The organism is Vibrio japonicus (assembly GCF_024582835.1).
In the GTDB taxonomy this organism is placed as follows: Bacteria; Pseudomonadota; Gammaproteobacteria; order Enterobacterales; family Vibrionaceae; genus Vibrio; species Vibrio japonicus.
The window spans coordinates 2,536,030-2,651,372 of sequence record NZ_CP102096.1 but is presented as its reverse complement, the minus strand read 5'-3'; the positions used below and the strand labels follow the sequence as shown (position 1 = coordinate 2,651,372).

Sequence of the window (115,343 nt, the reverse complement as noted above, 5' to 3'; positions counted from 1 at the left end):
GCTTCGCCACTGGCAATTCTTTCAAGCTCTGTTTCTTTGGCTTTGCCTTTGAGTTTTCCTGCCAACCAGCCAACTTTGATGCCCATTGGTTCAAACCAATTGGCAAAATTGATCGCATGCTGCTCTGCAAGTAATTCCGTGGGAGCCATCAACGCTACTTGGTAGCCATGCTCTAACGCTCGAAGTGCTGCCATCGCTGCAACTAACGTTTTCCCTGAACCTACGTCTCCCTGGACTAAACGCATCATAGGGTGAGGTTGCACAAGATCTTGTTCGATCTCTTTCACCACGCGACTCTGTGCATTGGTAGGGGAAAAGGGCAGTTGGTCGAGCAATTGTTGTTTGAGTTTATTGCTGTCTGGTAAAGGTAACGCAGCGTCTTTTTGGCCCTTACTACGCACGGAGAGCATCGATAAGTTTTGCGCGAGGAGCTCTTCCATGATTAAACGGATTTGAGCTGGGTGTTGACCTTCATCGAACTGTTCAAGGTTGATATTCGGTGGTGGTCTATGGATAGTATGCAGCGCCTGTGCGAGCGTAATTTGATGGTTATAGAGGCCTGAGGGTAGTAACTCTTGCACCGCAGCCTTATCGAGTAGCGCTAACGCTTGGTCGGTTAAGTTGCGTAGGGTTATTTGGCGTAGCCCTTCGGTTGTTGGGTAAACCGGGGTAAGTGTTTCTTCAACATCGACTTTTTGGTTCGGTGCGTAGAATTTGTAATCTGGATGGACGATCTCCAGCCCGTAACCCCCCCGTTTTATCTCCCCGTAAGCGTGCACGGTTTTACCTTCGGCGAAGTTGTTTTTCATCGCCGCTGTGAAGTTAAAAAAGCGCAGTGTAATTGTGCCGTTCCCGTCACTTAACTTGACCGCCAACATTTTACGTTTACCGAATATGGTGTCTGCGCTCATCACTTTGCCTTGTACGGCAGCCCATAAACCAGCATGCAGCTTGATGATTGGGTATATACGAGTACGGTCTTCGTAGCGAAGGGGGAGATGGAATAGTAGATCTTGAACGGAAACAAGCCCAACTTTTTCGAGCTTCTCTGCGACTTTGGCACCAACGCCAGAGAGAGAAGTAAGCGGAATCGCTGATAAAAGCTGGGACATAACGTAACTCGTCTATCATTTAAAGATTTGGAGATAGTTAACCACCCAGCTGTGTATTTGTACAGGAAAAATAGCGTATGAGCAGATGTGCTCGCTATTTTTTCTGCATCTCCTTCCACCAGGTTTCGTCGGCAACAATCTGGCCTTCGTCATCTAACGGTGGGTATGGCAAGCCTTTGCGTTTCGCGACTTTTGCCAGTACCGGATGTCCACGCTCAAACAGCGTGCGGTGAATAACCTCCTCGGGCAGGGAGCTGTTTTCTTTATCATACATGCCTGCAGCATCGCGTTGACGCTGCGCTTCATAAAGAATCACAGCACTGGCAACGGAAACGTTAAGCGACTGTACCATGCCAATCATTGGGATAATGATGTCCTGATCAGCGAGTCGCTTTGCTTGCTCGGACGCGCCAACTTTTTCGCTACCGAGAATGATCGCGGTAGGTTTAGTGTAATCAATCTCGCGAAAGTCGACAGCGGTGTCTGACAAGTTGGTCACCAATACTTGCATGCCTTGTGCTTTGAGTTCTTTCACTGCATCGGCAATTGAGTCGTGGGTTTCCACTTCCACCCAGTTACGTGCGCCCGCAGATGTGTGGCTCAGTGTGCGCATTTCGTGAGGCCAAACGGCATGGACTTTGTGCAAGCCAGTAGCATCAGCGGTGCGGATAACTGCTGAGACGTTATTTGGCTTGTGGACTTCTTCCAGACACAGAGTGAGGTCGGTCTGTCGAGATTTCAGGACTTCTTGAATTCGTTGGTAGCGTTCTATGTTCATAGTTCAAAAATAAACGCCCTTGAAATGGTGTATTTCAAGGGCGATTGAAGTTAATTCTAAGCGTTAGTTTTTGCGTCGACGGACTTTAAGCGTTTGTGGCATCGCTTTAATCTTACGCATGATTCCAGCCAGATGAACACGGTCTTTGGTCGTTAACAATACGGTGACTGTGTATAGGCGACCATCACGTTCTTCGGTCGACAAGCCATGAATATTAGAGCCTGTCTTGGAAATCACATTGGTCAGTTCGGCCAGTGCGCCTTGACGGTTCTGTACATCGACTCGTAGCTCTGCGATAAACTCTTGGTCGTACTCTTCTGACCATTCCACTGCCATGTATTTATCTGGTTCTTTCTGGTAACCACGTACGTTTGGACACGTCTCGCGGTGTACCACCAGTCCTCGACCGGGAGAAACGTGGGCAATAATATGGTCGTCAGGAATTGGGTGACAACAGTTCGCAAAGGTTAACAGCAACCCTTCAGCACCACGAATCGGTAGTTTCTTCTTCGGTTTGCCGTCTGCGTTGGTGACTTCGGTCAACTCGTCTGCATCGCCCAATAAGCGACGTGCAATCACGATGCTCATTCGCTCACCAAGACCGATAGCGGCGAGTAAGTCTTCCAGAGTCGCGACTTTGAGCTCTGCCAATACGTGGTTGATATTTTCTTCACTGATATCAGTGATCGAAAGCTCACCCAGCGCGTGGTTAAGCAGGCGTCGGCCTAGAGTGATTGACTCTTCACGGCGCATGGTTTTAAGAACTTGTCGGATCTTAGTACGCGCGCGTGATGTCACTACATAGTTGAGCCAGGCGGCGTTTGGTCTTGCGCCCGGAGCACTGATGATTTCAATCGTCTGACCATTTTTTAGCGACTTGCTAAGAGGGTAAGGATTTCTATCAACACGAGCGCCAACACAGGTATTACCTACGTCAGTATGAACGGCATACGCGAAGTCTACCGCAGTCGCGCCAACTGGCATTTCCACAATGCGGCCTTTTGGCGTGAAGACGTAAATTTCATCCGGGAAAAGGTCAGACTTAACGTTTTCGATAAACTCAAACGAGTTACCCGCACTTTGTTGTAGCTCAAGCAGGCTTTGCATCCAACGCTGGGCTTTTACTTGCGCAGTGGTACCAGTGCGTTCGCTATTGCCTTTACCTTTATATGACCAGTGCGCAGCGACACCTTTGTCTGCCATTTGGTCCATGTCTTCCGTACGAATTTGTACTTCGACCGGCACACCGTGAGGGCCGACCATAGAGGTATGCAGCGATTGATAGCCGTTTGCTTTTGGTACTGCGATGTAATCTTTCATGCGGCCTGGACGCGGCTTGTACAAGCTATGCACTTGGCCAAGTACGCGGTAGCATGTGTCTGCCTCTTCCACCACCACACGAAACGCGTAGATGTCCATGATGGTGTGAAAACGCTGTTCTTTGGTTTTCATCTTATTGTAGATGGAGAACAGGTTCTTCTCGCGTCCGACGACACGGGCTTTAAGACCAACTTCTTCTAGACGCCCTTCAATCTCACTATGGATGCGTAGAATCATCTCTTTGCGGTTACCGCGTGCGGCTTTTACTACTTCTTTGAGTACGCGATAACGATTCGGATACAAGGCTTCAAAACCAAGCTCTTCTAGCTCTGTCTTGATATTGTGTATGCCTAATCGGTGGGCAAGTGGAGAGTAAATTTCGAGCGTTTCACGGGCGATGCGACGTTTTTTATCGGGGCGTAGAGCACCCAGAGTACGCATGTTGTGAGTGCGGTCAGCCAGTTTGATCAGAATGACGCGAATGTCTTGCACCATGGCAAGTACCATTTTGCGAAAGTTCTCAGCCTGGGCTTCCTTGCGATCTCGAAACTTAAGTTTATCCAGTTTGGACACGCCATCAACGAGTTCAGCTACTGTTGTACCAAACTGAGTTTCTAGCTCTTCTTTGGTGACGTCACAGTCTTCGATAACATCGTGAAGGAGTGCGGCCTGCAGAGTTTCAATATCAAGACGCATTTCGGCCAAGATACGAGAGACGGCAACAGGGTGGATGATATAAGGTTCCCCGCTGGAACGGGTCTGCCCTTCATGGGCATTTTTCGCTACCACATAAGATTGACGCAGAGCCTCAATTTGAGGCTCTGTTAGGTATTCTTGGGCAACGTCTTTGAGACTATCGAATAGATACAAATTTTAGGCCCGGAAGATAGTTGTTACGAAGAGTCAGATTAACGAGTGTGAGCAATGCTGCTTACTGCTGCTAATTCTGCTGCTTCTTGCTCTTGTTGCTCTTGACGCTCACGAGCATCTAGGATTTCTTTCGTGATAAGACCTTCTTCGATCTCGCGTAGAGCGATAACCGTCTGCTTATCGTTCTCTTCTGGCACTAGTGAATCTTTACCGCCAGTTTGCATTTGACGAGCGCGGCGAGCCGCAATGAGAACTAGGTCGAAACGGTTGCCAACTTTTTCAACAGCGTCTTGAACAGTTACGCGTGCCATGAGGACTCCAAATTAGTTAACTAAAATTTTGTATGACGAGAAATTATACAGCGTGAGTATTCCTAGTGTCTAGGACTTACTCAGCCAATAACGCATCAAGCATGCCTTTATATTTAGCAGCTTGTTTATCTTGCTTCAATCTTTCTGCACGAAGGATGGCTTTAAAATCTATCAATGCAGTATCGAAATCATCGTTGATGATCACGTAGTCGTATTCGTTGTAGTGAGAAATCTCTGATTTTGCTTCAGCCATACGCTTAGCGATAACGGCTTCACTATCTTGACCTCGTGTATTCAGACGACGCTCTAACTCGCCGTTTGAAGGAGGCAAAATGAAGAGACTTTTTGCTAATGGCATTTGCTCACGAATCTGACGTGCACCTTGCCAGTCGATATCTAGAAATACGTCGATACCTTTATCTAGGTTTTCTTCGATCCAAATGCGAGAAGTGCCGTAGTAGTTACCGAAAACTTCAGCGTATTCAAGGAATGCACCTTGCTCGATTAAATCTTCAAATTGTTCCTTTTGAACAAAGTGGTAGTGAACACCATCTTCTTCACCAGGACGCATGCCACGTGTGGTATGTGATACAGACACTTTCATTGCGTAAGTAGGGTTTGTTTCCAGCATGGCTGAAATCAAGCTCGATTTTCCCGCGCCGCTTGGTGCAGATACGATATAAAGAGTGCCTTTGCCCATAGGTACAATTCCACGTTTAGATTCGATGTGTCGAAAAGAGAATTCGACATATTTAAAGATAGCACTGACCGTGTCGAATCACCGAATTGGTGAAATTTAGGCCAGAAAAATGGAGGCGAAGAGTATCATAAACAGGCAGTTTATAACAACAAGTTCCCACATAAGTGGGATGTTCAGAGTTATCCTTATTGTTAGAATGAGAGTCCCGAACTTGGCAAACGTTTGCTTTTGTCGAGCTTTTCATCAGAAAGGCGTTGAGTTTTTATTCCAGATCTTTACAATCCGCGCAAACGATTAAATGCTGTATATCCCTAGTGTTATGGACTAGAAGTTTCTACCGCCGAGCCTATCTTGGTGACTACAGTTTTTAGTGACGCCTAGCTCTATTGAGCACTCACAGCATTTGCTCTACATTGCCATTTACCCACGATAAAGGTTTCGCTGTGAGTTTCGACACCACACTCAAAGCCCAGAATAGCTCTGGCATACTCGAATCAGTCTTTAAAATTTCTGAACGCCGAACAACGATTAGCACGGAATTATATGCAGGTTTTATTACCTTCCTTGCGATGAGTTATATCTTGGCTGTCAACCCTGCAATTTTGGGTGGCATTCCTGGTATGGACAAAGGTGCGGTGTTCACGGCGACCGCGTTGGCTGCGGCGGCTGCGACATTAATTATGGGTATTTGGGGCAATTATCCAGTAATGCTGGCACCAGGTATGAGTATGAATGGCTTCTTTAAAGGCATGCTGCTCAGTGGCTCGGTCGCTTTAGTTTGGCACGAAGCGCTATTTGGCATTTTCTTGTCGGGTGTGCTATATCTGATTTTGTCGATGACTAACATCCGTAAAGCGATGATTGAATCGATCCCCGAAGACTTAAAGCTCGCCATTACGGTTTCACTCGGCCTGTTTATTGCCTTCTTGGGATTAAAGAATGCTGGAATTATTGTCTCGAACCCAATTGTTTTGGTCAGTATGGGCAACATTGCTGATCCTAAAGTTGTTATCGCTTACATCAGTATCTTTATCGCCTTGGGATGTATGATCCGTGACATCAAGTTAGCCACGTTTATCTCATTTATTTCAGCTATTTTGCTGACCGTTCTGGCCGATGTGTTTCTGGGCACGAACAATGCGCCGATTCCAGAGCAAATCATTTCCGCGCCGCCAAGTTTGTCGGGCAGTTTTGGTGCGGTGTTTAACTTCTCTGGGTTAACCGCAGATAAAATGTTTGATTTGCTGTTTATCGTGATTATCTTCCTGATTGTCGATTTCTTTGACGGATTGAGCACGATTGTCGGGGTAGGGCGTGATGCAGGTATCATCGACAAAGATGGCAAAGTACCCAATGCGCGTTCAGCACTGGTTGCGGATGCGGGTGGCACGGTCATTGGCTCTGTGTTGGGGACTACATCAATCACTGCATTTTCTGAATCAGGTATTGCGTCTTCTCAAGGAGCAAAAACAGGTTTGGCAGCGGTTGTGGTTGCTGGATTGTTCTTGGTATCTCTATTCTTATATCCGCTATTCTCTATGTTTTCAGCTGCGATGGTCGCACCGGCGATGGTCGTAGTCGGTATCTACATGATTGGTCGTTTAGGTGATATTCAATGGGAACAAAAAGAGTCCCGCATTGCCGCCTTCTTTACCATTATGTTCACCGTGTTGAGTTTTTCTCCGGCCAACGGCATGGCGATGGGTTTTATTAGCTACGCGTTCTCAATGGTTGTGGCGGGTAAGGGGAAAGAGGTGCACCCAGTGATTTACGCGCTGTGTGCGTTGTTCCTCAGCTATTTGATACTGTTATAAAAACGCGGCGCGATAGTGTTATCGGTCTCTATGTTTTTGCCAAATAAAATGGCTCTGCTTTTGTAGAGCCATTTTTTATTCATTGAGCCATGGTAGTATTGATTCCAATATCACAAAGATTGTGGAATAAGGAAATGCCATCTCAGTTACCTCCCTCGTTTAGTCGCCCTTTTTTAAAAATTTACCATGTATTAGAAGCACTATTATTGATTGCGATTACGCTCGCCACCGTGTTTGCCATGGTGGAAGAGTTCATGCATATGTATGAGCAGAAGAAGGTATTGCTGACCGATATTCTGTTGATGTTTATCTACCTTGAAGTGTTGGCAATGGTTCAGCAGTTTGTCGTCAATGGTAAGATCCCGGTTCGATACCCGATTTACATCGCGATGATGGCGATCGCCCGTTATATAACGCTAGGGATGAAAGAGTTGGATGCGGTGCCAGTGGTTTGGCTGTCGGTTGCGGCATTTATTCTCGCGGCGGCTACCTTGTTGATCCGCGCTGGGCATCATTATTGGCCTTACGTAGACCGAACGACACAAGAAAAAGATGAATAAAAAGAAGCCCTGCGATTGCAGGGCTTCATCTTTTAAAGGTTATTCAATGTTCTGGATCTGCTCACGCATTTGTTCTATCAGAACTTTAAGCTCTACACCAGACGCCGTGATGTCAGTGCTGATGGATTTTGATGCCAGCGTGTTCGATTCGCGATTGAACTCTTGCATCATAAAGTCTAAACGACGGCCAACAGCACCGCCTTTTTTCAGGATATTGTTGGTTTCTTTTACATGAGAATCTAAGCGGTCCAGCTCTTCAGCGACATCAGACTTTTGAGCAAGAAGAATCAGCTCTTGTTCTACGCGTGATGGATCTAGCTCCACTTTCGCTTCTTCGAACTTAGTGAAAAGACGTTCACGTTGCCACTCAATAATTTCAGGCATTCGAGCGCGTACTTTCGTCACTTCGTCTGAAATCGCAGTTAGGCGCTGTTCAATAAGTGCTTTCATGTTTTCGCCTTCGCGACCACGTGCTTCAATGAATTCACTTAATGCTTCGTCAAAACCTGCCAGCAACTCTTTATTCACTGTATCCATGTTTTGCTCTGGTGTTTCCATCACACCTGGCCACTGCATGACTTGGAATGGGTTAATTCGGCTAAGCTCACCCGTCATATGCATGACTTGTTCAGCGGCTTTGATTACCTGCTTGGCTAGAGTTTCATTGATGGTCAGTTCGCCCTTTGCTGCTGGGTTAGCTTCAAAGCGCAATGCACATTCTACTTTTCCGCGTGCCAGTTTTTTACGAAAACGCTCACGCAGAACTGGCTCTATGCCTCGAAATTGCTCTGGTAGGCGAAAGTAGTTTTCTAGATAACGTTGATTGACCGAGCGAATTTCCCAAACGGCGCTGCCCCAATCGCCTTTAACTTCTTTGCGAGCGTAGGCTGTCATACTGTAGATCATCGAATTTTCCTATTTATCAATTTTTGAAAATAACGCAAGGCTATAGTAGCACAAAGCCCTTATCTGGCAGTAACGGAGAAAGTAATGCGCGTAGCTTTGTTATACAAACTCCGCTATACTCCTGCTCCAATCAAATTCGTCTCCCCCTATCATCAGATAGAAAAATAAGGTAGATGCCCATGCGTCCAAACGACCGCCAGGCGGATCAAATTCGCCCAATTAAAATTACTCGCAACTATACCGCTTATGCTGAAGGCTCTGTGCTGGTTGAGTTCGGTAATACCAAAGTGCTTTGTAACGCAACAGTTGAAGAAAACGTGCCACGTTGGATAAAAGGTCAAGGTAAAGGCTGGGTAACTGCTGAGTACGGAATGCTCCCTCGTTCAACGCATTCGCGTATGCGTCGTGAAGCGGCAAGTGGTAAGCAAGGTGGCCGTACAATGGAAATCCAGCGCCTGATTGCTCGTAGCCTTCGTGCTGTCGTTGATCTAGAAGCGATGGGTGAGATTATGGTCACTGTTGACTGTGATGTGATTCAAGCGGATGGCGGAACACGTACGGCGTCTATTTCAGGTGCAAGTGTGGCTATGGCGGATGCGTTCCAGCACTTAGTTGACAATGGCAAGCTGAAAGCGAACCCAATGAAAGGGCACGTTGCCGCTGTTTCTGTTGGCATTCTGGGTGAAGAGATATTGTGTGACCTAGAGTACGTTGAAGACTCAGCAGCCGATACTGATATGAATGTGGTGATGACTGAAGATGGCCGCATGATTGAAATTCAAGGTACTGCAGAAGGTGAACCGTTTACTCACGATGAGTTAATGGATTTGCTAGCCGTTGCGAAGAAAGGCATTGCGGATATTGTTGAAGCGCAGAAAATGGCGTTAGAAAATTAATTATGAAGATAGCTTCCCTCATACGGAAGCTATTTTTTTGCCTTCTATAAAGGCGTGAGAGTAAACCTTAATTTAGAGAGAAAGTAATGAAAGCATACCAGCGTGAATTTATTGAGTTTGCACTAGAGAAGGAAGTCCTGAAATTTGGTGAGTTTACTTTAAAGTCAGGTCGTAAGAGCCCTTATTTCTTTAACGCTGGTCTTTTCAATACTGGTCGTGATTTAGCGCGCCTAGGTCGTTTTTACGCAGCCGCGTTAGCGGATTCAGGTATCGAGTTTGATGTGTTGTTTGGCCCAGCTTACAAAGGCATTCCAATTGCGACGACAACGGCGGTGGCACTGGCGGATCATCACGATGTCGACACACCTTACTGCTTTAACCGTAAAGAAGCGAAAGACCATGGTGAAGGTGGCAACTTGGTTGGTAGCCCACTAGAAGGTCGTATTATGCTGGTGGATGACGTGATCACTGCGGGCACTGCGATTCGCGAGTCGATGGAAATCATTAAAGCAAACGGCGCAGATTTGGCGGGTGTTCTCGTTGCGATTGATCGTCAAGAGAAGGGTAAAGGTGAGCTTTCTGCGATTCAGGAAGTGGAGCGTGACTTTGGTTGTGCGGTGATTTCTATTGTGAGCTTAGGTGATTTGATTGCGTATCTGGAAGAGAAAGGCGATGCGGCAGAGCACTTAGAAGCGGTAAAAGCGTACCGCGCTGAGTACGGCATCTAATCAACACCAAAGGTTCGAGTTTTAATAAAAATGGGCGTTCAAGAGGACGCCCATTTTTGATAACCAGTTATTTGTAACGAATGCCTTTTTCAACGCTCTCATCCTGCATGGTTTTGTAGCGCTTGTGCAGCCACATCCATTGCTCTGGTGCACGTAAGATAAGCTCTTCCACATACTTGTTCATGTAGGCGGCAGCGGCTTTTTCATCTTTTTGAGGGTAATCTGCGTCGATACGTTTATCGGCAATGATTTCATACTTGCCTTGGCTGTTTCTAAAACCAGACCCCGGAATCATGGCGCACTTTGATGTGTAGGCAAGAATGCTCGTGCCTGTCGTGGTACACGCATCCTCTACTGCAAAGAAAGGAACAAAGACAGATTTGTTTCGTCCATAGTCATGATCTGGCAAGTAGAATAAGCGATCACCTTGACGCAGCACGCGTATCATTTGTTTGACGTCTTTGCGGTCGATCAGCTTATTGCCGTTGTGGGTGCGTCCCCAGCATTGGATAAAATTATACGCTGGGTTGTTATGCGGTCGAAAAACACCGTAGCCACCCACCCCAAGCACGGCAAACGCTCTGGCGGTAATTTCTAGGTTGAGCGCATGTACGCAGCATAAAAGCACGCCTTTACCTTCGGCTGTTAGATCATGCATGGCCTGTATGTCTTTCTCGACGATCAGTGTTTTAAAACGCCACGTCGGCCAGAACCACGTAATGCCCGTTTCGATCAGTGCCATACCCGTATTCTTAAAGTTCTCTTCTACGAGTTGTTGTATTTCTTGCTCTGACTTATCAGGGAACGATAACTCCAAATTACGTTTCGCAACATGAACACGCTTCGCGCCATAGCGCATACCAATCTGACCGAGAGTTCGACCAAGTGCGAGTAACATGCGGTAAGGAAGAATATTTACTATCAAGGCCAGAAGGCCAAAACCCAGCCATACTCCCCAGTTCTTGGGGTGCAGTAGGGATAATGAAAACTCTGGCGGTGTTAGTTTGTCTTTACTCATGATCTTTACTTAATTTGTGCGCTTAGCAGTGCCCAATATTCTTCAAAGTTTGCAGTTGGCTGGTACTTAAAGTCAGAACGCACAAAGCGATTCAGACTGCCTTCAACTTGCCCGAGTAATTGTGCGGCTAAAATTTTCTCATCAACAGGGAAGGATTTTCCTTCTCTCAATTTACGTTCGCGTAAAATCTGACGTAGTGAGGTTTCAATGCGTTCAAATAATTGGTTGATACGCTCACGTAATCGTTCATTTTCAAACATCAGTGCATGACCAGATAGAATGCGGCTGAGTCCTGGGTTGCGCTCGGCAAACGCCAAAATGAGTTGAAGTACCAAGCGAATGCGTGTCAGCGTATCTTTCTCTTCATCCAGAATACGATTGATTCGAGACATCAAAGATTCTTCGATGAATTCGATTAGCCCTTCAAACATGCGTGCTTTGCTTGGAAAGTGGCGATATAACGCGGCTTCAGAGACACCGACCTGCTTAGCGAGTTTTGCGGTAGTAATACGTGATGCCCCGTCAGTGGACTCCAGCATTTCTGCTAATGCTTGCAAAATTTCATCTCGGCGGTTGGATTTTCTTGTTCCGGCCATGAACGTTTCCTTTTAATACCATTCTGAATAAAAGGCTAAAAGCCCGAGAGTTTCGAGCTTTTAGCCAGACAACCTGAAATATTTTGGTGCTTGTTAGATTTTGAAGTTTAAGCTTCTAATTTTTTTGCAATCATTGCCATGATTTGAGTGGCAATTTGCTGTTTTGAGGCAAGAGTAAGTGATTGCTTACCTTCTTTCCAGTATACGGTGATCGCATTATCGTTGCTATTAAAGCCTTGTCCTTCTACAGAAACATCGTTAGCACAAATCATATCCAGATTCTTCTTCGCAAGTTTGTTTCGTGCGTAATGTTCTACGTCTTGCGTTTCTGCAGCGAAGCCAACTGTAAAAGGTCTGGATTCGGTAAGTGCTGCGACTGACGCGATGATATCTGGATTTTTCACCATTGTGATGGTCATCTGATCACTGTCGTCGGTCTTTTTGATTTTCTGCTCAGCAACATGTTGAGGGCGATAGTCTGCCACTGCTGCGCAACCAATAAAGACATCATGATTTGGAGCGTGTTGCATTGCCGCGTCAAACATTTGTTGTGCACTGCTTACGCTGATGCGCTCTACGCCGTGGGGAACAGTCATAGAAACAGGGCCTGAAATAAGAGTGACTTCCGCGCCTAGCTGTTTAGCAGCATCCGCTAGTGCGTAGCCCATTTTTCCAGAGCTATGGTTGGAGATATAACGGACAGGGTCGATTGCTTCGCGAGTCGGCCCCGCAGTGATCGCGATAGACTTGCCTTTCAGTGGTTTATCACCGAAGAACTGTTCACAGTGTTCAACGAGCTGCATTGGCTCTAACATACGGCCCGGTCCCACATCTCCACAAGCTTGTTCTCCTGCGGCAGGACCCCAAATAGCCATCCCGCGACGAGTCAGCGTTTGGATGTTTTCCTGTGTCGCACTGCAACGATACATTTGCTGATTCATTGCTGGTGATACCGCGATTGGTGAATCCGTCGCGAGCACTAATGTCGTTAGGAGGTCATTGCCCATACCTACTGCCATACGAGCAATAAGATCGGCTGTTGCTGGTGCTAGTAAGACTAAATCTGCCCACTTCGCTAACTCAATATGCCCCATAGAAGCTTCTGCTGCTGGGTCCAATAAGCTGTCTGATACTGGTCTACCCGATACTGCTTGCATTGTCAGGGGGGTGATAAACTCTTTTGCAGCTGTGGTCATGACGACTTGAACCTCTGCACCCCTTTCAACTAAGCGGCGAGTTAGCTCTGCGCATTTATAGGCTGCAATGCCTCCGCTGATTCCAAGTAGGATTTTCTTTCCCGCAAGTGTTTGCATTTCGCTGTCCATACCTATTTGTCAAAACTGGTCCAATGTTATCACAACTGGAATGCGGAATGGTTTTGCTTTGCGCTAGGTATGAGACTCCCGGCCTAGGTAACTTAGTCATTCAAGTTTCATTCAAGTGGCCGCTCTCCATAAGTTCTGAGTAAATTGTTACTTACATGAGAAATTGATCTTAGCCGATGAACAATAAGGATCGGTTGCAGTCTTTGTGTTTCTTTGTCTTGATTAAGTTTTTACATCACATGGACTCACTCAATGAGCCTGAAACGCCTTCCTTCTGAATCCATGCCCAGAGAGAAACTTCTTAGCCATGGACCTCAATCGCTGACTGATGCGGAGTTGCTTGCGATTTTTTTACGTACAGGGACGCAAGGAATGAATGTTCTTGAGCTATCGAGCCACTTATTGCAACACTTTGGTTCGTTACGCTCTCTATTTTCTTCCACTCAAGAGGAGTTTTGCGGTCATAAAGGGCTAGGGCAAGCGAAATACGTTCAGCTGCAGGCCGTGTTAGAGATGACTCAGCGATATTTGGCGGAAACATTAAAGCGAGGAGAGGCGTTAACCAGTCCTCAACAGACTAAGCTATATCTCTCTGGGCTGTTAAGAGATAAGCAGAGAGAAGAGTTTTTTGTGCTATTTCTTGATAATCAACATCGAGTGATTTGTGGGGAGGTGTTATTTCAAGGAACGATAGATGCTGCCTCTGTGTATCCAAGGGAAGTCATTAAGCGAGCTTTAGAGCATAATGCTGCTGCGTTAATTTTGGCTCATAATCATCCGTCAGGCGTTGCTGAGCCTAGTCAGGCGGACCGAAGAATTACACGCAGGATTACCGATGCGCTTGCGTTAGTTGACATCAGAGTGCTTGACCATTTTGTCGTCGGAGACGGGGAAGTGATTTCATTTGCAGAAAGGGGATGGATTTAAATCACATTACGGGTTGTGAGTTGCTGGTTTTCTGCTACAATCCCCCGACATTTTTTGAACTATTATCAGCTCTGCCTAAAAAAGATCAGGAAATCTGTAAAAAGGATCTGTTCGGGTCTTGAGCAATGCTAGCCAAGTTAGTATAATGCGCGACCTTTGATAGCCTTGTATGGGTTTCCATAGCGGTATAAGACCTCGAAATTCTTCTTTGAGAACTAGAGAGGTTCGGCCACCAAGGTTGATATCGAGCTGAAACGATTTTGGAGAAGACATTCATGTCACGAGTATGCCAAGTAACTGGTAAGCGTCCAGTAACGGGTAACAACCGTTCACACGCACGCAATGCTACTAAGCGTCGTTTTCTGCCGAACCTACAAACTCATCGTTTCTGGGTAGAGAGCGAAAAACGTTTTGTTAAACTACGTCTTACTGCTAAAGGTATGCGTATCATCGACAAGAAGGGCATCGATGCTGTTCTTGCTGACATTCGCGCAAACGGCGAAAACGTTTAAGAGGAATATAGGCAATGGCAAAGAAAGGCGTTCGTGAGAAAATCCGTCTAGTATCTTCTGCAGGTACAGGCCACTTCTACACAACTGATAAGAACAAGCGTAACATGCCAGGCAAATTTGAGATCAAAAAGTTTGATCCAGTAGTTCGCCAGCACGTTATGTACAAAGAAGCTAAAATCAAGTAATTGATTCTTCTTTGGACTTCCTTCGGGAAGCGTGAATTAGAAACCCAGCTATAGCAATATAGTTGGGTTTTTTATTATGAGCTATTCTTGCTTACAGAGCCCATAGGATAGCCCAACCTCGTTATATCTGCTAAGTTTCAGAAAAACCATCAAATGTCTGGAACAGCAACATGCGAGTCTCTATAGCACGACGACGTCGTTGGAATAATATTCTCATTATAGGCATCATCGCCTTTATCGCTTTGCTCAATCTTCCCACTATAGTTAAAACCTATTTGCTTGATGATCCCCTTGAGCAGAACGCAGCACCTCATTTAATGAACCCAAATGCTCAGTTACGAGCTATCTATTTTTCTGATTGGTCGTTGGAAGTGATTGATGGCCAGTGGCAGTCTAGTCAGCCAATTGATATTGAAGCGTATGAGTTGTCATCGCGTTGGGCGGCTTTAGCGGGAACAGAAGTAGACCAAGAAACGTTCGATAATTTAAAAACGAAGTTAAACGCACCAAAAACGATAGAAGTTTGGTACGCTGATCGTGAAGAGCCACAGAGAATCACCTATTACCAACTTCCGCAATTTTGGTTACTAAAAAACTGGCAGGATAAGTGGATAGCTGTATCGGTGGAATCGAGCTTTCTGAGTCCATTAGCGGAATAAGCTGAATGGGAATACGCCACATTTGTTCGCATTGCCAGAGGTAAGAACTAGAGTATGTCTCGTTATGTCCTAAAATAATAATGTTTTATAGATAGGGGTGAGCGCATATGAAATATCTAGTTACAGGTGCTGCGGGGTTTATTGGCTCTGCTGTTGTCGAACGACTTTGTGTTGAAGGCCATCATGTCATTGGCATTGATAACCTCAATGATTACTACGATGTAGCTTTAAAAAATGCAAGGCTTGAGCGTATATCTCATGATCGTTTTACGTTCATCAAAATGGATATTTCAAATCGAAATCATGTGGCGGAGTTATTTGTTGCAGAATGTTTTGATAAGGTCATTCATTTAGCCGCTCAAGCTGGAGTTCGTTACTCTATCGAAAATCCAATGTCTTATGCGGATAGCAATCTTATAGGGCATCTCAATATTCTGGAAGGTTGCCGGCATCATGGAATCAAGCACCTTGTCTATGCGTCATCTAGCTCAGTATATGGCCTGAATCGTAAAACGCCATTTAGTACTTCAGACAGTGTTGATCATCCTGTCTCTCTGTATGCAGCAACGAAAAAGTCAAATGAACTGATGGCTCATACGTATTCCCATTTGTATGGGATCCCGACAACCGGATTACGCTTTTTCACGGTTTATGGGCCTTGGGGGCGGCCGGATATGGCTCTGTTTAAATTCACCAAGGCTATTTTAAGTGGTGAGGCTATTGATGTTTATAACTACGGAGACATGCAACGTGACTTCACTTATATCGACGATATTGTTGAAGGCATTATTCGCATAAAAGATGTGATTCCGGCTGTGAACACAGAATGGGCAGTTGAAAGTGGTACAGCAGCGACAAGCTCTGCGCCATACCGTGTTTATAATATCGGTCATGGTAGTCCCGTCCGGTTGCTGGACTTTATTAAAGCGCTTGAGTCAGCACTTGGTGTTGAAGCTAAAAAGAAGATGCTACCTATGCAACCGGGAGATGTTTACGTTACTTATGCAGACACTGAAGACTTGTTTTTAGCAACGCGATATCAGCCGAATGTTGGTGTTGAACAAGGGGTATCGAATTTTGTTCGTTGGTATAAAGAGTTTTACTCAGTTTAGACATCTCAGTGAGTGACACCCATCTGTACCTATAAGCCAAACTGACGAAAGTTGTGTGGACATTGAGCACGTTAATCTTTACCCTAACGCCTTTATTTTAAAGGCTACATTGAGTGCTATGCCAGAATTACCCGAAGTTGAAGTCAGTAAAATGGGCATTAGTCCTCACTTATTGGGTGAGACTGTTCAGTCTGTGACTGTCCGTACGAAAAAGTTGCGTTGGGATATTCCTCAAGAATTAGAGTTATTGGAAGGCCAGGTAATTCGTAACATATCTCGTCGTGCTAAATATCTAATTGTTCAAACGGATATTGGCAGTACGATTATTCACTTAGGTATGTCGGGCTCCCTTAGGGTGCTAGATGCTGATTTCGCACCAGGAAAGCACGATCATGTCGATATCAAGCTTACCAATGGTAAAGTCTTGCGTTATAACGATCCTCGTCGTTTTGGTGCTTGGCTATGGTGTGAGCCAAATGAGTCGCATCAGGTATTAAGTCACTTAGGTCCCGAGCCACTCACTGATGAGTTCAATCCCGAATATATATCAGCAAAAGCGAAAGGTAAGCGTGTCGCCGTTAAACAATTTATCATGGATAACAAAGTGGTGGTTGGAGTTGGCAATATATACGCCAGCGAGTCTTTGTTTAGTGCTAAAATTCATCCTCTTCGAGCGACAGGCACTTTATTGATGAGTGAATGGTCCTGCCTAGTTACAGAGATCAAGCAAGTATTGACGACGGCTATTGCTCAAGGTGGCACAACACTAAAAGACTTTTCTCAAGCCGACGGTAAGCCTGGTTACTTTGCCCAAGAACTCAAAGTTTATGGCAGAGCAGGGCTGCCTTGCGTAAATTGCGGCTGTGACATTGAAGAACTTAAAATCGGTCAGCGCAATACGTTTTTTTGTTATAAATGCCAAAAATAGCCGATATGTTCTTTATTTATAAAAATAATTAGGAGAGTTCATAAATGACACAACCCATTGATCGTGTTTTTGTAATTCATGTTAGTGAAGGATATGAAGAGAGAAAAAAGCATATAGATAGTCATCTGCCAAAGTCCGGTATAACTAAGTTTGAATATATGCTTGACGGAGATATTAAAGACTTAACTGATGAAGTTACAGATAAGCTATTTAAAGGCGCATCATTGAGCCTTGCGGAAAAATCGTGTTTTTATAAGCATTACTTAGTTTACAAGAAAATAGTGGAAGATAAAATTCCACAGTGCCTAGTTTTAGAAGATGATGCATACCTAGCTAAAGGTTTTTGTGAAAAAATCACCCAAGTATGTGATGAGTTAAGCGAGAAATCCAATTATCTGGTAAACATCGAGAGTGCATATTTAAGTGTTCCATTTAAGTATAGAGAGAAAGGACGGTATACTTACCGAGCTAACTATACAAAAATGACTGGTGGTTATGTTATAGACTTTTTATCAGCAAAGAAAATATATGAATATCTTAATGAAAATCCAAGTCAATTACCAATCGATACATACCAGAGTGAAATGAGAGATAAAATAGGGTTTAATATTTATTGGTCACACCCATCACTAGTGGAGCAAGGTAGTAAAAACGGCACATTTGCGAGTGGTATTAATGGTGAAGGGGATGCAATTATAGATAAACTTAAGTATTTGGTTAAGAACTACCATAAGAAATATATCTTTAGCCACTTTAACAAGAGAGTGTTACGGGTTTTTGAAGATGTTCCATTCTATAAGTAAAGATAAATTAGTAACTGGCGTCTTTTTTATTCCTTTAATCTGGATGGCTACAGGGATGTTATGGGATGGGGATGGTGATATGCGATTGGTTCCTATCGTATTGTTGTCCATGGTTGTCTCTATTAGTTTTTATAAGTTTAAGTATGTAGCTTTAAATTTAAAGAACAATTTCTGGATAAAATTACTTGTAGTGAGTGGTGTTTTCGGAACTATAGCGTATTTTACATATGGCTTTGACTCAAGAGAGCTTAGAGCAACATTGGTTGTATTGTTTTTATTACTTATACTACCTAATAACTTCTATCAACAACGCTACTTTCAGTGGTTTTTACTGCTTTCTTCCATTTCTTGCGCTCTATATGGTTATAAATTTCAATTTTTAACAGGATCTGCGCGTGGTTATTGGCCTATAAATGCAATTCCGTATGCAACGATATGTGGTTTAGTCCTTATTAGTTCGTTAGGGCTTTTAATAAGCAAGTATCACGGAAAATTGATTTTAACTGTATGTACATCATCATTGCTATCTTTTTTTGGTTTGGTTTTAAGCCAATCTAGAGGACCGCTAATATCTATATTTGTGGTTTTGTTTTTTTTGATTTTCTTATTATTCTTTTTTAGAAGTAAATTGACATTAGTTGTTTCACTTTCTTTTCTCGTGCTGTGCGGTTTTTTTCTTTCTAAAACATCGCTAGTTAACGATAGGATTTCTAGTACGTACAATGAATATGAATCAATTAAAAGAGGTGAGTTTAATACGTCAATTGGCATAAGGCTTCAAATGTACAGTATTGCATTTGATTTATGGAAGGAAAAACCAATTTTGGGATATGGGAAGAAGATAAAGGATAGGTTTGATGAATTGGAAAGAGAAGGGACAATAACGCCTTATGTTAATAAACTTGTTTCCATGACATTTCATAATGGTTACTTAGATAAGTTTGTTCTTTATGGGTTTTTTGGAGGGGTTGTTTTTCTTTTGTTTATAATCTTTCCTATATATTTATCCTTTCAATATTCTTTACAAGAAGGCGGATTTTTGTTGTGGGGGCCAGCAGTGTTCTTTTCATTGTGCAATTTAACGGATGCACCTTTAATTAATGCTCAAGCTGCGGTTTATTATCTATTCTTTATTGGATTTTCAGTTCTAATGCTGAAGAAAAAAGAGGACGTATAACTTGTGAAGCTTCTTTATTATATTAAACATGCGTTATTGAATGTTACTCCATCGAGGTGTTTTAACTTTCATAAGGATAGATTGGACGGTGAGTTTAGAGAGTTGTCGAATTACGTACTAGGACGTGTTAATTATTATGTTAATTTGAACAATGAGTTTACTCTTCCAGTAGAGTCGGTCGCTATTAAGAATTACAAACGCAAAGGCTATACATCTTATTACTTCGATCTTAAAGAGTTCCTTCACTACTTTCCGAAAGACTTTAAGTTTGAGTACTACTTTGGCGATGAGACACATATAGAACCTGTGCCGACTCTTTTCAAGGCCCGCCCTATTGAGGGGGATAATAAAAACTCGGTTTTGTTTAAGTTAGATAAGCGTCGTCATTTTCGCTTTGTCGACGACAAGTTAAGTTTTACTGAGAAAAAAGACATGGCGGTTTTCCGCGGCGCGGTTACCCAGCCTCATCGTATTAAGTTTATGCAAGCATTGTTTGGTAACCCACTAGTTGATGCTGGCCAATCCAACGAATCGCAAGATCATCCGGAGTGGAAAAAGCCATTCATGTCGGTAGAGGAACAGCTGCAATATAAGTTCCTAGTTTGCCTGGAGGGGAACGATGTGGCTTCAAACTTAAAGTGGGCCATGTCTTCAAACTCGGTTGTAGTGACACCTAAAATGAAGTTTGAGACTTGGTTTATGGAAGGGACCTTGGAAGCAGGGAAACACTATATTGAGGTCAAAGATGACTTTTCTGACTTTGAAGAAAAAATTAACTACTATATAGAGCACCCAGAAGAAGCCGAAAAAATCATCAATAATGCTCATGAGTACATTAAGCCGTTTATGAATGAAAAACTTGAACAGCTTGTTTGTATTAAAACACTAGAGCGTTACTTCCAGTTGTCAGGGCAATACGAAAAGAGCAAATAATGAAGATATTGGTAATTGGGCCATCTTGGGTTGGCGATATGGTGATGTCGCAAGGCCTATATATTGAACTGAAAAAGCAATACCCAGACGCACAGATTGATGTACTAGCGCCTGCTTGGTGCAAACCTATCCTAGAACGAATGCCAGAGGTTCGACAGGCATTGGAAATGCCACTAGGGCACGGCCAGTTCGACCTGAAAACACGTTTTCGTTTAGGTAAATCGCTGCAAGCAGATAAATACGATGTGGCGTATGTATTACCTAATTCAGCCAAATCTGCATTGATTCCTTTTTTCGCAAAAATCCCTAAGCGTGTTGGTTGGAAAGGCGAAATGCGCTATGGATTACTGAATGACTTGCGAAACAACAAGAAATCATTCCAGTTTATGTTGGAGCGATATGTTGCATTGGCTCACTCTAAACATGAAATGACAGGCTCCGGATGCCTCGGTGAGTTGTCTAGTCTGCCATATCCAAAACTGACGATCTTATCTGATGCTCAAACCCAAGCAATGCAAGAACTTGGTCTTAATGCAGATAGACCAATACTAGGTTTGTGCCCGGGGGCTGAATTTGGTCCAGCTAAGCGATGGCCTGATAACCATTTTGCGTCTGTTGCAAACGCTATGATTGCAAAGGGATATCAAGTTTGGCTGTTTGGTTCAGCCAAAGATAGAGAAGTCACCTCAAAGATTATTGAGCAAGTTGACCAAGGTTCACAACAATACTGCGCTAACTTAGCGGGTAGCACCAGCTTAATTCAAGCTGTAGATCTCATCGGCGCGTGTAAAACGGTGGTAAGTAACGACTCTGGTCTGATGCATGTAGCCGCAGCTGTTGGGTGTAACGTTGTGGCTGTTTACGGTTCGAGTTCACCGAAATACACACCACCGCTTACAGAAAAATTGGCTGTACTCAATACGGATATCGATTGCCGTCCGTGTTTTGAGCGTACTTGCCCTAAACAACACTTGAAGTGCTTGGTTGAACTGAACCCTCAGCGTGTTATTCATGCTATCGAGAGCTTTGATGTGATCTTCCAGGAATAGCAGATGAAGATGCTTGTACGTTACTGTTACACCTTATTGTTAGCCTTGGTAAGCCCCGTCTTGTTATGGGGCTTATACCGTTCTAGGCCAAATAAACCGAGTTTTGGCTCTCGATGGAGAGAGCATTTCGGTATCACACCAGAGCTAGAATCGCACCGTTCTGGGGTTATTTGGCTTCATGCTGTGTCAGTTGGAGAAGTATTGGCAAGTCGAAAATTGATTTCTCAGCTTCAAGAACGTTACCCGGAAAAAGCAGTACTGGTAACGACGACGACGAGTACCGGCGCACAGCAAGTAGAAAATATGGGTAATGGAATCGTGCATCGTTATATGCCGATCGACTTTAGTTGGTGTGTTCGTCGTTTTCTTCGGACGGTTAAACCAGAAATCATGTTGATTATTGAAACAGAGATCTGGCCAAACACAATTCATACCGTATCCAAGCAAAGTATACCGATCGTGCTGGTCAATGGGCGATTATCTGAAAAGTCGCTTTCCAACTACCAAAAACTGAGTTTGTTGATTCAACCTGCCCTAAGTAGCATTTCTTCGCTTTTATCAGTTCATAGTGATGATGCTAAACGTTTTATCGGGTTAGGCGTGGAGGCTGAAAAAGTAACCACAACGGGCTCGCTAAAATATGATATCTCTGTCGAGCAGCAGACTTATGATGACGCGAGTGCTTTACGCAAGCAGCTAGGCGAGAGCAGAAAAGTTTGGATCGCAGCGAGTACCCATCTAGGAGAAGATGAATTCATCCTTGCCGCTTACAAACTAGCAAAAGAAAAAATCCCAGACTTATTACTTATCTTGGTACCGCGTCATCCTGAGCGTTTTGATAGCGTGGCCGAGTTGATCCAAAGTCAAGGCTTATCCTGTGTTAGGAGGAGCCAGGGGAGAGCCACTGAACTATCGAAAAGCACAGATGTGTATTTAGGTGATAGCATGGGCGAGATGATGATTTTGCTCGCAGCTTCCGATTTAGTGTTTATGGGAGGTAGCCTATTGGGTAAAAAAGTCGGTGGTCACAACTTTATTGAGCCGGCTGTACTTTCCAAACCCTGTTTGACTGGCCCGAGTTACTACAACTTTGCTGACCTAGCGGATCAGTTGATAGGAGTTGGAATGCTAACCGTTGTTTCTGATAGTGAGCAATTAGCAGAAAAAGTCGTCAAAAGCCTTTCATCTCCAGAGACTTTATCTGCAAGTGGTAAAGCGGGATATGATATAGTATTGCGCAATCAAGGTGCGTTAAAACGTACAGTCAATTCAATCGCTTCCTTTATTCACTGAGAGCTCTAAATGATCAAAACGTTTATTATCCATGTCAGCAAAGGCTACGAAGATCGTCGCCAACATATTGATAGCCACCTTCCTGAGCGTGGGATTACGGATTATGAGTATATGTTGCGTGGAGACATTGATGATTTGACTCCTGATATTCGTAATAACTTCTTTTCTGACCGTTTGTCACTGCCGGAAATGTCTTGTTTGTACAAGCATTACCTAGTAATGAAAAAAGTGGTTGAAGAGCAGATTCCCCAAGTTTTAGTGCTTGAAGACGACGCTTTACTGGTTGAGGGTTTTGTCGAAAAACTGGAAAAGTTTAGAGAAGAAATTAAAGGCGAGTCACGTTACTTAATCAATATTGAAGAGGCTTCTAACTTAGTCCCCCTTTCTATAAGAAAGCCAAACCAAAGCTTATACCTATGCAAAACTAACAAGCTAACAGGTGGGCTTGTTTATGATCTTGAGTTTGCAGAGAAAATGGTTGAACTCTTAGACAGTACGGTTACTGATGCTCCTATCGATGGTCTTATTGGCAATGAGCGTCAAACTTTGCATTACAACATTTACTGGACTCACCCGCCATTGGTTCGCCAAGGAAGTAAAACCGGTATTTTTGCTAGTGAACTCAGCGGCCGAAGCTCTGGTCTGTATGCCACTGTTCGTAGTTGGTTTAAAGAGGGTTACCGGACCCATGTTCGCAGTCACTTGAGTAAAAAACAGAAAGCGCTGTTTGAAAACGTCACTAAGTACTAGGTAACACCACTATGTCCGCAAAAAAGTATCTAACTTTCGTCATCTACGGGAACGATAAAACCTATTATCAGGGCGCTAAGTTTTGTATTTTATCTTTCTTAGCCAATTGGCAGGGTAGCGTAGACAGCCGCCCTGAAGTTGTCGTTTTGGCAGAAGAAACAGAACATTTTTCTGATTTGCCAATCAGGTTATTTGCCATTTCTCCTGAGCAAAAGTCCGAGTGGAGCTTAAATAATACCTACCATTTTCGAATTAAGAATCGAGGCTTAAAGTACCTTTGTGAACAGTTACCGTTGAATAAAGAAGATCAGCTTCTTTTCTTAGATACGGATACTTATTTTACTCAGCCGACAAATATTTATTTTGATTCTATCTCTTCTCAGCAGTCTTTAATGTTTTTTCCTGAGGTGAACATTAACTCGTTACCTGACACTAATGAGTATGCAGTGATTCGTAACAAAGATATTGTGTTGCAAGATGGCTCTACGTATCGAGTGAATCCAGAATCGACGATGTGGGCTTCTGCTGTGATTGGTATTACAGGCGGGCAGGCGGATGCTTTTGATTATGCGGATCAATTGATACAAGCCTTGAGAAAAGAAGGCTGCACAGCGCATACATTGGAGCAGTTTGCGTTATCTGAGGCATTGACCAGAGTTGTTTCACTGGCTCCAGCTAAAAGTTGGCTTAATCATTACTCTACCAGTGGTCGTAAAAACTGGGGGCGAAAAGTGCTTGAGCAGTTTTTCACTGACCACCGGGAAAGGAAATTTGAAGACCTTCTAAAACAAGCGAAAAGTGTCAGCTTTACTCGGCCTCTATCAGAAGTTATTCGTGGACATATTTATAAAAAATCTAAGAAAATAAAGGAAATGTTCAGTAGAAATAAACCTTAAGCACCTTTCTCCTGATTGATAATCTGGTCATATATATACTCAGCTTTATAGGCGTCTGCGTTACAGCAGTGCTTATTGAAGGGGATTTTCAGAAAGCTAGATGCTTGGTTTGCAAGATCTTCCAGATCCTTAAAAATAAGGAAATTATCTTTATGGTACATTTGGTGTGTCAGTAGGTGTTTATTGTTTGAGATAATTTTCCTTTCGGAGTATATAGCCTCTATAATGCGCATTGTGCTGGAGGCTTGATTACCTGATGTTATCTCTAACACAGCATTTGTATTCAGCATGGCTTCCAAATACTCATTGTAGGTTAGCGCCTTATGCTTTTGGAATATGGTGATGTTGCATTTCACGTCACAGCTGTCTAAGGTACGCTTTATCCCATTTAGCAACTCTCCCCTCCCTTTGTCTAACCCGACAAAAGAGACGTCATTTTCTCGCTTTAGCTCTAAAGTATCGATTACATACAAGCTTGGAGCTGGTACATTGAAGCACTTAAATCCATACTTAATGCAGTCGTTATCTTCAAAGCTGTAAACTTCAAACTCATCTAGTTCGTGTAAATATGAGCCATCGAACACATTCCTAAATAGAACTATTTTTTTGAATTTAAGCCCTTTTGCTGCGCGAATATGCCTCAAAGAGTCTGTTAGAAATATGTAATCTATCCCTTCTATTGTGGCGATTTTTTTCTGTATTATTTTCTTAAATACATAATGTTGGAGCTTTTTATTTAAAAAGAAAGCATTAGATATTAGACGCTTAGTGAACTTGCTTACCTCGATGTGATGAACATGGTAAGTTCTACGTAATGCGTCTATTTCGACTTGTTCGTAATCTTCTTTGTACCCTAAAAAGACAAGCGTTTTCATAGTATCCCGTTAGTTTGCGCCGATTAATTTTTTACTGTAACCATTATCAATCGATTTCCACGCATAGTCCGGTAGCTGGATCGTACCTAATCCTAGCTCTTTATCAAAAGAGCGCTTTAGGCGGCTTAGGTTATCTTGTTTCCAGCTGCTATCTTCTTGCTGGTGGCATTTGTCAAAATCGATAATCCAAACTTTGCTTTGGTTGTCTATTAAGATGTTGTGAATGTTCAGGTCAGTATGATTCACGTTGGTGTCGTGCATCTTGCGAATCTCTCTCCCTATCTTCTCAAACATACCTTCACTGAGTTTTTCTCGTGCCAACATGGCGACCAAGTCTTTCCCGTTAGCGATTTTTTGCACCAAGATATCCGCTTGGTAGGTGAACCCTGATTTAATCACTTTAGCCGCAATAGGAATGGGCACGTTGACTTGGTGTTGAACCAACGTTTGAAGTAAGTGTAATTCTTGATATGCACGTGTATTGCTTAGGCCGCTAAACCAATAACTGTCTTTGATGAGTTTCCCAAACAGCCCGCCTCTATGATAGTGACGTAATGCAAATTCGCCTTTTTCACCTTTTACAAACCAAGTGGTTCCGCGACCTTTGGCTGAGCCGATAATCGCGTCATTTTTTTTCCAATAATTAACAGAAAAGGCAGCTTCAACATCCTCTGTTAGAAAAGAGGGGTTATACCAATATGTCGTATTACCGATTTGCTTTTGAGTAAACATGAATCACTGTCTAGATTAGGTGGGTTTATGGCATACTAAGCAGCAAAGTATATCAAAACACCGATTGATTAATGAGTTGTCCGCAAAGCTATCAGAAAATTCTGGTTATCGCCACACACTGTATTGGGGATAGCCTGCTCATCTCCACTTTTACCCGAAGCCTCCGTGAAGCATACCCCAATGCACAAATTGATGTGCTGGTGAATGCGCGTGGAGAGATGGTTTTTGGAACCAACCCAGACGTGGACAACTTGGTCGAGATTCCCCCAAGGCCGAAATTAAAAGATTATCGTCGAATCCTAAAAGAGCGTGGCCGCTATGATTTGGTGGTCAATGAAATGCTCAACGATCGCACGGCGATATACAGCTTCGTATTCGGCAAGCAACGATTGGGTGCGGTTGATGACACTCTAGGTGGCGCTTGGCTTAAAAAATGGGTGTTTAACAAACATATCATTGAGCGACATACATACGAACATAAGATGAGTCGTATGGCCCGCATGCTGGAATTGATTGGTGTGGATGTGGTACCGCGCCTGATTTCTCCCGAAGAAGCTTTGCCAGAAAGCGTCGTATCAAGATTGCCTGCTAATTATGTCGTTGTGCACGCACCGTCATCCAACGAGATTAAACAGTGGCCAGTGGAATATTGGATTGAAGTGATTGAGGCGATGTTACAACAAGGCTACAACGTTGTGCTGTCTGGCGCTGCACTTGAACGAGATAAAACCATCGTATCGGAGCTGTTAGAAAAGCTGCCGAAATCCGAGCATTTGTTCAGTGTGATGGGGGAGCTGACATTGGCTCAAACATCAACGCTGCTGAAACACAGTGATGGCTTTGTTGGTCCGGATAGCGGACCGGGGCATATGGCGTCAGGCTATCCAATTCCTATCGTTTCGTTGATTAGTGTCGCACCTGCAAGTATGTGGTCCCCTTGGCCATACAATATGCCTGTTGACCATCAACACAATCTCTATACCAATGGCCGTCTTAAGCAGGTAAAAGGCAATGTTTTGCTACTGCAATCAGACCGCTCTTGTGTACCTTGCTACAAAAACAAATGCGAGATCAGTGATGATTTCTACTCCCCTTGTTTGCAAGATATTAAACCGCAACGAGTGATTGAGGCGGTGAAAGAAATGATACCGCTAAAGGTGATCGAATGAGTAAAGAACGGTTAACCCCTTCTTCTATTTGCGTTCTCCGTTTATCTGCGATTGGTGATGTGTGCCACGCGCTTTCCGTTGTGCAGCAAATACAGCGGACATACCCTAAGTGCGCAATCACCTGGGTGATGGGAAAGGTTGAGGCGCAATTACTTGGTGATTTGCCAGGGATCCATGTTGTCATTTTTGACAAAAAGCAGGGCTTTAAAGGCATGCAGTCTGTTTGGACTCAGCTAAAAGATCAGCGATTTGATTATCTATTGCATATGCAGGTAGCACTGAGGGCGAGTCTGCTCTCTTTTGGTATCAAGGCTAAAGTAAAATTAGGGTTTAGCTGGCCACGAGCAAAAGAAGGGCAATGGCTATTCACCAATAAAAAGCTACCAGTAAACAACGCTGAGCATGTATTGGATAATTTTGCAGAGTTTGCCCATTACTTAGGATGCCCACAGCAATCTCCACAGTGGGAAATCCCATTAACAAAAGCAGATTCTGAATTGGCAGACGCAATCTCATCGCCTTATATCGTGATCAGTCCTGCTGCGAGTAAAGATGAGCGCAACTGGCTCACAGAGAGATACGCCGAACTGGCGGATTATGCATGCAGTAAGGGCTTACAGGTCGTACTCTGCGGCGCGCCAACTGATAGAGAGCGCTTACTCGCTGATACGATAGAGCAACAGATGACATCCCCTTGCATCAATTTGGCAGGTAAAACATCTCTCAAGCAGTTAACCGCAGTTCTGGGCAAGGCGTCGTTAGTCGTGGCTCCTGATTCCGGCCCTGCCCATATCGCGACAACGCAGGGGACTCCAGTGGTCGGCTTGTACGCACATAGCAATCCTAAGCGAACGGGGCCATATAATAGCTTGGATTATGTTGCCTCCGCTTATGAAGAAGTCGCTCAGGAGCAATATGGTAAGCCTGTGTCTCAGTTACCATGGGGAGCCCGTGTTAAAGGGAAAGATTTGATGTCGAGAATCACTTTGGAAGAGGTGATTGAAAAATTCGACAAGGCATTAGAGTCTAGCGATTTCTCTCGAGAAGATAGAGCCCAGCAAGCAATGGCTGATTAAGTGAGCTGATAGTTAAAAGTAAGGAATAGTATGCGTATTGCCATTTACCCAGGCACCTTTGATCCGGTCACCAATGGCCATTACGATTTAATCAAACGTGCGGCAAGTATGTTTGATCAGTTGGTGGTTGGCGTTGCAGCCAGCCCAAGTAAAAATACCCTGTTTAGTCTCGAAGAGCGGGTCAACTTACTTCGAGAAACCTGTAAAGAGCTTCCCAATGTTTCTGTCGATGGGTTCAGTGGTTTGCTCGTCGATTTTGCCACTCAAAAGAACGCGACTATTCTGGTTCGAGGCCTGAGAACTACGATGGACTTTGAGTATGAGTTTGGTCTGACAACTATGTATCGACGCTTAAAGCCGGAGCTTGAAAGCTTGTTCCTAACGCCATCTGAAGAGTACGCCTTTTTATCTTCAACGCTGGTTCGTGAAGTCGCGATTCACGGTGGTGATATAGCGACGTTTGTACCGCCATGTGTACATTGTGCCATCCTCAAGAAAACAAATGCAGCGAAGGAGAACTAGAGATGAATATCCTAGTTTATACTCGTGCGACGTTACCAGTGAAAAACTATGGTGGTACAGAAAGAGTCATTTGGGATTTGGTCTATGCGCTTCATCTCGCGGGGCACAAAGTCACTTTGCTGGCAGGGAAAGGGACACAGTGTGATTGGGCTGAGGTTATCGAGTATCAACCTGAGCGACCTGTCGCAGAGCAAATTCCTTCTCACATCGATGTGGTGCACTTTCACTCAGATTTAGAGCCTGTTAACTGTCCTTATGTTTATACGCAGCATGGCAATTCTGCTGGGCCTATTGATGCGAACACGATTTTTGTCTCGAAGCAGCACGCGATAAATCATGGTGCAGAGGCGTTTGTGCATAATGGTTTAAATTGGGATAACTACCTAACGCCAAACTTGAACGCAAAGAGAGAGAGATTCCACTTTCTTGGTAAAGCCGCATGGCGAGTTAAAAATGTTCAAGGCGCAATCGACATCACCAAGAAAGCAAAAGAAAAGTTGGATGTGTTGGGCGGGCATCGACTGAACTTGAAAATGGGTTTTAGATTAACATTGGATAGGCATGTTCGATTTTTGGGCATGGTGGATGATACAACCAAATCTCAGATCATGACCCAGTCCAAAGGTTTGATTTTTCCTGTGACTTGGCACGAACCGTTCGGACTCGCGATTACTGAAAGTATGTACTTTGGATGCCCGGTATTTGCCACACCATATGGTTCTTTGCCTGAGTTAGTACCTGCAGAAGTGGGTTTTCTATCGGCGAATGAATCAGATCTTGTTACCGCGGTAAAAAATGCAGACGAATACTCTGCGCATCGTTGTCATGAATATGCGAGAGATCTATTTAACGCAGATGTGATGGCGCGAATGTACGTGGAAAAATATCAGCAAGTGGTTAATGGCCATAAACTCAATCCGGTGCTAGGGGATGTGCTAAAGGACTACAAGCGCTTGCCATATCACAAGTAATTTAAAACATATAAGGGAGCGATCATCGCTCCCTTATTCATTGCCTAAACAAAGTTTAGTACCCCACGTATGGATCATTTCCATCTCGACGGGTCTTAAGCAGTTTTAGAATCCACATATACTGCTCAGGTTTAGGGGTTACAAACTCTTCCACCACGATGTTCATTGCACGAGCGTCTTCATGCTCATCACCTGTGAAATCAGCCATTGGTGGTTTTATCTCGATTTCGTACTGACCCGTTTCGACATTGTAGCTCGCAAATGTCGGGACGATTTTGGCTTTACTGACCTTGGCCAGTTTTCCTAACCCTGGCAACGTTGCTTTTTCTGTTGCAAAAAAATCAACGAAAACACTTTGTTCCGGACCATGATCTTGGTCGGGTAGGTAGTAGCCCAAGTAGCCATCCTTGACCGACTTAATGAAAGGTTTGATGCCTCCGCTACGGTCATAAACACGACCACCATACTGAACTCTCTGCTTATGCATTAGCCAGTCTGTGAGTGGGTTTTTCTGGCTGTTTGCCATAGCGGAAACGGGTAAACCACGGGAAGCTAATAAGATGGCTGGGATATCAATAGCCCAAGAATGAGGGACCAACAAAATGGCACTTTGTCCTTCTTCTTGAAGCTTTTTCAGGTGCTCTAAACCCGTGATTTTAGAATGTCGCTCAAGCCATTTTTTACTGCGAAGCGAGATTGCTGGAAAACCGAGTAGGAAAGTACCAGCGGTCGCCAAGCATTTCTCTATGATTTGTTCTCTTTCTGCTTCCGTCTTTTCAGGAAAGCATAGGCCAAGGTTAATACGCGCTTTCTGTACTGGGCCTTTTTGCTTTTTAGCCAATTTACGTGCTGCAAACTGCGCAATACTGGCCCTGACTTTATTTGGCAACAGTGCTATTGGCATACCCAGAAAAAGACCGAGCCAGACTCCCCAGTGCTTTGGAGCCAGATACGCCATTTTAAATTCAGGATTATACGCTTTTGGATCGTAATCGTTTCGAGAGTTTGACATAAGATTTGATTTTTCTTATTGGCGGAAGCCAGCCCATGAGGTTGGGCTGGACATCATCTAAAGTGGCTACGCGTTGATGATTCGCATGTATTCGGCCACACCTTCTGCAACCGATTTAAACTTGTGATCACACCCAGCGGCACGTAGTTTAGTCAGATCGGCTTGCGTAAACTCTTGGTAGGCACCTTTTAGATGCTCAGGGAATGGAATGGTTTCCACTTCACCTTTACCGTGATGGGTAATTACGGCTTTTGCAACTTCATCAAACGACTCCGCATTACCAGTACCTAGGTTGAAAATACCTGATACGCCATTTTGCATAAACCACAGATTCACCGCAGCAACATCACCCACATAAACAAAGTCACGTTTGAACTGTTCACTGCCTTCGAAAAGTTTTGGATTCTCACCAGCATTCATTTGATTATTCAAGTGGAATGCAACCGAAGCCATTGAGCCTTTGTGCTGTTCGCGAGGACCATATACATTGAAATAACGGAAACCCGTCACTTGAGAGAGTTTTTCTCCATGTGCTTGCGCATCTTCCCAGATTCGGCGTACATAGTTATCAAACTGCTGCTTTGAGTAGCCATACACGTTAAGTGCACCTTCATATTGCTTTTCTTCTACGAACGTATCTCTTTCGCCATACGTTGCTGCGGAAGAGGCATAAAGGAATGGGATTTCACGGTCTAAGCAGTAATGCAGTAGCTCTTTTGAGTATTCATAGTTGTTGAGCATCATGTATTTGCCATCCCACTCAGTTGTCGCTGAGCAAGCACCCTCGTGAAAGATAGCATCGATAGGACCTAGGTTTTCACCTGACATGATCTGCACAAGAAAATCATCACGATCCATGTAATCAGCGATATCAAGATCGACTAAATTTTGGAACTTTTTGCCATTTTTCAGGTTATCTACAACCAAAATGTCGTTAATTCCTTGCTCGTTAAGAGCTTTAACAATGTTGCTGCCAATCATGCCAGCACCGCCGGTTACGATGATCATGTAAGTACCTTGTATAAAAACCATGGAGTTAGTTGAAGTATATCATGGAGAGTTTAGGTGGGCTATGTGGGGAAAAAACATACCAAGTAAAACCTTCATTAGTTTGCGGTTATGCTTCGTTTATTTCACATGCACAATTCGATATACTTTGCACAATTTTTTATTTGTAGTAATGGAACTTTGCTTTTGGGAGTGTGACCCAAGGGCGGTAGCGTGCTTGATCAGGGAAAATTCATGAACATGCCCATGTTTAAAGGGGGCTCAGCGTATTGAGTTCTCAATTTTTGAACTGCAATAGTTAGCGTTATCACATAACAATCAATTGTCCGATGATCGATTTGTAGTTCATGCTCAGTGTTTTCTAATACCTCCATAGACAAATTGGAGGTCCAACGATGAGTAACCAGCACCCATTTATGCATTTCGATGCTATTCCTGATTACCGACAACAAGGCAAAGTCGAGCACAAGTTAACTGATATCATTCTGTTAATAATTTGTGCTGTGCTTTCTGGTCAAGATGACTGGAAAGCAATTAGTCTTTACGGTGAGGCTCGGTTGGATTTCTTGAAGCGATTTTGGCGATTTTAGTCACGGCGTTCCTTTAACCTCGATTATAGCTAGAACAATGGGAATAATTAACGCCACTCGTTTACAGAAATGCTTTATTGAATGGATGAAGGATTGCTGTGAACTAACAGAAGGTGAAGTGATTGCCATTGATGGTAAAACCGTTCGAGGCTCTTACGATGACTCTGGTGAATTTGGTTCTCTTCATTTGGTCAACGCTTTTGCGACTGATAATGGGGTGAGCTTAAGACAGCATAAAGTCTACGAATAAAGCAATGAAATCACCGCCATCCCAGATTTTCTCTAACTGCTTGATATGTCGGATTGTTTGGTCGCTATTGATGCCATGGGATGTCAAAGAAAATTGCTCAAAAAATTCTAAATAAGAACGCAGATTACTTGCTAGCGGTGAAAGGCAATCAATGTCGTTTAGAGCAAGCATTCGATAATTATTTCGATATGAGCATTCTACAAAAAAGCACGATGGTGATTTTTATAGTACGCAAGAAAGATCGCGAGGCAGACAAGAAACTAGGTTGGCATTAACCAACACAGATTTGAGTATTTTAGGTGACTTGGAATTTGATTGGCCGAAGCTAAAAACAATGGGTATCGTCGTTTCTGTAAGGCAAGAAGAAGCCGTAGCAAAAGAGTCAGCAATCACGGTGAGATGCTACATTAGCTCGAAGAATTTAAATGCTAAGGAAATTGTTAAATGCCACGCGTTCACATTGGTTGGTCGAGTTGAGAGACTGAATCTGTGGAAGATAGTTGTAGAAAAAGATCGGAAGAGAGTGCAGAGAACTTCGCAAGGGTCAGGCAGATGTGCTTTAACATGCTGAAGAGTGAAACGACACTAAAAGCGAATATTAAGCATAAAAGCGATGTGTGACTAGTGACTTTTGAAGGTTTTGTCAAGCTTTGCCTGAAGGGAAAGTTCATGAATTGTCCGTATTATATCAACAATGCCGGGCAAAGAGCTTCGTAATCTTGCCCTGCTATTCAAAGTAACCAAAAGGCCAGCAATATGACATTAGATGTTCTAATATCAACGTTTTCTGACAGAATAACAAAATTATCTTTACCAGATAAAAAAGAAGGTGTTAGATATATTATTGTTCATCAGAAGTTTCGAACTGTAAGAATTTTACCAAATGACATTCTTAAAAGAAGTGATGTGAAATATATACAAACTGAAACAGTAGGATTAACAAGAAGTAGGAATATTGCACTAATGTCATCTGATGCAGACTTAAAGCTGATCGCAGATGATGATATTAATTTTTTTCCAAAATTTGATGATATTATAAAAAATAACTACCAAAAATATAAGTTTGATATTGGTATTTTTAAAGTTAAATCTATTGGAAGTGAGTCTGAGTTTAGAAAATACCCATCTAAAAATAAATGGTACAACAGAGTTGATTGCCTGAATGTATGTTCAATTGAAATGGTAATAACTAAAAATTGTAATATTAAATTTGATGAAAGGTTTGGTATTGGTGGTAAATATTTGTGTGGAGAAGAGTCAATATATTTATTTGATGCAAAAAAGCATAATAAAAAAATAAAATATATTTCAAGTTATATTGTGGCTCACCCATTAGAAAGCACGGTTATAACTGGCGGAGTTAAAGTGTTAAAAGCTAAGGGAGCAGTGTTAAAATATGGCTTTGGAAAGCTTCTATCATTAATGCTTATAATAAAGCTATCTGTTATGAGTCGATTTAACGATATATATTGTATAAATAGAATTGACGTTTTTAAAAAAATGATGGCAGGTTGGTATGAAGATTGATGTTATAATTCCTTTTTACAATAAATCCAAATGTATAGAAAGGGCACTAGCTTCTATAGACTTTGATTATGTTAATCATGTCTACGTTATAGATGATTGTTCAGAAGAAGAAATAGATTTAAGTAATTGGGACAACTTATCCTATGTGAGAAATGATAAAAACAGTGGACCTAGTTACTCTAGAAACAAGGGAGCCAATCTATCAGATGCTGAATATCTAATGTTTCTAGATGCAGATGATTACTATAACAAGTCCGTATTTCCCATACTAAGTTCAATTATTAAGAGGGAAGAGGTAAATATAGTCTCATGGAAGATTAAACAGATAAAGAATGATTCAGCCATGCAAACTATTAATCAAAACCCTAAAGTTTTTAAACAGGATTGCTACTTCTATCACAAGGAGAAATCAAAAGGCAACTTGGTAATGACAGCATCTAGCTTCTGTATTAAACGCAGTGTATATATGAATTCAGGCGGCTTTGATTGTTCTATCAGAGTTCAAGAAGATCCAGAGTTTTTTTGTCGTATATCCAGTCGTAATCAAACGTATTATTTTGATGAAATACTTAGCTATTACGACATTAGTGATAGCAACTCATTATCACAAAGGTATTTTGACTCAGTTAAATTACCTTTGTACGTTAAGCAGCTGAGATATGACCAATCTATATATGCGTCAAGGTTATATAAATCAGAGTTTCTTAGGTATTATTTTCTATCTTTAATAAATAAGAGTAATGGTAATTATAAAGAGTTTCTTCAGATAGATTACTTGAGAAAATTTGGTGCTGTAAAAAAAACAATCATCCAATTATCCAGTTTTCTTCCAAGCATTTTCTATAGAGAGTTATACAAATTGTTTAGGTTTATTAAGTATGTGCGCTAATGTATTGGTATTTATTGATTGTTATGAAAGGGTATCGTTTTTTACTAGGATAGCAAAGGCGGGTGAAAAGTATGGGCATGTTTTTTCATTTTTGACTGATTCTATAAGTTCGCATAAAGAATTAATGCGACAAGGTTTTAATAGTTATCTATTAAAGAGACCAGGTGTACCTTCTGAACGGAGTGAAGAGTATAAGACTTCACTTGATGTGTTGAATGGAAATCAGTCCGAAAAATACGCAAAATTTTATGGGCATTCAATTCGTGAATCGATAAGTGGGATCAATAGGAGTTTCAAGTACATTTTTGTATGGAATGGCTCTTCAACTGCAGGGTTGTCTCTAAAATACTACGCTAAATTAAATGATATCAAAGTAGGATACTTTGAGATATCTAACCTACCAAATAAGTTGTTTGTTGATCCTGAGGGAGTTAATGCAAAGTCGTGGCTGTATGCTCATGTTGATGTATTAGATGGGCTTCCTGATGTGTCTCAAGAGCAATTTGATGAATGGAAAGAACAGTGGCGTTTGTCAAAAAAAGAGCTCTTACCACAAACAAAATTGCTAGGTACTAATAAGTATAACTATTACTTCGATAGGATTTTTTCTTTAGTCTCATTTCTCCCATTTTCTAATGAGTTTTCACTAAGATGGCCAAAAAGTAGAAAAAAAATAAACTTGAACGGTGACAAGGTCGATATTGACAAAGGGTATGTATTTTTGCCTCTTCAAGTTTCCGGTGACTCTCAGTTAAAGATTAATAGCAATGTTGGGAATTTACAAGCGATAGATTTAGCCTATAAGGTTGCGGCTGAGTATTGTTACCCCTTATTTATTAAAATTCATCCGGCAGAGTTTGATGAATGCAGAATAAAAGAGATATATAGCTACATTTCTGGGAGAGATATATTCATTGTTAATATGGATACTAATTTTTTGATAGAAAAATCTAGATGTGTCTGTGTGATTAATTCAACAGTTGGCTTAGAGGCTATAATATTGGAAAAAAAAGTGGTTGTGTTAGGGAGAGCTATTTATCAGGAATTTGATCAAAGGAGGTTGAAATCATTTATTGCTAACTGGTTGGTTAACATAGATTACTTTTCTACAGATGAGGTGTCAATCCATGAATATGCAGAGATTATAAAGAGAATAGAGGTTGTATAGTTGTATAAGTATTTTTTTTATATCTATTCCTTATTAATGCCCTTGAAACTAGGCTTCTTTTTTGATGGTGCTAGTAGATATATACCACTCAGATTTTCTCTAGCGATGTTCGTACTTTCTTTTGTATGGGTATTGATTTCGAATAAGAGAATTATCTCTGGAAAATTTATAATAGGAGGTAGCCTTTATTTTTTTGTATCAACGTGTTTTATTTATTTTTGGGTCTTGAATGCTGATGGTAATGTAGATTTAGTTAAATGCATAATAGGTTTTATCTTCCCGGTAATAATAATTTTTAATATTTATGTTGCATACAAACTATTAAATGAGCATCAAGTAAGTAACGCTATAAAAATCTATGTAATATCAAGCCTTATAATAGTAACAATTGATACAATTATAAGGTTCCTCTTCCCCGACTATGCATTTAAAGGGGAGTTAGACGAATTTAATGCTGAGTTGGCCAGAGATAGTTTTTATATATTCAAATATGGCAGTATAATGTATCTAGATTCGAACTATGTTGCCTTGCATATTTTAGTCATAATGTTACTGTCTGAGTCCTTTAGGAGTGGGATGTTCCGAAAGTTTGTTTTTTTATATTCAATTGCACTACTTATCCTAACATTTAGTCGTTCAGCATATATTGGTGCTTTTTTGTTTTACTTTAGTTCGTATGTGTATTACAAGAAGCTTCCCATCAAAATAGCCATTCTTTTGTTTTTCGGTGTGGCAATATTATATTTTACATATTATTTTTCTTACAATTCTTTTTCCACAAATGATGTCAGTCTTTCTTCAAAATTTGAAATATTTAAATCGTTAGCTTTAATAAATACTTATGAACTTTTGGTTGTTTTATTTGGTGTAGGTTTTGAGGTTGGAGGTTATCTTTATTCTTTTAGAGATGGGGCATATGCACATGCACTATTAACTCTACTTCTCGGTGAGGTTGGGGTAATAGGTTTTATTATATATGGCCTTATTTTAGGCGTGCTAATTACCAAAAATTCCAGAGAAATTAATGGAATCATACTAACCATGCTTATCTGTGGCTTATCACTTGTTTATCCTTGGGACTCTATCTATATATACTCAGTTTCCATTCTTTTAGTTAAATCAAGACTGAAGGTTCAAGAGAATGTTTAGAGTGATATTAGATTTTATACTCTACCGAAGTGTTAATTTACTTTTTCCTTTACTGACTATACCGTTAATTGTTAACTACACCAGCGCCAATCTAATAGGTGAGTTGTTTATTTTGCAGGCATACTCATTTTGGTTGTCACTTTTCGTTGACTTTGGATTTATAAGGACGGCTGTAGTTGACTATCTAAAGGATAATGAACCTGAAAAAGTCTTTAACCGCACCTTGACATGTCAGTCTGTGTTGGCTTTCTTACTAATTATAATAACATTTCCTGTATTTTTGTATCTGAAATTATCCTTATTAGAAATTATATTCGTTTTGACAACTGGTATTACACAAGGCTTGGTTCCTAAGTGGCTATATCAAGCAGAAGCTAGAATGCTACAATTATCGATACGAGAGTCTGCTTCTAAGGTCTTAGCTTTACTTTTTCTCATTTGTCTACTTCCAAAATTCAAAACACTTGACACTATAATGTTGTCATACATATTAATGTCAGTGTCTATTCTTTTACTTATTGTATTTGATTATTGGGATAAGTTAAGAGAGTTTAATTTATCCTCTCTAAGTGAGATTAAAAATGGTTTTATGAAATCACTGGCCGTATTTAAAATGAGGCTTGTAGGGAACGGATACTTAAACTTAAATGTTATTTTGTTGTCTGTTTTTTCTTCACCTGAAATTATCGCTGTTTATGGGGTTTGTGAAAGATTAGCTAAAGCGATGGCATCAATACTAACGGCAGTTGGAGAGGCTCTTTTTCCAGTATCAGTAAATCGAGAAAACTCTAGTTTGAAACAGGATTTGACTATATCTATTTCAGTTTCCCTTATTCCTACGCTAATAATGCTGATGTTTCCTAACGAGATAATTAATTTATTACTTTCTAGTAATATAAATATAACTATGGAGAGATTAATATTTTTAACTCCTGCGTTGTTTTCTCTTTCAAGTATATTTTCTTTATGCTATGTGACTTCTAAAGGTGACTATAAAGCTGAGTTTTATATACAGTCGTGCATACTGTTTTCTAGTCTCATTGGTACAGTGTTGTTATATTCTGCTATAAAAGAGAGCTATCCATATTACTCATTTTTTCTATCATCAATTATTTCTTTAGTGTTCTATGCATTATATGTATTAAAAAAAGAGGGTTTGCGTGTTTTTAATTAAAAATGGACGTTTTAGCGAGTTAGAGTTAAAAAAAATAGACTTTAGTGACTCAATAATTGATTTTCAAGGTTTTAATATTGCCCTTTCTAGCAGTACTGTAAAGTACTATGTTTCAGATGAAAAATTTATCATGTTGTTAGGATGTGCAATTTATAACGAAGAGCTTGTAGCGTGTGAAGATTTAGAAAGTATTTTCGGCGAACTAATCAAATTTCCTGAGATGGCGGCAAGAAAATTATCTGGTAGATTTGCATTTGTTTATATTAGTGATGGAGTGTTAAATGTTTTTAGCTCCATTTTTGGTTCATATCCAGTATATTATTGCAATGGTGGCGAATACTTATCAAATCTAGAGACTGTGTTAGCTGATATTAATAAGGTAAAGCCTAGCGCAAAGGTACTCTCTCTTATGATTAGGTTTTATGCACGTTATGGACATGAATTATATCAAGGCGTTAGTAGAGTCAAGTATGCAAGTATAACTAGGTTTAATGAAGAAGTTGAAACCTATAGCTATATATCTAATTTACTGCTGGCTGATAATTTTAAGGGGGAATCTACAGAAGAGCTGCTCGTTAAACTCAATGAAAGGTTACTTCTTCTCCTGAAAATTTACTCTGAAAAGGATCTTCGTATTGGTTTGACCGGAGGGCGAGATTCGCGGTTGTTACTTGCAATGGCCAATAGGTTGGGTATTGAAAATATATCAACTTATACAGTAGGGGACTACAAAGATATTGAGGTCAAATATGCTAAAAAAGTAGCTGATTATTATAATAGGGAGCATTTTGTTTTCTCACCAGATAAGTTAGATGCTATTGCAGTAAAGAAATATTTTCGGTTTATTAACAATATAAACTTTCCTTGCTTATATAAGTCACAATTGATTGATTTTTTAGGTTTAAATCCTAGATTACATCTCAATACGGCCATTCCGGAGACTTTACTATGTCATTTGGACTATTTCCAAGGTCCAAGTCATTCATATATTAATTTCATTCAAAATAGATCTAGTAAATTATCTGGTTTTCTAACTGATTGTGAAAGTAGTAAAAAGTCTGTAGAGGAAAATGCAAAGAAAATATGGGATTCTCTTGTTTCTGAGGTTGGTAGCACTGTCTTAGTCAAGCTTATTTTTGAGCAAGTAACTTATCAGAGAGAATGGGTATACAATATTTTAAAAATAGGTGATCTGAGCGGAGGGACTGCCTGCATATTTGAAGATTCAAAAGTGCTTTCTATCCTTAGCAGTATTAAAGAGGAAATACATCTGAAAGATCAGCTTTACAAGGCGTTTGTTAACAACTTTTATCCGGAAATGAACCTGATTCGCTCTACTAGAGATTGTGATATAGGTAGTGTGATGAAGATGTCGAAACTAGATCCAAAATTTTACTATCTTCTACCTGATGCTATAAAAAATGATCCTCTAGAGTATTTGGTATCAGAGAATATCGATTATTTGAGAAACGATATTTATGAAAGCAAAGATGTTCTATATCCGATATTTGGTGAGAAATTTGTCGATGATTGCTTAAAACTTACCGCTAAAGGATTTATGTATAATAGAATTGCACGCTTCTTATCTAGACGATTAGGAAATCGCGTGTTATTAAATTATGAGATAATTATGCCTTACTGCGTTGCAAACATAATAAAAAATAGTGAGGATCAAGAGTGAGTCTTTTAGTAGCCACTATTATGTCGGTTTATCGAAATGATAACCCTAAGTATTTGGATGATGCTATTCGTAGTATGCTGTCCCAATCAATAACGACTGATATATATATATACGTAGATGGAGAGATATGCGATGAACTTGATAATATTCTTAGAAAGTTTGAATCGCTTGGATGTATTTGGATTACTTGGTCTAGTATAAACAGAGGTCTTGCTTATGCTTTAAATGAGCTTATAGATATTGTCATTAATAGTGACAAGAAGTATGAGTACATTGCACGAATGGACAGTGATGATATATCTAGACCTGATAGGCTAAAGAAGCAAGTATCTTTTTTTCAAGACCATAACAATGTCGATGTCCTTGGTGGGTTTTGTCATGAGTTTGGTTCAAGTTTTGCATTGGATATTAAGAAGTTACCTCAGAATCACAGTGAGCTTAAGAAGTTTAGCGTAGCGCGTTGTCCTTTTATACACCCAACAGTTATGTTTCGTACAAGGGTTTTTTCTAGTGGTATTAGGTACCCTATAAATACCTCTTCTACGGAAGACATGGCACTTTGGTTTATTTTGCTAGAGCGTGGTTTTATATTTGCAAATATTTCTGATGTTGTTCTAGATTATCGCCTGGAAGAAGCTACGTTAACTAGACGTATTGGAATGCAAAAGGCAAAGTCTGAGTTTTTTTTGCGAAACGAATATTTCTGGAAGTTAGGAGGGTTTAGTCCTTTGACTCTGTTGGCAGTTTACGCTCGGTTTGCGTTCCATCTGCTCCCCGAAAGTGTTATGAAATTCGTATATGGTCGTTTACGTTAGTTTATTTTTTTATTTAGGGTTTTATTATGTTTTTGATTGCAGGGCCGTGTGTTATTGAGTCCGAAAACTTAGTTGTTGATACTTTTGGCCATCTCAAGGAAATTACAGAAAAGTTGGGTATTGAGTATATTGCTAAATCGTCGTTTATTAAGGCGAATCGCTCTTCAGCAAGTGCTTTCACAGGGCTTGGTGTTGAACGTGGTTTGAAAATTTTACAGAAAGCAAAACTGCAATTAGGCGTTCGAGTTATTACTGATGTCCATGAAGATACCCCTCTTGATGAAGTTGCTTCTGTCGTTGACGTATTGCAAACCCCTGCATTTCTTGTTCGTCAGACTAATTTTATCCAAAAAGTTGCTTCTATGGGAAAGCCTGTCAATATAAAAAAAGGACAATGGATGCACCCTGCCGACATGGTTCCTGTGGTTGAAAAATGTCGAGCAGTCGGTAATGATGATATCTGGTTGTGTGATCGTGGCACTAGCTTTGGCTTTGGTCAGCTAATTAATTATATGCCTGGACTTACCATAATGAGGGAAGCAACCGGCTGTAAAGTTGTGATGGACGCAACTCATAGCGTTCAAATGCCCGGCATTTTAAATGGTTCTACAGGTGGTAACCGATATCATGTACCAGCTATCGCTCGTGCCGCTGTTGCGGTAGGCGTTGACGGTCTCTTCATGGAAACGCATCCAGATCCTGACAACGCACTCTGTGATGGTCCTAACATGCTGCCACTCAAACACATGGAAGAGCTGTTAGAGACTTTACTGGAAATAAACGAAGTAGTAAACAGAAAAGAACGTATTGAGACTAAGTTCTAGCTTTATTGCCGCATATAAATAATAGGGTGGTCGACTAGGCGGCTACTTTTAATCAATAAGCATTGTTAAGTATATGAGTAAAATTCGAGTTGTAATACCAAGTAGATATGGTTCTTCGCGATTAGAGGGCAAGCCTTTATTGGAGATACTGAACAAGCCGGTATTTTGGCATGTTTATCAGCGTTGTTGTGAGGCCGGGTTCCATCATGATGATATCGTTTTAGCTACAGATGATATGCGAATTTTTCAAAAAGCATCAGAGTTAGGCTTGAATGTAGTAATGACATCATCCAATCACGATAGTGGTACAGATCGAATTTTTGAAGTTGCTACATTACTTGACTGGAATGACCAAGATATCGTGATTAATGTTCAAGGTGACGAGCCTTTAATTGATCCTGTACTTATCCGTCAAGTAGGCGATTTTGCCAAAAATAGAAATGAGTTTGATATCGTTACCGCGGTTACTTCTATCGATTCTTTAAATGATTTCCAGAACCCTAATATTGTCAAAGCTATACTTGGTTTAAATAATTTAGCGCTTTATTTTTCTCGTAGTCCCACACCCTATAATCGTGACTTACCTAGTTGTACTGACCTTGCATTTAGGCATATCGGAATCTATGCCTACAGCATCGAAGTGCTATCCAAGTTCTGTTCTTTTGGCGAAGCACCATTAGAAGCATATGAAAAGTTGGAACAACTTCGTGCGATATCAAACGGACTTAGAATTGGGGCGTGTCATTATCATGGTGAGCTATCGCATGGAGTGGATACATTGCCCGACTACCTAGCTATTAAAACTGAGATGGAACAAAATAAATGAATGTTGTAAAAATTGCGCAAGAGGTAATCGCTACAGAAATTCAAGGTTTAAGCTACATGAGTGAGCGAATCGGCGATGAGTTTTCTTCTGCGGTAGATGCTATTTTATCTACAAAAGGTAGAGTCATCATTTGCGGTATGGGTAAGTCAGGTATTATTGGTAAAAAAATTGCCGCTTCTTTTGCCAGTACAGGTACCCCTAGCTTTTTTATGCATCCAGGAGAAGCGTTTCATGGCGATTTAGGAATGGTAAAGCCCGAAGATGTGTTTATCGCTATTTCTAATTCTGGAGAAACAGAAGAGGTATTAAAGCTACTACCATTTTTGAGAGATAATAAAAACTATATTATTTCTATTACAGGTAAGGCTAATTCAACACTAGCAAAAAACTCACATTGTCATTTGGATATTGCTGTGCCTAAAGAGGCTTGTCCATACCAATTGGCACCTACGTCTTCAACTACAGCAACCTTGGTAATGGGAGATGCCCTTACTGTTGCTTTAATGGACTCAAGAAGTTTTCAACCAGAAAACTTTGCTCGCTTCCATCCTGGTGGAAGCTTGGGGCGACGTTTGTTATCTAAAGTCAGAGATGAAATGATCTCTTTAGTGCCGACGATTCATCGAGAAGCAGATTTCACGTCAGTGATTCACGCTATTTCAGACGGTAAGCTCGGGATAGTTTTGGTTGATACTAAGTCTGAAATTGCCATAATTACAGATGGTGATGTTAGAAGGGCTATGAATACCTATGGAAAACAAGTGTTTGATCTCACCGCAAGTGAAATATTGACGCTTAATCCAATAACTATTTCATCTTCTGCTAATATTCAAAGTGCTTTTGAGATCATGGACAGTAAGCAGATTACTTCCCTTGTTGTTTGCGATGAAGGAAAAGTCGTTGGTATTGTAAAAAAATAGGTAGCTGATTGGTGGCCAGGATGACTCAGGCACGCTCAACTCAAATCTCTCTTCAAGACATGGCGTATTATCACTACATTTCTCGGTGTGTGCGTCGTGCTTTTTTATCTGTAAATACCATGCTGGTGAACGGTTACCTTTTTTGCTCATACACCAGAAATCACTATAGCTCATCCATAACAAATCACTTCTATTGTTGAATTGCTTCAAATTAGACCATATTTTTCTTAGATTGGTATTACTGAAGTGATGGCTTTTCATATTTTCCTTTTACTCTACGAATAAAGCTCGTTATACGCCAAATATAAGCAAGAGCCACTGAGTAAATGGCAAAGCATAGAACAAATAAGAAAAACATAGTTACTTCAGATATATGTGCGGCCTCACCGTATATCCCAAATGCAGCATAGAGAGCTGCAATAGAAAAAATTGCGATTAATGTCTGCTTTGGTCCTAATCCTAATCGTTGAAAAATATGGTGCAGATGCTCACGATCGGGCTTAAATGGAGAGTCCCCACGACGAATACGTCGAATCATAATCGCGGCCATATCCATTAGTGGAACAGCAATTAACCATAAAGCAGTTACAGGGCGTAGCGGTGGGTTGGTTCCATTTTGGCTTGATAACAATAAAAACCAAATTACCGTAAACCCGATTAACATACTGCCAGCATCGCCCATAAATATTTTGCGTTTGCGTCCAAAAGCGCCTAAGTTGAGCAGTATGTAAGGAAGCATTATGGTCACCATGACCAAACATAGATATGCAATGTTAAATTGACCATCATGAGCTAACATAATTCCTAACCCGGAAAATGTAACGACAGATAAACCGCCTAGTAGACCGTCGATCCCGTCTACCATATTAAATGCGTTTATCGCACCAACTACAGCCAATATAGTAACAACATACCCTAACCAGCCCAACGTTACGTCACCAGTTCCAAACACATTGCCTATGTTATGTAGTTCTATCCCTCCTAACACCATCATTGCAACAGATAGACCCGCCTGAACAACAAAGCGTAGTTTGAAGCTTACATCGAATTTATCATCCAGTGCTCCCACAACAGTAAGAATCAAAATGCATCCAGCATATAGAGGTACGTTGGGGATGATATTGGGGTTATTAAACAAAAAGTATAAAATGGATAAGCAGATGGAAATCCCCCCAACTAGCGGAATAGCGCCACTGTGGAGTTTACGTTCATTTGGTTTGTCAACTAAGTTAATCTTCTTGGCTACTTTACGTAATAAGAACAGTGATGATAAGGAAAAGAAAAAAAGAAAAGCTAAATCAACAAAGGGAATAAACACTGTTCCAAGCCTGTAGTTGTAATAGTTGAGAGATTTTAGATGAAACTTACCACAGAATAAAGCTTACTTATATTTTGTTTAACTTAAAAATCTCCGAGGTTTAGAATTGGTCGTGAGGAAAGTTTTTATTGTTTAGGGGAAATATTTGAGAGGGTAGGCAGTTCATGTGTGTCATTGTTCGGCAGGTGACACATCATTAAGTCGTTTTTGGGCGATAAAGTAAACACACCTCCTCTCCCCATCCACAATGTGCTCTGTCCTCGAGACCACATACTCATTTCCTAACAATCTTTGAAACACATTCAGTTCAGACTGACATAGTGAACGGTAGCGTGTTGCGGCTTTGCAGATAGGGCAGTGGTTTTCTATGAAGAGGAAACCTGACGCTGTTTCTTGTAGCTCTGCCATGTAGCCTTCTGCTCTACGAAGCTCTACTAAGGTATTGAGTTTGCATTGTAGATCTCGGCAATGAGCCATTGCAGCTTTATAGGATTGGTAGACACCCTTTTCCCGTTCCAAAGCGACTTTTTCTAGCCCTTCTTGGCCGAAAAGATGTTCTACCGCATCAATGACTTGGATAGTTAAATCTTTATGGCGATCTGAAAACTGGTCGTGCCCTTTCGCAGTCAAAGACCAGTGACGATTCGGGCGACCAACCTTAGCTTTGATATCTTCAAACTCTAACAGTCCTTCTTCCTCGAGAGTCTGCAAGTGCTGACGGGCCCCCATAGAAGTCATACCAAACTCTTCAGACAGTTGTTTGGCTGTTACTGCTCCATTACGTTTGATAGATTCTAGGATTCGGTCAGTTGTTTTCATCACTACACTCCATATACCTGAAATATTATGGAGTAATGCCTTAATAAAGCAAAGGTTTGATTAAGTACGTAGAGTGAGATTAGGAGTTTGCGCTGCGTAGAGAAATTTCACCGCCAATAAATGACTCGATGCCATTCTCGGTTTCAAGTAATACCGCGCCTTGTTCATTGATTCCTCTCGCAATGCCAGTCACTTCTCTTGGTCCCATTATGAGCTTGATTGGACGACCTAAGAAATTGTCTAGTCGGTTCCAGCGCTCAACAAAACCAGACATACCGTGAACTTCATAGTCACTAAGCGCCTTGTGCAATGCTCTGATTAATTCAATGGCTAGCTGATTACGATCGATGCTGCCTTCGGCTGCCACTTCAGACAAGCTAGACCATGGCTGGGTAATGCCTTCTGTTTGTTCCGGCATCATCAGATTCATGCCCATTCCAATCACTAAGTTTGCCGCGCCACCTGCTTGACCAGACATTTCGACTAGAATGCCAGCTAGCTTTCGGTCTTGGTAATACAGGTCGTTTGGCCATTTTAGTTTTACGCCCTCAAGGCCAAGTTCTTCTAAAGCCTCAACAATCGCAACACCCACGACTAAGCTCAACCCCATCGCAGCCGCCATGCCCGCATCCAACCTCCAGAACATTGACATATATAGATTAGAACCGAAAGGGGATACCCACTCTCGGCCACGTCTACCTCTGCCTTTTGCTTGGTATTCGGCGAGGCAAACAGTGCCTGACTCTAACTCATCGACTTGGTCGAGCAAATATTGGTTGGTCGAGTCAATAATTGGAATCAGCTCTACTCGGTTAGTTAGGTTATCTTTTAAGACTGCTTCATCCAGCATTTGCAACGGTTTCGCTAGTTGATAACCCTTGCCTTGTACACGGAAGATATCAATTCCCCACTCTTGAATGCCTTTAATGTGCTTGCTGATTGCGGCTCGGGAGATACCTAACTGCTCGCCTAGCTCTTCACCAGAAATGAATTCCCCACGAGAGAGAGCTTTTAAAATCGCCAGCTTTATTGTGTGCTCTTTCATTGGCGTTGCTCCAAAATCTTAGTTAGGTTGGTCTCTTCAAGTTCACTAATAAAGCGCACTTCGTGTTCTAGTGTAATACCATACTTGTCTTGTACTTGAGAGCGGACGAGCGAAGCAAGCTCGATGACATCATTGGCAGAGGCATTGCCTTTGTTGACCAGAACCAATGCTTGATTTGGATGTACTTGAGCCCCGTTTACCGTCTCGCCTTTTAAACCGCATTGATCTATCAGCCATCCAGCCGCGATTTTCACGCCATTGTCGGTCGGGTAGGCAACCATCTCTGGAAACTCAGTCTTGAGAGATTCGTATTGCAGCTGTGAAATCACCGGGTTCTTAAAGAAACTGCCCGCGTTACCTGTAACCGCTGGATCAGGCAGTTTTTCCATACGAATTTGAGATACGCGATCAAAAACTTGTTTTGCGGTAACCGATTGCTTGTCGAACGACTTTAGTGGTCCGTACTCAATGTTTGGCTGCCAATCTTTGGCTAGTTTAAGGCCAATAGCAGTAACCACAGCCTTTTGATACAAGTCTTGTTTGAAGATCGAATCTCGATAACCAAACTTGCACTCTTGTGCAGCAAGGCGTTTTGTTTCCAAAGTGTCTAAGAAAAGTATGTCCACGTACTCACAAACATCTTTCAGTTCAATACCATAAGCGCCAATGTTCTGGATAGGTGCGCTGCCGGCACAGCCAGGAATCAGTGCCAGATTTTCTAATCCCGCGTACCCTTGATTGACGCTCCACTCAACTAAAGATGGCCAATCTTCGCCTGCTTCAATGTGCAAATGCCAGTGAGATTCCGATTCTGAAACACGTTTTCCAAGCAGGCGGTTAACAAGCACGACGCCTTGAAATGGTTGAGTAAACAAAATATTGCTACCTTTACCAAGCATGAGTTTGGGTAACGTTTGCCAGTCAGGATTTTGATACGCGGAAATCAGATCTTGTACCGAGTGTATTTCCGCAAGGTAAGCACAGCTCTGCGAAATAGAAAAAGTGTGGAAAGCCGACAGGTCGGCATCAGTCAAAATTTGCATCGGAGTCATCGGGTCATCTAAACTGCGCTCATTCTACATCAAATTATTCTCTTACGATAATGAGCCATCTAACGTTCGAAACTTTGGACCCAATCAAACTTCCTCTTGTCAGTCGTCTATATAAAGCGCATTACCCATCAGGCAAAGCGAAGAAAGATGAGCTCACCGTGGTTGCTTATAAAGAGAATAAAATGGTCGCTGTTGTCCGGTTTCGTTCAGTAGAACACTTCCGCCTTTTGACGGGTATGCTGGTGATTCCAGAGTGTAGAGCGCAAGGGGTGGGGCATGAATTACTGAATTACTGTCAGCAACAGATTCTTAAACAGGACGACTTTTGTTTTGCGTATGAACACCTTGAAGCGTTTTATGCTGCTCACGGATTCGAAACGATAGCGCCTTTTCAGTTACCCAATTCTCTAAAAATGTTGTACGAGCGTTATGTTCAGAGTGGCAAAAAATTAATCGCGATGAAGTATAGCCCGCTGCACTCCTCCTCAAACAACGCCCCTTAGTTTTTGTTCTCTTTGACTATGCTGTGAGCTAGAGGCAATTCTTAATCTCTTGAAACTAAAACAACACGGTCAATTCTAGGCAAATTCATCAATATTTTGTTAATATCGCTCTCCACTTTAAGTAAAGGTAATGCATCCAACATGATGACCAATAGGAATATATTCGAACAACTGCCTACTCTGGCTCAAGATCCAGCTCAGTTTGAAACACTGTATGCTGCGCGTGATTTCAGAGCTCGCTTAATTGAGGCGATTCAAAAGGCCAGTAAACGAATTTACCTTGTTGCCCTTTATCTTGAAGATGACGAAGCAGGTCGTGAAATCTTGACCGAGCTTTATGAAGCAAAACAGCGTAATCCAGGGTTAGATATTAACGTCTGTGTGGATTGGCATCGAGCTCAGCGAGGTCTGATTGGTGCGACGCCAGGTAAAACCAACGCATCCATGTATACGGCATTTTCCGAAAAGTACGAACACAAAGTACCTGTGTACGGTGTGCCTGTTCGTGGAAGAGAAGTGTTTGGTGTACTGCATCTCAAAGGCTTCATCATTGATGACCAAGTGATATACAGTGGCGCGAGTCTGAACAATATTTACCTTAATTATAAAGACCGCTACCGATTCGATCGTTACCATGTTCTGAACAATAAGGCGTTGGCTGATAGCATGGTTGAACTGGTGCAAAACGAAATGATTGCACACCCGGCGGTTAATGACCTCACTTGTCCAATGAAGCCGGAGACAAAAGAGATCAAAGTTCAGATTCGTCAACTTCGTGCATCATTAGCGAAAGCGTCTTACGATTTTCAACCCCAGCAAGTGACACCAGAGCAAGTTGCGATTACGCCAATAGTCGGTGTCGGCAAAAAGCGTAATAAGTTAAACCAAGGGATAAACCAGCTTCTGGCACTGGCTAAAGATGAGATTTTTATCTGCACGCCTTACTTTAACTTTCCACGCAGTGTGGCGAAAGAAGTAAAAAAAGCGATCAGACGTGGCGTGAAAGTGACTATTGTTGTTGGTGACAAAACGGCTAACGATTTTTACATATCGCCCGAAGAAGACTTTAAGACTATCGGCGGTCTTCCTTATCTTTACGAGCGTAATCTTCGTATGTTTGCAAAAGCGAATGAAGCGAATATCGCGAGTCGCAAATTATCTATTCATCTGTGGAAGCATGAAGAAAACAGTTTCCACCTTAAAGGTATATGGGTTGATAAGCGTTATATGCTGATCACCGGAAATAATTTGAATCCTCGCGCATGGAAGTTGGATTTAGAGAATGCCATTCTAATTCAGGACAACTATCATCATTTAACGCACCAGTTTGAGAAAGAAGTAGAAAACATTCTTCAACACACTCAGCTGATTTGCACTTATAAGCAGTTAGAGAAGTTCGAGAACTACCCAGAACCAGTGCAAAGGCTAATGCGTAAAATCACCCGAGTGAAAGCGGACAGGGTGCTGAAGCAGATTTTGTAACTTTCGTATGAAAAGTAACAACATATAATTACGCGATAAATCTGTTAAACTGCTCCAATAAATTAATTTCAATATTTGGCGTGCTGCCTTACTTTTCCAAAGGAAATATAGTGGCAATAAATAATTCTACTACACCTCAAGCTCATATACCTTCTGATGAAATCGATTTGCGTGAACTGTTTGGCGCACTATGGCAGGGTAAATGGACAATCATAATCATTACAGCGTTGTTTTCTATTGGTGCTGTATGTTATGCATTGTTTTCCCAGCAATGGTGGTCATCTAAGGCAAAAATCACACCGCCTCAAGTGCAAGACATCGCTGCCTATCAACAGCAGGTGAAGCAATTTCAACCCGTATTTGATGTTTATCAAGATGATGGAACAGTGTTGGTGAGTCGGGAGCTTGATGAACTGATCAATACACAAGTGCTGTTTAAGCGATTTATTGATGCGTTTAATTCCAGTGACAATAAAAGGTCTTTCTTGGATGCAAGTGAAGATTTTCAAAGTTTCAAGTCTAAGTTAGACGTTGATAATGCGGTTAGCTCAGACGAGCAAAAAGATGCTAGTCGCCGCTTATACGCTGGGTGGTTTAATAAGATAACCGCAAGTGCTGAAGATAAGAGAGATAACTTTTCTCCTTACAACGTTTCTTTTCAATCGACGACAAAAGAAAGCAGCTTTGTTTTATTGAATAACTATATTCAACTTATCACGCAACAAGCTCATCAAGAGGCCCTAAATAACTTAGAAGTGATCATTGCTGCTAAACGAAATGAGCTTCTACAGCAAAAACGTATTTTAACGTCTCAAGCGAAGAATCGTTTACGTGTAGAGATAGAACGCTCGCAGTATGCGCTGGATGTTGCAAAAGCAGCTGGAGTTGAGCGTCCAATCCAAACTAATAATGACAAAGAGTTGTTTTCCATTGACTTGGGAACCAAAGGCCTAGCGGCAAAAGTCAGTGCGTTAGAGTCTATTAAAAACCTAAGTGTCATTGAGCCGAGGTTACAACAGATCGACGCCAAGCTAGAAATGTTAGAGCATCTCAAAGTGGATCGTGCTATTCAATTCCAAACATTCCGCTTTGTGGAAAATGTCGAACAGTCACTTTCACGAGACAAGCCTAAGCGAGCTCTGATTGCGGTGCTAGGCACATTGTTAGGCGGTATGCTGGGTGTTGCAATCGTGTTGGTTCGATTTGCGTTTAGACGTGAAGAGGACTAAGTGCGTTGCTAGTTGATAGGGGACTCGATGAGAGTCCCTTTTCTTTATCTATTGTTTCGTTATCTACTTCACAAAAAACTTCATCTTTCCCCTTGGGTTTGTCCAATCGATCCCTCATATAGTTAACACAACACCTTGAAGCCCGGTTTCGGGGTAATTATCAAATAACATGCAAATTTTCAGGAGAGACGACCGATGAACATTCGTCCATTACACGACCGAGTTATCGTAGAACGCCAAGAAGTTGAGTCTAAATCAGCGGGTGGTATTGTTCTGACTGGTTCAGCTGCAGAGAAATCAACTCGCGGCGTAGTTCTAGCTGTAGGCAAAGGCCGAATCCTTGAAAACGGCACAGTGCTACCGCTAGACGTAAAAGTGGGTGATACAGTTATCTTCGCTGAAGGTTACGGCACGAAAACTGAAAAAATCGACGGTAAAGAAGTGCTAGTAATGTCTGAAAACGACATCATGGCGATCGTTGAGTAATAGCAATCATTGAGTAATTTTTTGCTCAGATTCAAATAACGAAATCAAACTTAAAGAATTCAGAAAAGGAAACTAAAGATGGCTGCTAAAGACGTTAAATTTGGTAATGACGCACGAGTTAAAATGCTAGAAGGTGTAAACGTTCTAGCTGACGCAGTAAAAGTAACACTTGGCCCTAAAGGCCGTAACGTTGTTCTAGACAAATCATTTGGTGCACCAACGATCACTAAAGATGGTGTATCTGTAGCGCGTGAAATTGAGCTTGAAGACAAGTTCCAAAACATGGGAGCTCAAATGGTGAAAGAAGTGGCATCTCAAGCAAACGATGCTGCGGGTGATGGTACGACAACAGCGACAGTTCTTGCTCAAGCGATCGTAAACGAAGGTCTTAAAGCAGTTGCGGCGGGTATGAACCCAATGGATCTTAAACGCGGTATCGACAAAGCGGTAATTGCAGCTGTTGAAGAATTAAAGACGCTGTCTGTTCCATGTGCGGATACAAAAGCGATCGCTCAGGTGGGTACGATCTCTGCTAACTCTGATTCAAGCGTAGGTAACATTATTGCTGAAGCAATGGAAAAAGTGGGTCGTGATGGCGTTATCACTGTGGAAGAAGGTCAGGCTCTTCATGATGAACTAGACGTGGTTGAAGGTATGCAGTTCGACCGTGGCTACCTATCACCATACTTCATCAACAACCAAGAAGCGGGCAGCGTTGACCTAGAAAACCCATTCATCCTTCTAGTAGACAAGAAGATTTCTAACATCCGTGAACTTCTACCAACACTAGAAGCGGTTGCTAAAGCCTCTCGTCCACTGCTAATCATCGCAGAAGATGTTGAAGGTGAAGCACTAGCAACGCTTGTTGTGAACAACATGCGTGGCATCGTGAAAGTGGCTGCGGTTAAAGCGCCTGGTTTTGGTGACCGTCGTAAAGCAATGCTACAAGACATCGCTATCCTAACTGGCGGTACTGTGATCTCTGAAGAAGTGGGTCTAGAGCTTGAAAAAGTGACATTGGAAGACCTAGGTCAAGCGAAGCGTATTGCGATCACCAAAGAAAACACAACGATCATCGATGGTATCGGTGAAGAAGCGATGATTTCTGGCCGCGTTACTCAAATTCGTCAGCAAATTGAAGACGCAACTTCAGACTACGACAAAGAGAAACTACAAGAGCGCGTGGCTAAGCTAGCTGGCGGTGTTGCAGTGATCAAAGTTGGCGCAGCAACTGAAGTTGAAATGAAAGAGAAGAAAGACCGCGTAGAAGACGCCCTACACGCGACTCGCGCAGCGGTTGAAGAAGGCGTAGTTGCTGGTGGTGGTGTTGCACTAATCCGCGCTGCATCTAAGATTGTTGACCTAGAAGGCGACAACGAAGAGCAAAACGTGGGTATCCGTGTTGCACTACGCGCAATGGAAGCGCCTATCCGTCAAATCACGAAGAACGCTGGTGATGAAGAGTCAGTGGTTGCGAACAACGTTAAAGCGGGTGAAGGTTCATACGGATACAACGCAGCAACGGGTGAATACGGTGACATGCTAGAGATGGGTATCCTAGACCCAACTAAAGTAACTCGTAGCGCTCTACAATTCGCAGCATCGGTTGCAGGTCTAATGATCACAACAGAAGCGATGGTGACTGATATGCCACAAAAAGATGGCGCAGGCATGCCTGATATGGGTGGCATGGGCGGTATGGGTGGCATGGGCGGTATGATGTAATCACCCCTCAACACTCTTAAAGCTTTAAAAGCGGAGACTTCGGTCTCCGCTTTTTTTGTACTTGCTAGGCAGGGAAGGTGTGATGTTTTACACAAATAACCCTGAGACTTTTTGATGTAATAAAAATATGAGCTAATGCTTTATTGATTGACAGGTGAATGATTGTCCAAGTCAAACATTGTGATTATCAGTCAGGGATCGTGGGAACCGTTAGGTTACGATAGTTCTTGAATATACCCATTTTTTCTTACGAGTAAGCGTAGGTAATGAGGTTAGCAGTGAAGATTGCAGTTGCAGGTACGGGTTATGTTGGTTTATCCAACGCGGTGCTATTGGCTCAAAACCACACAGTGGTAGCGCTGGATGTTGTAGAGAAGAAAGTTGAGCTATTAAACCAAAAAGTTTCTCCTATTATTGATGCTGAGATAGAAAACTTCTTAGCAAATGAGCCGATTGATTTTGTGGCGACGACGGATAAGCAACATGCCTATCAAGATGCTCGCTTTGTGGTTATCGCAACGCCAACAGATTACGATCCAGTAACTAATTACTTTGATACGTCATCGGTAGAGTCCGTGATTAAAGACGTGATGTCGTTCAACCCTGAAGCAGTGATGGTCATCAAATCTACAGTTCCGGTGGGCTATACCGAACGCATCAAACGAGAATTAAATTGCGACAACATCATTTTCTCCCCTGAATTTTTGCGCGAAGGAAAAGCGTTGTATGACAACCTTCATCCATCACGAATCATCGTTGGTGAGCAAAGCGAACGCGCGCAAGAATTTGCAGATTTATTGGTCGAAGGTGCAGTTAAGCAAGACATTAATGTTCTTCTGACCAATTCAACGGAAGCAGAAGCGGTTAAACTGTTCTCGAATACCTATCTTGCGATGCGTGTCGCTTACTTCAACGAACTGGATTCATACGCAGAAGCACACGGTTTAGATGCCCGCCAGATCATTGAAGGTGTTGGTTTAGACCCTCGCATCGGAAACCACTACAACAACCCATCTTTTGGCTATGGCGGTTACTGTCTGCCCAAAGACACCAAACAGCTATTGGCCAACTACCAAGCCGTACCAAATAACATCATTGGCGCGATTGTTGAGGCAAACCGTACTCGCAAAGACTTTGTTGCTGACTCCATTTTAAAGCGAGGAGCAAAGGTCGTTGGTATTTACCGCCTAATCATGAAATCTGGGTCAGATAATTTCCGTGCCTCTTCGATTCAGGGGATCATGAAGAGACTTAAAGCGAAAGGTGTGACGGTGATTGTTTACGAGCCAGTACTAGAAGACGCGCAATTCTTTCATTCTGAAGTCGTCCGTGATCTTGGAACATTCAAAGCTAACTCCGATGTTATTGTTTCGAATCGCATGGCACAGGAGTTGGCAGACGTAGCAGATAAAGTTTACACCCGTGACTTGTTCGGCTCAGACTAAGCCAGTTTAACCTCAAAGCTCAGTATAAAGCTGATTTAAGCACTGATTTTAGCTACATTGATGTTAGCTAAGGTTAGGCCTAGATCAGCTTTTTAAGTGCTGGTGGACGTATTCACGGATATAAGGCACTACCTCTAACTCAAACCATGGGTTCTTCTTTAACCACAACGTATTACGTGGTGAAGGGTGAGGTAACGGTAAATACGTTGGTGCCCAGCGTTGCCACTGTTTCACGGTTTCTGTAAGCGTCTTCGGTTTGTCTTTGAGGTAGTAATTTTGCGCATATTGGCCAATCAAAAGTGTCATCCCCACGTTGGGTAGCTGAGATATTACGGTTGAATGCCACTGTGGTGCGCACTCTTTTCTGGGCGGTAGATCTCCGCTTTTTCCTTTTCCTGGGTAGCATAGGCCCATTGGCATAATGGCTATCTCATCTGGATCGTAAAACTGTGCTTTGTCTAATTGAAGCCACTCTCGTAGCCTCTCGCCACTTGGATCGTTCCAAGGAATAGATGTGTTGTGCACTTTGAGCCCTGGTGCTTGACCAATGATCAGTAGTTTAGATGATTCACTTGCCTGAATCACAGGGTTAGCTCCAAGCGGCAAGTTGGGCTCGCAGAGTGAGCATGCTCTGATTTGTTGAAGAGTTTCTTTAAGCATGGGGCTGATCCTTGTCGTTGTTTGGCCTGGGTACGGACTTGAAGAGCTTGACGCTGTGTTCTCTTGATTAGAGTGCTCTCACTGCGATGATATTAATTATTGTGTAGGAAATAGTTAAGAACCATTACTTTTTTCCCAGCTGGTTATCAAGTAAACTCTCGCTGTTTATTTCTGCAACCGATGAGTCGCTATGCTACAGAATCCTCTTCAGCTTCGTCTTGAGAAGTTAGAACCCTGGAAACAAATTACCTTTATGGCGTGTTTGTGTGAACGCATGTATCCAAACTACGCCATGTTTTGTGAAAGCACCGAGTTTGCCGAAGCACGAATTTATAAAGATATCCTAGATAGCGTCTGGGAATTGCTGACGGTTAAAAATGCCAAAGTGAATTTTGAACGTCAGCTTGAAAAGTTAGAAGAGATCATTCCAAGCTCAGAAGACTTCGAGTTTTATGGAGTGTATCCGGCGATTGATGCGTGTGTTGGCCTATCGACTTTGCTTCATGGGCTGTTAGATCGTGATGACCTGTTTGAAAGCATGCAAAAAGTGAGTCAACAATCGGTTGTTACCGTTGCTCAACTCGAAGAAGCGCAAAGTGGTGAAGAGATAACAAACCACAACCAAAAAGACAATGAAGCTGTCTGTGCGGAATGGGATGTTCAGTGGGCAATCTTCCGTCCGTTAAAAGACGCAGAAGAGCGTGATATTGATCTGATTAAAGATTTACGCGAAGAGTTGAGAGAAGAAGGTGTCAGTAATATTGGCGTGAGCGTCAAGTAGTCGTTGGCTGGAATCTTTTTTCGAAATCATATGAAAAATTAAGGCTGACCGGTTGGTCAGCCTTAATTGTATCTATTTCATTGACGAACTAATGGTCTCATCCTCGTCACGATTTTCAATCACGCCATGGGTATGTTTCCATTTTTCCCAGCGCTCAAATGCCAGCTGCTGCATGTCGGTTGTGTGGTCAGCTTCATCGACAATTTCTTCACCAACGAGATGCTCGAAAATGTCTTCTAAGGTTAGAATGCCCTGGACAGTGCCATACTCGTCACCCACCACAGCAAGCTGAAGTCGCTTAGCCATCATTTGTTCGAATGCTTGAGGTAGCGAGATCGTATTGAGCAATACGTGTACGGGTCTCATAACCTCTCCCAGCTGCTTATCGCCGCGGCCAGCATGTTGGTGCTTAAAGAGCTCCAAGCGGTGAACAAAACCGACGATATTATCCTTCGATTGGCTATACACCAACGGACGCGAGAACGGCGTATCTTGGTTTTCAGTAAGAAACTCGGTGATACTCATCTTGGCATTCACGCGAAAAACAACCGGGCGAGGCGTCATGACCTGTGTGACGGGCACATCCTGAATACCAAGTAGGTTATCCAGCATCTTTGATTCACCTTCGGCAAACTCTCCGCTCTCTTTCGCCAGAATCGCCATGGCAGACAGCTCATCACGCATTTTCGGCGCAACATGCGCACGCGACAGGCGTTTGGTGATTTGCTCTGAAAACCAAACGAATGGTGTTAATGCCCAAACCATCCAGCGCAAGATGATTGCAGCTGTTGGGGCGAGCTGTCGCCAGTATGTTGCACCAATCGTTTTAGGAACAATTTCGGAAAGAATCAACACACCTAAGGTGAGAAGCGCTGAGAAGACGCCAAGCCACTCGCTACCAAACACAACAGAAGCCTGTGCACCAGCGCTGGCTGCGCCTATGGTGTGTGCAATGGTGTTCAGCGTTAAAATCGATGCCAAAGGGCGGTCAATATCAGACTTTAGCTTGGTGAGTTTTTCGGACGATGGGTGTTGTTGTTGTCGTAGCTGCGCTAAATAGCTCGGTGTGATACTGAGTAATACCGCTTCTAAAACAGAACAAATGAAAGATACGCCGATCGCAATGCTGACGTACGTGATTAGCAGAAACATAGAGCTCCTATATAGGTTACATCACCGCCAATGTATCGTGTTCAATGAGTGCCATGGATAACGCATACCTAAGAACAAAGACATTGGTATCACAACCGAATTTTGCATGAGTTTGCTGACGATTTGATGGCAGGTAAGTCATGCCTGAGCAATATTGGTGTGAGTGTTTTTTCATCGCTTAAGTCCCGTTAATTCAGGCTTCACAGGCTATCGCAGATTCATAAATAAGGTAAATGTAGGCGAAAAACAAGGGCGAGGATGTCTTAGGTTAGTAACAAATTGTGAGTCAATACCCAGAATATGGCTAAAACAACGCCATGAAAGTCAAAGATCGCTTACAAACCTTTGCCAGATGGGGCATTTATGCTTTAGAGTGAGCTGAATTCGATAACATATAAGAAGGGAAACCTAATGAACAAGACCCAATTAATCGACTTTATCGCAGAAAAAGCAGACCTATCTAAAGCACAAGCTAAAGCTGCTCTTGAAGCTACTCTTGAAGGTGTTACTGATGCACTAAAAGAGGGTGACCAAGTTCAACTAATTGGTTTTGGTACATTTAAAGTTAACCACCGTGCAGCTCGTACTGGCCGCAACCCTAAGACTGGTGATGAGATCCAAATCGCTGCTGCAAACGTTCCTGCATTCGTAGCGGGCAAAGCGCTGAAAGACGCAGTAAAATAATTTAAAAAACCGATCCAGCGTTTTTCTCTGGAATAGTTTACTATACGTCAAGGTAGTCCTTATCTTGGCGTATTTTTTTATGATGAAAACGTTATTGTTATCTTCACTAGCGCTCTCCATTTTAGCGGGGTGTTCTTCAGGCGTATCTCAAGCCGATTTAGATCAGTTTCGTGAGTACACAGGTGGGCGCGTCATGGGGGATACCACAAGCTTATACTGGTATACCGAGAAACTCATCTCACCTTACACCGCAGCCGATTATGTCTATGCTGGCGATTACGGCTGGTTTAAAACGGATTACCGTTGGGCTGGTGGAGAACTTAGGGAGCTGGTACGTCAGGGAGAGCAAATCCAAGAGAACCAAGAGCGTGTCCCTTATACTATTCACGTACGTTTCAACAAAGATGGCGAAGCGATCTACCAGCAATACAAGATCAACGGAAAAGTTCTACCACTTAAAAACGATAAGCTTAGTTGGTTAAAGCAGGAAGCGGCGAATATCCCTAAAGTCACCAAGGCGCAAAGCAAAGAAGGGGCGTATTTGATTCAAGGCTACTGGGACGGAAGTGAATTTGAAACATGCGCAAATGATTCGTATGAGGTACTCGAATTTAACCAGACCCTACCGAGCTTTGTGGTTAATCGATTATCTTCTGTAGACAGCTATGTTGCGCTGTTAGGCTCAAACCAGAGCGACAAAGTGGTCGTGCAAGCGCTACTCATGCTGGCTGATGATGATCACGACTGTATAGAACGGCCTAGTATGGTTGAGAGCTAAGCGCTGGAAATCAGCTCTGAGCATTCAATTACGCAGCAGGGTAATGGTAAGCACGCAAGAATAACTCTCTTATCCTCGCGTGCTTATCGGCTTTAGCTTTTAGTCAGCCTTGCTTGGCCTTTGGGATTTTGAGGTGACAGGGTGGGCTGTATACGAAGCAAGTTAGTTTGTCCCGTCCACTCCTGAACTGCCACCACTAGAGCCAAGTACAACTGCAGCGGTAACTGCAACAGCAGCACCTACAGCTACTGCAGTTGTCGTGGCTGTTCCGGAAGCTGAAGATGCAGCCTCTGTCGTACCAGCTGCAGTCCCCCCTCTTTCTGCCAAGTTTTTTGTAGCAGTCACCGCTGTATTTAAATCATTCACTTCGACATCTGGTGTGGCCTTATCTGCGGAAATTACACTTGTTGGTGCGCCGCCTAGTGTAAGCAATACAGCTAGAGTAATATGTTTCATGAGTGATCCTTGCATATTGACAAAATCATACATAGCATACGTATCACCCTAGAGTTTAGAATATAGCAATACAATTTCTATTCAAAAAAACAAAAATGTACCAGTAACTCTACGAAACACTAAACAGCAGTTCCTAAATATAGATCTTCATAGAGCTTCGGAATGTAAATACGAAGAAAAACGGTGGGGCCTGTTACCGCAATGTCGGCTGTACTCTAGGTATATGGCGCTTTGTAGGTATTTTTAGGTGTTATACATTTATCATCGACAAATACCTCCCTGTCTTTTTTTTGAGACTTAGCCTGTTCCAATTCACTCGACCCACTCTGACAACTACCTTTAAGTAATGATATGTCAGTCATTAATTGAGGTGCGAGATGCAGGCGAATCCATCCAAACACACACTCCCGTCATTTGATGAACTTGTGAAGCTTGCTGAAGAAAACCCGGATGCGTTTGATAGGCTTAAGAGAGACATGTGCAAAGAGTGCATTATGTCAGCCTCAGAAAGTATGCAAAGTAGGCTCTGGGCTCAGCAAAGCCATATCGATTTAGTAATTAGCCACTGCAAAAACCCAAATCACGTCAATGTTCAGCTTATGAAAGAGCTCGTCGCTCAAGTGAGGAAATTTCAGGATGCTCTGACTGGAGAGGTCGAGCCTGAAAGTAATGCAGATATCGTTCAGTTTAATGATTGGCGTTGAGTAGCATCGCTCAATTAGATTCAGTTCCCATGAAGATCATGTCACCGAAAGACTAAAAAGCCCCCTTTTTCAGAAGGGGGCTTTTTTATGAATGTTCGCTAGCGATTCTAGACGATTATTTATCTTGCTCGCGCTCAATCGCTCGGTAACCGATGTCGTTGCGGTGGAACATACCATTCCAACTAATCTGTTTGGCAAGCTCGTAAGCACGTTGCTGAGCTTCTAGAACAGTATTTCCCAGTGCAGTTGCGCAAAGCACACGGCCGCCGTTTGTTACGATATCGCCATCTTTGTTGTCAGTACCTGCGTGGAAGACCTTCTCGCCTGCCACTTCTTGCTGAGGAAGGCCTGAAATCACGTCGCCTTTGTTGTATGCAGCAGGGTAGCCACCCGCTGCTAATACGATACCAATTGACGCTTGAGGTGCCCATTTCGACTCCACTTGGTCTAGCTTCTCATCGATTGCTGCCAAGCACAGTTCTACTAGGTCGGACTCCATGCGCATCATGATTGGTTGCGTTTCTGGATCACCGAAGCGGCAGTTGTACTCAATCACTTTTGGTGTGCCGTCTTTATCGATCATCAAGCCAGCGTATAGGAATCCAGTGTAAGGGTTACCCTCTGACGCCATACCTTCTACGGTTGGGTAAATCACTTCCTGCATGATGCGATCGTGAATTTCAGGTGTCACCACAGGCGCAGGAGAGTAAGCACCCATACCACCAGTGTTAGGGCCAGTATCTTTGTCGCCGACACGTTTATGGTCTTGGCTGGTCGCCATTGGTAGAACGTTCTTGCCATCCACCATCACGATGAAGCTTGCTTCTTCGCCATCTAGGAATTCTTCGATGACTACTCGGCTACCCGCATCACCAAATGCGTTGCCTGCTAGCATGTCTTTAATCGCGTTTTCTGCTTCTTCAAGTGTCATCGCAACGATTACACCTTTACCTGCTGCTAGGCCGTCCGCTTTAACGACGATAGGAGCGCCTTGCTCACGAACGTAAGCCAGCGCAGGCTCGATTTCAGTGAAGTTTGCGTAAGCTGCAGTTGGGATGTTGTGGCGAGCCAGGAAATCTTTCGTGAACGCTTTAGAGCCTTCTAGCTGCGCTGCCGCTTCAGTCGGACCAAAGATAGGCAAGCCAGCGGCGCGGAATGCGTCAACCACACCGATAACCAATGGCGCTTCAGGGCCTACAATGGTTAGCTCGATGGCTTTCTCTTGAGCGAATTCGACCAGACCTTTAATGTCTTCAACGTCGATATTCACGTTTTCTAATTTGGCTTCTAGAGCCGTACCTGCGTTACCCGGCGCAATGAATACCGTTTCAACATTTGGGTTTTGAGCCACTTTCCAGCCAAGAGCGTGTTCACGACCACCAGAACCAATAATTAAAACTCGCATAATAAAATCCTTAATCTTATAGATACTGTTTACTCTAGGTAGTTGGTACTGTGGCTAGGCAACAATTGAGCCCATCCTCGGGAGCATAGCTCGCTATGTGACTGAGGTGGGCGAAAGCTGTTAACGACGCCAGAGTACCAAATACGACGAGTAAAATTAGTGGCGGAAGTGACGCATACCGGTAAAGATCATCGCCATACCATGCTCATCTGCTGCAGCGATAACTTCGTCATCACGCATAGAGCCACCAGGTTGAATCACACACTTGATGCCAGCTTCTGCAGCTGCATCAATACCGTCGCGGAATGGGAAAAATGCATCCGATGCCATTACGCTACCTGCAACTTCAAGGTTCTCGTCTGCTGCTTTGATACCAGCGATTTTCGCTGAGTAAACGCGGCTCATTTGGCCTGCACCCACACCGATAGTCATATCGCCTTTTGCGTAAACAATCGCGTTAGACTTCACGTACTTGGCGACTTTCCAGCAGAATAGCGCGTCTTTTAGTTCTTCGTCAGTTGGCTGGCGTTTAGACACTACTTTCAGGTCGTCTAGGCTCACCATGCCTTGGTCTCGGTCTTGAACTAATAGACCGCCGTTTACGCGTTTAACGTCAAAGCCCGTTGTCTTGGTTGACCATTCACCACACTCAAGTAGGCGAACGTTTTTCTTCGCTGCTACAACCGCTACCGCTTCTGGTGACACTTTAGGTGCGATGATAACTTCTACAAACTGACGCTCAACGATGGCAGTCGCTGTTTCTGCGTCTAGCTCTTTGTTGAATGCGATGATGCCGCCGAATGCTGACGTTGGGTCTGTCTGGTAAGCGCGGTTGTATGCTTCTAGGATGTCTTTACCTAGTGCCACACCACATGGGTTAGCGTGTTTAACAATCACACATGCAGGCTCAACAAACTCTTTCACACACTCAAGTGCTGAGTCTGTATCTGCAATATTGTTGTAAGAAAGCGCTTTACCTTGGATTTGCTTCGCTGTTGAAACCGACGCTTCTTGTGGGTTTTCTTCCACATAGAAAGCTGCGTCTTGGTGGCTGTTCTCACCGTAGCGCATGTCTTGTTTCTTGATGAATTGTTGGTTGAACGTGCGAGGGAACTTCGATTCTTCGTCACCTTCTTTGTTCTCGCCGTAGCTAGGAACCATGGTGCCGAAGTAGTTAGCAATCATGCCATCGTAAGCCGCAGTGTGCTCAAAAGCCGCGATAGCAAGGTCAAAGCGAGTTTCTAGCGTCAGAGACTTATCGTTCGCGTCCATTTCTGCCACTACGCGATCATAATCTTGTGCGTTAACAACGATAGTCACGTCTTTGTGGTTTTTCGCTGCAGAGCGAACCATAGTAGGACCACCGATATCGATGTTCTCAACAGCATCGGCCAACGTACAACCTTCTTTCGCTACCGTCGCAGCGAATGGGTATAGGTTAACCACAACCATATCGATTGGGTTGATGCCGTGTTCTTCCATCACAGCGTCATCTTGACCGCGACGACCAAGCACACCACCGTGAACTTTAGGGTGAAGCGTTTTTACGCGACCATCCATCATTTCCGGGAAACCCGTGTAGTCAGATACTTCCGTTACAGAAATGCCTTGCTCAGCCAGTAGGCGAGCAGTACCACCAGTAGATAGGATATCGACACCGCGATCAGCTAGAGCTTTTGCAAACTCAACAATACCTGTTTTGTCTGATACGCTGATTAGGGCGCGGCGAATAGGGCGAGCGTTACTCATGCTTCCATTTCCTCTAAGTCACAGAGTTAGATTAAGATAAAGATATTTGCCAAAAATGAACTTGTTCTTACAGTCAGATGTAAGATATTGGCCAGTTTTGGTAAAGACCTTTCGAACGACTCATTATTGGTCAATGGTCGCCTCTGAACTTGACGGAGCGTATTCTAACTAATTTATTACAAAAAAGCTCGCGCAATCGTTTGGCATCGCATAAATAATTGCAAAAAACTCAATTTTTACCTTTAAAAGTAACGAGATGGTTAATAAGGAGAGTTATGTTCCTGATAGGTGAACTGGCAAAACGGTGTGGTATCACCGCCGATACACTGCGATTTTATGAGAAAAATCAGCTTATAAAGCCAGCAGGACGCAATGAGTCTGGCTATCGTTTGTATGATGAAGAAAACCAAAAACAAGTCGGTTTTATACTCAAAGCGAAGGATTTAGGTCTGAGTTTGGAAGAAATCAAAGAGCTGCTTGAGATTAAGCTAGAAGCGACGGAGCATAGCTGTGCGGAGGTGAAATCGATCACCACGGCCAAGTTGGTATTAATTGATGAAAAGATTGCGGAGTTGACCCGCATACGTAATGCGTTGAGAAAGATAAACGACGCATGTTGTGGGGAAGTGGATGATGATGCAAGTCACTGCTCAATTCTGGAAGCGTTGGCGAGTGAATAAAGAAAAAGCCGAGTTCATTGCTGAGCTCGGCTTATTCTAGAAAGAATCTACGTCAGAATGATTAGTTCATGCCGTATTTCTTAAGTTTTTTGCGAAGAGTACCGCGGTTGATACCCATCATAGTTGCTGCGCGAGTTTGGTTACCGCGAGTGTATTGCATGATGGTATCTAGTAGTGGCTGTTCAACTTCAGCTAGAACTAATTCGTATAGCTCTGTTACTTCTTGGCCGTTTAATTGAGCCAAGTAGTTTTTAAGAGATGCTTTAACAGAGTCACGTAAAGGCTTCTGAGTAATTTGGTCTTGTGACGTTACTGTAGTTACTGTTAATGCTTCTGAAGTCAGATTTTGTTCGAACATATTCGGTCTAGCTCTTCTCTTAATTATGATGCAACGTTATCAAAATAACCCTCTAACGCCTCAAGTTGCAGCTCGGCTGCGTCGATAGCGTTGAAGGTACGGCGAAACTCACTCGCTTGCTCATGCTCTTTTAGATACCAACCCACGTGCTTGCGCGCGATTCGTGGACCTAAATACTCGCCATAAAAATCATGGAGAGCGTTCACATGACCTAACATAATGCCCTTTACTTCCTCAACAGGAGGCTCAGGCATTGTGGTGCCGTTTTCCAAAAAGTGTTGGATTTCCTGGAAAATCCAAGGACGACCCTGGGCAGGTCGCCCGATCATTAAAGCGTCTGCACCGGTGTATTCCAGTACATATTTGGCTTTCTCTGGGCTATCAATATCACCGTTAGCGATAACCGGAATTGAGATTGCCTCTTTCACCGCTTTAATGCTGTCATATTCGGCCTCACCTTTGTACATACATGCTTTTGTCCTGCCGTGCAGAGCAAGAGCCTGTATGCCGCAGTCTTCGGCTAATTTAGCGATTTGGACACAGTTTTTGTTTTCTGTATCCCAGCCAGTACGGGTTTTTAACGTCACAGGAACGTCTACTGCATTGACTACGGCTTTCAGTACATCTTCGATAATGTCTGGATACTTTAGTAATGCAGAGCCGGCTAGCTTCTTATTCACTTTCTTTGCTGGGCAACCCATGTTGATATCGATGATTTGCGCACCGTTCTCAACACTGAACTGAGCTGCGTCAGCCATAAGCTGTGGATCGGAACCTGCAATTTGTACAGAGCGAATGCCCGATTCGCCTTCATGCACCATGCGTTGTTTCGATTTAGACGTTTTCCATAGTTTAGGATTAGCGGACATCATTTCACTGACGGCCATACCTGCACCATAGCGGAGGCACAACTCACGGAACGGTCTATCAGTCACACCTGCCATAGGGGCAACGATGAGATTATTCTTAAGTTGGTAGTTTCCGATTTTCAAAATGTCTTCACAGCTTAGCACCAGCAAGGGCGCGCATTTTACGCATTTTTTCACTGCGTGAAAAGACTAATATTTGAGCATTTACAATTTGTTTTTGTAAATTGCATGAATTTCAGTCAATTAGGGCTGAAAGTCTTATCTAGCCTTGCTTGCGACCCGAGATGCGACACCATTCACTTTGCTCTTTGATAGGATCAATGTGAAGCTCATCACGGTAATAGTTTGCAACATCTTCAGCTTGCGTATCCAAAACACCCGACATAGCGAGCTCGCCATTTGGCTTAACGAGAGACTTAATAATAGGTGAAAGTTCACGAAGTGGGCCTGCCAAAATGTTGGCAACTACCACATCTGCGATTAAACCTTCAGGTTGATCTTGAGGTAGGTACACTTCCAGTTTATCGACCACACCATTGCGTTTTGCATTCTCTTTTGACGCGAGTAGAGCCTGAGGATCGATGTCGATCCCGATAACTTTTTCTGCGCCAAGTTTGATCGCTGCGATCGCTAGGATTCCTGAGCCACAGCCAAAATCGATCACCGTCTTGCCTGCAAGGTCTAGGCTTTCCAGCCACTCAAGACAAAGTGCTGTAGTAGGGTGAGTCCCTGTACCAAACGCTAGGCCAGGATCGAGCATAACATTGATGGCATCCGGGTCTGGTACGTCACGCCAGCTTGGACAGATCCATAGACGCTCACCAAATTTCATCGGGTGGAAGTTTTCCATCCACTCGCGTTCCCAGTCTTTGTCTTCAAGCTGCTCGACTTTGTACGCGAAATCTTGCGTTAGCATTCCGCTTGCTTTGATTTGATCAAGGATGAAGCTTGTATCCGCTTCAGCGTCATACAGTGCCAGAATGTCAGTATCACCCCACAAGCGAGTTTCGCCAGGCAAAGGTTCGAATACAGGCGTATCTTGCGCGTCTAAAAAGGTGACAGACAGCGCACCAGTCTCTTCCATAAGCATGTCGCCGATTGGTTCAGCGTTTTCATTGGTCGCGTTGAGTTTGATTTGAATCCAAGGCATGAGTATGTGCTCTCTTAGATGATTAAATATTGATTGGCGGTGAGTGTAGCAGAACTGAGCTCATTATTTGAGTATCGTTCGTATGCAAAACTAAAAATGGCATTCAAAACCAAAAATGTTGCCCAAAAGAAAAAATGCCCACCGAAGTGAGCATTTTGATTGGATTCAGCTAAGAATTACTGAAGACCGAGTTTTTTCTCTAGATAATGAATGTTGGTACCGCCGTGTTGGAAGTTTTCGTCATTCATGATTGACACTTGTAGAGGCACGTTTGTTTTGATGCCTTCAACAATCATCTCGCCAAGAGCGTTCTTCATACGTGCGATCGCAACATCACGGTTTTCACCGAACGTGATCAGCTTACCGATCATTGAATCGTAGTGAGGTGGCACTGTGTAGCCTGTGTAGATGTGCGATTCCCAACGAACACCCATACCGCCTGGAGAGTGGAAACGCTCGATCTTACCCGGTGAAGGTAGGAAGCGTTCAGGATCTTCTGCGTTGATACGACATTCGATGGCATGGCCGCGGATCTTGATGTCGTCTTGAGTGAACGACAGAGGTTGGCCTGCTGCAACACGTAGCTGTTCTTTGATTAGGTCAACGCCCGTTACCATTTCTGTTACTGGGTGCTCTACCTGGATACGAGTGTTCATTTCGATGAAGTAGAACTCACCGTTCTCGTATAGGAATTCGAACGTACCTGCGCCGCGGTAACCAATCTCTAGACATGCACGAGTACAACGTTCACCGATGTACTTACGCATCTCTTCTGTGATACCTGGAGCTGGCGCTTCTTCAACCACTTTCTGGTGACGACGCTGCATTGAACAGTCACGTTCACCTAGGTGGATTGCACTACCTTGACCATCAGCGATTACCTGTACTTCAACGTGACGTGGGTTTTCTAGGAATTTTTCCATGTAAACCATGTCGTTGTTGAACGCTGCTTTCGCTTCCGCACGCGTCATCGCAATGGCTTGGGTCAGGTCTGCTTCGCTGCGCACTACGCGCATACCACGACCGCCGCCGCCACCAGATGCTTTGATGATCACTGGGTAACCGATGCGTTTAGCGTGCGCTTTGTTTTTTGTCTCGTCGTTATCAAGTGGACCATCAGAGCCTGGTACACAAGGAACGCCAGCTTTCTTCATTGCTGTGATTGCAGACACTTTGTCACCCATTATGCGGATAGTGTCCGCTTTAGGGCCAACAAAGATAAAGCCACTGCGCTCAACTTGCTCTGCGAAATCTGCGTTCTCTGATAGGAAGCCGTAACCTGGGTGGATCGCCACAGCACCTGTTACTTCAGCTGCTGAAATGATGCGTGGGATGTTCAGGTAGCTATCAATACCACGAGCAGGACCGATACACACAGTTTCGTCCGCTAGCAGTACGTGTTTAAGATCGCGGTCAGCAGTAGAGTGTACTGCTACGGTCTTAATACCTAATTCTTTACAAGCGCGAAGAATACGAAGTGCAATTTCACCTCGGTTCGCGATGACTACTTTATCTAGCATAAGAGAGGGCCTCTATTATTCGATAACAACAAGTGGTTGGTCGAATTCAACTGCTTGACCATCTTCAACTAGGATAGCGGTAACAACACCAGATTTGTCAGCTTCGATTTGGTTCATCATCTTCATTGCTTCAACGATACATAGTGTCTCGCCAGCTTTTACAGATTGACCAACTTCTACGAATGCTTTCGCGTCTGGGCTTGGAGAACGGTAGAAAGTACCTACCATTGGAGAAAGAACTTGGTGGCCTGCTGGTACTGCAGGTGCCGCCGCTTCTGCTGGAGCAGGTGCTGCCGCTGGAGCTACTGCTGCAACAGGAGCCGGAGCTACAGGCGCTGCCGCATATTGAACTGGAGCAGGTGCTGCTACTGGGCCATTACGACTGATTCGTACCGACTCTTCACCTTCAGAGATTTCTAGCTCAGCAATGCCAGACTCTTCAACTAGTTCGATAAGCTTCTTGATTTTACGGATATCCATCTTTTCTTTCTCTTTTATCTTGTGAATAAGACAGCCCCAATAGGGCTGCAGAGTGTGTGTTGTTACTGTGCCTGAAGTTTAGTAATGGCAGCAGACAAAGCAAATTCGTAACCTTGAGCACCCAATCCGCAAATCACGCCTTCTGCTTTATCAGACAGGTACGAGTGGTGACGGAAAGGCTCACGGGCATGTACATTCGAAAGATGTACTTCGATAAATGGGATAGCAACGCCTAACAGTGCGTCACGCAGAGCGACACTGGTATGAGTGAACGCTGCTGGGTTAATAATGATAAAATCCACGTTGCCATAAGCTGCGTGGATCTTTTCAATCAGTTCGTACTCTCGATTAGACTGTAAATGCTCAAGTTCGACGCCCGCATTTAGCGCCTGTTCAGTGAGTGAGTCGATAATCTGTGTTAGGGTTTGAGAACCGTAATGTGCGGGTTCACGAAGACCTAACAGGTTGAGATTAGGACCATTTAAGACAAGAATGCGTAATTTTGCTGTCATTGTGTCGCTATCTTCCTATTTCATGATACGAACTAGAATATTCCCATATTATCGCTGACTCAGCATGGTTTCATTGTGAAAAATTAGGCTGAATCTTTGAAATAGACCCAGATTATAGCTAATTCAGCGCATTTAGCAGCAATTTACTGGTCTAATCTCCCAGCCTAGGGCGGAATTTTTGTAACCAAGATAACAAAAACGGTAATAGCCGCTCTTTGCGTGTGGCTAATTTTGTTTCGCTATAAACGAAAAAGCCGCCACGAATGTGACGGCTTTTGTTCATGTTGTTGCTTTAAACAAGCTCGGCTTTTTCGGCAATCAGCTTATCAACCACGCTTGGGTCTGCCAGCGTTGAAGTGTCGCCTAGGTTGCTGGTATCACCTGTTGCAATCTTACGTAGGATACGACGCATGATCTTACCTGAACGAGTCTTCGGTAGAGAGTCTGTCCAGTGCAGAACGTCTGGCGTAGCGATTGGACCGATCTCTTTACGAACCCAGTCTTTCACTTCTTTGTGAAGTTCTGCAGATGGGAACTCACCATCGTTTAGCGTGATGTAAGCATAAATCGCTTGGCCTTTGATGTCGTGAGGAATACCTACAATCGCCGCTTCGGCAATCTTATGGTGTGCCACTAGCGCAGATTCAATTTCTGCCGTACCCATACGGTGACCCGATACGTTCAGTACGTCATCTACACGGCCTGTGATCCAGTAGTAGCCATCTTCATCACGGCGTGCACCGTCACCTGTAAAGTACATGCCTTTGAAGGTTGAGAAGTACGTCTGTTCAAAGCGGTCGTGGTCACCGTAAACTGTACGCATCTGACCTGGCCACGAATCTAGAATAACAAGGTTACCTTCTGTCGCGCCGTCAATAACGTTGCCCATGTTATCAACCAATGCTGGTTGTACGCCAAAGAATGGACGTGTTGCAGAACCTGGTTTCAGCTCAGTTGCACCTGGCAGTGGCGTAATCAAGATGCCGCCAGTTTCAGTTTGCCACCAAGTATCCACGATAGGGGATTTTTCTTCACCGATGGTTTTGTAGTACCACTCCCACGCTTCAGGGTTGATTGGCTCACCTACCGAGCCCATCACGCGTAGGCTTTGACGTGAGGTGCCTTGAATAGCTTCGTCACCTTTTGCCATTAATGCACGAATCGCTGTTGGTGCAGTGTAAAGAATGCTGACTTGGTGTTTGTCGACGACTTCACTCATGCGAGCTGTTGAAGGGTAAGTTGGCACACCTTCAAACAGAATCGTTTTCGCGCCGTTCGCTAGTGGACCGTAAATCAGGTATGTGTGACCAGTAATCCAACCCACATCCGCAGTACACCAGAAGGTGTCACCTGGTTGGTAGTCAAATACGTACTTAAAGGTCATGGTAGCGTACACTAGGTAGCCACCTGTGGTGTGTAGAACACCTTTTGGCTTACCAGTAGACCCAGAGGTGTAAAGAATGAATAGCGGATCTTCTGCTTTCATTTCTTCTGGTGGGCAGTTGTCAGATACGTTTGCAGTTGCTTCGTGCCACCAAACATCGCGGTGCTCGTGCCACTCAACATCACCACCAGTGCGCTGAAGAACGATTACTTTATTAATGGTTTTTACTTCTGGGTTGGTCAGTGCTTCATCGACGTTTTTCTTCAGTGGAACTGCGCGACCACCACGTAGACCTTCGTCTGCAGTGATAACAATTTTTGCATCTGAGTCAATGATACGGCCTGAAAGCGCTTCTGGTGAGAAACCACCGAACACGACCGTGTGAACCGCACCGATACGGGTACATGCCAGCATAGCGACAGCCGCTTCCGGTACCATTGGCATATATAGACAAACCACATCGCCTTTGCGTACGCCTTGCTCTTTCAGCGCGTTAGAGAAACGGCACACTTCTTTGTGCAGTTCGTTGAAAGTCAGTGTTTTGTCGTCTGATGGGTCGTCGCCTTCCCAAATGATAGCAACTTCGTCACCGCGCTCTGCTAGATGACGGTCGATACAGTTTGCAGAAACGTTGAGTGTGCCATCTTCGAACCAGCGAATATCAACGTGGCCAGTGTCAAATGAAGTGCTTTTCACTTTAGTGAACGGCTTGATCCAATCAACAATCTTTCCGTGCTCGCTCCAGAATCCTTCTGGGTTTTTCACAGACTGCTCGTACATGGCTAGGTAGGTGTCATTATCCGCGTGCGTGTTTGCTTTGATGTTCTCTTTTACCGGATAAATATGGGCTTCACTCATTGCTTCTCTCCTTGCGCTTCGTTTCAGCCGGTGTCGGTGAAATGAAGCTGGTGTCCGTTTAAAACGATTTAAGTTATACAAAATCCCTATGTCTATAACTTTCCAGCACAGGGTCGGATTCGACAATTAGACTTTAGGATGATAGGGGTCTTTTTGCTTAAAAATTAGTTCTTTATGTCTGAAATTGAGAGTTTGATCGATAGGACGTCTAACGTGAATAAGGCAAATTTAAGCTAGGCAGATCACCTTTTGTTAGGCGGACGTAGACGAGAGCCGCTGAAATCGCATCTTGTAAGGCGTCATGCTTGTTGTGTTGCTGTGGTAGATCGAGGTGTTTACAGATCGCATCTAGGCTCAAATCAAAGTAGGCGTTAGGGAGGTGGCGCTCTAGTTTGTCATGATAGATCTGGCTGACTTCAATGAGAGGATTTGGCAATGGGAAGCCAAGGTGTCTTTTACACGCTAAGTCAAGGATCTTCTTGTCATAGCGAATGTGATAGCCCACCAAAGGACGATTACCAATGAAGTTGAGCAGCCTGATCAGAGCTTGTTTTTCATCAATGCCATCGGCGAGGTCTTGATGGCGTATTTGGTGGATTTTAATTGAACTAGAGTCCAAAGATTGTGGTGCTCTCAGCCTCACTTCAAATGGATTGCTGGTGATGATTCGATTGTCGATAATCTTAGTGGCTGCAATGGTCACCAGCTCAGCCCTATTTGGGTCCAAGCTGGTGGTTTCACAGTCCAGTGACACGTACTCCGATTTTTGCACAGAAGCGAACAGAGGCCGATAGGGTGAACCTTTCAGCTTGTAATACCAGTACAATCGTTGAAGTGCGTTCATGTCATCAACCTCAGTCTCGGATCTGGTAGTGATAGCCAAGGAATTGTTTGAATTTTTTCACGACATGGAGGCTATGTCGCAGAAGATCTCGTTCTGTTCTGTCGAGCTGCTTTAAGTCAATCTTATTATGGCTATGTTGATTGGCCAGCTGCTGTACGAGGCGTAATTTGAAAAACAGCTTGAGCGCTTCTGTTAGATTGTCTGCCGTTTCTGGCTCGAGTATTTTCCGTTTTCGCAAGCTCTCGATACGCTCAAAGGTATTGTTGTCTTCGATACCATACTCGAGCGCCAACGTTCTTATTCCATGGACGATTGGAAAGATACCGCCACTTTTTAGGTCAATACCTTCTTTGTCGCTTTTTACGTTGCCAAACAGAGTCAATGGAAGGCTGAATTGGAGGGCCGGGCGACAAAAGTCTTGCAACGCCAGCATGTTATTGAGCATCAGTTTACCCAAGTGTTCCCTAACGGGTTCAAGCAATGCGGTGTTGCCTGCCACTGCATGGGCATCGGTGAAAATCGCCAGATCCATGATTTGTTCGGAAGAGGTTGCTTTGGCCCATTGGGTAATGGTTTTTTTCCATTCTGATTGGTTTTTGACCCATTTTGGATTGTTCACCATGACGTTGCCGGGGCAAAGAGGGTAACCAAGTTGCTGTAACGTATGGGTGAACTTTTCCATGACCGATTCGCATTGATGCCAGTGAAGTCCGTCTTTCACGATCAGTGCGTTGTCTTGGTCGGTTTTTAGTATTTGCTCTCCACGACCTTCAGACCCCAGAACCACGAGACAGCAATGATCGTGAAGCGCGGGTGGGACAACCAATTCAAACGCTTTTTCGATGATCTGTTCATTAACCGCAGAGATAAGCTCCATGATGAATCGAGTGCGAATCCCATTGTTTAAGAGTGAGTCGACCAACTGACGTTGTCGATTCGAGGCGATAGCCAACTCTTCTATGCTTGATGAGCGGGCAATGCTGAGAGTGATAACATGAGAGTGTGTCGAGAAGGCACTTAGGATTTGAGTCATATCCAGCATGCCTACCGCGTCTTTTCCATCTGCAACCATGACACGCTTCATACGGTTGCGCGTCATTTTGATCATCGCATTAAACAAGAAATCCCCGTCGTCGACGTGAATCACGGGAAACGTTGCAATTTTGCCAACGGGCGTATCGAGCGGGTGGTCATCTAACATCACGGCATGCAGCATATTGGTTCGAGTGATGATGCCGTAAGGCAGTTCATGAGGGGCATCTTGGAGACGAGCGTCGTTGTCATCCAGCCTGACTAATGCGGAATCAATACCGTTAGATTTTAGTGTTTTCGTGACTTCGTTCAGCGGTTGGTCGGGTTGTAGGATCATCGCTGGGTGATAGATGTCTTTATCGACTTTAGTCAGAATGAATTCCGCTAGGTTTTGCTGCTGTTGCGCCGCTTCTATTAGCTCCTGACGTTTGGCTAAATTGTTATCAAAGTAGGCTGCGAATTGGCCATTTTCGTTGTAGAGATCCAAGAAGACAGATTGGGGAAGTAAATAGGCGAGAGTGTCTTCGAGCGCCACATAGGTGTGTCGTGTTTTGCCTTCAAACAGTGCTCGCACATCAAATAGATCATCATTGGCGTAATGGGCAAAGATCTCTGAACCATCTTGTGAACGCTCTTCCACCGCACCTTTGATCAGCACCAGCAGATGCTCGCTCTCTTTACCTGCGGTTAATACGGTCTCTTTATCCCGAAAATAGGCGACATCCAACGAAGAACGGAGCCTGTACTGCTGCTCATCGTCCAAGCAATCAAAAGGGGGCGCGTGCATGTTAAATTTGTCAGGCATGATTCACCGATAAGTACAAAGAGGCCATACTTGCAAGTGTGACAAATTACCGGCGAACTGCCAGACGACTTTGGTCGAACGATGGTCGTAATACTCGCCAGAGAACAATAAGGAAACGGAGTGGTGAAGATTATTCCCTTTTTATCCATATGAAAAAGAGTGATACTAGGGTCTGTTAATCTTTCGTGGTTAATTTTTGTTCGAGATAAAAGCGTTTTAATCGCGGCGAGAGGTTTGTAGCCTAGTCATTCTAAGCAAAATACCTCTCAACAAAGAGTAAAACGCTTTTAGCCGAACCCTTCGGGCAGCGTTTGTGGGCCCTTTCTACTACGTTATCGGCTTATCAGGTAGAACAACTACATTTCAAAGCCTCTGCCTTGTATAAAGAACCCACAAAATGCTGCAAAAATCAGCTCGAAAGGTCAACAGACCCTAACTCGCTTTTTCATATGCATTTGAGGTTTTTATGCTTACTCCGTCTCCCTATGGATGGATCTCCCAATATTTCGCAGGATTTTTCTTCGCTTACGGCGTTTATTTGCCTTTCTGGGCTCTTTGGTTTGAAGAGCAAGGTGTCTCTCCTACAGATATTGGTTTGCTTGTCGGTATTGGTTTTGCGACCCGCTGCGTTGCGAATATGATTCTGACGCCTCGAATTCACAAAGTAGAACATCTCATGCCAGCGCTGCGTTGGCTCAGTTTTGCCGCGCTACTCTTTGTTGCGTTTCACTTTTTCACTGGCGGCAACTTCTGGTTGATGGCATTAGCGACCATCTTATTTAACTTGTGTTGTGGCCCTATCATTCCTATCTCTGACGCCATGGCGAACTACTACTCCCGCCTTAAAATGTTGGATTACGGTAGAGCACGTTTGTGGGGTTCGGTCGCATTTATCGCAGGCTCTACGGTTGTCGGCTTCTTAGTGGCGAAATATGGCTCTGATATGATCATCTATACGGCGCTAGCGGGTGTGTTTGCTTCTCTGTTGTTTAGTATGCGTAAGACGAACCCGATGCCAGTCACGACGGTTGAAGCGCATACCGAAAGACCAAAGCTGTCTGAACTACTTAGAGAAAAACCCGTGGTGAAGTTCTTGGTTTTAGTGGCACTTATTCAAGGTAGTCATGCCGCTTATTACAGTTTTAGTTCTATCTATTGGAAAGAAGCGGGTCACTCAGAAGACATTATCGGTTATTTGTGGAGTTTGGGGGTTGCGGCGGAAGTGGCTGTATTTGCACTGAGCAAGCGACTATTTTCAGGCTGGTCACTGCGTACGTTGTTTGTTGTGGCATCGCTGGGTGTGATTGCTCGCTGGGGATTGACGGCGTCTACGACTGCGATTGCTGCATTGGTCATGATCCAGCTCTTGCATGGCGTGACATTTGCGATGGCGCACATTGCGACCATTCAGTACATCCAACACTCTGAACAACATAAGATCGTGGCTCTGCAAGCGCTTTATAACGCGATTCCGCTTGGCGCATTCATCGCTCTGATGACGACTCTAAGTGGTTGGGGATATGAAAACTGGGGCGCGAACGTGTTTTGGGCGATGGCGTTGATGGGCGTGCTGGCTCTCTTTATTCAAGTTGAGCCCAAGCGTGAACCTAGACAGAAGGTTATGAAAGCTGAACCACAGAATTAGCGCTAACTCATTGAGATAAACAATGATCCTTAGTTAAATGAAACCTCTCCCGCGTGGAGAGGTTTTTTTATGGATAATAACTACGATAAGGATATCTGATGCAAGGTTGGCTGGTAATCTTGGTGCTGCTGATGTACCTCGGACTACTGTTTCTTATTGCTTGGCATGGTGATAAGCACACTAGGTGGTTGGCAAAATGGCGACCTTGGATCTACAGCTTATCCATTGCGGTGTATTGTACGTCTTGGACATTTTATGGAACCGTGGGGCAGGCGAGTAACAACCCATGGTCGTTCTTACCCATTTACCTTGCACCGATAATTGTCTTTACGATTGGTTGGCGAATACTGGCTCGCTTGATCATTACCGCAAAGCGAGAACACATCACGTCCATCGCTGACTTTATTGCTGCGAGATACGGTAAGTCTCAAGGCTTGGCGGTCGTGGTGACGTTAATCGCGGTCGCTGGCATCCTGCCTTACATTGCGTTGCAGCTGCGCGGCATCACCATGGGGCTGGAGATCATTGCTCCAGAACTGACCAGCAACCACAGTTATGACGTATCTTGGTTTGTTGTCGGCGCGTTAGCCATTTTTACAATGTTGTTTGGTACTCGTCATATTGATAACACCGAACATCACCGCGGCATGATGATGGCAATCGCCTTTGAATCCATCGTCAAGTTAGTCGCATTTTTGGTTGTCGGGTGTTTCATTATTTATCTCGCAGTGGGTAGTCGAGATATCGAACTTATGGAAATCGCCGCGCAAACTTACGAATCTCCCAACGTACCTACGCTCATTATCCATACATTTCTAACGATGATGGCGATCGTCTGTTTGCCGCGTCAGTTCCATACCATGGTGGTGGAAAATGAGCGAGCTCAGGATCTTCATACCGCCCGTTGGCTGTTTCCACTCTATTTAGTTTTGATGGGGATTTTTATACTCCCTATTGCGTGGGTGGGAGAAAGTGTACTCAGTGGGACAAGCCCAGACACCTTTGTTATCAGTTTACCTATGCATGTAGGCGCTACAGACATTGCGTTGCTTGCCTTCTTAGGAGGGACCTCGGCGGCAAGTGGCATGGTAATAGTATCGACCATTGCGCTGGCGATCATGGTGTCGAATGACTTAGTCATGCCTCTTGTTTTGCGCAGAATGCGTTTGACTCAGCGTAGCCATCGCCACTTTTCTGGATTGCTCTTGAATGTTCGCCGCGGCCTAATCGTGCTTTTATTGCTGGGGGCGTGGGGCTTTTATCAAGCACTGGGTACGATTCATTCGTTATCCGCGATAGGTTTTCTCTCGTTTGCCGCTATCACCCAGTTTGCTCCGGCTATTATCGGTGGTATGTATTGGCGACAAGGTAACCGTAAAGGGGCCTATGTCGGGTTGGCATTTGGCTTCACGATCTGGTTAATCACCTTGATGAGCCAAACCGATATGCTTGCAGGAGACGCCAGCACTAACTTCCTATTGTGGCTAGTGACGCCGCCTGACTATCTAGAAGCTGCCGGTATTCAGAGTTCAGATTGGGGCATCGTGCTTAGCATAGTAGGTAATGCCGTTTGTTACATATTGGTTTCCATGCTGACACGAGCGAGCCTGAGCGAACGTCTTCAATCCGCATCGTTTATTGGTATCCCTTTGCCAGAAAACGAAAACATGAGTTTGTACCAAAGCCGAGTCACGGTGGGGGAGTTGGAAATGTTAGCTTCCCGCTTTGTCGGACGGCAACGGGTACGCAATGCGTTTAAGCAGTATTGGGCACAGCAGCACGATACGATGATGCCGAACCAACAAGCGCCTTCGACCTTGATTCGTCATACCGAGCGAGTCTTGGCGGGCGTATTTGGTGCTGCTTCTGCCAAGCTGGTTCTGACATCGGCGCTGCAAGGGCGGAACATGCAACTCGAAGAGGTCGCGACCATTGTGGATGAGGCCTCTGAGTTGTATGACTTTAGTCGAGGCTTGTTGCAAGGCGCGATTGAACATATTGGTCAAGGTATTGCGGTGGTTGATAAGCAGCTCCGGCTGGTGGCGTGGAACCAACGTTATCTGGAGTTGTTTTCCTTCCCCGTTGGTCTTATTCAAGTCGGAAGACCAATTGAAGATGTGATACGACATAACGCGCAGCAAGGCTTATGTGGCCCTGGCGATCCAGAAAAGCATGTCCGTCGCCGCATCTTCCACTTAGAGCAGGGAACGCGACATACTTCCTCTCGCGCTCGCCCTGATGGACGGGTGATTGAAGTTCAAGGGAATCCGATGCCGGGTGGTGGCTTTGTGATGAGCTTTACGGATATCACGGTGTTTAGAGATGCGGAACGTGCATTGAAAGATGCCAATGAAACTTTGGAAGAACGCGTACAGGCCCGTACGCAAGAGTTGGAAAAACTGAACAAACAATTGGTGTCTGCCACTCAGAAGTCCGAACGAGAATCGCAATCCAAATCGCGTTTCTTGGCGGCGGTGAGCCACGATTTGATGCAGCCACTTAATGCTGCAAGGCTGTTTGCCTCTTCGCTGTCAGAGGTGGCAAAAGAGGAAGAAACCAAACAGCTTTCACGGCATATCGAAAGTGCGTTGGAGGCAGCGGAAGACTTGATTGGTGACTTGCTGGATATTTCTCGCCTCGAATCGGGCAAGCTTGATGTGAATATCCATAGCTTTGCGATCAACGATGTTTTGTCCAACTTGAACGCAGAATTCAGCGCGTTAGCCAAACAGCAAGGTATTCAGTTTGAGATGGTGCCGAGCAGCCTGATTGTTCAGTCTGACCCTAAATTGCTGCGCCGTGTGGTGCAAAACTTTTTGACCAACGCCTTTCGCTATAACCCACGAGGTAAAGTGGTGGTGGGTGTGCGTCGTTTAGGTGGGCAAGCGCGGATTGATGTCTGGGATAATGGGGCAGGGATCGACGAAGATAAGCAGCAGGAAATCTTTGAAGAGTTTAACCGAGGAAGCCAAGTACGATCTGACCAAGGTCTTGGACTTGGGCTCGCGATATCTAAAGGGATCGCGCATGTATTAGGTCACCAGATCTCGATGCGTTCTTGGCCGGGAGAAGGCAGCGTGTTTTCTATTACCTTGAAGCGAAGTGAGAAAGCGCAAGCTCAGCCGCAGGTTGTTCCGGTAAGCAGTGTGTCTGAATTAGGTCACCTAAATGTACTTTGTGTCGATAATGAACCAGACATACTGGTTGGGATGGAAAATCTTCTGACACGTTGGGGATGTGACGTGCGGATAGCCACAGATATTGTCGAGAGCTTAAGGTCGATTGATGAGGAATGGCATCCAGATGTGATCTTATCAGACTATCGCCTTGATGACGGACGAACAGGTCTAGAAGTACTTCAGCAGTGCCGCTTACGTTTAGGGGATAGTTTCAAAGGGGTCATCATCAGTGCCGACCGAACCAGCGATATGATGGATGGCATCAAATCAAATGGGTTTAGTTTTATCCCTAAACCGGTCAAACCGCTGAAACTCCGGGCTATCCTAAACAGTGTGTAAAAGGACTTTAAATTAAACAAAAAAACCTGCGTTGAGCAGGTTTTTTTACACCATTAACGTTGTGTCTATTGGTCAGTAAACAAGGTTTCATACTTAATGAACGCGGTCTGGGTTTCGCCGTAGTACATTGTACCGTTAGACTGAATGGCCACGCGCAACCAACTTTCTGCCGAGCTTGGTTTTGGCAAGCTGATGTACCAGTTCTTACCTTCGTTACCTGCCGCTTTCATATCAATGGGTTTAGCCATTTTATCTTGTTCATCCACCAGCGAGAGCTTGACACCTTCTAGTGGAAACTTGGCTTCCATCGATAATTCCAGTTTCGCATTGGTCAGTTTTTCAGAGCGGAACAACACTTTAAATTCGCCATTTTCCATACCACATAAGCCACTGGTATAGCGGCAGTTCGACTTTGAGACGAGCTTGTAGGTTTCCCCTTCTTGCGCAGCATGCGGCTTTTCACTGAGTGCCATGTCCGTACCGAAGTAAGCAATGAGTGACAGAATTGGGGCGACGAGCATTGCGATGATTAAGTGCTTGTTTTTAAACATTTGGGCTTCCTTGCTACAACGTTATTTGGCCTAAATTACCTAAATACCATTCTAAATCAGTATCTGGTCATTCTTGCTGGTTAAAATTGCTTATAACTTTGTTATGAATTTTGTAATTAGAATAACTAGTTAGCTGCAATTCATGCCGTGTTCTAAGCTATTTTTCCTGCGCAATTATCTGAACATCTACTAATTCAGACTGGTATGAATGAGGATAATAAAAAAGCCCCCTGACGGGTAGTCCAAAAGGGGGCTAATGTGGTTTATCTTATGAGATTAGTGGTCTACAGCGTCGCTGGCACCTGCTGGTACACGTACGTGTTCAACTAAGTCTTTCACTTCTTGTGGTGTTTCTGCTGTAACTCTAGATACACCGTAAGCGACTGCGAAGTTAAATACCGCACCTACTGCACCGAATGCGTTTGGTTCAATGCCTAGGAACCAGTTGCTTCCCCAGCTTTCTAGGTAAGTCCAATCCGCGATGAATAGGATACCTTTGTGCTGGAACACGTAGAACAGAGTAATACTGATACCAGTAATCATACCTGCGATAGCACCTTCTTTGTTGATGCTCTTGCTGAAGATACCCATCATCAGTGCAGGGAAGATGGACGCGGCTGCCAGACCGAACGCCAGTGCTACTGTACCTGCGGCGAAGCCTGGTGGGTGAAGGCCTAAGTAACCGGCCACCGCAATTGCCACCGCCATCGAGATTCGACTCGCAAGTAGCTCCTTCTTCTCGGAGATATTCGGATTTATCACACCTTTGATTAAGTCATGCGATATCGCCGACGAAATCGCCAGTAGTAGACCTGCTGCGGTTGATAGCGCTGCTGCCAGACCACCCGCTGCGACCAGTGCGATTACCCAGTTAGGTAGTTTCGCGATCTCTGGGTTAGCCAGTACCATGATGTCGTTATCAACGCGAAGTTCGTTTGTTTCAGGATTTGACGTGTACTGGATGTTGCCATCGCCGTTCTTATCATCAAAGCCTAGCAGACCTGTTTTTTCCCAGTTTTTGAACCAATCAGGACGCTCATCATAAGCAAGGTGCTGACCCGGTGCTGGGTTAACAGTATCCATTAGGTTTAGACGAGCCATCGCAGATACTGCTGGTGCAGTTGTGTATAGAATTGCGATGAACACTAGCGCCCAACCCGCTGATGTACGTGCATCACGTACTTTCGGTACCGTGAAGAAACGGATGATTACGTGTGGCAGACCTGCTGTACCAATCATTAGAGACATGGTGTAAGCAAACATGTTTAGTGTATCGCCACGTACTTGCGTAGTGTATTCACTAAAGCCGAGTTCGGTCACCACTTGGTCGAGCCTATCGAGCAGATAAACGTCTGTACCCGTCAGGGTGCTACCTAAACCGATTTGAGGGAATGGGTTACCTGTTAGATGCAGAGAGATAAAGATTGCTGGGATAGTGTAAGCAAGAATGAGTACGCAATACTGAGCAATCTGCGTGTAGGTGATCCCTTTCATGCCGCCAAGAACCGCGTACATGAATACGATACACATACCAATCAATAGACCAGTTGAGTAATCCACCTCTAGGAAACGACCAAACGCAACACCCACGCCTTTCATCTGACCGATAACGTAAGTGACCGATGCAATGATAAGACACGCAACCGCTACAATACGTGCTGCTTTTGAGTAGAAACGTTCACCTACGAACTCTGGCACTGTGAACTTACCGAATTTACGTAGGTAAGGCGCGAGAAGTAGAGCAAGAAGTACGTAACCGCCTGTCCAACCCATTAGGAATACCGAGCCGCCGTAACCCATGAAGGCAATAAGACCTGCCATAGAGATAAACGATGCTGCTGACATCCAGTCCGCTGCTGTTGCCATACCATTCGCGATAGGGTTTACGCCACCGCCTGCAACATAGAACTCTTTAGTTGAACCAGCACGTGCCCAAATCGCGATACCGATGTAAAGGACAAAGGTCGCACCAACAACGAGGTAAGTGATTGTTTTCAAATCCATCTGAGTGACTCCTTACTCATCCACGTTAAATTCGCGGTCAATTTTGCGCATCTTCCACGCGTAGTAGAAAATAATACCGAGGAACGCATAAATCGAACCTTGTTGAGCAAACCAGAATCCTAGTTTGTAGCCGCCTATTTGAAATTGGTTGAGCACGTCGACAAATAAGATTCCGCACCCAAAAGAAACGACAAACCAGATAATCATCAGATTAATCATGAGTTTTACGTTTTTGTCCCAGTAGGCTTTGGCTTTTTCCTGACTTTCAAATGCCATTGCCGCCTCCTTACGATTTGTTGTGTTGTTAAAAAAATGTTTCACCATGTACATTAGCAAGGTGTTGGCAAGAACTCTTTTCAACTTTAGTCGTGAGGAAAAAATAAAAAAGCACCTTAAAAACAGGTGCTTATTTATTTGGCGTGGTATTTTTGTGATGTTAACGCGGTGTTAATTAAGCCAAAAGTCTAATAATTAACCACCTCAAATCGAATATATTTTTAAACGTAGAAGTCTTTAATACCCATTAATAGATTATTTAACGCGACCGAGGCCAAAATTAACCCCATTACGCGGCTGATGATGGCTGCTCCAACATTCCCAATCCATTTTTGGATGTGTGTTGCTCCAAGTAACAGTAGCAATGTAATCACCAGGACCAGTAACATGACGCCTGCGGTCATTCCCTGATCAAGCAATGAGTAACGGTGGTTATCTGTCAACATTACGATTGCCATCATCGCGCCAGGTGACGCAATGGAAGGGATCGCCAATGGATACACCGCTAGGTTGGCCAAATCAGATTTACTGACTTCTTCCGATAGTTTGGTTTCTTGATCAGGTTTTGACTCACCAAAGATCATGCTCAGCGCAAACAGCAGCAACACTAACCCGCCAGCCGCTTGAAATGCGGGTAACGGGATTTGCATCGCTTCCAAAAGGAGTTGGCCTGCGATCAGGAAGAACAAAAGAACACATGTAGCGATACCTACCGCCTTTAGTGCCACCAATCGGCGCTGTTTGGCAGTGAGGTGATGGGTTTGTGAAAGGTAGACAGGCACGGTTCCTACCGGGTCGATGACTGCCCACAAAACAACGAATTGAGTAATTAAGATACTAAGCAAGCTTTAGGCTCCCAGAGTTAGTGAAACAGAGGGATAACATACTTGGCGACGGGATGAGGGAGTGCTCAGGAGCCCCGTTAGCCGGACTTAGTCACAATAGCTTAAATTGGGCTCAATTGCGTTAAATTACAGTGAATTAAGACTGAGATTCGAGTTGTTGCAGCAAGATAACTGCTTGGGTGCGGTTTTTTACGCCTAACTTGCGGAAGATTGCCGTCATGTGCGCTTTGATGGTCGCTTCAGAAACGTTAAGTTCATAAGCAATCTGCTTGTTCAGCAATCCATCCGATAGCATGCCCAGTACCTTGTACTGCTGTGGTGTGAGTGTGGCAATTTTCTCTGCTAAATCGCTGCATGCAGCATTGTTGGTAATTGAGCCTTCAGGGAAGAACGGTTCACCATTAAGAACTTGGTTTAAAGCACTCACTAACTCACGCATGTCACTCGACTTAGGAATAAACCCAAACGCGCCATGACTTTTTACTTGCGTGACGACAGAAGATTCTTCGCTGGCAGAGACCACGACAATAGGTAGATCTGGGTATTCGGCGCGAAGGTGGATAAGGCCAGACATTCCGTTTGCCCCTGGCATTTTCAAGTCGAGCAGCAGTAGATCGGGTTCGTCTTCTTTCGCGAGAACAGCAAGTAACGCATCGAGAGAGTCCGCCTCTAGTAAGTTCGCGCCACTGACTGCCATATGTACAGATTGGAAGAGTGCGTTGCGAAAAAGAGGGTGGTCGTCAGCGATGATGATGGTGTAGGTCGAGTCCATGACGTAAACACTTATAACAGTTTGGTTAATAGAATTATTGTCATCTTTGTGTTACGTAACAATGTTTATTCGCTAAAAGTCTGAACTCTATCGGGTTTTATTCGAAATGTTGCATATCAATGTTGAATGCAGGCTGAGCAATAAAACATGGGTCATTTTCGGCAAAGAAGCATCGCAAAAATGAGAGAATCACGAGCATGAACGGGAGTTCGACCTTGGTCGCTATTGCGCGTAAAAAAGCGACCAAGGTGACGATGTTTAGTTTAAAGCTTATGGGTGTCCAAATGCTCTAAGAACGGCTGTGCTTCCATAAATCCAGTCAATCTCGCATTGGAAACATGCTCACCGTTCGCATCCCAGAATTCAATAGTGGGTAAGCCCAATACATTCATCTCTTTCAGCAACGCGATATCTTGAGGCGTGCTCTTAGTGACATCGGCTTGCAAAAGGACAAAGTTATCCAGTTTTGCTTCTACTTGAGGCTGGTGGAAGGTGTATTTCTCAAACTCTTTACACGCCACACACCAATCAGCATAGAAGTCGAGCATGACGGGCTTGCCACTGAGTTTTGCTTGTTCAAGTTGTGTATTGAGCTCGGCTATCGTAGCGATACGAGTGAACTCGATAGAAGATTGCGGCTTCGTTTGTTCAGAGCCAAACCAATAGTTCAAAGCGGGTTGCGCAGACGCAAACAAGCCCAAAACAGCGATAATGCCAACGGCACTCTGTTTCCAGCCACCAAACTCTAGCGAGTTTTTAATGTGGTAAAGCCAACCAAACGCCGCGATGCCAAGTGCTGACCAAAGTCCGGTTGACCAGATTTCAGGTAAAATACGTTCTAACAAGAAGATTGGCGCGGCAAGTAAGATAAAGCCAAACAGCGTTTTCACGCGTTCCATCCAGTTGCCCGCTTTTGGTAGTAGTTTGTTGCCAAATACCGCGACCAAGATTAATGGAATACCCATTCCTATTGCTAGGGCATAAAGCGCGCCCCCACCAGTAAGTAAATCACCGCTTTGTGCAACGTACAGCAGCGCACCTGATAATGGCGCTGTCGTACAAGGCGAGCAGACCAAGCCAGAAATTGCGCCCATCGCGAATACGCCGAGTGAGTTGCCACCTTGCTGTTTGTTGCTCAGGTTGTTTAACCAAGTTTGTACACTGTTTGGCAGTTGCAGGTTGTAAACGCCAAACATCGACATCGCCAATACAATGAACAGAACACTCAAACCGATGAGCACGTATGGATGTTGCATTGCCGCCTGAAATTGCATGCCTGCGGACGCAACAACTAAGCCGAGTAGGGTGTAGGTCAGTGCCATGCCTTGTACATAGATAAAGGCCAGCCCCAGTGCGCGGCGATGGCTTAATTTTCCGCTGCCTAAAACGATACTGGTCAAGATTGGGTACATAGGTAGCACGCATGGTGTGAACGCTAAGCCCACCCCTAAGGCGAGAAACAGTAACGGCGTCCACCAACTATCGCTGAGCTTAGACGCAAGGTTAGAGTCTTCAGAAACTGGAGTGGAAGAGCTTGGTGTTGGTGTACCAGAGGTCGAATCCACGTTACTCGCTGGTGGGTTTACGCTGTTCGAATCCGAAAACTCAAAGCTTGTGATATCAATGATGCGCGTTTCAGGTGGATAACAGAAACCCGCTTTCGCACACCCTTGATACTGAACAATCAGCCGCGCGCCATCTTGGTAATCAGACAGGTCTACTTCAACAAACAGAGGCGTGGTGTAGATATTCACATCACCAAAGAACTCATCTTTATACGGTTCTCCATCGCGCATTTGGATGCCGCCTACTGTTACCTTCTCTCCGCTGATCGATATGCGGTGTTGATAGAGGTAATACTCAGGCTTAACCTGCCAGTCGATCAGTACGCGATTACCTTGCTGGAAGTAATTCAGTGGGAATGCTTCATCGACAGGAACAAATCGCTCTTTATTATCAAAGCTTAGTCCTGAGTTTGAGTTGCCAAATACAGCCAGCGCTGGTGTGGAAACGATTGAAATGCAGAGAATAAATAGCGAAAAGACGGCGCGCATAAGTGAGTCACTTGAGTTAATTTTGTTCATTTTAACTCAATAAGACATGAGAAAGGATGAAGAAGTTTCAGCGGAAAGAAAATATTATGCGATAAGCACGTTGTAGAAGGTTGATGCGGGAAGTTTGGAGCTCGGGTGGGTGTCAGCCGAGCTCCAAAATACGATGGAAGTACAGGGTGTTAAGCCACGCCCAAGCGTGCTTTGACCACTCTCTCACAGGCAGTAATTTTGTCGGTGTCTTTGGGGATCACCAAAACGGTATCGTTACCTCCAACCGTGCCTAAGATCTCGGTGTGAGGATCAATATCAACAAGGCGAGCCACAAGCTGCGCGCTGCCAGGGTGTGTTTTTACCACGACCATCGATTGGTTGTGTGTGATGAATTCAATTTGTGATGAAATTGAAGACTCTACACGTACTGGCGCGGTTTCGACCGTAATGCAGTACACCTTTTTACCACAAGCATTCTGCACCTTGACGACACCAAGTTGCGAAAGCAATCGAGAAACGGTGGATTGGCTTATTCCTTCAAAGCCGATATTAATAAGCGCTTCGCGCAGCTCATTTTGTGTGGCAAAACTTTGTTGCTGTAACAGGCGCTTGCAGGCAGCAGTAAGCGTTTTATCTTCTGAGTAATCTACTGTAATAGGCTTTAGAGTTTCACTCATGGGAACTCCTTAACGTGACGTACAACATAAACCGTCCATGTGAACTAAGGCACCCTTTGCTCCTTTATGTGCCCCTCGGCCAATCTTTAAATCAATTGGAGTAATGTTTGAGCAATCACTCTGATGGTGACTTTATCTTTATTGTGTGAAAGGAGTTTACCACCAAATAAAGTGTGGCTTTGTGAATAAGATCGCCAAACAAAAATAATGCATAAAGACAAGATTTGAAGGAATATTCTGAGGGGAAGTGGATATTTATTCCATGCGAGGAATAAATATCCAGTACGATTTACGCTATCAGCGCTAGGGGATTGAAGCGAGTGGTTAGCGAGCTTCGGTCATGATTTCACGTGAGAATACTTTTTCACAGTAATGACACTTCAAGTGCACATTGTCCTGTTTTTGTTGAACTTTAAACTTACTTTCAACCGGTTCTCCGTGCGAAATGCAGTTACTGTTTGGGCACTTAAACACGCTTTCAATATACTCAGGTAGGGTTAGGTTTAACTTGCTTACTACCTTGTATTCTTCGATTTGGTTCACAGTCGCTTTTGGTGCATAAAGTGCCAGTTGGTTCGCCTGCTCTTTGGTTAGGTAGATGTTCTCAATCTTGATCAGATCTTTTGCGCCTAGTTCTGACGAAGGCAGGTTTAGGCCGATTGTGATGCGCTCGTTGGTTTTGTGCATCTTGAACAGTTTGAGGATTTTGATCCCGATGTTAGCAGGGATGTGGTCAATCACTGAACCGTTGCGGATCGCTTCTACCTGTAGTTGAGTTTCTTTCACCATGATATCTCTCCTGCGAATTAAAGGGTGTCGTTAAGAACTAGAGCCAATAGCGCTTCGCGAGCGTAAACGCCGTTTTCTGCCTGCTCAAAGTAGTAAGCGTGTTTGGTTTTATCTACGTCGGTTGTGATTTCGTCTACACGTGGAAGAGGGTGCAGTACCTTCATGTTGTCACGTGCTTCTTTGAGAGTGTCAGCGGTTAGGATGAACGCCGATTTGAAATGTGCGTATTCTGACTCGTCAAAACGTTCTTTCTGTACACGTGTCATGTAAAGCACATCTAGCTCTGATACGACCTCTTCAATGTTGCTGTGCATGCTGAACTGGATGCCGGCTTCTTCCAGCTCTTCGCAAATGTAGTCCGGCATCGCCAGTGCATCTGGCGCGATAAAGAAGAAACGTGTGTTGTTGAATTTTGCAAGCGCTTGAGTGAGGGAGTGTACGGTGCGGCCATATTTCAGGTCACCGACAAAAGCGACGTTAAGGTTATCCAGCGTTCCTTGCGTCTCGTAGATGGAGAACAGATCCAGCAGCGTTTGAGTTGGGTGCTGGTTGGCTCCGTCACCGCCGTTCACGATAGGAACGCCGTTGGAGAATTCAGAAGCCAGACGTGCCGCGCCTTCTTGTGGGTGACGCATGACGAACGCATCCACATAAGATGCGATCACTTGCACAGAATCTGCCAGCGTTTCGCCTTTTTTCGCCAGTGAGGTGTTACCGCCGTTATCAAAACCAATCACCGTTCCGCCTAAGCGCTGAACCGCAGTCTCAAATGACAGACGCGTACGAGTCGATGGCTCAAAGAAGCAGCTCGCCACCACTTTGTTTTTTAGTAACTCAGGGTTCGGCTCCGCTTTGAGTTTTGCCGACGTATCGACAATCAGCTCAAGTTCTTCACGGCTGAGTTCTGGGATGGAAATAATGTGTTTTTTAAATAACGAATGCGCCATAGCAGTTTTCCTCGTCTCGTAAATGACAGACAAAAAAAAGCCCCCTAAAAATAGGAGGCTTGAACAGGATCAATAGAGCAAAAAGAAATAGCGAACGTCCCTGAATCAGGGTGCGAAATGGTGTCGCAATACGTAGTAAGTCGCTGTTTCATTTTGTGCTCCTAAGACAAATTGCGGGGGATTATACGTACAAAAAAGCGCCTTGCAAGCGTTTGCGAAAAGTATCCAGAAATTGGGTTTTTATGCGAAGTTGGCGACTTTTCGACTCTTCTTTTCAGCCTTTGTAAGAACTTGCTTGGCGACGCTTTTGTCATCTTTCCCATCGCGGGGCTCTGAAAAAAAATGCGGGCTTTATTCAGGGTGATTTTAGGGTCTCCCTTCCTGCCACCCGCATTTCCCTGCAGAAATACTCGGTCTTTGTGAAGTTGTAGTGGCAAACATCATTTCTTCATGGGGTCGTCAGAAATCGATTACCGACTACAACTTTATCTGCCTGAGTATTCAAGGCGGTCAATATCGTTTCGATATTATTCGCCCAGTGTTGCCACCATGATTGCTTTGATGGTGTGCATACGGTTTTCCGCTTCGTCGAACACGATAGAGTGTTTAGACTCAACCACTTCATCTGTCACTTCTACACCATCTTTTAGCTGAGGGTATTCTCTAGCAAGCTCTTTACCGACAGTGGTGTCTTCACCGTGGAATGCTGGTAGGCAGTGCATGAATTTCACATGTGGGTTGCCAGTTGCTTTTAGCATGTCCATGTTGACTTGGTAAGGCATCATTAGATTGATACGCTCAGCCCATGCTTCTTTTGCTTCACCCATGGATACCCAAACGTCAGTGTATAGGTAATCACAGCCTTGAACGCCTTCTTGAACGTCTTCCGTTAGGGTGATTTTCGCGCCAGTTTCTTCTGCAATTTCACGACATTGAGCCACTAGTGCTTCTTCTGGCCAGTACGCTTTAGGTGCCACTAGACGGATATCCATGCCCATTTTCGCAGCGCCTACCATCAGTGAGTTACCCATGTTGTTGCGAGCATCGCCTAAGTAAGCAAACGTGATTTCGTGCAGTTGTTTGCCACGGCCGTGTTCCATCATAGTTAGGAAGTCAGCCAAGATTTGTGTTGGGTGGAACTCATCAGTCAGACCATTCCATACTGGTACACCAGCGTAAGCGCCTAGCTCTTCTACGATCTCTTGACCGAAACCGCGGTATTCGATGCCATCGTACATACGTCCAAGAACGCGAGCGGTGTCTTTCATTGACTCTTTGTGACCGATTTGAGAACCCGTAGGGCCTAAGTAAGAGACTTGTGCACCTTGGTCGAATGCCGCTACTTCAAATGCACAACGTGTACGAGTGGATGTTTTCTCGAAGATTAGCGCGATGTTTTTGCCTTTTAGACGAGGTTGCTCATAGCCGTTGTATTTTGCTTTTTTAAGCTCCGCAGAAAGGTCTAGCAGGTGCTGAATTTCACGTGGAGTAAAGTCTAGTAATTTTAGGAAGTTGCGGTTACGTAGATTGAAAGCCATGATGTTTTCCTTCTTGGTTTAGCGCTTTCCTTTTTGTGCAGGGTAAAGAAGTAAGAAAGCGCATAAAATTTTGGGATTTAAAACAATTTTTTATTACTCATTCATCCGATTTGGCAGTGGATGAGTGGGTTAACCTTTCGTGATGTTGGTGCCGGCGGTGCCTTGCAGAATGCGCAGGCCATCTTCTAGTGCACCAATGCCGACCACTTTGCCGCCTTGCTTGATAAATTCGCACGACGCTTCAATTTTTGGCCCCATGGAACCTGCATCGAATTGGTACTGAGCCAGCTCGGTTGGGTTTGTACTGCGCAGCGCGTTTTGAGTTGGTTTGCCCCAATCTAGGTAAACCGCATCTGCATCAGTCAGAATCAGTAGCGCATCTGCGTCGAGTTGTTTCGCTAGGAACGCCGCTGACATGTCTTTGTCGATGACCGCTTCGACACCAACCAGCTTGCCGTTTTCACGTTTCACTGGGATACCGCCGCCACCGGTACAGATCACTAGGTGACCTTCATCGATCAGCTTAGTGATTGCGTCGTTCTCAATGATGCCAGTTGGCTGAGGGCTAGGAACCACGCGACGGAAGTGCTTGCCGTCTGGCTTGATGATCCAGTTGTACTTTTCTGCCATTTCACGCGCTTCAGCTTCTTCGTAGATCGGGCCAATTGGCTTAGTTGGATCTGTGAACGCTGGGTCACTTGGGTCAACGGTCATTTGCGTTAGCATGCAAGTGACGTTGATGTCAGGCAGTTGGTTTTTGAACTCTTGCATCAGCATGTAGCCGATCATGCCTTGAGTTTCGCTGCCCAATACATCCAATGGGTATGGCGCAACTTTCTTGTATTCCAGGCCTTGTAGCGCCAGAAGACCGACTTGTGGACCGTTACCATGAACCAGTACCACGTTGTATTCTTTAGCGATTTCTGAAATCGTTTTGACAGCAATTTCAATGTTGTGGCGTTGAACTTCAGCCTCTAGAGGTTCACCGCGACGAAGTAGGGCGTTACCGCCAAGTGCTACTACTACTGTTTGTTTCGCCATTGTTTTCATCTCTCTGCAGGGGGCAGAAGTGCTTGGCACCTCTGCCTTATCAATACGATTTAGATACCATCACGCTCAATTGGGCAGCTCATGCAGCGAGCACCGCCACGACCACGACCTAGCTCATCTCCTGGGATTGGTAGAACAGTGATGCCTGCTTTGTCGTACTTCTCGTTGGTGTAAGTGTTGCCTTCGTAGCCGATGACCACGCCTGGTTTCACTGTTAGAACGTTGTTCGCGTCATTCCACTGTTCACGTTCAGCGTGGAAGTTGTCACCACCGGTTGTGATTAGGTTTAGCTGGTCTACGCCTAGTGCTTTTTCGATAGCATTAACGAAGTAACCTTCTTCTTTCACATTCACCGCACCAGACTCATCACCCGTTAGGCTCCAGCATTTCACGTCTTTGCGAATCACTTCTGGGTAAACAGAGAAAGTGTCTTCACGCATGTGCGTCATTACGGTATCCAAGTGCATGCAAGAACGGTGTTTCGGTAGTTCCATGGCAATCACTTGTTTCGCTTGACCGTGTTTGAATAGGTTAGAAGCTAAATGTTCAACACCTTGAGCCGTTGTACGCTCAGACATACCGATAAGCACTGCGCCTTTACCGATAACCAGTACGTCGCCGCCTTCAATCGTTGAGTTGTCGTAGTTAATGCTTTCTTCGTCGCCGAAGTACTTGATGAAGTCTTGGCCTGCGAAGGTTGGGTGCCAGCGGTAAATCGCACGAACATGGTTGGTTTCACGTTGACGAGCGGGTTTAGCCATTGGGTTGATAGAGACACCGCCGTACACCCAGCAAGAGGTATCACGAGTAAATAGGTGGTTAGGTAGTGGCTCGATGATGAAGTCTGCAGGTGAGTGCATGCCTTGCATCATAGAAGACGATTTCATTGGCATTTCGCTGTAAGCCAAACCACCTGTTAGGATCTTCGCTAACTCAATGTTAGGTAGGTCACCTAGGTAGCAGCGAACGTCATTGGCGAACGTTTTGCCTAGACGGTAGTCAGAAACCTGGCGGCTTAGTAGCCAGTCTTTTGCTTCAGGAGCCGCTAGCGTATCCGCTAACAGGTCAGTCAGAAGCAAGACTTCCACGCCTTGGTCACGTAGCGTTTGAGTGAACACGTCGTGCTCTTTACCTGCACGCTCAACAGCGAGTACATCATCAAATAGCAAGTCATGGCAGTTAGATGGTGTTAAGTGAGTGAGAGCGCGTCTTGGGCGATGAACTAGAACGCGACGTAATTGACCGATTTCAGAACCTACATATAACTTACTCATGATCGTATCTCTCTTATATATTTAATTAGTTTTTAAATGAAAACTAATAATTAATTTTGTAAGGGAAGAGGTGTGAATTTATTTATTCACTTATTTTGTCTGTAATTAATATTACGCCTCTTTGGATAGGAAACTTAGAGTTCAATCACAGTTCGTTTTTTCTACTCAAAGCCAGTGTTTTCAAGGGTTTTAACAATATCTATGCACTTGTTGCTATGCTGTGAACACCCTAAAAATCTGCATATTAGGGAAGTTTATGCATGATTTTTTGGTATGTGATGGAAAGTCATTCATTAAAGGGAATAGTATTCATGCTTTGACTGTTAAGAGACGGGTTTTGATATTTGAATTATTCACTTTAACTCCCTAGATAATTGCTTTTTATCTTTAATTTAAACCTCTGGTAACATAACTTTTGATAATAAGTTTGTTGTAGATCACATTCATTAATTTCCTTTACTTTAAATGAAGAGGGTAGGGATGGGTTTATAAAATTAAGAAATAATATGTTTCGCGATTTTAATTCCAGGTTGGATTAACAAATAAATAGCATTGGATATAAAAAGATAAGAGTGTTGATGGTGAAAAATAATGATTTAGGCCGCTGAAAGGCACGCAGTGCCAATATTAATTGGCAAGTAGTTAGGCAGAGAGCGATCAAAAAAAGCCGCACAGGGCGGCTTTGAGGGATGAAACCGGATGGCTGGAACGAGAGCGGCGATCCGGTTTGTTACAGGTACTTATTATCGTTACAGCTTAATCGTTACAACTTAGATAAGGGCACCCACGCTAAGTACCACAATGCAGAACAGCATTAGGATAGCGAGCAGTGGTGCAACCCATTTCACGTAGCGAACATAGGGCACACGTGCGATGGCTAACCCCCCCATGACTACCGCAGACGTTGGGGTAATTAAGTTCACTAGGCCAGATGCAGACTGGTATGCAGTCACGACTAGGTCACGGCCTACGCCCGCAAAGTCAGCCAACGGAGCCATAATTGGCATGGTCAGTACCGCTAAGCCTGAGCTAGAAGGCACTAGGAATGACAATAGTACTTCCAGGAAGAACATCACGTTAATGAACACCACAGATGATAGACCCGTTACCATTTGTTCTGCAGAGTACAGGATGGTGTCAGTGATCATACCGCGGTCCATGACCACAACGATACCACGGGCGATACCGATGATTAGCGCTACGCCAAGTAGGTCGCGGGCACCGTCGATAAAGCTTGATGTAAATTCCTCTTCGCTCATGCGAGCCACTAAACCAATGATGATGGTTGATGCTAAGAACATCGCTGAGATCTCGGCCATCCACCAACCTGCGACTGATACACCGTAGATCATCACCGCGAATGACGCGCCAAAGATACTAAGGATAAGCTTGCGAGTGCCTGTGAACTCTAGGCTTTCACCAGATTGGTTGCCCAAGAAGTGCGCTTTGTTTTCTTCGTATTTGTCGTAAACAATAGATTTAGTTTGGTCTTGGCGAACCATGCGCGCATAACGCATCACATAAGCCACACAGATAACCCAACCAATAAGTAGTGCCACAACGCGTAGGATGATGCCATCTGTAAATGGAATGCCAGCTGCGTTTGCTGCGATTACCGTTGCAAATGGGTTGATGGTTGAACCCAGTGTACCGATACCAGCGCCTAGTAGTACAGTGGCGGCTGCGACCAGTGGATCAAAACGTGCCGCCATCATCACGGGTACTAATAGGGTGTAAAACGGTAGCGATTCTTCCGCCATACCATAGACAGTACCGCCAGCGGCGAACAGTGCCATCAGTATCGGTATCATCATTTCTTCACGGCCTTCTAGGCGATGCGTCACTCGTTCGATACCCGCATCAATAGCGCCTGTTTTGGTGACTAAGCCAAGGAAGCCACCAATCACCAAAATAAACAGAGAAACGTCGATAGCGGCCGCTTCATAGCTGTTGTGGTCGTAGAAACCATCGATAGGCGCAAGCAGAACATCAACCACGCCTTGTGGGTTGCCATCTACCGCTTTATACGTGCCTGTTACTGGTACTTCACGTCCTAAGTCTTCATTCATGGCACGGTCATACTGACCAGCAGGAACAATCCAGGTTAATAAAGCGACTAATGCAATAAGGATAAATAAAATGGTGTAAGCGGAAGGAAACTTAAAGTTGGCGAAGAAGCCCGCTTTTTTTTCTTCGGTAGGTACAGTTTGAGTTGTCATGGTGATCTCCTTACTTTTATTTACCCATAAATAAAAGTGAATCAGCGACTAATTGTTATTAAATAAAAACTTTATTAAATAAGTTCTTGGGAATGATAAATTTACGAACCTTATTGCCTTGGTTCTTTTCCACTATTTTAAAAGCTGAGTTAAATGCGTACTTTGTGGATCTTCACAAAAATAGTTCGGTCAATTTTGTTGGGTATGTCAGGTACTAAAGTATGTAGGGTATTTGCCTAATAATATCGGATTAATATTCTTTGCTTTTCTGATAAGTTGAGTCAAATAGGGCACTTGGTAAATAGGTGAATAGAATTGAGGAATTTTATTCAGTGGATGGAATTTTAATGCACTAAGAATTTTTTAAATCTATTTTGATTTAAATCAAGATTGTAATGTGAGCTTTATCTTGGTGGAGGTTTGGTTATATTCGGAAGGTATTAAAAAAGGGAGATGGATCTCCCTTTTTTCTGTTAATTTACAAGCGGTTTTAGATAAACAGACCACCAAATGCAAAGCCTAAAGCAACAGCAGATGCAATGGTCACCACACCAGGAATAAAGAATGGGTGGTTGAACACATACTTACCAATGCGTGTTGAGCCAGTATCGTCCATTTCAACTGCTGCTAACAGGGTTGGGTAGGTTGGCAGTACAAACAGGGCACTCACCGCCGCAAACGACGCGACAGCTGTGAGTGGGGCTACGCCAATCGCAAGCGCGGCTGGCATTAGAGCTACCGTCGTTGCACCTTGCGAGTAAAGTAGCATTGAGGCGAAAAACAGCACCATTGCCAGCATCCAAGGGTGCTCTGACAGCAGTTCACCTGCGACTTCTTTGATGCCATCTACGTGAGCGTTAACAAACGTTGAACCTAGCCAAGCTACACCTAAAACGCAAACACACGCCGTCATACCTGAGCGGAATGTTGATGCTGAAGGGATCTTGGCAGCGTCGATTTTGGTGATAAGAACGATAACCGCTGCGGCTGCCAACATAACCGTCATGATTGCTTCGTTACGGCCAAGAGCAGGATTTTCGATAAGGCCAACGGATTTAGAAATCGCAGCTGCGTAACAAACTACAAAACCGATAGCGGCTAAAAAGATGAAGGTCGCGGTTTTCGCCGTCGGCAGAATATCGCGTAGCGTCTCAGTAGTCAGCTTGATTAAGCCTTGTTCCAAACGCTCTTGGTAAACGGGATCGTCTTTTAATTCACCGCCCATAAAGTTCGCGACAAATGCGCCGATCATACAGGCAAGGAATGTCGTCGGGATACAAACCGCCAGCAGTGTCAGGTAATCCACCCCTTTCGGTGCAAGCATTGCGGCAAATGCGACAACGGCGGCTGAAATTGGCGAAGCGGTAATCGCAATTTGAGAGGCGACAACAGCAATAGAAAGTGGGCGAGAAGGACGCACACCTTGGCCTTTGGCGACTTCAGCAATAACCGGAAGGGTTGAAAATGCGGTGTGACCTGTCCCGGCCATCAGTGTCATTAAAAAAGTCACGATTGGCGCGTAAAAGGTGATGCGTTCAGGGTGTTTGCGCAAAAAATTCTCAGCGACTTGCACCAACCAATCCATACCACCTGCTACTTGCATGGCGGCAATCGCAGTGATGACGGACATGATGATCAAAATGACATCGACCGGAATGAATGACTGACTCGTTGGAACGCCCAAAATAAGGGAAAGCGCAATCACGCCAGCACCACCAGCCAAGCCGATGCCAATTCCGCCAATTCTAGCCCCTAGAAATATGAAGAGCAGAACGGTAAAAAGCTCCACAGCAACCATATTAAATACCTCGTTAAGTGAATTATGAATCTGATTATCTAAACCCTCGCGAGGTGAACGCTTAAATAATCAGAAAAGAAGACCTTACAGATTGTGATGTTTATGGAAGGAAACCCTAAAAAGGGCCCCGTTTGGGACCCTTAGGATTAACACTTATTCGTAGCGCTTCGCTTTATACTTGGGATGCATAAAGTTTTCAACAGAAAGGATGTCGTCTAACTCATCTGAAGTGAGAAGGCCGCGCTCCAGAACCACTTCTCGAACACTTTTGCCCGTTTCAGCACAAATCTTACCGACAATGTCACCTTCGTGGTGGCCAATGTATGGGTTTAAGTACGTCACGATACCGATAGAGTTGTAAACGTAGTTCTCACACACTTCTTTGTTCACAGTGATGCCGTCGATACATTTATCACGTAGGTTCACACACGCATTGGAAAGCAGAGAGATGGATTCAAACATGCTTTGCGCAATCACTGGTTCCATCACGTTTAGCTGTAACTGACCACCTTCGGCTGCGAAAGACACCGTGTTGTCGTTACCTAGCACTTTAAAACAAACTTGGTTCACCACTTCTGGGATCACTGGGTTGACTTTAGCTGGCATGATGGAAGAACCCGCTTGAAGTTCAGGTAGGTTCAGCTCGTTCAGACCCGCGCGAGGACCTGACGACAGTAGACGTAGATCGTTACAAATCTTAGACAGTTTCACCGCTAGGCGTTTTAGCGCGCCGTGAGTCATTACGTACGCACCACAGTCTGAGGTCGCTTCGATAAGGTCTTCAGCAGGAACAACGTCTAGACCTGTTACGTTTGCAAGGTGCTTCACTGATAGCGCCTGGTAACCTTCAGGTGTGTTTAGGCCAGTGCCGATCGCTGTAGCGCCTAAGTTGATTTCTAGTAGCAGTTTTGAGGTGTACTCAAGTGCGCGAATTTCTTCGTTTAGCGTGACTGCCCAAGCGTGGAATTCTTGACCCACAGTCATTGGTACCGCGTCTTGTAGCTGAGTACGACCCATCTTCAGCACGCCTTTAAACTCTTGGCTCTTAAGCTCGAATGCGCCTTTTAGGTATTCAATCGCTTCAATCAGTTTTTGCACGCTGTTGTAGACCGCAATACGGAACCCTGTTGGGTAAGCACAGTTCGTTGATTGGCTCTTGTTTACGTGATCATTCGGGTTAATGAAGTCGTACTGACCTTTTTCTTTGCCCATCAGTTCAAGAGCAACGTTTGCAATCACTTCATTGGTGTTCATGTTTACAGATGTGCCAGCGCCACCTTGGAATACGTCTGACGGGAACTGATCCATGCACTTACCTGTTTCTAGGATCAAATCACACGCTTCAATGATGTAGTTCGCCACATCTTTAGGAATTGCACCCAGCTCTTTGTTCGCAAGTGCTGCCGCTTTTTTGGTCATGATCATGCCACGAACAAATTCAGGAACGTCTGAAATAGTGACATTTGAGATATTGAAGTTCTCGATCGCGCGTAGGGTATGAATGCCATAGTAAGCATCAGCAGGAACGTGACGTTCGCCTAGTAGATCTTCTTCGATACGGGTAGCAGGGGTCGACGTTTTTGGAGCATCAGTTAGGGTAGCCATTACAGGATCCTTAGATAATTATTCTGATAGTAAAGTAAATCACTTGCCATTCTGTTATTTCAGAATCCATTCTTCAGAATTTTAGGCTGTCAATCCGTACTGACTTATGCCGTTTATCATACTGTACTTGCCGCATAAAAATAGTAACTGGATCACCTTTTTCGCTTTTGTTTAGTCAAAGTTTTGCAATATATGAATAGGGTATAAACAGCGGTGGAATGATCGCCATGGATTGTTCACAAGGTGCGACAGACACGTTTTTTTACGGCTTAGATTTGAGCTGGATAGGCAGAGCGCGTACACTGAATACAACAAAGGAGTGCATGTGTTTCCTATCTTATTATTGCTATTTATATTTGTTCCTATTATTGAAATAGGCTTGTTTATTTCGGTAGGCGGCTACCTTGGTTTATGGCCTACGATTGCGCTCGTGTTAATCACCGCGTTTGTTGGTGCGTCACTGGTTCGCAGCCAAGGACTACAGACGTTGATGTCGGTGCAGAGCAAGCTGCAGCAAGGTGAGTTACCCGCGCAGCAGATTCTAGAGGGCGTCATGCTGGCTGTTGCTGGGGTATTACTATTGACTCCGGGTTTTATGACGGATGCGCTCGGTATGTTGGTTTTATTACCAGCACCACGTGCAGCGATTGCAAAATATCTGATGAGTAAGATCGTAGTGAAATCTGTGGGTGGAGGCTTCCAAGGTGGTTTCCAGCAAGGGCCATTTAATCAAGGCCCATTTGATGATGATCTCTTTAAGGATCGGGACCCGTTTAATGCTCAGAAAGGCGACACCTTTGAAGGTGAGTATGAACGCAAAGACGATGAAGACCGCAACAAGCTGAATTAAACCATTATCTATCTTATCTACACAAAGGCGCTACTTAGCGCCTTTTGTCATTTCTATGGGATTCTCAAATAGACATTTTTTCTATTAATCAGAGTATTAGTCTCAGTATTGAATCTGTGAACATTTCATATCGTTAAAAATTTGATGACGGTTCAAACATTTATCATATCTATGAGATCTTCCTCTCGCTGTAATTGAACTTTGTTTTTTGTTTCATAAAAAAGGTCAACACTGGTCGAGATTTATCAGTCAAATTTCATACTTGTAGTGACATGGTACACGCTTTCTTTCTCGGTGGTGGAGGGAAGTGATTTTAAGGTGGACATAATGAAACAAAAATTTACTCCAACTCTACTGGCAGCAGTGGTGGCTAGCACGCTTTCGGTTCAAGCTCAGGCCGATATCATTATCTCTCAATACATTGAGGGGAGTAGCTTCAATAAGGCGATTGAGATTGCCAACACTGGTGATAGCGCGGTGACGTTGGATGGTTACACGCTTGCTAAATCCGTCAATGGCAATCACTTATGGGAAAGTAAACTTCCACTGGATGGAATTACGTTGGAAGCGCAAAGCGTATGGCTTGTCGCGAATAAAAGTGCAAGCCAAGCCATCCTTGATGTCGCAGATTTAGTCGATCCAAGTTCGGTCACGAGCTTTAACGGAGATGATCCAATTGCGCTGCTAAAAGATGGTGAGGTTCTTGACCTTCTGGGACTCATGAATGATGTCGACTTTGCCAAAGATGTGTCTTTAGTACGCAATTCGAACGCCATGCAGCCATCTGCAACTTACGTTGCTTCTCAATGGACAACACTAGAAAAAGACAACATAGACGGGCTCGGTCTACTTGATGGTGGCACTGCACCTGAGCCGTTTGCTTGTACTCAAGACGAGCAAGAGCCTGTATTCACGTCAATTCAAACTATTCAGGGACAGGGCGCAACATCACCATTTATTGACGGATATCCTTACATTACCGACGAAGAATTTTTTGTGAAAGGCGTCATCAGCGCCGTAACCACAGGACTGACGAAAGGTTTCTATCTACAAGCATTGGACGATGACTACGACCCACAAACTTCTGAAGGTTTGTTCGTTCATACCAATCAATCCAGCTCTGAACTTCAGCCGGGTGACGTCGTGTGTGTGAAGGGTAAAGTTCAGGAATATTACAACCTCACGCAGTTGAAAGTAGAAAACAACAATTGGGTGAAACAAGGCGAAACCAGTGCGCCGGACGCAAGCGAAGTGGTTATCCTGCCGGAAGACAAAACCTTTGAAGACACGTTAGAGCGTTATGAGGGGATGTTGGTCAAAACGACCGAAGCGTTAGACATGCGAGTGACGCGAACCTTCGGCTATGACTATGCAGCACGACGCAATAACATGGTATTGGCACAAGGGAGTGTCAACATGCACCCGAACCAAGTCCACCCAGCGGCATCTGTAGAAGCATTGCAGCAGAGTGCCGACAATGCCGATCGTCGCCTGTTTGTTGAATCGGACGCGAAAGCCGCAGATGGTCAAATCCCGTATTATCCTGAGTTTGGTCGTACCGATATTGACCAAGATGGATCTACCGAAGACTACATTCGTATTGATGACTCAGTAATTGGCCTAGAGGGAGTCTTAAGCTATAGCTACAATGATTACCGTTTGATTGTGACCAATCAATTGAGTGCTGAAAACTTTGTCCACAATGATCCGCGTACGGACTCGGTGGATATCGAAGAAGGTGATCTGCGTATTGCTACGTTTAACGTGCTTAACTACTTCAACTCGCCGTTTGGTGGTGACAGCAACCCACATGGTAACAATCGTGGCGCGAACAATTATGAAGAGTTCGAGATCCAGCAAGAGAAGATTGTTAACGCGATACTGCGCTTAGATGCGGACATCATTGGTTTGATGGAGATTGAAAACAACGGTTTTGGCAACTCTGGGGCGATTCAGCAGCTTGTTGAGCAGTTAAACCAACGCATCACGAACAAGAAAGAACACTATGATTTCGTGGCACTGGATAGTAATGGCGATAAGCGAATCGACGAGAATGACTACGTAGGCACTGACGCGATTACCACTGGTGTGATTTACCGTTCGAAAGTGGTGAAACTGAAAACGCCAAGAGTGATCCCAATGCCGAGTCAGCAAGCGCCTGAAGTGTTGGATGACAACGGCAAAGTCATTGAGGATGGCAAAAACTATCAGCGTGATACGTTAGCGCCAACCTTTAAAGTGAAAGGCTCAAAAGAGACATTGACCGTTGCGATTAACCACTTTAAATCGAAAGGGTCTAAATGTTGGGAAGATGCCGCGCCAGTTGAACAAGGTGGTCAAGGCGGAAAAGACTTAGACCAACAAGGATCTTGTGAAAACTTCCGCGTAGCAGCCGCCGTGGCGTTGGGTGAGGCGTTAAAAGAGATCAAAGGTCACAAGGTCATCCTTGGTGATATGAACTCCTATGGCATGGAAGACCCAATGTTAGTGCTGACCGATTACAGTGCCGAGAAGTATGGCAAATCGATCAAAGCAGCACGTAACACCTACATTGCAGGCGAGCCTCAGTTCGGTGACGAAGGCGCAGTGATCGAACAAAACTACGGTTACATTAACGCCGTCACGATGAAACACCCAGACAGCTGGAGCTACTCTTTCAACGATGAAGTGGGCGCGCTTGACCATCTATTGATCAGCCCAAGCCTGAAAGCACATTTTGTCGACGCGACCGACTGGCATATTAATGGTGGTGAGTCGACACTGTTTGACTATAACGATGAGTACAAAGGCGATATGCCGAAGTACAACGACCACTTCCGTTCTTCAGACCACGATCCTGCGGTTTTGGAACTGAAAATGGCCGGTTCATTCGGTCTCGGTGGGCTAATGGCGATGTTAGGTTTGGTTGCTTGGCGACGTCGTAGATAACGATACTCGCTACAATGTCATCCCAGTGCCAGCCGTTAATCCGGCTGGCATTTTTTATGGTTCTAACTTTTTCTAACACACTCATCAGCGGTAAAGTTTGGTGTATACGTTCACGTTGATCTTCAAAAAGCGCGCTATGGCTTGGCATGCGGCTGCTCAATCAGATTAATAAAGTAAGCAGCGCCGATTGGCAGCAGCTTGTCGTTGAAGTCGTAGGCTTTGTTGTGTAGTCCAACACTGCATCCTTGCTCCTCTGTGCCGTTGCCGATAAAGCCGTAACAACCGGGTACTTTATTGAGGAAAAAGGCGAAGTCTTCACTGGTTAGCATCGCTTCGCAGCTCGGATTTACTTGGTCTGCCCCAACGGTATGTTGTGCCGCGGCGATTGCTCGTTGAGTCTCTTCTTCGGTGTTAACCGTTGGTGGATGAGAAATCGGCCCGAGTTTGAATTCAGCGTGCATTCCTTGAGCCTTAGCGCTGTGAATGACTAATTGCTCAAGTCGTTCAACCAAGCTGTCGCGTGTTTTTTGCGACAGAGTACGGAACGTGCCGCTCATATGGGCTTGGTCCGCGATAGCGTTAGTGGTTTCACCGCAGTGAAGTTGTGTAACCGAGACCACCAGTGGATCAAACGGGTCGTAGTTACGGCTAACCATACCTTGAATACCTTGGTAGATATTCGTCGCGACTAGAAGGGGATCTTGCGTTGTATGGGGTAATCCGGCGTGGCCGCTTTTGCCATTGATGGTCACAAACAGGCGGTCAGAGCTTGCCATAATAGGGCCGGTTTTAAACGCAAAGTGTCCTTCAGGAATACCCGGCATATTGTGTAGTGCGTAGCAGGCATCAACAGGGAAGCGCTCTAACATGCCGTCGGCGATCATCGTCTCCGCGCCGCCACGACCTTCTTCAGCGGGTTGGAATATAAGTACGGCTTTGCCAGCAAAATTACGGGATTGAGCTAAGTAGCGCGCTGCGAGTAAAAGCATGGTGGTGTGACCGTCATGACCACAAGCGTGCATTTTGCCGTCTTGGCAAGAGCGGTGGGCGAATGTGTTGGCTTCATGGATAGGCAATGCGTCCATGTCGGCGCGTAGACCGATGCTTTTACCTTCTCCAAGTGATCCATGGATAACACCTACAACCCCTGTTTTGGCAAAATCGGTGCAGATTTCATCGACACCATACTTTTCTAATTCTGCGACGACCAAAGCTTGGGTGCTAACTTCTTCAAAACCTAACTCTGGTTGCTGATGAATAGCATGGCGGATTCTAATGGCGTCAGCTAACCAAGGCTCTAAGACTTCAATAATGTTCATACATCTCCCCTTTAAACTAGAATTGATTTAACACGATTGAAATAATTCAAACAAGCCGGATTACTACTGAAACTATTAGAGATGCTAATAGTTGATTGGGAATGCGATGCTAAGAAAGAGAAAACGCGCGACGTATTTTGTAGAAAGACACACCCTAGAAAACTTATTAAGCCAGTTGCAGCAAGAGGAAGCAGAGTAACTGATCGTACTTGCGTTTAGACAAAAAGGCGGCACAATACTCGCTTTCAAGGTTTCTGCGATGTACTCCTATGCTGTTGATAATCGATAACTATGACTCTTTCACTTATAACCTCTTCCAGTACTTTTGTGAATTGGGGGCAGAGGTCAAAGTGGTGCGTAATGATGAGATTGATATTGCTGGCATTGAAGCGCTAAACCCAAGCCATTTGGTGATTTCGCCAGGGCCTTGTACTCCAAACGAAGCCGGGATTTCACTCCAAGCGATTGAATACTTCGCGGGTAAATTGCCGATTCTAGGGGTTTGCCTCGGACATCAGGCGATCGCGCAAGTCTTTGGTGGGGAAGTGGTAAGAGCAAGGCAAGTAATGCACGGGAAAACGTCGCCTATTCGTCATAATAACCGAAGCGTGTTTACTGGTTTAAACAATCCTCTTACTGTCACCCGATACCACTCATTGGTCGTCAAAAATGGCACCTTGCCTGATTGTTTCGAGCTGACGGCATGGACGGAATTTTCTGATGGCTCAATGGACGAAATTATGGGCTACCAACATAAAACTTTGCCTATCGACGCGGTGCAATTTCACCCAGAATCGATCAAAACAGAGCAAGGCCACGAGCTTTTAGCCAATTTCTTGCGTCGCTAAACCCTGACAGGGATCACTTTTCTTAACATTTTCTTCATATTCTCTGCTGCGGATATTTCTTGAAATAATATTCGCAGCCTTTGTCGTTCCTACCATTCAGCCCTTGCTATACCTATGCTTAACCAGAGCTTATCTTTGCTATAAGAATATATTGCTTCATAAAAGCATTAGCTTCATGCATAAATACTCACACATACTGAAGGTTGGACTGATTTCAACTCTTCAAAAAGAACAATTCACTATTGAAATGGTTAATTAATTGTAAATACAATGCCGTAATTGCTTAAATGCAAAACAATGTGTGCTTTCATATTTTGGAAGCAAGGACGCAATGGTTACCTGGCATGCGGTATCGAGAAGGAATGTGCAATGACAGTTGAAAATAAAGTAGAACGCGGTCTGTTTGATGAGGTGATGGTACCTTGTTATAACCCAATGGAAATGATTCCAGTAAAAGGCGAAGGCGCGCGTGTATGGGATCAGGAAGGCAAAGAGTACATCGACTTTGCTGGTGGTATTGCCGTGAGCTGCTTAGGTCATTGTCATCCTGCAATGGTTAACGCATTGACTGAGCAAGGCAACAAAATTTGGCACCTTAGTAACGTAATGACTAACGAGCCAGCACTACGCCTAGCGAAGAAGCTGACTGAAGTGAGCTTTGCAGAAAAAGTATTCTTTGCAAACTCGGGCGCAGAAGCGAACGAAGCGGCGTTGAAACTTGCGCGTCGTTACGCAGTCGACAAGTTTGGTCCAGAAAAATCAGAAATCATCGCATTCAAACAGGGCTTCCATGGCCGTACATTCTTTACGGTAACGGTTGGTGGTCAAGCGGCATATTCGGATGGCTTTGGTCCTAAACCTGGTGATATTACGCATCTGCCTTACAACGATGTAGAAGCACTACGTGAGCATATCTCAGATCGTACTTGTGCGATCATGATGGAACCACTACAAGGCGAAGGCGGTATCATTTCACCAACGGATGAGTTCGTTCAGACCGTTCGCGAACTATGTGACAAGCATAATGCGCTGCTTATCTTTGATGAAGTTCAAACAGGTAACGGTCGTACTGGTCACTTCTACGCGTACCAAGGTTTAGGTGTTACACCAGATATCCTAAGTACTGCAAAGTCACTAGGTGGCGGTTTCCCAATTGGCGCAATGCTAACAACGACAGAGCTAGCGCAATACCTGAAAGTGGGTACGCACGGCACAACTTACGGTGGTAACCCACTCGCGTGTGCAGTTGCAAAAGCAGTTGTTGATATCGTTAGCCAGCCAGAGACATTAGCAGGCGTAGCAGAGCGCGAAGAGTTGTTCCGCGACGGCTTAGCTAAACTAAATGATAAATACCAAATCTTTACAGAAGTTCGCGGTAAAGGCCTGCTTCTGGGTGCTGCTCTGAATGATGAGTGGCAAGGCCGCGCTCGCGACGTATTGGTTGCAGCGGGTAAAGAAGGTTTGATGGTGTTGGTTGCTGGTGCAAACGTTGTTCGTTTCACGCCATCACTTGTCATCACTAAAGAAGAAATCCAAGAAGGATTATCTCGACTAGACAAAGCACTGGCTTCACTAGTCGCATAACAATAAATTCTAGTTCCTAATCTCTGGTTCCCGAAGTGGATGCTTCGGGGACTAGCGGATCCTATCAGGAACTAATTAGCATCAGGAGGGAGTATCGATGCTGGTTGTTCGCCCTATCGCAATGTCGGATTATGATTCACTGCACACGTGCGCAGTGGAATCGGGTCACGGATTTACATCATTACCAGTTAACGAAGAACTGTTAACTAACCGTATTACACACTCAGAATACAGCTTTGCTAAACCAGACGTTACAGAACCGGGTGACGAAGGTTACCTCATGGTGGGTTTCGATAGTGAAACTGACGAAGTCGCTGGTTGTACGGGTATCGAAGCCTCTATCGGTTGGGATGTACCTTTCTACTCTTACCACATCAGTACCGTTGTTCACTCTTCAAGAAAACTTGGTGTGAATAACGTAGTGAAGCTACTGACGTTTGGTAACAACTACACAGGTTGTAGTGAGATTTGTACGCTGTTCTTACGTCCAACGTTCCGTCAAGGTCTGAATGGCCGTTTGATGTCGAAATGTCGTTTCTTGATGATGGCAGAGCACCCGCACCGTTTCTCTAAAACCATCTTTGCGGAGATGCGTGGCGTGTCTGACGACGACGGCAATTCACCGTTCTGGCAATGGCTACAAGAGCACTTCTTCTCGATCGACTTCACGATGGCGGATTACTTAACAGGTATCGGCGCGAAAGGTTTCATCGCAGACCTGATGCCTAAGCTACCAATCTACATCAACTTACTGAGCAAAGAAGCTCAAGAAGTGATTGGTAAAGTACATGAGAACACTAAGCCAGCGCTTCGCTTGCTAGAAAAAGAAGGTTTCACTTGTCGTAACTACGTCGACATCTTCGACGGCGGCCCAACGGTGGAATGTGACCTGCGCAATATCGAGTCGGTACGTCACTCATTCCGTGCGAAGGTGACGATTGCTGAGCATTCAAGCTCGCAGGATTACTTAATCTCGAACACTTCATTTGAAAACTTCCGTGCGACCGCAGCAAAAGCGGCATACGACAAAGAGTCTGAATCGGTCATCTTATCTCCAGAAGTCGCAAAAGCGCTTCAGGTGAATGAGGGTGAGTTTGTTCGTATGTTGGCTCAGTAAATTAAGGACAGATAAATGACACATTGGATTGCAGGAGAATGGGTTGCCGGACAAGGTGAGCCAATGAATTCACAAAGCCCATATAACGGCGAAGTTATCTGGGAAGCGCTAAGTGCAACACCTGCTCAGGTTGATGATGCGGTGAAGGCTGCCCGCGACGCATTCTTGAGCTGGAAAAAACTCAGCTTTGAAGAGCGTGAAGCGATTGTCTTGGCTTTTGCTGAACAAGTAAAAGAGCACAGCGAGCAGATCGCTGAAGTTATTGCGAAAGAAACGGGTAAGCCGCTTTGGGAAACCCGCACTGAAGCGGCAGCGATGGCAGGCAAGATTGCGATTTCTATTCGCGCTTACCATGACCGTACCGGTGAAAGCACTCGCGAAGCTGCAGGTAACCAAATTGTTCTACGCCACCGTCCTTTAGGCGTTATGGCAGTATTCGGCCCGTACAACTTCCCTGGCCACTTACCAAATGGTCACATTGTTCCTGCTATTTTGGCGGGTAACACGGTCGTCTTTAAACCCTCTGAGCAAACGCCAATGACTGGCGAGCTAGCGATGAAACTATGGGAAAAAGCAGGTCTACCGAAAGGCGTGATTAACCTAGTGCAAGGCGCGAAAGAAACCGGTATTGCGTTGGCTGAATCTAAAGGTATTGATGGCCTACTATTTACGGGTAGTGCGAATACAGGGCACATTCTTCACCGTCAATTTGCTGGGCAACCGGGTAAGATGTTGGCGCTAGAAATGGGCGGTAACAACCCAATGGTGATTACCGACAATTACGGCGACCTAGACGCGACGGTTTACACCATCATTCAATCTGCGTTTATCAGTGCAGGCCAACGTTGTACTTGTGCGCGTCGTCTATACGTTCCTGTGGGCGAAAAGGGTGATGTGTTGGTTGATAAGCTAGTCGCAGCGACGAAAAAGATTCGTGTCGGCCAGCCATTTGCCGAGCCAGCGCCATTTATGGGGCCTCAAATTTCTGAAGCGGCAGCGAAGTTTATTCTTGATGCACAAGCAAACCTACAAAGCCTAGGTGCAGTAAGCTTGTTGGAAGCAAAAGGCGGCGAAGCGGCGTTTGTCACTCCGGGCATCATCGACGTTACACCAATTGCCGATCTGCCAGATGAAGAATACTTCGGCCCACTGCTTCAGGTTGTGCGTTACCAAGGCTTGGATAAGGCGGTTGAACTCGCAAACGACACACGTTTTGGTCTATCGGCTGGTCTAGTATCAACAGACGACAGCGAGTGGGATTACTTCGTTGACCATATCCGTGCAGGTATTGTGAACCGTAACCGTCAGTTGACGGGTGCGAGCGGCGATGCACCATTTGGTGGTCCGGGCGCTTCAGGTAACTTACGTCCAAGTGCTTACTATGCGGCGGATTACTGTGCCTACCCAATGGCTTCAATGGAAGGCGGCGAGACGTTGCTTCCAGCGACGCTAAGCCCGGGTGTAGAGCTGTAAGAACTAAGAAATAGAACGTCACAGGTTTGAGGCTATCTGATTGATTCTCTGGACAAGTCGATTAGATGGCCTTTTTTATAATCCAATAACCGTAAACAACCTTTAACAAGGAGGCGTTATGACGCCAGATGTTTTATTCCAGTCGTTATGGAATGACTATATTCAACGCTTATGTCCCTCTGCAGAACAAGTACACCAACTGCTTCAGGAAGATGAACCACTGATCAATGACCACATCGCTCTACGTACATTTAACGTAGCGCCTTTGGGTATCGCGACGTTAGCTCAACCGTTTCTTGACGCAGGTTATAAGCCTTGTGGCGATTACGAGTTTGAAAGTAAAAAACTGGTCGCAAAACACTTTGAGCACCCAGATCCGAAACAGCCAAAAGTGTTCATCAGTGAGCTCAAAGTCAACGAGTGTTCTGAGGAACTGCAAGCGATCGTAGCTAAGCTCGTTGAGCAATTGGACACCGATAAGCTAAAAGGTCACGAGTTCCTGTATGGCGGACGCTTATGGGATCTTAGCTTTGCCGATTATCAAATTCTGGCAAAAGAGAGCGAATATGCATCATGGCTGGCAGCGCATGGTTACGGTGCAAACCACTTTACAGTGAGTGTGAATCAACTGAACGCTTTTGCTGAAGTCAAAGAGGTGAATGATCACCTTCGTCAAGCTGGGTTTGATATCAACGAATTCGGTGGCGAAGTGAAAGGCTCACCGGAAGTGCTATTAGAGCAATCGTCGACGATGGCAGATAAAGTGCCAGTACAGTTCACAGAAGGCACTGAGATCGTACCGGGCGGCTTTTACGAGTTTGCTAAGCGTTACCCAATGAGTAACGGCGAGCTTTATCCTGGATTTGTCGCGGCATCAGCAGACAAAATCTTCGAAAGCACCAACGGTTAACAAACGTCTCTGGTAATAAGGGTTACTTACCCAAGTTCTTAAGACGTCATAGCTTCTATCGAGCCTTAGTTATGGCGTCGCCCCCTTCTTTAGAAGGCGGATAAAGAAAAAGCCACCAAATTTGCATTTGGTGGCTTTTATATTCTTGCTCGGTTAATCAGAGATTAACGAGTACCGTAAACAACGATTGTCTTACCGTGCGCAGAAATTAGGTTCTGCTCTTCAAGCATTTTCAGGATACGGCCTACTGTCTCACGAGAACAGCCAACGATCTGTCCAATTTCCTGACGAGTGATCTTGATTTGCATACCGTCTGGGTGCGTCATCGCATCAGGTTGTTTTGCTAGGTTCAGTAGAGTTTGAGCGATACGGCCTGTTACGTCTAGGAACGCTAGGTCACCCACTTTCTGGCTCGTCACCTGAAGACGACTTGCCATCTGTGCCGATAGGCGCATCAAAATGTCTGGGTTAACTTGAATTAGCTGACGGAATTTCTTGAAAGAGATTTCCGCGACTTCACAAGGAGATTTTGCACGAACCCATGCTGTACGTTCTTGATCTTCTTCGAACAGACCAAGTTCACCGATAAAGTCGCCTTGGTTTAGGTAAGAAAGAATCATTTCCTTACCTTCTTCGTCTTTGATAAGTACTGCAACAGAACCTTTAACAATGTAGTACAAAGTTTCTGCTTTCTCGCCCGCGTGGATCAGCGTGCTTTTTGATGGGTACTTATGAATATGACAGTGTGAAAGGAACCACTCTAATGTTGGGTCGGTTTGAGGTTTACCTAGAACCATAATATCTCACTTCCTCTGCAGGGTACGCTTGCCGCTTTCCATGTTTTAGCTAAGCCTTAAATTAGGACTTACTAGGATAAGAGCACTTGATAAGTGCTGCAAGCTATCTTGTGTTTCGGTTTCAAATAGTATCCTTTTTCTAAGCTGATTTCTTGACTTTAATCGGGTACACATGCTGATTTCCTAAACAAAATTGTGCACATGATCACGGTATGAAAAGTAATCGTGCTTTAGAAACGTCGCTTAGCCAATTTTACCCGTTTCGATGAGTTGCTGAAGGATAGGTCTGACAATCAGTTCCATCGCAAAGCTCATCTTGCCTCCAGGGACAACCAAGGTGTTATGCCGAGACATGAAAGAGCCATCTATCATGGCGAGCAGATATGGGTAGTCCACGTTGGTTATACCGCGTAGTCGAATGACCACGAAGCTTTCATCTAGGCTTGGGATGCCTTTGGCGTTTAGCGGGTTAGAGGTATCGACAGTCGGTACGCGCTGAAAGTTAATATGAGTCCGAGAAAATTGTGGCGTAATGTAGTTGAGGTAGTCATCCATAGAACGCACGATAGAGTCCATAACGGCCTCTCGGGAGTGACCTCGGTCACGCGTATCGCGAACGAACTTCTGAATCCACTCTAGGTTAACAATCGGCACCATACCAATCAAAAAATCGACGTGCTGTGATACGTTGACGTCACCATCAACCACACCGCCGTGAAGCCCTTCGTAAAAGAGTACATCAGAGTTTTCAGGGAGCTCCTGCCAAGGAGTAAACGTTCCGGGCATTTGATTGTACGGTACGGCTTCATCAAAGGTATGAAGGTAACGGCGCACTTGTCCGGTTCCGTCGTAGCCATACTGACGAAAGAATTCAGCCAATGCGGGGAAGTCGTTAGCCTGAGGTCCAAAATAGCTAATATGCCGCCCTTGGTCTCGGGCTTTACGTATCTCTATGTCCATTTCTGGTCGAGTAAAGCGATGGAAGCTGTCACCTTCAACCCATGCGGGCTTAACGTCCATCATGTTGAACATTTTTCGGAAAGCTTCAGATGTCGTAGTAGTACCGGCACCAGATGAACCTGTTACCGCGATAATAGGGTGTTTTGCTGACATGACAAACCTTGTCTGTTAGTTACTTACCTGTAATTAAAACCACTATAACACGCTTTAGGGTCACGTCACTGCACACTATTCTTTAAAGTGTCGCCTTAGTTGAATATCAACGGTTTCATGGAGTTCGGAGAACACCACCACGGCTTCACCCGATTCGAGCTGGGCTTTGATCTGGTCAACCTTATTTTGCAAGGAGACTTCGTGTTCTCCATAGTCCGTCCCTTCGCGCAGGACAAACTCTTTGATGAGATTCTCTAACGTGTCTGGCGCTATTTGTTGCCATGGAATAATCATAAATACCTCTGAATTTTATGACGAGCGCGTATTATGCCGAAACTGACAGGCATTCATAGTAGGCCGGTAGCGCTTCTTCAAGCCAGAACCTTGGCTTTAAGGCACTGCCAGAGACAAAACCCACATGTCCGCCTTGCTCAAACAACCGGTAATCAATGTTGTCTGGAAGAACATATTTAGGGATCACCGCATCCGTCATGAATGGGTCGTCTTTGGCGTGTATGATTTGGGTCGGTAGAGTAATGTCTTTTAAGCGGTGAATCCCAGAGCATCTCTGGTAATAGTCATCAGCATCTTTAAATCCGTGCAACGGGGCCGTGATTAAATCATCAAACTCATAAAGCTTAGTAACACGTTTGATGCTGTTGTATGAGAGGTCCAACTCACCTTTCAATAAATGATGCTTCCGTAGTGCATTTTTCTTCAGTGAAGAAAGCAGATAGGATTTGTAGAGCTTAGAGAAACCTTGCTCTATACGCTGTGAACAAGCCGAAAGATCGAGGGGAGCTGAGACAATCGTGGCCGCGTTTAACAGGGGCTTGGCATTATACTGAGCTAAGTAATTTGCCAGCATATTGCCACCTAAAGAGATACCAACTGCGACTTTATTTTGATTTGGAAAAAGGTCATCCAGATACTCTAGAAAAAAGCGAGCGTCTTCCACTTCACCAGAATGATAGGCTCTTGCTAAGTTATTGGGTTTTCCGCTACAGCCGCGAAAATGCATCATGACAGATAACCAGCCATCTTTAGCAAATGCATGCATCAGGCCGTTCGCGTAAGGGCTATAAAAACAACCTTCGAGGCCATGGAACAGCACAAAAATGGGTTTGCTTTGGGCTTGTTCAGTGCGCCAATCTTCACTCCAGGCTAAATCAAGAAAATCATTGTCTGGTGTTGAGAGCGTTTGCCAAACAGGCTCAAACAAGGCTTTCTTGCGAATAAAGCGGGGGGCGAGCGTTTGTAGGTGCGGGTTCGTTAACCCTGTTGCTGCAACAAATTGGGTCATAGTCGATCCTACATGTTAACGATATGGTCCATTGGATTAGAAAACACAGAAGAGTATAGGTGTTCGGCACCCAGCTGACGGCAATAGCGAAGCGCCAAAGGTTCACCGATATTGTGTTTTAGCTCGATGGCATTGATGCACGCCACCAAATCTGACTGTTGACGCCTTTCTAGCTGAAGCTCAAATTGAAGCGACTCTCGATAAAGTGCATCAGGAACATGCACTTTAAGTTTGCGTCGAATGTCTCGGTAGCTATGCAGCAGTGCTTCAGAGCGCCCTAAGCACTCTTCCACTTGCAGCCAATCTTTATCTTTGAAGCACACCTGCTGCTCATCTAGCCATTTGAGAAGCAGCAGCAGGTTTACATTGCCTTTGAACTGATTTTGTAGATTCAGACACGCGTCTTTCACTCCCCGCGTACTGTAGTACTGCAAGCTAAATTGCCATAGCCTTTCTAATGAGAGTGAAATTGTTACGTGTTCTGGATTCATTGGCTATTGAACTCCTGCTCCATCTTTTCAAGCTCTTCTTGGAGAGCCATCCATTCCATTTCTACGTCTTCAAGTTCGCTTTTGCTATTCGCCTGCACAGCTAACACTTGATTAAGTTTAGTCTTATTTTCCGCATCATACAGTGAGTTATTTGATAATTGTGCTTCTGCCTCTGCGAGAGTAGAGCCTAACTTATCCATTTTTTCTTCAAGTTTTGTCAGCGTTTTGCGAATTGGCGCGGTCTGTTTACGGAAATCCGCTTCGCGACGCTTCAGCTCTTTTTTTGCAGTAGCACTATTGGCGTTATTCTTTTCCGGTAGTGATGCTTGAGCTTCTCGACGTTGGACTTTTTGCTGCTCTGTTAACCACTTGTAGTAATCATTAAGATCGCCATCAAATGGGGCAACTTGGTGATCGTGGACTAAATAGAGATCATCGGTTGTTGCACGCAGTAGGTATCGATCGTGCGAGACAATCACCATGGCACCTTCAAAGGTTTGCAGTGCGAACGTCAAAGCCTGACGCATATCCAGATCAAGGTGGTTGGTCGGTTCGTCGAGCAGCAATAGGTTCGGTTTTTGCCAAACGATCAGTGCCAGTACCAAACGGGCTTTTTCGCCGCCCGAGAAGGGTGCGACTTTTTCTAGCGCTTTGTCGCCTTGGAATCCGAAGCTACCCAAATAGTCGCGTAGTTGTTGCTCGGTATGTTTCGGCGCAATTTGCATCATGTGCTGTAAAGGCGTTTCTTCCGGATGCAGTGTTTCTAATTGGTGCTGTGCAAAGTAGCCGATTTTTACGCCTTGCGAATAGGTCAGCTCACCGCCTTGTGCGTTCAGTTCACCTGAAAGCAATTTGATTAAGGTTGATTTACCCGCGCCGTTGCGACCCAGCAAACCAATGCGGCTGCCAGGAACAAGGTTTAGGCGAATCTTCTCTAGGATCAGGTTGTCACCATAGCCAGCTGACACCTCATCCATCATGATGATTGGGTTAGGCAGGGCGTCTGGCTCACGGAATTCAAAGCTAAATGGGTTATCAAACTGCGCAGGCAGCACTTTTTCCATTCGCTCAAGCGCTTTAATACGGCTCTGTGCCTGACGTGCTTTCGAAGCTTTATAGCGGAAACGGTCGATGTAGCTTTGCATGTGCGCCATCTGTTTCTGTTGCTTCTGGAACTGCGCTTGTTGAAGGATTAACTTCTGAGCACGCTGTTCTTCAAACGATGAATAGTTACCCGTGTACTCGTTAAGTTGCTGGTTTTCGATATGAATGATGCGCCCGACGATCGGATCAAGGAAATCTCGGTCGTGCGAGATCAAGACTAACGTACCCGGATAGTTTTGTAGCCAACGCTCCAGCCACATGACGGCATCCAGATCCAAGTGGTTGGTCGGTTCGTCGAGTAAAAGTAAGTCAGAGCGACAAAGTAGGGCTTGAGCCAAGTTCAGGCGCATACGCCAACCACCGGAAAACTGCGTGAGGCTCCAGCTCATCTGTTCCTGGCTAAAACCAAGGCCGTCTAATAGCTCGGCTGCACGTGCGCGAATGCTATAACCACCGATGGTTTCAATTTTGCCGTGAAGCTCAGCCACCAAGGTTCCGTTGTCGTCATGTTCAGCTTGTGCTAATTGATTTTCTAAAGCGCGATACTCTCGATCTCCATCAATGACATATTCCAACGCACTTCGCTCTAATGCAGGTGTTTCCTGAGCTACCCAGGCTAATTCCCAATGCGCAGGCTTACTAAAGTTACCCGCATCAACCGAGAGTTCGTCTTTGATTAAGGCGAAGAGAGTGGATTTACCACACCCGTTTTTGCCTACCAGACCCATTTTATCGCCGGGATGGATGGTTGCAGAGGTTTGGTCCAGAAGTGGTTTACCGCCACGAAGAAGCTGGATGTCAGAAAAGGTAATCATAGTCTTGTGCTTTATCTTTGCTCATATCGCGTCGAATAGTAGGGGGATTAAGATTAAATGTCGATCATTGTATTCTCTGTAACAAAGACGTATAACAATCTGATAACGATAAATTTGTATCTAAGGTGTGCTTAGCTACATCATTAAGAAGGATTGCTGACCAAGGAATGCAGACACGACTATCAAAAAAGCCCAAGGTACTTGTACTTTACGCTCACCCCGAGCCAGATAGTTCAGTAGCTAACCAAATGATGATCAAGAAGATCGAATCGCTTGATCATGTCACAGTGCGCGATCTTTATGCACGTTATCCCGATTTTTTTATTGATGTCAAAGCGGAGCAAAGCCTGCTCACCAAGCATGATGTCATTGTCTTCCATCATCCCCTCTATATGTACTCTTGCCCGGCATTGTTAAAAGAATGGATGGACAGAGTATTGTGCAAGGGCTTTGCATTTGGTTCTGGTGATGCGTTAAAAGGAAAATACTGGCGTAGTGTGATTACCGCTGGGGGTAGAGAGGACGCGTTTGGTGAGGCGGGTTACAACCGCTACCCGCTGTCTGAAATATTACAACCCTTCGAATTAAGCGCGGCCCTTTGTCAGATGCATTGGATAGAGCCGTTGGTGCTGTACTGGGCGCGAAAAGTGCCTGAAATGGAACGCTATCAACATGCAGAAGGATATCGCCAGTGGTTGATGAATCTTACGTTGACTCATGAAGAAGCAGTAGGAGGTCAGCATGGCGATGGAAAGTGACTTTCTACAAAGTAGCGTAATTTTTCTCACGGCGGCTGTTGTTGCAGTCCCTTTGGCTCAACGCTTAGGGCTTGGATCGGTTTTAGGCTATTTGCTGGCGGGTGTCGCCATTGGTCCTTGGGGACTTGGCCTAATCAGCGATGTGAACTCCATCCTCCATTTTGCCGAATTTGGCGTAGTGCTGCTCCTGTTTCTGATCGGTCTAGAATTGAATCCGAAAAAATTGCTGCAAATGAAGGGGCCGATTTTGGGGCTTGGGGGCGCGCAGGTTGTGATCACGACGCTAGTCCTTGCGAGTGTGGCCTACCTTGTCGGAACCAGTTGGCAAACCAGTGTGGTGATTGGGATGGGGCTAGCGCTCTCCTCAACCGCGATCGCACTGAAGGTGATTGAAGAGCAAGGGCTAGAAGGCAGCGAAGCGGGGCAGTCGGGTTTTGCGGTGCTGCTGTTTCAAGATATCGCGGTAATCCCGATGCTTGCGATTCTACCGGTATTGGCGGGGAATACGGCAGGTAATTGGGCGGATGTTGTATGGATGCTGTGTGGCGTCGGCGGTTTGTTGGTCGGAGGTCACTATCTGCTTAGACCGCTTTTCCGCTACGTGGTCATGAGTGGGGTGCGGGAGCTGTTTACCGTGGCTTCACTGTTATTGGTGATCGGCATTGCGCTTTTGATGAAGCAACTTGGGTTATCCATGGCGTTGGGGACTTTCTTAGCAGGGGTGTTACTGGCTGAAAGTGAATACCGCCATGAATTAGAAATCGCCATCGAGCCATTTAAAGGCTTGCTACTCGGGTTGTTCTTTATCGCTGTCGGTATGGCCGTCAACCTTGGCTTGCTCGCGTTGCAGCCCTTCGCGGTTTTGTTTACGGTGCTGGGGTTGATTGCGGTCAAAGGGTTGATCTTGTATTTTCTCGCGCATCTATCGGGCAATCGAGCTAAAGCGCGCAGTAAGATGGCGGCGATACTCAGCCAAGGTGGTGAGTTTGCATTTGTCATATTTACAGCGGCGAGTGTGGAAGGGTTGTTATCGCAAGACCAAATTGCTTTCTTATTGGTTGTCGTGAGCTTATCCATGG

108 protein-coding genes, 2 pseudogenes and 1 riboswitch (2 of these 111 only partly in view) are annotated in these 115,343 nt (G+C 44.4%); of the genes and pseudogenes, 55 read left to right on the top strand and 55 right to left on the bottom strand.

All coding sequences use genetic code 11. The features are described from left to right. From recG to gmk, 5 genes are all read right to left on the bottom strand, one after another. A protein-coding gene (gene recG / locus NP165_RS12595) for an ATP-dependent DNA helicase RecG (RefSeq protein ID WP_257084252.1) crosses the window boundary here: on the bottom strand, positions 1 to 1,112 show its 5' portion. It extends 967 nt beyond the left edge of the window; the window shows 1,112 of its 2,079 coding nt (coding positions 1–1,112); the start codon lies at positions 1,110 to 1,112; its stop codon lies off the left edge, out of view. 94 nt (positions 1,113 to 1,206) lie between these two features. Then, positions 1,207 to 1,890: a tRNA (guanosine(18)-2'-O)-methyltransferase TrmH gene (gene trmH, locus NP165_RS12590; RefSeq protein WP_257084251.1), complete on the bottom strand. Its 684-nt coding sequence runs from the start codon at positions 1,888 to 1,890 to the stop codon at positions 1,207 to 1,209. Positions 1,891 to 1,953: 63 nt separating this feature from the next. Next, positions 1,954 to 4,080, bottom strand: a complete 2,127-nt coding sequence (gene spoT, locus NP165_RS12585; RefSeq protein ID WP_257084250.1) for a bifunctional GTP diphosphokinase/guanosine-3',5'-bis pyrophosphate 3'-pyrophosphohydrolase — start codon at positions 4,078 to 4,080, stop codon at positions 1,954 to 1,956. Positions 4,081 to 4,118: 38 nt separating this feature from the next. Next, positions 4,119 to 4,391 (bottom strand): DNA-directed RNA polymerase subunit omega, encoded by a 273-nt coding sequence (rpoZ, locus tag NP165_RS12580; RefSeq protein ID WP_257084249.1) that lies wholly within the window; start codon positions 4,389 to 4,391, stop codon positions 4,119 to 4,121. A gap of 76 nt (positions 4,392 to 4,467) precedes the next feature. Further along, entirely contained in the window at positions 4,468 to 5,091 is a 624-nt protein-coding gene (gene gmk, locus NP165_RS12575) for a guanylate kinase (protein WP_257084248.1), read from the bottom strand. Between the two features lie 281 nt (positions 5,092 to 5,372). Then, positions 5,373 to 5,472, top strand: a riboswitch (purine riboswitch). Between the two features lie 62 nt (positions 5,473 to 5,534). Here gmk and NP165_RS12570 point away from each other — a divergent pair. Continuing rightward, a complete protein-coding gene (locus NP165_RS12570) occupies positions 5,535 to 6,905 on the top strand; it encodes an NCS2 family permease (protein WP_257084247.1) in 1,371 nt (456 codons plus the stop codon). A 134-nt stretch (positions 6,906 to 7,039) separates the two neighbouring features. After that, complete coding sequence (locus NP165_RS12565) at positions 7,040 to 7,465, top strand: phosphate-starvation-inducible protein PsiE (protein ID WP_257084246.1); 426 nt, start codon at positions 7,040 to 7,042, stop codon at positions 7,463 to 7,465. A gap of 39 nt (positions 7,466 to 7,504) precedes the next feature. On the opposite strand, the gene NP165_RS12560 is transcribed toward NP165_RS12565, so the two are convergent. Beyond that, on the bottom strand, positions 7,505 to 8,371 hold the full coding sequence (locus tag NP165_RS12560) for a YicC/YloC family endoribonuclease (RefSeq protein WP_257084245.1): 867 nt from the start codon (positions 8,369 to 8,371) through the stop codon (positions 7,505 to 7,507). A 179-nt stretch (positions 8,372 to 8,550) separates the two neighbouring features. Between NP165_RS12560 and rph the strand changes: the two genes are divergently transcribed. Both rph and pyrE read left to right on the top strand, forming a co-directional pair. Then, complete coding sequence (rph, locus tag NP165_RS12555) at positions 8,551 to 9,267, top strand: ribonuclease PH (RefSeq protein ID WP_257084244.1); 717 nt, start codon at positions 8,551 to 8,553, stop codon at positions 9,265 to 9,267. A gap of 86 nt (positions 9,268 to 9,353) precedes the next feature. Next, the gene (pyrE, locus tag NP165_RS12550) at positions 9,354 to 9,995 is read left to right on the top strand and encodes an orotate phosphoribosyltransferase (RefSeq protein WP_257084243.1); all 642 of its coding nucleotides are present in this window, start codon (positions 9,354 to 9,356) and stop codon (positions 9,993 to 9,995) included. 67 nt (positions 9,996 to 10,062) lie between these two features. On the opposite strand, the gene NP165_RS12545 is transcribed toward pyrE, so the two are convergent. From NP165_RS12545 to coaBC, 3 genes are all read right to left on the bottom strand, one after another. Further along, positions 10,063 to 11,013, bottom strand: coding sequence for a Kdo(2)-lipid IV(A) acyltransferase (locus NP165_RS12545; RefSeq protein WP_257084242.1), 951 nt, complete (start codon positions 11,011 to 11,013; stop codon positions 10,063 to 10,065). Positions 11,014 to 11,018: 5 nt separating this feature from the next. Next, complete coding sequence (slmA, locus tag NP165_RS12540) at positions 11,019 to 11,609, bottom strand: nucleoid occlusion factor SlmA (protein ID WP_257084241.1); 591 nt, start codon at positions 11,607 to 11,609, stop codon at positions 11,019 to 11,021. A gap of 107 nt (positions 11,610 to 11,716) precedes the next feature. Further along, entirely contained in the window at positions 11,717 to 12,922 is a 1,206-nt protein-coding gene (coaBC, locus tag NP165_RS12535; RefSeq protein ID WP_257084240.1) for a bifunctional phosphopantothenoylcysteine decarboxylase/phosphopantothenate--cysteine ligase CoaBC, read from the bottom strand. Positions 12,923 to 13,186: 264 nt separating this feature from the next. On the opposite strand from coaBC, the gene radC reads away from it, so the two are divergent. From radC to NP165_RS12470, 13 genes are all read left to right on the top strand, one after another. Beyond that, the gene (gene radC, locus NP165_RS12530; RefSeq protein ID WP_257084239.1) at positions 13,187 to 13,861 is read left to right on the top strand and encodes a RadC family protein; all 675 of its coding nucleotides are present in this window, start codon (positions 13,187 to 13,189) and stop codon (positions 13,859 to 13,861) included. A gap of 275 nt (positions 13,862 to 14,136) precedes the next feature. Beyond that, positions 14,137 to 14,373, top strand: coding sequence for a 50S ribosomal protein L28 (gene rpmB / locus NP165_RS12525; protein ID WP_257084238.1), 237 nt, complete (start codon positions 14,137 to 14,139; stop codon positions 14,371 to 14,373). A 14-nt stretch (positions 14,374 to 14,387) separates the two neighbouring features. Then, positions 14,388 to 14,558, top strand: coding sequence for a 50S ribosomal protein L33 (gene rpmG, locus NP165_RS12520; protein ID WP_004410866.1), 171 nt, complete (start codon positions 14,388 to 14,390; stop codon positions 14,556 to 14,558). A 170-nt stretch (positions 14,559 to 14,728) separates the two neighbouring features. Next, positions 14,729 to 15,217 (top strand): hypothetical protein, encoded by a 489-nt coding sequence (locus tag NP165_RS12515; RefSeq protein ID WP_257084237.1) that lies wholly within the window; start codon positions 14,729 to 14,731, stop codon positions 15,215 to 15,217. 107 nt (positions 15,218 to 15,324) lie between these two features. Next, on the top strand, positions 15,325 to 16,329 hold the full coding sequence (locus NP165_RS12510; RefSeq protein ID WP_257084236.1) for an NAD-dependent epimerase: 1,005 nt from the start codon (positions 15,325 to 15,327) through the stop codon (positions 16,327 to 16,329). A 118-nt stretch (positions 16,330 to 16,447) separates the two neighbouring features. Continuing rightward, complete coding sequence (mutM, locus tag NP165_RS12505) at positions 16,448 to 17,257, top strand: bifunctional DNA-formamidopyrimidine glycosylase/DNA-(apurinic or apyrimidinic site) lyase (RefSeq protein WP_257084235.1); 810 nt, start codon at positions 16,448 to 16,450, stop codon at positions 17,255 to 17,257. A gap of 44 nt (positions 17,258 to 17,301) precedes the next feature. Continuing rightward, positions 17,302 to 18,060: a glycosyltransferase family 25 protein gene (locus NP165_RS12500; protein ID WP_257084234.1), complete on the top strand. Its 759-nt coding sequence runs from the start codon at positions 17,302 to 17,304 to the stop codon at positions 18,058 to 18,060. Further along, positions 18,041 to 19,237 carry an O-antigen ligase family protein gene (locus NP165_RS12495; RefSeq protein ID WP_257084233.1) on the top strand — a complete coding sequence of 399 codons (1,197 nt, stop codon included), beginning with the start codon at positions 18,041 to 18,043 and terminating at the stop codon, positions 19,235 to 19,237. The genes NP165_RS12500 and NP165_RS12495 overlap by 20 nt, the downstream gene beginning before the upstream one ends. 81 nt (positions 19,238 to 19,318) lie before the next feature. Further along, positions 19,319 to 20,170, top strand: a complete 852-nt coding sequence (locus tag NP165_RS12490; RefSeq protein ID WP_371133670.1) for a glycosyl transferase family 90 — start codon at positions 19,319 to 19,321, stop codon at positions 20,168 to 20,170. Continuing rightward, on the top strand, positions 20,170 to 21,219 hold the full coding sequence (waaF, locus tag NP165_RS12485; RefSeq protein WP_257084231.1) for a lipopolysaccharide heptosyltransferase II: 1,050 nt from the start codon (positions 20,170 to 20,172) through the stop codon (positions 21,217 to 21,219). Before NP165_RS12490 ends, waaF begins: the two co-directional genes overlap by 1 nt. Before the next feature lie 3 nt (positions 21,220 to 21,222). Continuing rightward, positions 21,223 to 22,512, top strand: coding sequence for a lipid IV(A) 3-deoxy-D-manno-octulosonic acid transferase (gene waaA, locus NP165_RS12480; protein WP_257084230.1), 1,290 nt, complete (start codon positions 21,223 to 21,225; stop codon positions 22,510 to 22,512). 9 nt (positions 22,513 to 22,521) lie between these two features. Continuing rightward, the gene (locus NP165_RS12475; protein WP_257084229.1) at positions 22,522 to 23,262 is read left to right on the top strand and encodes a glycosyltransferase family 25 protein; all 741 of its coding nucleotides are present in this window, start codon (positions 22,522 to 22,524) and stop codon (positions 23,260 to 23,262) included. A gap of 11 nt (positions 23,263 to 23,273) precedes the next feature. Next, positions 23,274 to 24,158: a hypothetical protein gene (locus NP165_RS12470; RefSeq protein WP_257084228.1), complete on the top strand. Its 885-nt coding sequence runs from the start codon at positions 23,274 to 23,276 to the stop codon at positions 24,156 to 24,158. On the opposite strand, the gene NP165_RS12465 is transcribed toward NP165_RS12470, so the two are convergent. Continuing rightward, positions 24,155 to 25,033, bottom strand: coding sequence for a WaaS/CpsH family glycosyltransferase (locus tag NP165_RS12465; RefSeq protein WP_257084227.1), 879 nt, complete (start codon positions 25,031 to 25,033; stop codon positions 24,155 to 24,157). The two genes, NP165_RS12470 and NP165_RS12465, sit on opposite strands and share 4 nt — an antisense overlap. A 9-nt stretch (positions 25,034 to 25,042) precedes the next feature. Further along, positions 25,043 to 25,765 (bottom strand): 3-deoxy-D-manno-octulosonic acid kinase, encoded by a 723-nt coding sequence (locus tag NP165_RS12460; protein WP_257084226.1) that lies wholly within the window; start codon positions 25,763 to 25,765, stop codon positions 25,043 to 25,045. A 71-nt stretch (positions 25,766 to 25,836) separates the two neighbouring features. Here NP165_RS12460 and NP165_RS12455 point away from each other — a divergent pair, with 71 nt between their 5' ends. Genes NP165_RS12455 through NP165_RS12440 form a run of 4 tightly spaced genes read left to right on the top strand, consistent with a single transcriptional unit; the run spans position 25,837 to position 29,503 of the window. Next, the gene (locus tag NP165_RS12455) at positions 25,837 to 26,934 is read left to right on the top strand and encodes a glycosyltransferase family 9 protein (protein ID WP_257084225.1); all 1,098 of its coding nucleotides are present in this window, start codon (positions 25,837 to 25,839) and stop codon (positions 26,932 to 26,934) included. Further along, positions 26,931 to 28,010: a glycosyltransferase family 9 protein gene (locus NP165_RS12450; RefSeq protein ID WP_257084224.1), complete on the top strand. Its 1,080-nt coding sequence runs from the start codon at positions 26,931 to 26,933 to the stop codon at positions 28,008 to 28,010. Before NP165_RS12455 ends, NP165_RS12450 begins: the two co-directional genes overlap by 4 nt. A 30-nt stretch (positions 28,011 to 28,040) precedes the next feature. Next, on the top strand, positions 28,041 to 28,532 hold the full coding sequence (coaD, locus tag NP165_RS12445; RefSeq protein WP_257084223.1) for a pantetheine-phosphate adenylyltransferase: 492 nt from the start codon (positions 28,041 to 28,043) through the stop codon (positions 28,530 to 28,532). 2 nt (positions 28,533 to 28,534) lie between these two features. Next, positions 28,535 to 29,503 carry a glycosyltransferase gene (locus tag NP165_RS12440; RefSeq protein ID WP_257084222.1) on the top strand — a complete coding sequence of 323 codons (969 nt, stop codon included), beginning with the start codon at positions 28,535 to 28,537 and terminating at the stop codon, positions 29,501 to 29,503. Between the two features lie 55 nt (positions 29,504 to 29,558). On the opposite strand, the gene lpxM is transcribed toward NP165_RS12440, so the two are convergent. Continuing rightward, positions 29,559 to 30,515: a lauroyl-Kdo(2)-lipid IV(A) myristoyltransferase gene (gene lpxM, locus NP165_RS12435; RefSeq protein ID WP_257084221.1), complete on the bottom strand. Its 957-nt coding sequence runs from the start codon at positions 30,513 to 30,515 to the stop codon at positions 29,559 to 29,561. Positions 30,516 to 30,581: 66 nt separating this feature from the next. Next, on the bottom strand, positions 30,582 to 31,523 hold the full coding sequence (gene rfaD / locus NP165_RS12430; protein WP_257084220.1) for an ADP-glyceromanno-heptose 6-epimerase: 942 nt from the start codon (positions 31,521 to 31,523) through the stop codon (positions 30,582 to 30,584). Positions 31,524 to 31,918: 395 nt separating this feature from the next. On the opposite strand from rfaD, the pseudogene NP165_RS12425 reads away from it, so the two are divergent. From NP165_RS12425 to NP165_RS12375, 11 genes and pseudogenes are all read left to right on the top strand, one after another. Next, a pseudogene (locus tag NP165_RS12425) lies at positions 31,919 to 32,984 on the top strand (ISAs1 family transposase). 135 nt (positions 32,985 to 33,119) lie between these two features. Next, positions 33,120 to 33,890: a hypothetical protein gene (locus tag NP165_RS12420; protein WP_257084219.1), complete on the top strand. Its 771-nt coding sequence runs from the start codon at positions 33,120 to 33,122 to the stop codon at positions 33,888 to 33,890. After that, on the top strand, positions 33,880 to 34,779 hold the full coding sequence (locus NP165_RS12415; protein ID WP_257084218.1) for a glycosyltransferase family 2 protein: 900 nt from the start codon (positions 33,880 to 33,882) through the stop codon (positions 34,777 to 34,779). Before NP165_RS12420 ends, NP165_RS12415 begins: the two co-directional genes overlap by 11 nt. Next, positions 34,769 to 35,947, top strand: coding sequence for a capsular polysaccharide export protein, LipB/KpsS family (locus tag NP165_RS12410; RefSeq protein ID WP_257084217.1), 1,179 nt, complete (start codon positions 34,769 to 34,771; stop codon positions 35,945 to 35,947). Before NP165_RS12415 ends, NP165_RS12410 begins: the two co-directional genes overlap by 11 nt. Positions 35,948 to 36,523: 576 nt before the next feature. Then, positions 36,524 to 37,096, top strand: a complete 573-nt coding sequence (locus NP165_RS12405) for a hypothetical protein (RefSeq protein ID WP_257084216.1) — start codon at positions 36,524 to 36,526, stop codon at positions 37,094 to 37,096. Further along, a complete protein-coding gene (locus tag NP165_RS12400) occupies positions 37,089 to 38,270 on the top strand; it encodes an oligosaccharide flippase family protein (protein ID WP_257084215.1) in 1,182 nt (393 codons plus the stop codon). The genes NP165_RS12405 and NP165_RS12400 overlap by 8 nt, the downstream gene beginning before the upstream one ends. Next, complete coding sequence (locus tag NP165_RS12395) at positions 38,257 to 39,951, top strand: asparagine synthase-related protein (RefSeq protein WP_257084214.1); 1,695 nt, start codon at positions 38,257 to 38,259, stop codon at positions 39,949 to 39,951. The genes NP165_RS12400 and NP165_RS12395 overlap by 14 nt, the downstream gene beginning before the upstream one ends. Beyond that, the gene (locus tag NP165_RS12390) at positions 39,948 to 40,766 is read left to right on the top strand and encodes a glycosyltransferase (RefSeq protein WP_257084213.1); all 819 of its coding nucleotides are present in this window, start codon (positions 39,948 to 39,950) and stop codon (positions 40,764 to 40,766) included. The genes NP165_RS12395 and NP165_RS12390 overlap by 4 nt, the downstream gene beginning before the upstream one ends. A 26-nt stretch (positions 40,767 to 40,792) precedes the next feature. Further along, on the top strand, positions 40,793 to 41,590 hold the full coding sequence (kdsA, locus tag NP165_RS12385; protein ID WP_257084212.1) for a 3-deoxy-8-phosphooctulonate synthase: 798 nt from the start codon (positions 40,793 to 40,795) through the stop codon (positions 41,588 to 41,590). A gap of 73 nt (positions 41,591 to 41,663) precedes the next feature. Beyond that, positions 41,664 to 42,416, top strand: a complete 753-nt coding sequence (kdsB, locus tag NP165_RS12380; RefSeq protein ID WP_257084211.1) for a 3-deoxy-manno-octulosonate cytidylyltransferase — start codon at positions 41,664 to 41,666, stop codon at positions 42,414 to 42,416. Continuing rightward, positions 42,413 to 43,336: a KpsF/GutQ family sugar-phosphate isomerase gene (locus tag NP165_RS12375; protein ID WP_257084210.1), complete on the top strand. Its 924-nt coding sequence runs from the start codon at positions 42,413 to 42,415 to the stop codon at positions 43,334 to 43,336. The genes kdsB and NP165_RS12375 overlap by 4 nt, the downstream gene beginning before the upstream one ends. Before the next feature lie 238 nt (positions 43,337 to 43,574). Here the strand turns inward: NP165_RS12375 and wecA are convergent, their stop codons facing one another. From wecA to murB, 4 genes are all read right to left on the bottom strand, one after another. Beyond that, positions 43,575 to 44,654, bottom strand: coding sequence for a UDP-N-acetylglucosamine--undecaprenyl-phosphate N-acetylglucosaminephosphotransferase (gene wecA, locus NP165_RS12370; protein ID WP_257084209.1), 1,080 nt, complete (start codon positions 44,652 to 44,654; stop codon positions 43,575 to 43,577). A gap of 171 nt (positions 44,655 to 44,825) precedes the next feature. Then, positions 44,826 to 45,473: a helix-turn-helix transcriptional regulator gene (locus tag NP165_RS12365; protein WP_257084208.1), complete on the bottom strand. Its 648-nt coding sequence runs from the start codon at positions 45,471 to 45,473 to the stop codon at positions 44,826 to 44,828. A gap of 79 nt (positions 45,474 to 45,552) precedes the next feature. Continuing rightward, positions 45,553 to 46,518, bottom strand: coding sequence for a bifunctional biotin--[acetyl-CoA-carboxylase] ligase/biotin operon repressor BirA (gene birA, locus NP165_RS12360; protein WP_257084207.1), 966 nt, complete (start codon positions 46,516 to 46,518; stop codon positions 45,553 to 45,555). Then, complete coding sequence (gene murB, locus NP165_RS12355) at positions 46,515 to 47,561, bottom strand: UDP-N-acetylmuramate dehydrogenase (RefSeq protein ID WP_257085598.1); 1,047 nt, start codon at positions 47,559 to 47,561, stop codon at positions 46,515 to 46,517. The genes birA and murB overlap by 4 nt, the downstream gene beginning before the upstream one ends. Before the next feature lie 59 nt (positions 47,562 to 47,620). Here murB and NP165_RS12350 point away from each other — a divergent pair, with 59 nt between their 5' ends. The 6 genes from NP165_RS12350 to NP165_RS12325 all read left to right on the top strand — a co-directional run bounded on the left by NP165_RS12350 (position 47,621) and on the right by NP165_RS12325 (position 54,440). Further along, on the top strand, positions 47,621 to 48,073 hold the full coding sequence (locus NP165_RS12350; RefSeq protein WP_257084206.1) for a GNAT family N-acetyltransferase: 453 nt from the start codon (positions 47,621 to 47,623) through the stop codon (positions 48,071 to 48,073). A 141-nt stretch (positions 48,074 to 48,214) separates the two neighbouring features. After that, positions 48,215 to 49,555: a CDP-diacylglycerol--serine O-phosphatidyltransferase gene (gene pssA, locus NP165_RS12345; protein ID WP_257084205.1), complete on the top strand. Its 1,341-nt coding sequence runs from the start codon at positions 48,215 to 48,217 to the stop codon at positions 49,553 to 49,555. Between the two features lie 116 nt (positions 49,556 to 49,671). Further along, positions 49,672 to 50,784 carry an LPS O-antigen chain length determinant protein WzzB gene (locus tag NP165_RS12340; protein ID WP_371133716.1) on the top strand — a complete coding sequence of 371 codons (1,113 nt, stop codon included), beginning with the start codon at positions 49,672 to 49,674 and terminating at the stop codon, positions 50,782 to 50,784. A 195-nt stretch (positions 50,785 to 50,979) separates the two neighbouring features. Next, on the top strand, positions 50,980 to 51,270 hold the full coding sequence (locus tag NP165_RS12335; RefSeq protein WP_004410737.1) for a co-chaperone GroES: 291 nt from the start codon (positions 50,980 to 50,982) through the stop codon (positions 51,268 to 51,270). Between the two features lie 78 nt (positions 51,271 to 51,348). Next, positions 51,349 to 52,995, top strand: coding sequence for a chaperonin GroEL (groL, locus tag NP165_RS12330; RefSeq protein WP_257084203.1), 1,647 nt, complete (start codon positions 51,349 to 51,351; stop codon positions 52,993 to 52,995). A 278-nt stretch (positions 52,996 to 53,273) separates the two neighbouring features. After that, the gene (locus tag NP165_RS12325; protein ID WP_257084202.1) at positions 53,274 to 54,440 is read left to right on the top strand and encodes a nucleotide sugar dehydrogenase; all 1,167 of its coding nucleotides are present in this window, start codon (positions 53,274 to 53,276) and stop codon (positions 54,438 to 54,440) included. An 84-nt stretch (positions 54,441 to 54,524) separates the two neighbouring features. Here NP165_RS12325 and NP165_RS12320 read toward each other — a convergent pair whose 3' ends face one another. After that, a complete protein-coding gene (locus NP165_RS12320; protein ID WP_257084201.1) occupies positions 54,525 to 55,100 on the bottom strand; it encodes a uracil-DNA glycosylase family protein in 576 nt (191 codons plus the stop codon). Positions 55,101 to 55,290: 190 nt separating this feature from the next. Here NP165_RS12320 and NP165_RS12315 point away from each other — a divergent pair, with 190 nt between their 5' ends. After that, entirely contained in the window at positions 55,291 to 55,881 is a 591-nt protein-coding gene (locus NP165_RS12315) for a YjaG family protein (RefSeq protein WP_257084200.1), read from the top strand. 72 nt (positions 55,882 to 55,953) lie between these two features. Here NP165_RS12315 and NP165_RS12310 read toward each other — a convergent pair whose 3' ends face one another. Next, positions 55,954 to 57,033, bottom strand: a complete 1,080-nt coding sequence (locus NP165_RS12310; RefSeq protein WP_257084199.1) for a CNNM domain-containing protein — start codon at positions 57,031 to 57,033, stop codon at positions 55,954 to 55,956. 16 nt (positions 57,034 to 57,049) lie between these two features. Next, complete coding sequence (locus NP165_RS12305; protein ID WP_257084198.1) at positions 57,050 to 57,208, bottom strand: hypothetical protein; 159 nt, start codon at positions 57,206 to 57,208, stop codon at positions 57,050 to 57,052. 236 nt (positions 57,209 to 57,444) lie between these two features. Here NP165_RS12305 and hupA point away from each other — a divergent pair, with 236 nt between their 5' ends. Both hupA and NP165_RS12295 read left to right on the top strand, forming a co-directional pair. Further along, on the top strand, positions 57,445 to 57,717 hold the full coding sequence (gene hupA / locus NP165_RS12300; protein ID WP_257084197.1) for a nucleoid-associated protein HU-alpha: 273 nt from the start codon (positions 57,445 to 57,447) through the stop codon (positions 57,715 to 57,717). Positions 57,718 to 57,799: 82 nt separating this feature from the next. Next, positions 57,800 to 58,495: a DUF1481 domain-containing protein gene (locus NP165_RS12295; protein ID WP_257085597.1), complete on the top strand. Its 696-nt coding sequence runs from the start codon at positions 57,800 to 57,802 to the stop codon at positions 58,493 to 58,495. Positions 58,496 to 58,657: 162 nt separating this feature from the next. Here NP165_RS12295 and NP165_RS12290 read toward each other — a convergent pair whose 3' ends face one another. Beyond that, entirely contained in the window at positions 58,658 to 58,966 is a 309-nt protein-coding gene (locus NP165_RS12290; RefSeq protein ID WP_306439751.1) for a hypothetical protein, read from the bottom strand. Positions 58,967 to 59,328: 362 nt separating this feature from the next. Here NP165_RS12290 and NP165_RS12285 point away from each other — a divergent pair, with 362 nt between their 5' ends. Then, positions 59,329 to 59,655, top strand: a complete 327-nt coding sequence (locus NP165_RS12285) for a DUF3135 domain-containing protein (RefSeq protein ID WP_257084196.1) — start codon at positions 59,329 to 59,331, stop codon at positions 59,653 to 59,655. A gap of 115 nt (positions 59,656 to 59,770) precedes the next feature. On the opposite strand, the gene purD is transcribed toward NP165_RS12285, so the two are convergent. The 3 genes and pseudogenes from purD to NP165_RS20095 all read right to left on the bottom strand — a co-directional run. Next, a complete protein-coding gene (gene purD, locus NP165_RS12280; protein WP_257084195.1) occupies positions 59,771 to 61,060 on the bottom strand; it encodes a phosphoribosylamine--glycine ligase in 1,290 nt (429 codons plus the stop codon). A 156-nt stretch (positions 61,061 to 61,216) separates the two neighbouring features. After that, a complete protein-coding gene (gene purH / locus NP165_RS12275; RefSeq protein WP_257084194.1) occupies positions 61,217 to 62,809 on the bottom strand; it encodes a bifunctional phosphoribosylaminoimidazolecarboxamide formyltransferase/IMP cyclohydrolase in 1,593 nt (530 codons plus the stop codon). A 130-nt stretch (positions 62,810 to 62,939) separates the two neighbouring features. Continuing rightward, positions 62,940 to 63,035: pseudogene (locus tag NP165_RS20095) on the bottom strand (phosphoribosylamine--glycine ligase); the annotation flags it as partial. A gap of 49 nt (positions 63,036 to 63,084) precedes the next feature. Between NP165_RS20095 and zntR the strand changes: the two are divergent. Beyond that, positions 63,085 to 63,489, top strand: a complete 405-nt coding sequence (gene zntR, locus NP165_RS12270) for a Zn(2+)-responsive transcriptional regulator (protein WP_257084193.1) — start codon at positions 63,085 to 63,087, stop codon at positions 63,487 to 63,489. Positions 63,490 to 63,550: 61 nt separating this feature from the next. Here zntR and fis read toward each other — a convergent pair whose 3' ends face one another. The 9 genes from fis to NP165_RS12225 all read right to left on the bottom strand — a co-directional run bounded on the left by fis (position 63,551) and on the right by NP165_RS12225 (position 73,301). Beyond that, positions 63,551 to 63,847, bottom strand: coding sequence for a DNA-binding transcriptional regulator Fis (gene fis, locus NP165_RS12265; RefSeq protein WP_000462885.1), 297 nt, complete (start codon positions 63,845 to 63,847; stop codon positions 63,551 to 63,553). 23 nt (positions 63,848 to 63,870) lie between these two features. After that, positions 63,871 to 64,839 (bottom strand): tRNA dihydrouridine synthase DusB, encoded by a 969-nt coding sequence (gene dusB / locus NP165_RS12260; protein ID WP_257084192.1) that lies wholly within the window; start codon positions 64,837 to 64,839, stop codon positions 63,871 to 63,873. A gap of 139 nt (positions 64,840 to 64,978) precedes the next feature. Continuing rightward, a complete protein-coding gene (gene prmA, locus NP165_RS12255) occupies positions 64,979 to 65,866 on the bottom strand; it encodes a 50S ribosomal protein L11 methyltransferase (protein ID WP_257084191.1) in 888 nt (295 codons plus the stop codon). Positions 65,867 to 66,042: 176 nt separating this feature from the next. Further along, on the bottom strand, positions 66,043 to 67,386 hold the full coding sequence (accC, locus tag NP165_RS12250) for an acetyl-CoA carboxylase biotin carboxylase subunit (protein ID WP_257084190.1): 1,344 nt from the start codon (positions 67,384 to 67,386) through the stop codon (positions 66,043 to 66,045). Between the two features lie 15 nt (positions 67,387 to 67,401). Continuing rightward, positions 67,402 to 67,866, bottom strand: coding sequence for an acetyl-CoA carboxylase biotin carboxyl carrier protein (gene accB / locus NP165_RS12245; RefSeq protein WP_257084189.1), 465 nt, complete (start codon positions 67,864 to 67,866; stop codon positions 67,402 to 67,404). A 62-nt stretch (positions 67,867 to 67,928) separates the two neighbouring features. After that, entirely contained in the window at positions 67,929 to 68,378 is a 450-nt protein-coding gene (gene aroQ, locus NP165_RS12240; protein WP_257084188.1) for a type II 3-dehydroquinate dehydratase, read from the bottom strand. A gap of 292 nt (positions 68,379 to 68,670) precedes the next feature. Continuing rightward, positions 68,671 to 70,620: an acetate--CoA ligase gene (acs, locus tag NP165_RS12235; RefSeq protein WP_257084187.1), complete on the bottom strand. Its 1,950-nt coding sequence runs from the start codon at positions 70,618 to 70,620 to the stop codon at positions 68,671 to 68,673. A gap of 208 nt (positions 70,621 to 70,828) precedes the next feature. Next, on the bottom strand, positions 70,829 to 71,464 hold the full coding sequence (locus NP165_RS12230; protein WP_257084186.1) for a 3'-5' exonuclease: 636 nt from the start codon (positions 71,462 to 71,464) through the stop codon (positions 70,829 to 70,831). 10 nt (positions 71,465 to 71,474) lie between these two features. Next, complete coding sequence (locus NP165_RS12225) at positions 71,475 to 73,301, bottom strand: DUF294 nucleotidyltransferase-like domain-containing protein (RefSeq protein ID WP_257084185.1); 1,827 nt, start codon at positions 73,299 to 73,301, stop codon at positions 71,475 to 71,477. A gap of 466 nt (positions 73,302 to 73,767) precedes the next feature. On the opposite strand from NP165_RS12225, the gene NP165_RS12220 reads away from it, so the two are divergent. Both NP165_RS12220 and NP165_RS12215 read left to right on the top strand, forming a co-directional pair. Continuing rightward, complete coding sequence (locus NP165_RS12220; RefSeq protein WP_257084184.1) at positions 73,768 to 74,946, top strand: 3-phenylpropionate MFS transporter; 1,179 nt, start codon at positions 73,768 to 73,770, stop codon at positions 74,944 to 74,946. 98 nt (positions 74,947 to 75,044) lie between these two features. Then, on the top strand, positions 75,045 to 78,464 hold the full coding sequence (locus NP165_RS12215) for a hybrid sensor histidine kinase/response regulator (RefSeq protein ID WP_257084183.1): 3,420 nt from the start codon (positions 75,045 to 75,047) through the stop codon (positions 78,462 to 78,464). A gap of 65 nt (positions 78,465 to 78,529) precedes the next feature. On the opposite strand, the gene NP165_RS12210 is transcribed toward NP165_RS12215, so the two are convergent. The 9 genes from NP165_RS12210 to pyrB form a co-directional block, all read right to left on the bottom strand. Then, positions 78,530 to 79,015, bottom strand: a complete 486-nt coding sequence (locus NP165_RS12210) for a hypothetical protein (protein WP_257084182.1) — start codon at positions 79,013 to 79,015, stop codon at positions 78,530 to 78,532. A 276-nt stretch (positions 79,016 to 79,291) separates the two neighbouring features. Then, positions 79,292 to 81,019, bottom strand: coding sequence for a sodium:solute symporter family protein (locus NP165_RS12205; protein ID WP_257084181.1), 1,728 nt, complete (start codon positions 81,017 to 81,019; stop codon positions 79,292 to 79,294). A 12-nt stretch (positions 81,020 to 81,031) separates the two neighbouring features. After that, complete coding sequence (locus tag NP165_RS12200) at positions 81,032 to 81,295, bottom strand: DUF4212 domain-containing protein (RefSeq protein WP_257084180.1); 264 nt, start codon at positions 81,293 to 81,295, stop codon at positions 81,032 to 81,034. 221 nt (positions 81,296 to 81,516) lie between these two features. Continuing rightward, entirely contained in the window at positions 81,517 to 82,140 is a 624-nt protein-coding gene (locus NP165_RS12195) for a MarC family protein (protein WP_257084179.1), read from the bottom strand. A gap of 136 nt (positions 82,141 to 82,276) precedes the next feature. Further along, entirely contained in the window at positions 82,277 to 82,912 is a 636-nt protein-coding gene (locus NP165_RS12190; protein WP_257084178.1) for a response regulator, read from the bottom strand. 263 nt (positions 82,913 to 83,175) lie between these two features. After that, positions 83,176 to 84,966, bottom strand: coding sequence for a protein-disulfide reductase DsbD (locus NP165_RS12185; protein ID WP_257085595.1), 1,791 nt, complete (start codon positions 84,964 to 84,966; stop codon positions 83,176 to 83,178). Positions 84,967 to 85,145: 179 nt separating this feature from the next. Next, positions 85,146 to 85,634 (bottom strand): arginine repressor, encoded by a 489-nt coding sequence (locus tag NP165_RS12180; protein ID WP_257084177.1) that lies wholly within the window; start codon positions 85,632 to 85,634, stop codon positions 85,146 to 85,148. Positions 85,635 to 85,958: 324 nt separating this feature from the next. Continuing rightward, positions 85,959 to 86,423: an aspartate carbamoyltransferase regulatory subunit gene (gene pyrI, locus NP165_RS12175; RefSeq protein ID WP_257084176.1), complete on the bottom strand. Its 465-nt coding sequence runs from the start codon at positions 86,421 to 86,423 to the stop codon at positions 85,959 to 85,961. A 17-nt stretch (positions 86,424 to 86,440) separates the two neighbouring features. Continuing rightward, positions 86,441 to 87,370 carry an aspartate carbamoyltransferase gene (gene pyrB / locus NP165_RS12170; RefSeq protein ID WP_257084175.1) on the bottom strand — a complete coding sequence of 310 codons (930 nt, stop codon included), beginning with the start codon at positions 87,368 to 87,370 and terminating at the stop codon, positions 86,441 to 86,443. Between the two features lie 430 nt (positions 87,371 to 87,800). Between pyrB and NP165_RS12165 the strand changes: the two genes are divergently transcribed. Further along, complete coding sequence (locus NP165_RS12165; protein WP_257084174.1) at positions 87,801 to 87,923, top strand: hypothetical protein; 123 nt, start codon at positions 87,801 to 87,803, stop codon at positions 87,921 to 87,923. Here NP165_RS12165 and NP165_RS12160 read toward each other — a convergent pair. The 6 genes from NP165_RS12160 to aspA all read right to left on the bottom strand — a co-directional run bounded on the left by NP165_RS12160 (position 87,898) and on the right by aspA (position 96,854). Next, a complete protein-coding gene (locus tag NP165_RS12160; RefSeq protein ID WP_257084173.1) occupies positions 87,898 to 88,908 on the bottom strand; it encodes an ornithine carbamoyltransferase in 1,011 nt (336 codons plus the stop codon). The genes NP165_RS12165 and NP165_RS12160 overlap by 26 nt on opposite strands. A 129-nt stretch (positions 88,909 to 89,037) precedes the next feature. Further along, complete coding sequence (gene arcC / locus NP165_RS12155) at positions 89,038 to 89,949, bottom strand: carbamate kinase (RefSeq protein WP_257084172.1); 912 nt, start codon at positions 89,947 to 89,949, stop codon at positions 89,038 to 89,040. A gap of 59 nt (positions 89,950 to 90,008) precedes the next feature. Beyond that, positions 90,009 to 91,232, bottom strand: coding sequence for an arginine deiminase (arcA, locus tag NP165_RS12150; RefSeq protein WP_257084171.1), 1,224 nt, complete (start codon positions 91,230 to 91,232; stop codon positions 90,009 to 90,011). 770 nt (positions 91,233 to 92,002) lie between these two features. Continuing rightward, positions 92,003 to 93,451, bottom strand: coding sequence for a YfcC family protein (locus tag NP165_RS12145; RefSeq protein WP_257084170.1), 1,449 nt, complete (start codon positions 93,449 to 93,451; stop codon positions 92,003 to 92,005). 490 nt (positions 93,452 to 93,941) lie between these two features. Further along, positions 93,942 to 95,249, bottom strand: a complete 1,308-nt coding sequence (locus NP165_RS12140; protein WP_257084169.1) for an anaerobic C4-dicarboxylate transporter — start codon at positions 95,247 to 95,249, stop codon at positions 93,942 to 93,944. 153 nt (positions 95,250 to 95,402) lie between these two features. Then, positions 95,403 to 96,854 carry an aspartate ammonia-lyase gene (gene aspA, locus NP165_RS12135; RefSeq protein WP_257084168.1) on the bottom strand — a complete coding sequence of 484 codons (1,452 nt, stop codon included), beginning with the start codon at positions 96,852 to 96,854 and terminating at the stop codon, positions 95,403 to 95,405. Between the two features lie 325 nt (positions 96,855 to 97,179). On the opposite strand from aspA, the gene NP165_RS12130 reads away from it, so the two are divergent. Together NP165_RS12130 and NP165_RS12125 are read left to right on the top strand one after the other, a co-directional pair. Beyond that, a complete protein-coding gene (locus NP165_RS12130; protein ID WP_257084167.1) occupies positions 97,180 to 97,704 on the top strand; it encodes an FxsA family protein in 525 nt (174 codons plus the stop codon). A 327-nt stretch (positions 97,705 to 98,031) separates the two neighbouring features. Next, positions 98,032 to 100,632: an ExeM/NucH family extracellular endonuclease gene (locus NP165_RS12125; RefSeq protein ID WP_257084166.1), complete on the top strand. Its 2,601-nt coding sequence runs from the start codon at positions 98,032 to 98,034 to the stop codon at positions 100,630 to 100,632. A 134-nt stretch (positions 100,633 to 100,766) separates the two neighbouring features. Here NP165_RS12125 and NP165_RS12120 read toward each other — a convergent pair whose 3' ends face one another. Further along, positions 100,767 to 101,951 (bottom strand): M20 aminoacylase family protein, encoded by a 1,185-nt coding sequence (locus NP165_RS12120; RefSeq protein WP_257084165.1) that lies wholly within the window; start codon positions 101,949 to 101,951, stop codon positions 100,767 to 100,769. Positions 101,952 to 102,220: 269 nt separating this feature from the next. Here NP165_RS12120 and NP165_RS12115 point away from each other — a divergent pair, with 269 nt between their 5' ends. The 5 genes from NP165_RS12115 (at position 102,221) to NP165_RS12095 (ending at position 107,883) form a co-directional block, all read left to right on the top strand. Beyond that, entirely contained in the window at positions 102,221 to 102,799 is a 579-nt protein-coding gene (locus NP165_RS12115) for an aminodeoxychorismate/anthranilate synthase component II (protein WP_257084164.1), read from the top strand. A gap of 369 nt (positions 102,800 to 103,168) precedes the next feature. Beyond that, positions 103,169 to 104,383 carry an aspartate aminotransferase family protein gene (locus tag NP165_RS12110; protein ID WP_257084163.1) on the top strand — a complete coding sequence of 405 codons (1,215 nt, stop codon included), beginning with the start codon at positions 103,169 to 103,171 and terminating at the stop codon, positions 104,381 to 104,383. 97 nt (positions 104,384 to 104,480) lie between these two features. Further along, entirely contained in the window at positions 104,481 to 105,500 is a 1,020-nt protein-coding gene (gene astA, locus NP165_RS12105) for an arginine N-succinyltransferase (RefSeq protein WP_257084162.1), read from the top strand. 15 nt (positions 105,501 to 105,515) lie between these two features. Next, positions 105,516 to 106,973: a succinylglutamate-semialdehyde dehydrogenase gene (gene astD, locus NP165_RS12100; RefSeq protein WP_257084161.1), complete on the top strand. Its 1,458-nt coding sequence runs from the start codon at positions 105,516 to 105,518 to the stop codon at positions 106,971 to 106,973. 118 nt (positions 106,974 to 107,091) lie between these two features. Then, a complete protein-coding gene (locus NP165_RS12095; protein WP_257084160.1) occupies positions 107,092 to 107,883 on the top strand; it encodes a DUF1338 domain-containing protein in 792 nt (263 codons plus the stop codon). Between the two features lie 164 nt (positions 107,884 to 108,047). Here NP165_RS12095 and crp read toward each other — a convergent pair whose 3' ends face one another. From crp to NP165_RS12065, 6 genes are all read right to left on the bottom strand, one after another. After that, positions 108,048 to 108,680 carry a cAMP-activated global transcriptional regulator CRP gene (gene crp, locus NP165_RS12090; protein WP_004410522.1) on the bottom strand — a complete coding sequence of 211 codons (633 nt, stop codon included), beginning with the start codon at positions 108,678 to 108,680 and terminating at the stop codon, positions 108,048 to 108,050. Positions 108,681 to 108,923: 243 nt separating this feature from the next. After that, positions 108,924 to 109,793, bottom strand: a complete 870-nt coding sequence (locus tag NP165_RS12085) for a phosphoribulokinase (RefSeq protein ID WP_257084159.1) — start codon at positions 109,791 to 109,793, stop codon at positions 108,924 to 108,926. Between the two features lie 75 nt (positions 109,794 to 109,868). After that, positions 109,869 to 110,087, bottom strand: a complete 219-nt coding sequence (locus NP165_RS12080) for a YheU family protein (protein WP_257084158.1) — start codon at positions 110,085 to 110,087, stop codon at positions 109,869 to 109,871. Between the two features lie 31 nt (positions 110,088 to 110,118). Continuing rightward, on the bottom strand, positions 110,119 to 111,096 hold the full coding sequence (locus NP165_RS12075) for a hydrolase (protein WP_257084157.1): 978 nt from the start codon (positions 111,094 to 111,096) through the stop codon (positions 110,119 to 110,121). Between the two features lie 8 nt (positions 111,097 to 111,104). Continuing rightward, positions 111,105 to 111,587: a TIGR02444 family protein gene (locus NP165_RS12070; RefSeq protein ID WP_257084156.1), complete on the bottom strand. Its 483-nt coding sequence runs from the start codon at positions 111,585 to 111,587 to the stop codon at positions 111,105 to 111,107. Next, a complete protein-coding gene (locus NP165_RS12065; protein ID WP_257084155.1) occupies positions 111,584 to 113,506 on the bottom strand; it encodes an ABC transporter ATP-binding protein in 1,923 nt (640 codons plus the stop codon). The genes NP165_RS12070 and NP165_RS12065 overlap by 4 nt, the downstream gene beginning before the upstream one ends. 167 nt (positions 113,507 to 113,673) lie before the next feature. Between NP165_RS12065 and kefG the strand changes: the two genes are divergently transcribed. Both kefG and kefB read left to right on the top strand, forming a co-directional pair. Then, entirely contained in the window at positions 113,674 to 114,264 is a 591-nt protein-coding gene (kefG, locus tag NP165_RS12060) for a glutathione-regulated potassium-efflux system ancillary protein KefG (RefSeq protein WP_257084154.1), read from the top strand. Further along, positions 114,248 to 115,343, top strand: the 5' portion of a protein-coding gene (kefB, locus tag NP165_RS12055) for a glutathione-regulated potassium-efflux system protein KefB (RefSeq protein ID WP_257084153.1). The gene runs 701 nt beyond the window's last position; 1,096 of the gene's 1,797 nt are visible here — the first part of the coding sequence; it begins with the start codon at positions 114,248 to 114,250; its stop codon lies beyond the right edge, outside the window. Before kefG ends, kefB begins: the two co-directional genes overlap by 17 nt.

What these genes read in the sequence shown, in the direction of transcription:
- trmH (WP_257084251.1), bottom strand. Translation starts at nt 1,890, where the DNA reads ATGAACATAGAACGCTACCAACGAATTCAAGAAGTCCTGAAATCTCGA.
- rpoZ (WP_257084249.1), bottom strand. Translation starts at nt 4,391, where the DNA reads ATGGCACGCGTAACTGTTCAAGACGCTGTTGAAAAAGTTGGCAACCGT.
- gmk (WP_257084248.1), bottom strand. Translation starts at nt 5,091, where the DNA reads ATGGGCAAAGGCACTCTTTATATCGTATCTGCACCAAGCGGCGCGGGA.
- NP165_RS12565 (WP_257084246.1), top strand. Translation starts at nt 7,040, where the DNA reads ATGCCATCTCAGTTACCTCCCTCGTTTAGTCGCCCTTTTTTAAAAATT.
- NP165_RS12560 (WP_257084245.1), bottom strand. Translation starts at nt 8,371, where the DNA reads ATGATCTACAGTATGACAGCCTACGCTCGCAAAGAAGTTAAAGGCGAT.
- rph (WP_257084244.1), top strand. Translation starts at nt 8,551, where the DNA reads ATGCGTCCAAACGACCGCCAGGCGGATCAAATTCGCCCAATTAAAATT.
- pyrE (WP_257084243.1), top strand. Translation starts at nt 9,354, where the DNA reads ATGAAAGCATACCAGCGTGAATTTATTGAGTTTGCACTAGAGAAGGAA.
- NP165_RS12545 (WP_257084242.1), bottom strand. Translation starts at nt 11,013, where the DNA reads ATGAGTAAAGACAAACTAACACCGCCAGAGTTTTCATTATCCCTACTG.
- slmA (WP_257084241.1), bottom strand. Translation starts at nt 11,609, where the DNA reads ATGGCCGGAACAAGAAAATCCAACCGCCGAGATGAAATTTTGCAAGCA.
- coaBC (WP_257084240.1), bottom strand. Translation starts at nt 12,922, where the DNA reads ATGCAAACACTTGCGGGAAAGAAAATCCTACTTGGAATCAGCGGAGGC.
- radC (WP_257084239.1), top strand. Translation starts at nt 13,187, where the DNA reads ATGAGCCTGAAACGCCTTCCTTCTGAATCCATGCCCAGAGAGAAACTT.
- rpmB (WP_257084238.1), top strand. Translation starts at nt 14,137, where the DNA reads ATGTCACGAGTATGCCAAGTAACTGGTAAGCGTCCAGTAACGGGTAAC.
- rpmG (WP_004410866.1), top strand. Translation starts at nt 14,388, where the DNA reads ATGGCAAAGAAAGGCGTTCGTGAGAAAATCCGTCTAGTATCTTCTGCA.
- NP165_RS12515 (WP_257084237.1), top strand. Translation starts at nt 14,729, where the DNA reads ATGCGAGTCTCTATAGCACGACGACGTCGTTGGAATAATATTCTCATT.
- NP165_RS12510 (WP_257084236.1), top strand. Translation starts at nt 15,325, where the DNA reads ATGAAATATCTAGTTACAGGTGCTGCGGGGTTTATTGGCTCTGCTGTT.
- mutM (WP_257084235.1), top strand. Translation starts at nt 16,448, where the DNA reads ATGCCAGAATTACCCGAAGTTGAAGTCAGTAAAATGGGCATTAGTCCT.
- NP165_RS12500 (WP_257084234.1), top strand. Translation starts at nt 17,302, where the DNA reads ATGACACAACCCATTGATCGTGTTTTTGTAATTCATGTTAGTGAAGGA.
- NP165_RS12495 (WP_257084233.1), top strand. Translation starts at nt 18,041, where the DNA reads ATGTTCCATTCTATAAGTAAAGATAAATTAGTAACTGGCGTCTTTTTT.
- waaF (WP_257084231.1), top strand. Translation starts at nt 20,170, where the DNA reads ATGAAGATATTGGTAATTGGGCCATCTTGGGTTGGCGATATGGTGATG.
- waaA (WP_257084230.1), top strand. Translation starts at nt 21,223, where the DNA reads ATGAAGATGCTTGTACGTTACTGTTACACCTTATTGTTAGCCTTGGTA.
- NP165_RS12475 (WP_257084229.1), top strand. Translation starts at nt 22,522, where the DNA reads ATGATCAAAACGTTTATTATCCATGTCAGCAAAGGCTACGAAGATCGT.
- NP165_RS12470 (WP_257084228.1), top strand. Translation starts at nt 23,274, where the DNA reads ATGTCCGCAAAAAAGTATCTAACTTTCGTCATCTACGGGAACGATAAA.
- NP165_RS12465 (WP_257084227.1), bottom strand. Translation starts at nt 25,033, where the DNA reads ATGAAAACGCTTGTCTTTTTAGGGTACAAAGAAGATTACGAACAAGTC.
- NP165_RS12460 (WP_257084226.1), bottom strand. Translation starts at nt 25,765, where the DNA reads ATGTTTACTCAAAAGCAAATCGGTAATACGACATATTGGTATAACCCC.
- NP165_RS12455 (WP_257084225.1), top strand. Translation starts at nt 25,837, where the DNA reads ATGAGTTGTCCGCAAAGCTATCAGAAAATTCTGGTTATCGCCACACAC.
- NP165_RS12450 (WP_257084224.1), top strand. Translation starts at nt 26,931, where the DNA reads ATGAGTAAAGAACGGTTAACCCCTTCTTCTATTTGCGTTCTCCGTTTA.
- coaD (WP_257084223.1), top strand. Translation starts at nt 28,041, where the DNA reads ATGCGTATTGCCATTTACCCAGGCACCTTTGATCCGGTCACCAATGGC.
- NP165_RS12440 (WP_257084222.1), top strand. Translation starts at nt 28,535, where the DNA reads ATGAATATCCTAGTTTATACTCGTGCGACGTTACCAGTGAAAAACTAT.
- lpxM (WP_257084221.1), bottom strand. Translation starts at nt 30,515, where the DNA reads ATGTCAAACTCTCGAAACGATTACGATCCAAAAGCGTATAATCCTGAA.
- rfaD (WP_257084220.1), bottom strand. Translation starts at nt 31,523, where the DNA reads ATGATCATCGTAACCGGCGGTGCTGGCATGATTGGCAGCAACATTGTT.
- NP165_RS12420 (WP_257084219.1), top strand. Translation starts at nt 33,120, where the DNA reads ATGACATTAGATGTTCTAATATCAACGTTTTCTGACAGAATAACAAAA.
- NP165_RS12415 (WP_257084218.1), top strand. Translation starts at nt 33,880, where the DNA reads ATGAAGATTGATGTTATAATTCCTTTTTACAATAAATCCAAATGTATA.
- NP165_RS12410 (WP_257084217.1), top strand. Translation starts at nt 34,769, where the DNA reads ATGTGCGCTAATGTATTGGTATTTATTGATTGTTATGAAAGGGTATCG.
- NP165_RS12405 (WP_257084216.1), top strand. Translation starts at nt 36,524, where the DNA reads ATGTTCCGAAAGTTTGTTTTTTTATATTCAATTGCACTACTTATCCTA.
- NP165_RS12400 (WP_257084215.1), top strand. Translation starts at nt 37,089, where the DNA reads ATGTTTAGAGTGATATTAGATTTTATACTCTACCGAAGTGTTAATTTA.
- kdsA (WP_257084212.1), top strand. Translation starts at nt 40,793, where the DNA reads ATGTTTTTGATTGCAGGGCCGTGTGTTATTGAGTCCGAAAACTTAGTT.
- kdsB (WP_257084211.1), top strand. Translation starts at nt 41,664, where the DNA reads ATGAGTAAAATTCGAGTTGTAATACCAAGTAGATATGGTTCTTCGCGA.
- NP165_RS12375 (WP_257084210.1), top strand. Translation starts at nt 42,413, where the DNA reads ATGAATGTTGTAAAAATTGCGCAAGAGGTAATCGCTACAGAAATTCAA.
- NP165_RS12365 (WP_257084208.1), bottom strand. Translation starts at nt 45,473, where the DNA reads ATGAAAACAACTGACCGAATCCTAGAATCTATCAAACGTAATGGAGCA.
- birA (WP_257084207.1), bottom strand. Translation starts at nt 46,518, where the DNA reads ATGAAAGAGCACACAATAAAGCTGGCGATTTTAAAAGCTCTCTCTCGT.
- murB (WP_257085598.1), bottom strand. Translation starts at nt 47,561, where the DNA reads ATGCAAATTTTGACTGATGCCGACCTGTCGGCTTTCCACACTTTTTCT.
- NP165_RS12350 (WP_257084206.1), top strand. Translation starts at nt 47,621, where the DNA reads ATGAGCCATCTAACGTTCGAAACTTTGGACCCAATCAAACTTCCTCTT.
- pssA (WP_257084205.1), top strand. Translation starts at nt 48,215, where the DNA reads ATGATGACCAATAGGAATATATTCGAACAACTGCCTACTCTGGCTCAA.
- NP165_RS12335 (WP_004410737.1), top strand. Translation starts at nt 50,980, where the DNA reads ATGAACATTCGTCCATTACACGACCGAGTTATCGTAGAACGCCAAGAA.
- groL (WP_257084203.1), top strand. Translation starts at nt 51,349, where the DNA reads ATGGCTGCTAAAGACGTTAAATTTGGTAATGACGCACGAGTTAAAATG.
- NP165_RS12320 (WP_257084201.1), bottom strand. Translation starts at nt 55,100, where the DNA reads ATGCTTAAAGAAACTCTTCAACAAATCAGAGCATGCTCACTCTGCGAG.
- NP165_RS12315 (WP_257084200.1), top strand. Translation starts at nt 55,291, where the DNA reads ATGCTACAGAATCCTCTTCAGCTTCGTCTTGAGAAGTTAGAACCCTGG.
- NP165_RS12310 (WP_257084199.1), bottom strand. Translation starts at nt 57,033, where the DNA reads ATGTTTCTGCTAATCACGTACGTCAGCATTGCGATCGGCGTATCTTTC.
- NP165_RS12305 (WP_257084198.1), bottom strand. Translation starts at nt 57,208, where the DNA reads ATGAAAAAACACTCACACCAATATTGCTCAGGCATGACTTACCTGCCA.
- hupA (WP_257084197.1), top strand. Translation starts at nt 57,445, where the DNA reads ATGAACAAGACCCAATTAATCGACTTTATCGCAGAAAAAGCAGACCTA.
- NP165_RS12295 (WP_257085597.1), top strand. Translation starts at nt 57,800, where the DNA reads ATGAAAACGTTATTGTTATCTTCACTAGCGCTCTCCATTTTAGCGGGG.
- NP165_RS12290 (WP_306439751.1), bottom strand. Translation starts at nt 58,966, where the DNA reads ATGCAAGGATCACTCATGAAACATATTACTCTAGCTGTATTGCTTACA.
- NP165_RS12285 (WP_257084196.1), top strand. Translation starts at nt 59,329, where the DNA reads ATGCAGGCGAATCCATCCAAACACACACTCCCGTCATTTGATGAACTT.
- purD (WP_257084195.1), bottom strand. Translation starts at nt 61,060, where the DNA reads ATGCGAGTTTTAATTATTGGTTCTGGTGGTCGTGAACACGCTCTTGGC.
- purH (WP_257084194.1), bottom strand. Translation starts at nt 62,809, where the DNA reads ATGAGTAACGCTCGCCCTATTCGCCGCGCCCTAATCAGCGTATCAGAC.
- zntR (WP_257084193.1), top strand. Translation starts at nt 63,085, where the DNA reads ATGTTCCTGATAGGTGAACTGGCAAAACGGTGTGGTATCACCGCCGAT.
- fis (WP_000462885.1), bottom strand. Translation starts at nt 63,847, where the DNA reads ATGTTCGAACAAAATCTGACTTCAGAAGCATTAACAGTAACTACAGTA.
- prmA (WP_257084191.1), bottom strand. Translation starts at nt 65,866, where the DNA reads ATGCCTTGGATTCAAATCAAACTCAACGCGACCAATGAAAACGCTGAA.
- accC (WP_257084190.1), bottom strand. Translation starts at nt 67,386, where the DNA reads ATGCTAGATAAAGTAGTCATCGCGAACCGAGGTGAAATTGCACTTCGT.
- accB (WP_257084189.1), bottom strand. Translation starts at nt 67,866, where the DNA reads ATGGATATCCGTAAAATCAAGAAGCTTATCGAACTAGTTGAAGAGTCT.
- aroQ (WP_257084188.1), bottom strand. Translation starts at nt 68,378, where the DNA reads ATGACAGCAAAATTACGCATTCTTGTCTTAAATGGTCCTAATCTCAAC.
- acs (WP_257084187.1), bottom strand. Translation starts at nt 70,620, where the DNA reads ATGAGTGAAGCCCATATTTATCCGGTAAAAGAGAACATCAAAGCAAAC.
- NP165_RS12230 (WP_257084186.1), bottom strand. Translation starts at nt 71,464, where the DNA reads ATGAACGCACTTCAACGATTGTACTGGTATTACAAGCTGAAAGGTTCA.
- NP165_RS12225 (WP_257084185.1), bottom strand. Translation starts at nt 73,301, where the DNA reads ATGCCTGACAAATTTAACATGCACGCGCCCCCTTTTGATTGCTTGGAC.
- NP165_RS12220 (WP_257084184.1), top strand. Translation starts at nt 73,768, where the DNA reads ATGCTTACTCCGTCTCCCTATGGATGGATCTCCCAATATTTCGCAGGA.
- NP165_RS12215 (WP_257084183.1), top strand. Translation starts at nt 75,045, where the DNA reads ATGCAAGGTTGGCTGGTAATCTTGGTGCTGCTGATGTACCTCGGACTA.
- NP165_RS12210 (WP_257084182.1), bottom strand. Translation starts at nt 79,015, where the DNA reads ATGTTTAAAAACAAGCACTTAATCATCGCAATGCTCGTCGCCCCAATT.
- NP165_RS12205 (WP_257084181.1), bottom strand. Translation starts at nt 81,019, where the DNA reads ATGGATTTGAAAACAATCACTTACCTCGTTGTTGGTGCGACCTTTGTC.
- NP165_RS12200 (WP_257084180.1), bottom strand. Translation starts at nt 81,295, where the DNA reads ATGGCATTTGAAAGTCAGGAAAAAGCCAAAGCCTACTGGGACAAAAAC.
- NP165_RS12190 (WP_257084178.1), bottom strand. Translation starts at nt 82,912, where the DNA reads ATGGACTCGACCTACACCATCATCATCGCTGACGACCACCCTCTTTTT.
- NP165_RS12185 (WP_257085595.1), bottom strand. Translation starts at nt 84,966, where the DNA reads ATGCGCGCCGTCTTTTCGCTATTTATTCTCTGCATTTCAATCGTTTCC.
- NP165_RS12180 (WP_257084177.1), bottom strand. Translation starts at nt 85,634, where the DNA reads ATGAGTGAAACTCTAAAGCCTATTACAGTAGATTACTCAGAAGATAAA.
- pyrI (WP_257084176.1), bottom strand. Translation starts at nt 86,423, where the DNA reads ATGGTGAAAGAAACTCAACTACAGGTAGAAGCGATCCGCAACGGTTCA.
- pyrB (WP_257084175.1), bottom strand. Translation starts at nt 87,370, where the DNA reads ATGGCGCATTCGTTATTTAAAAAACACATTATTTCCATCCCAGAACTC.
- NP165_RS12160 (WP_257084173.1), bottom strand. Translation starts at nt 88,908, where the DNA reads ATGGCTTTCAATCTACGTAACCGCAACTTCCTAAAATTACTAGACTTT.
- arcC (WP_257084172.1), bottom strand. Translation starts at nt 89,949, where the DNA reads ATGGCGAAACAAACAGTAGTAGTAGCACTTGGCGGTAACGCCCTACTT.
- arcA (WP_257084171.1), bottom strand. Translation starts at nt 91,232, where the DNA reads ATGAGTAAGTTATATGTAGGTTCTGAAATCGGTCAATTACGTCGCGTT.
- NP165_RS12145 (WP_257084170.1), bottom strand. Translation starts at nt 93,451, where the DNA reads ATGACAACTCAAACTGTACCTACCGAAGAAAAAAAAGCGGGCTTCTTC.
- NP165_RS12140 (WP_257084169.1), bottom strand. Translation starts at nt 95,249, where the DNA reads ATGGTTGCTGTGGAGCTTTTTACCGTTCTGCTCTTCATATTTCTAGGG.
- aspA (WP_257084168.1), bottom strand. Translation starts at nt 96,854, where the DNA reads ATGGCTACCCTAACTGATGCTCCAAAAACGTCGACCCCTGCTACCCGT.
- NP165_RS12125 (WP_257084166.1), top strand. Translation starts at nt 98,032, where the DNA reads ATGAAACAAAAATTTACTCCAACTCTACTGGCAGCAGTGGTGGCTAGC.
- NP165_RS12120 (WP_257084165.1), bottom strand. Translation starts at nt 101,951, where the DNA reads ATGAACATTATTGAAGTCTTAGAGCCTTGGTTAGCTGACGCCATTAGA.
- NP165_RS12115 (WP_257084164.1), top strand. Translation starts at nt 102,221, where the DNA reads ATGCTGTTGATAATCGATAACTATGACTCTTTCACTTATAACCTCTTC.
- NP165_RS12110 (WP_257084163.1), top strand. Translation starts at nt 103,169, where the DNA reads ATGACAGTTGAAAATAAAGTAGAACGCGGTCTGTTTGATGAGGTGATG.
- astA (WP_257084162.1), top strand. Translation starts at nt 104,481, where the DNA reads ATGCTGGTTGTTCGCCCTATCGCAATGTCGGATTATGATTCACTGCAC.
- astD (WP_257084161.1), top strand. Translation starts at nt 105,516, where the DNA reads ATGACACATTGGATTGCAGGAGAATGGGTTGCCGGACAAGGTGAGCCA.
- NP165_RS12095 (WP_257084160.1), top strand. Translation starts at nt 107,092, where the DNA reads ATGACGCCAGATGTTTTATTCCAGTCGTTATGGAATGACTATATTCAA.
- crp (WP_004410522.1), bottom strand. Translation starts at nt 108,680, where the DNA reads ATGGTTCTAGGTAAACCTCAAACCGACCCAACATTAGAGTGGTTCCTT.
- NP165_RS12085 (WP_257084159.1), bottom strand. Translation starts at nt 109,793, where the DNA reads ATGTCAGCAAAACACCCTATTATCGCGGTAACAGGTTCATCTGGTGCC.
- NP165_RS12080 (WP_257084158.1), bottom strand. Translation starts at nt 110,087, where the DNA reads ATGATTATTCCATGGCAACAAATAGCGCCAGACACGTTAGAGAATCTC.
- NP165_RS12075 (WP_257084157.1), bottom strand. Translation starts at nt 111,096, where the DNA reads ATGACCCAATTTGTTGCAGCAACAGGGTTAACGAACCCGCACCTACAA.
- NP165_RS12070 (WP_257084156.1), bottom strand. Translation starts at nt 111,587, where the DNA reads ATGAATCCAGAACACGTAACAATTTCACTCTCATTAGAAAGGCTATGG.
- NP165_RS12065 (WP_257084155.1), bottom strand. Translation starts at nt 113,506, where the DNA reads ATGATTACCTTTTCTGACATCCAGCTTCTTCGTGGCGGTAAACCACTT.
- kefG (WP_257084154.1), top strand. Translation starts at nt 113,674, where the DNA reads ATGCAGACACGACTATCAAAAAAGCCCAAGGTACTTGTACTTTACGCT.